Raw genomic sequence first — 111731 nt, 5'->3', positions numbered from 1 at the left:
ATGACGTCGCGGCCGGCGAGCGCGTTGACGGCGTCCGGCGTCAGGGCCGAGAGTTCATTGCGCGCTTCCGTCACCAAGGCCTGAAGTGCGGCATAGTCGAGGTCCGGTTTTCCCGAGGGCGGGACGAACACTCCGGTCTTCGCCGCCTCGATCGCGCCGCGCGAATGAAGTGCGACCGAGACGATCTGGAAACGGAGCGGAAGCATGTCGGGCGCCATCCGCGCCTCGACGATCTCGGCCGGATCGATGCCCTTCTCGCGGAAATGCGCGAGGCTCTTCTCGAGGAAACCGCCGACGGCGCCGAGAATCTGCAGGTAGTTGGCGACGGTTGCATCGTAGAGCGAAAAGGCCATTGCGCAGGTCTCCCATTACTGTGTGTGTGTGTTTCTTGCCTGCGCCACAGTTCCCGGAATTGACGCCGATTGCAATCGGCAGCGCTAATCGCCCTTGTGCACCTTGTCGCGAAAACCTCGCGGCGACAGGCCGGTTGCGCCGGAAAACAGCCGGCTGAAATAGGCCGGGTCGCTGAAGCCGAGTGCGTAGGCGATCGTCGAGACCGGCAGGTTGGTATAGACGAGGTTGCGCCGCGCCTCGCGGATCACCCGGTCGAGGATCAGATGCGAGGCCGCGTGGCCCGTCGCCGAACGGGTCAGGCGGCTCAGATGCGTCGGCGTGATCGACAGCGCGGCGGCATAGTCCGACACGGTCCAGTGCTGCAGGAAGTGTTGATCGAGCAGCGCCTCGAACCGCCGGAACAGGTCGGGTTTCGTCATGCCGCCCGGCATCCTGCCGTTGGCGGCCATTTCGCGCGCGACCAGGCCGATCAGGGCCGCGGACAAAGCCCGCAGCAGATGCGCCCTGGCGAAATGACGCCCGGCGAACTCCGCGAAGATCTGCTGCATCGCGCTGCGCATCTCGGGCGTGCCGCGCACCACGGTCGAATGCGCCAGCACCCGCCGCAATCCCTCCGATGGCGTCAGCACCTCGTCCAGCATTTCCGCCGATACGGTCAGCACCCAGCCCTGTGTGCCCGGCTTGAAGCTGAAGCCGTGGACGTCGCCGGTCGGCACGTTGACGATCCGCATCGGCCGCAGCGGATGGATCCGGCCTTCCAGCGTCGCCTGTCCGCCGCCGCGTTCGATCAGCAGGATCTGATGCAGCCGCGGATGGCGGTGGGGCGCGAATTCCCATTCGTGCAGCACCGAGCGCGCCGCGATGGTTTCGCAATGCACGACGTCGGGCAGATCGCCGGACTCGCCGAACAAATTGTAGGTCTGGACGGTGCGGCTTGCCGGCGTCGCGCTCATGTTCGAATCCTACAAGACAATGGAGGCTATATCCATTCCAGGCGCCCGGAAATCCGGTAGATTTGTCCAAAATCAAGGGAGGATTTCGAAAATGAAGGTCCAGGTTTGCATCATTGGCGGCGGGCCGTCGGGGCTGCTGCTGTCCCAGCTCCTGCATCTGCAGGGCATCGAAACCGTGGTTCTGGAAAAATACAGCCGCGAATATGTATTGGCCCGCATCCGGGCCGGCGTGCTGGAGCACGGCTTCGCCAAGCTGATGCGCGAAGCCCAGTGCGGCGAGCGCATGGACCGCGAGGGCGAGATCCACAAGGGCTTCCATATCGCCCATGACGGCGTGATGGATCACGTCGACCTGTTCAAATATTCCGGCGGCAGCTCGGTCGTGGTTTACGGCCAGACCGAATTGACCCGCGATCTCTACGAGGCGCGCGAGCGGATGAAGGGCAACGTCATCCACAATGCCGAGGACGTGACGCCCCACGACCTCAATTCGGATGCGCCTTATGTCACCTATCGCGACGGCGACAAGGTCGTCCGCATCGATTGCGAGTACGTGATCGGCGCAGACGGCTTCCACGGCGTCAGCCGCAAGTCGATCCCGAAGGATGTGCTGCGGGAATATGAACGGGTCTATCCGTTCGGCTGGTTAGGGGTGCTGTCGCGCACCAAGCCGGTTTCGCCCGAACTGATCTATGCCAAGCACGAGCGCGGCTTCGCGCTTTGCTCGCTGCGCTCGCAGGTGCTGAGCCGTTACTACATCCAGGTGCCGCTGACGGATCGGGTCGAAGACTGGTCCGACGACGCGTTCTGGGCCGAGCTCAAGCGCCGCCTGCCGGGCGAGGTCGCCGCCCGCATGATCACCGGTCCGTCGATCGAGAAGAGCATCGCGCCGTTGCGCAGCTTCGTGGCCGAGCCGATGCGCTATGGCCGGCTGTTTCTCGCCGGCGACGCCGCCCATATCGTGCCGCCGACCGGGGCGCGCGGGCTCAACAGCGCGGCTTCGGATATCTATTACCTCTATCACGCCATGGTCGATCACTACAAAAAGGGCGATGACGCCGGCCTCGACGGCTATTCGAACAAGGCACTGGCGCGGATCTGGAAGGCGCAGCGGTTTTCATGGTGGATGACCATGTTGCTGCACCGCTTCCCGGACAATATCCCCTACGACAACAAGCTGCAGGAAACCGATCTCGCCTATCTGTTCTCGTCCGAGGCCGCCCAGCGGTCGCTGGCCGAAAACTATGTGGGATTGCCATTCTAGAGAGCGTTTTCCAGCTTGCCCGAACCAGTATGGTTCTCGCGGGGCCTCATGGTTCGAGACGCGCGAAGACGCGCTCCTCACCATGAGGGACTGAGACCTCATCCTGAGGAGCATCGCGAAGCGATGCGTCTCGAAGGATGGAGTGGAAATGGTTCCAGCGGACCGGTCCGGCCGGGCGCGATTTGATCCAGAACAATTCGCGCCGGCCGGCGGCCACATAGCATTGCTGCAAAAGGGGAGAGGGCATGCCCAGTTCCAAGCCGCGACAACCCGTGCCCGGCACCACCATCTTCGACGGTGAGCAGGCCCGCAAGGGCTATGCGCTGAACAAGATGTGCTACTCGTTCAACGACGCCGCCAACCGGCGCGCCTTCGTCGAGGACGAGGACGCCTACTGCGCCAAATACGGCCTGAACCCGCAGCAGCGCGAAGCCATCCGCAACCGCAACGTATTGCAGCTGATCGAGGCCGGCGGCAACGCCTACTATCTGGCCAAGTTTGCCGGAATTTTCGGGCTCGACATGCAGGACATCGGCGCCCAGCAGACCGGCCTGACCAAGGATCAGTTCAAGGCCAAGCTTCTGGCCGCACGGGGATAGACCATGGCCAGCATTGTCGGCACCATCACCACCTCGCACGTCCCGGCCATCGGCGGCGCCATCGCCAAGGGCCTGCAGAACGATCCCTACTGGAAACCCTTCTTCGACGGCTTCCCGCCGGTGCGCGAATGGCTCGCCAAGGTGAAGCCGGACGTCGTCGTGCTGGTCTACAATGACCACGGGCTGAACTTCTTCCTCGACAAAATGCCGACCTTCGCGGTCGGCGCGGCGAGCGAGTACCGCAATGCCGACGAGGGCTGGGGGATTCCGACGGTGCCGCCCTTCCGCGGCGACCCGGAACTGTCATGGCACCTGATCGAACAGCTGGTGGCTGAGGAATTCGACCTCACGACCTGCCAGGAGATGGTGGTCGATCACGCCTTCACCTTGCCGATGGCGTTATGCTGGCCAGACATGAAGTGGCCGGTCCGCACCGTGCCGGTGTGCGTCAACACCGTGCAGGGACCGCTGCCCTCGGCGGCGCGCTGCTACAAGCTTGGCCAGGCGATCGGCCGGGCCATCGCCTCTTGGCCGGGGGACGAGCGGGTGGTCGTGATGGGCACCGGCGGCCTGTCGCACCAGCTCGACGGCGAGCGCGCCGGCTTCATCAACAAGGAGTTCGACCTCGCTTTCATGGCCAGCATGGTCGCGAACCCGGCTTGGGCGACGCAGTATTCGACCACTGAGCTGGTCGAGCTGTCGGGCACCCAGGGCGTCGAACTCTTGAACTGGGTGGTCGCGCGCGGCGCACTGCCGGAGAAGGTGAAGCAGCAGCACGCCAATTACCACATCCCGATTTCGAACACCGCGTCGGGGCTGATGGTGCTCGAGCCGCAGGGCTGAGAGGGTCGATGCACTTCGCGGCCGGCTATTGAAGCAAGGTGCGCAGGGCGGAGGTGGCTTGCTTGATTTCGAACACGCCATCGAAGTGACCGCCGGTCCCGTCGATTTCGAGATAGCTGACGTCACGACCATTCTTGCGCAAAGCTTCGACCGCGCGTTGGCCATATGCCGGGAAAAACAGGACGTCGCTGCGGGCCGGGACAATCAGGAATTTGGCCTTGGCGGGCCGAAAGCCCTCTTCGAGCGTTGCTACGCCGCCAACTGTGAAGAGCTGCATCGCACGATTGCCGTAGAGAATGGCGTTCGCATCGAAAACCTTGGTCCGGGCCGCTGACGCGGCTTGCATATTGGCAACGGCGGCAAAGCCGGCGTCCCAGGACGACGCGGGCGACCGATCGGGCTTCGATGGCGTTGCAGCGAGATTGGTCCCCCAGCCGTAGGACCGCTGGGTGATGTGCAAGGTATTCAAGGCCCTGGTCAGGCCGTCCGTCGGCGCCGGCCCCTCATAGTAATCGCCGTTATTCCATTTGGGATCGAGGGTGATGGCGCTGCCCCAATTGTCCAATTGCGCGACAGTATAGCCGTCCATCTGCGCGATCGGCAGCAGGGCCGCGACCCGCGACACAAAATCGGGGTATGCAACCGACCACTCGAAGGCCTGCATCGAGCCCATCGACCAGCCGACAACAGCGTGCAGTTTCTTGACGCCAAGCGCATCCAGAATGGCTTTGTCGGCGTTCACCAGATCGCGAATCTGGATGATGGGAAAACGCATGCCATAGGGCTTGCCCGTGGCGGGATTCGTCGACGAAGGCCCCACAGTGGTCACCGTCGGATCCTTTGCGGCAACGTTGATCAGATTGTCGGTGCTGACGATGAAGTAACGGTCGGTGTCGAGAGTTTTGCCCGGCCCGATGACGCCGTCGAAGATTCCGGGTGCGGCGTCCGTGGTGCTGTATTTGCCGGCGACATGGCTCGTGCTCGAATAGCTTCGAGGTATCAGAATGGCATTGTCGCCGGCGGCATTGAGCCGTCCGTAGACCTCATAGCCGATGCGGACGCCGGTCAGCCTGGATCCCGAAACGGTCTGGAAGGCGGGAATTTCCATCACCTTCTTTTCAACCAGCATATCCTGAGCGGAAGCGAACGCGCAATTTGCGATCGCCAAAGCAATCAGTAAGCTCGTACGGGCAAGTATCATTTTCTTCCCCCCTTGGTCTTGGTCAGTCGAGACTAACAAAAGAAAGTTCCAAATGGAACTAAAAAAGCGAAAGAGCGCGACGACGCCTCTTTGGCGGCACGTTCTGGAGGAAAATCCGGTTCCGGTCGCATATCGGTTGAGCTGGGTCGCCAACTTCCTGACCGGTCCGGTTTACGAGGAGATGGAGCAGCGCTTCGGGCTGACGCGCCCGGAATTCATCATTTTGTTCAACCTCGTGGCGGCGCCAGGTTGCACGGCTCAAGACGTTGCCGAGGCGTCGGGGCGCCCGAAAAACAGCATCAGCCGAGCGGTCAACGCCCTCTTGCGGAACGGGCTGATTTCGCGAAGGATTGACGACATCGATCAAAGACGGCGGCCTTTGATCGTCACGTCGGCAGGACGCCGGCTCTACAGGCAGGCCTTGCCGCTCTTTGTTACTCGCGAACGGCAGATGCTTGCGCCGTTGAACGAAGCGGAACGAGCGGAATTCGATCGGCTGTTAAGGAAGCTCGTATTCCGGACGGATTCGTGGGCGCAAACCTACTAGCGAAGCCGCGAGGCGCAGCGCGCGATCCACGCGTCAAGCGGCGTATCCGGGCGGGGCGACCTCGATCTGATCTGCGAACCGGGGCCGCCAGCGAGGCTGCCAGTGCAGCTGGAGAGACCTGTGCAAAGCTGATATGGCGAGAAGCCTCGCGCGCCCAGAGGCGTCTATGTCCTCCTCTGCGCATATCTCCCACGCCTTTAGTGCTCTTTCCCTGTCCGGTTGCGCCATGAATCTCGTTTCCACTCCCGACAATCCATGTCCCGACGATGCCATCACCGGCAAGATCGGGACGCCGGACGGGGTGGAGCTGCGCTTCGCGCGCTGGGGCTCGACGGCCGACAGCAAGGGAACGGTCTGCGTCTTCCCCGGACGCGGCGAGTTCATCGAGAAATATTTCGAGACGGTGTGCGATCTGCGCCGGCGCGGCTTTGCGGTCGCTGTCATGGACTGGCGCGGACAGGGGCACTCGTCGCGGCAACTGCCCGATCCGCGCAAGGGACATGTCGAGAGCTTTTCGGAATTTGAGCTCGACGTCGAGACCTTCATGCAGCGGGTGGTGCTTCCCGATTGTCCGCCGCCCTATTTCGCCCTGGCGCATTCGATGGGCGGCGCGGTCCTGCTGCGTGTCGCGCATTCCGGAAAGCGGTGGTTCGAGCGCATGGTTCTCGCCGCGCCGCTGATCGATTTGCCCTACGCGCGCTCCTCATTGCTGTTGCGCATCCCGATACGGGCGCTGCGCCTCGCCGGCTGCGGGGCGAGCTACGTTCCCGGCAGCAATGTCGATATGATGCGGGCATCGGGCTTTGCCGGCAATCCGCTGACCTCCGATCCCGTGCGCTACGCGCGCAACGCCGCGATTCCTGAGCAGGATCCGGCGGTGGGAATCGGTTCGCCGACGGTGGCATGGCTGGATGCGGCGTTTGAAACCATCGTCGGGTTTCGCGCCGCGGATTACCCCTCGCAAATCGTTTCGCCGATCCTGATGGTGGCGGCGGGTGACGATACCGTCGTATCGGGCGCGGCGATCGAGCGATTTGCCGCGCGCCTGCCTTTGGGCTCGCATCGCGTGATCGAGGGAGCCCGGCATGAAATCCTGCAGGAGCAGGATGGCTATCGCGAACAGTTGTGGGCGGCGTTCGACGCCTTCGTGCCGGGTGCGCCATCTCTGAAATGAGGCTTTGGAAAACGACGGATCGGCCAGGCGCCATCCCGGGAGCGTCGATTTAGGGGCGGACGCCCAAAAAGCCTCTTGCGGCCGAGCAACGCCCGGATGGTATCTTGAGCGATCAAGAGGGATCGCCGCGGCTCGGACCACGGTCCGTGGCACGCGGCGACATGGGAGGTCTGATGGGGTCGCAGATTGCCTTGCCGCTGTGGGCGGTCATCATCCTGGCCGTGCTGGCTGTCCTGGCCGTGGTGGACCGCATCCTGATGCCGAGCGTGCGCTGGGCGCTGCGCCGCCGCGCCAACCGCGCCATCGAAGAACTCAATACCCATCTCAGGCTTCACATTCAGCCGTTCAAGCTCACCAGGCGCCAGGTCCTGATCGACCGTCTGGTGTTCGATCCGGAAGTGCTGCATGCGGCCGAAGAGTACGCCAGGGAGGCCGGCGTGCCGCGCGAAATCGCGATGGAGAAGGTGAAACGCTATGCGGGCGAGATCGTTCCCTCGTTCAGCGCCTATGCCTACTTCCGCGTGGGAACGCGCATCGCCAGGAGCATCTCCAAGATGCTCTATCGCGTCCGGATCGGCTACCGCAACGACGATGCGCTCGCCGCGGTCGATCCCGCCTCCTCGGTCATCTTCGTCATCAATCACCGCTCCAACATGGATTACGTGCTGGTGACCTATGTCGCCGCCACGTCGTCGGCGTTGAGTTACGCGGTAGGCGAATGGGCGCAGGTCTGGGGGCTGCGCGGCCTGATCCGATCGATGGGGGCCTATTTCATCAGCCGGGATTCCCGCGAGCCGCTCTATCGCAAGGTGCTCGCGCGCTACGTCCACATGGCGACCGCGGCGGGCGTTACGCAAGCGATCTTTCCGGAGGGCGGCCTCAGCCGCGACGGCAGGCTGCGCCCGCCGAAATTCGGGCTGCTCAGCTACATGGTCGCAGGCTTCGATCCGCTCGGCCCGCGCGACGTGGTGTTCATCCCGGTCGCGGTCAACTACGACCGCGTGCTGGAGGATCGCATGCTGACCTCCGCGGCCAATACCGAGCCGGGCAAGAAGCCGGTGTTCGGATTCAACGCAGCTGTCTTCGCGCGCCACTTCTTTCACCATGTCTGGATGGCGTTGCGCGGCGAATGGTACCGCTTCGGCTATACCTGCGTCAGTTTCGGCGAGCCGGTATCGCTGCGAAAGCACACGGCCGAGGCGAATATCGATTTTCGTCTGCTGGCCCCCGAGCCGCGCCACGCCGAGATCGAGAAGCTGGGCAACAAGTTGATGGAAGCGGTCGGCCGCGTGATTCCGGCGCTGCCGGTGTCGCTGGTGTCCGCCGCGATGCTGGAGGCCGGCGACAAGCCGCTCTCTTTGCTCGACATCAAGGAAAGGGTGTCGGGCCTGATCGGCGAACTGGAAGGCCGCGGCACCTATGTCCACATTCCGCGCGCCGACCGCGACTACGCGATCACGGTGGGGTTGCGCATGCTGACGCTGCGCCATCTGGTTCTGGAGCAGGACGGCAGCTATCGCGCTAACCCGGAAGAGCTGATGCTGTTGAGGTACTACGCCAACGCCATCGTGCATTTGTTCGAGAACGCGGCGAGGCCGGCGGCATGACGGAAATTCCATCATCCTTCGCTACTCGATCACGGCAGGTTCCGGCGCCACCGACTGCCTGCGCAGCGTCGCCTTGGTGGAGCCGATCATTATCGCCAGCGGGATCGCGCACAGCGTGAAGATCATCACCATCTGGTAGTCCTGCGAGAACGCGATGATCTGCGCCTGCATGTTGACGATGGCGTCCATCATGGCGCGGCCCTTGTCGGTGCCCATGTCGATCATGGCCCGCACGTCCGGCATCTGCATCGCGTGGTTGAACGGATTGACGTGCTGCGACAGTACCGCGTGCACGCGCCGCGATCCCTCCGTCAGTTGCGCGATGACGATGGAAATGCCGATCGAGCTGGCGACGTTGCGCATCAGGGTCAGCATTGCGGTGCCGTCGGTGCGCAGGTGGTTGGGCAGCGTCAGGAACGCCACCGTGGAGAGCGGGACGAACACCAGGCCGAAGCCGAAGCCCTGTATGACGCTGAGCACCACGATCTCGTTGACGCCGGTCTGGTCGGTCCAGTTGGTCATGTAGAACAGCGACAGGCAGGTGATGCTGAGGCCGGCGATGATCAGCGTGCGCGCCTCGATATAGCGCATCAACCGGCCGACCATCATCATGGCGACGAAGGTGCCGCAGCCGCGGCTCGCCAGCAACAGGCCGGCGGTGATGATCGGGTAGCCGATCACGTTCTGCAGGAACGGCGACGCCAGCGCCATGGTCGAGAACAGCACCAGCCCCATGACCGCCATGAACACGCAGCCGCCGATGAAGTTCCTGTCCCTGAACAGCGCGAACTGGATGAAGGGTTTTGCGGTCGTCAGCGAATGGGCGAAGAAATAATAGAAGCCGACGGCCGACAGGATGAATTCGGCGATGATCTCGCTGGATTCGGTCCAGCCGAGCTGCTCGCCGCGGTCGAGCGCGAGCTGCAAGGATCCGATGCCGATCGCCAGCGCCGTGAATCCGAACCAGTCGAAGCGCAGATCGCGATCCTTTCGGGTCTCGTCCATGAACACCAGGAGGCCGAGCACGGTGAAGATGCCGAACGGCAGGTTGACGAAGAACACCCAGTGCCAGGAATAGGTCTCGGTCAGCCACGCTCCCAATGAGGGTCCCATGATCGGGCCCATCATCACGCCCATGCCCCAGATCGCCATCGCCTTGGCGCGCTCGTGCAATGCGTAGGAGTCCAGCATCACCGCTTGCGACAGCGGCACCAGAGCCGCGCCGAACACGCCCTGCAGCAGCCGGAACAGCACCATCTGGTTGATGTCCTGGGCTGCGCCGCACAAAACCGAGGCCACCGTGAAGCCGCCGGCGCAGACGATGAAGATGCGCTTGCGGCCGAAGCGATTGGCGATCCATCCCACCGGCGCGGTCATGATCGCGGCCGCCACGATGTAGGAGGTCAGCACCCAGTTGATCTGGTCCTGCGACGCCGACAGCGTGCCCTGCATGTAGGGCAGCGCGACGTTGGCGATAGTGGTGTCCAGCGCCTGCATGATGGTCGCCGTCATCGCGCAGATCGTCACCATGGTCCGGCGCAGGCCGGGCACGGCAATGGGGGCTGCGGCGGAGGTCGGCATGACCGGTCAGTCCTCCTTGGCCGCCACCGCCGGCGCGAAGCCGAACAATGCCGCGAGCGAACGGCGATGCTGGGTGTCGATGGTGGCGTAGACGCTCATGCCGGCCTTCAGCTTGCGGACAAATCTGTCGTTCTTGTCGAAATAGATCCGCACCGGCACGCGCTGCACCACCTTGACGAAGTTGCCGCTGGCGTTCTGCGGCGGCAGGATCGCGAACTGCGCGCCGGTACCGGGTGACAGCGAGCCGACCGTGCCCTTGAAGACGTGGTTGGGGAAGGCGTCGACCTCGAGGGTGACGGATTGGCCGACCGCGACATGGGTGAAGTCCGATTCCTTCGGATTGGCGTCGACCCACGGGTTCGACGTATCGATCACGGAGAACACCGGCGTGCCGGCGATGACGAAGCGGCCGAGCTGGATCTGTTCGACTTGCGTCGCGATGCCGTTCATCGGCGCCCGCACCGTGGTCAAATCGAGATTGCGCTGGGCGTCGTCGAGCACGGCCCTGGCCTGCATCCAGGCCGGAAACTGCTCGAGCGGCAGCTCGGGGTCGCCGAGCAGCTGGTTGAGGGCGTTCGACCGCTGCTGCGTGACGATCTGCCGCTGGGCCTGTGCGGTAACCAATGCGGTGGCGCTGTTGTCGAGATCGAGCTGCGATCCGGCATTGCTCCTGACCAGCGAATTCTTGCGCTCGACGTCCTTCTGCTTGAGCGCGATCCCGGCGTTCACCAGTTCGATGGTCTGCGAATAGAGCTTCACATTGGCGATCAGGTTGTCGTGGCTGGTCTTGGCGTCGTCGAGCTTGGCGCGCGCCTGCGCCAGCGCCAGCCGGAACGGCACCGGGTCGATCTGGAACATGACGTCGCCGGTCGAGACCTGCTGGCCCTCCTTCACCGCGACGCTGACGATCTTGCCGGCAACGTCGGGCGTGATCAGCACCTTCTGCGCGCCGACATAGGCGTCGTCGGTGGTGACGTAGCGGCCGCCGTTGAGATAGAAGGTGACCCCGGCGACCAGCGCCACCAGCGGCACGACCACCAGCAGCAGCACGCGGCGGTAACGCCGCATCCCGGCCATCAGGCGGCGGCGCGGCTCCGCGGCGATTTTGATCCGGGGTTTCGCGGGTGGCGCGCCCTTCTGTTCGGGCGGGAATTTGAGGACTGGATCAGCCATAGCGCTGCTCCTTCCCCGGCGGTTCGTTGGCCGGATTCTGGATCGCGTTGCGCACGTTTTCCTTGATGGTCTCGAGCTGCGCGAGCAGGCGGTGGGCGTCGGCCGGATTGATGCCTTCGAGCGCGGTCGCCGTCAGCTCGGAGCGCAGCCCGGCGAGCTTGCCGAGCAGCGGACGCGCCGCCTTGCGCAGATAGAGGCGGTTGACGCGGCGGTCGGTCTCGTCGCCGCGGCGTTCGATCCAGCCATTGTCGCAAAGCTTGTCGATCAGCCGCGTCAGCGTGATCGGCTGCATTTCCATCTGTTCCGCGAGTTCCGACTGCTTCAGCCCCTCGGTACGCTCGACCTTGGCCAGCACCGCCCATTGCGCGCGGGTAATGCCGTAGCGCGCCGCCTGCTTGTCGGCATAGGCGCGCACCATTCGCTGCACTTCGCCGAGCGTGAACAGGAAGTTCATATCCACGGAACGGTGGGGCATCGGGCGGTATCTCCATAAGCTTCCGATATAATAAGCTAGCTTATGAATTGGGCATTTCAAGTTAACAAGTTGAAATGACATGGCGGATGGGGGGAAGGCTGCCCCGCCGGCGGCACATGGCTGGGCAGGGATTTCGAAAACGAGGCCAGGGTGTTAGACATGTTGCGGCGCAATCCGCCCGCACGACGCTGAAACGATAGGCGAAATCGAGCAACCGCGTTAAACGGTCGTCCCTATGACAGCCCTCAAGCCGACCTTTCCCTCGCCCGATCACGATCACGACCGCTGCGCCGCGGAAGCGATCGATCACGCCGAACGGGTCTGCCAGCTGAGGGCGCAGAAATTCACGCCGATCCGCCGCCAGGTGCTGCAGGCGCTATTGTCCAGCCACCGCCCGCTCGGCGCCTATGAGGTGATCGACGAACTTGCCAAATCGATGCCGCGGCCGGCGCCGATCACGGTGTACCGCGCGCTCGATTTCCTGATGGAGAACGGCCTCGTCCACCGCATCGAAAGCCGCAACGCGTATCTCGCCTGCGCCCACGATCATGACACCGCGGCGATGGTGGCGTTCCTGATCTGCGACGCCTGCGGTTCGGTCGGCGAAATTCCGGCCGCACCGGTGGCGCAAAGCCTCAACGCCGCGGCGCGCGCGTCCGGCTTCGCGCCAAAGCTCTCCGTCGTCGAAATCACCGGCACCTGCGCGCACTGCCAGAAATAAAAAATCAACACGGCGCCAAGCCGGATACGAGGATACATGTCGTCCAAGCAAGTGAACCCATCGGCCGGGCGTCCGCTCAGTCCGGGCGCCGTGGCGCTGATGCTGATGCTGTGCCTGAGCTGGGGTTTCAACCAGATCGCGGTCAAGCTGGCGTTGCCTGACATTCCGCCGATGCTGCAGGCGCTGATCCGCTCTTTGGGCGCGTTGCCGGTGCTGTTTCTGATTGCGCGGGCGCGCGGCGTGAAGATGTTCGAGCGCGACGGCACACTGTGGCCGGGCTTGTCCGCGGGCGTCATCTTCGGCATCGAATTCGTGCTGATCTATCGCGGCCTGTTGCTGACGTCGGCGTCGCGCGCGGTGGTGTTTCTCTATACCGCGCCGTTCTTCGTGGCGCTCGGCTCCTATGTGTTTCTCGGCGAGCGGCTGCGCGCTTCGCAATGGGGCGGTCTGGCGTTGAGTTTCGCCGGCGTCGCGCTGGCGATCGGCGTTCCCCAGGCCAATGTCGATGCCAATGTCCTGCTGGGCGATCTCCTGATCGTCGCCGGTGGCGCGTTGTGGGCGGCCACCACGCTGATCGTGAAGACAACCGCGCTGCTCAGGGCCCCGGCGGAAAAGGGGCTTGGATACCAGGTGGCGCTTTCGATCCCGATTCTCGCACTTGCGGCATGGATATCGGGGGAAACCATCACCCGGGTTCCCGGCCCGCTGGCGCTGTCGCTGATGGTCTATCAATCAGTCTGGGTGGTCGGACTGACGTTCCTGCTGTGGTTCGCGCTGGTCAAAACCTATTCCGCCAGCAAGCTGTCGGCCTTCACCTTCATCACCCCGTTGTTCGGGGTGGTGGCCAGCTATTTCATCATGCACGACACCCTGACACTGGCGTTCGGCGCCGCCGCGCTGCTGGTGATCGCGGGGCTCTATCTGGTCAACAGGCCGGAAGCCGCGCGGGCGGAAATCGCGCCGGATCCCAATGTGTGACGGGGTGATGGCTGGGACACTGAAAGTTCGTCAGGGCCGGGCTTGACCCCAGGAACAAGCGCGAAGCGTTTGCCCGGAGATCATGCTCAAACAAGGATATCCGGGCTTTGCCCTTTAATCCCCGGATTCCGGCCCGATATACCGCTCGGGACGGCGCCGCCTTCGGGCCTTGCTTTCCGCCTCAATGGCCCAAATAAGCTATTGAACCAACAAGAGAAAAATCCAGACTGAGATGGAGTGCCGGCACCTGCGGCTGGCCCTTTTTCGGCCCCCTTGGTGAATGTCACCAAAACCTGATATTCGAGACGCCATGAACAAGCCCGAAAAGACGCTTCCGAGCGACGTCGCCGGCCCCAGGGCCCGGCACGAAACCACCCAGGTCATGGTCGGCAATGTCGCCGTCGGCGGAGGCGCGCCGATCGTGGTGCAGTCGATGACCAACACCGACACCGCCGATGTCGACGGCACCATCGCGCAGGTGGCGGCATTGTCGCGCGCCGGTTCGGAACTGGTGCGCATCACGGTCGACCGTGAAGAGGCCGCCGCCGCCGTGCCGCATATCCGCGACGGCTTGCGCAAGCGCGGCATCACCACGCCCCTGATCGGCGATTTCCACTACATCGGCCACAAGCTGCTCGCCGACTATCCGGCCTGCGCCGAGGCGCTCGACAAATACCGCATCAATCCCGGCAATGTCGGCTTCAAGAACAAGCGCGACACCCAGTTCGCCGACATCATCGAGATCGCCAACAAGAACGGCAAGCCGGTGCGGATCGGCGCCAATTGGGGCTCGCTCGATCAGGAGCTGCTCACCAAGCTGATGGACGAAAACGCGCTGCTCGCAGCACCTAGGGACGTCCGCGCGGTGACCCGCGAGGCCATGGTGCAGTCGGCGCTGCTGTCGGCGGCGCGGGCGCAAGAGCTCGGCATGCCCAAGAACAAGATGATCCTGTCGGCGAAGGTTTCCGCCGTGCAGGATTTGATCGCGGTCTACCAGACGCTCGCGTCGCGCTCGGATTACGCCATCCATCTCGGCCTCACCGAGGCCGGCATGGGATCGAAGGGCATCGTCGCATCCTCCGCGGCGCTCGGCATCCTCTTGCAGGACGGCATCGGCGACACCATCCGGATTTCGCTGACGCCCGAGCCCGGCGGCGACCGCACGCTGGAGGTGCAGGTCGCGCAGGAACTGCTGCAGACCATGGGTTTCCGCACCTTCGTGCCGCTGGTCGCGGCGTGTCCCGGTTGCGGCCGCACCACCTCGACCACGTTCCAGGAACTGGCGCGCTCGATCCAGGATTTCATCCGCGAGGAAATGCCGGGCTGGAAGACGCAGTATCCCGGCGTCGAGACGCTCAACGTCGCCGTCATGGGCTGCATAGTCAATGGCCCCGGCGAATCCAAGCACGCCAATATCGGCATCTCCTTGCCCGGCACCGGCGAAGCCCCGGCCGCACCCGTGTTCGTCGACGGCAAGAAATTCCGCACCTTGCGCGGGCCGACGATTGCCGCCGACTTCAAGGCGCTGGTGATCGAGTATATCGACCAGCGCTATGGCGCAGGCGCCAAGGCGCCGGTGACGGCGGCGGAGTAAAGCACCCGAAGCCCGGATGGAGCGCCAGCGAAATCCGGGGCAGGCCCGCATTTCCATGTGCTATCCGAAGCAATAACAGGTCCTCATCCTGCTTCTCCGGCGCCCGCGCGGCGGCGAAAAGCCGGCCGAGGCGAGCGCGCGTGCCTGAGCGGATCTAATCGCGCAGATCGTAGCGATAGGATTTCGAGACGATCTGCCAGCCGTCGTTGAGCTTCATCGCCACCAGATAGTCGGTGAAATAGCGCGGCGGCAACTGGCATCGCACTTTTATGAAGGCGGTCGAATCGTCGGAGCGGTCGATGGTCACGACGAAATCCTCGCGCGGCTTGCCTTCTGCCTTGGCCGACGGTCGTTTGCGCACGCGATCGAGCCAGTCGGGCACGGTAAGGACCTGCAACTCGCCCTTTTCCAGCCAGCGCAGGTCGGCGGAGGGATGAAAGATGGCGCCGAGCTTGTCGGCGCTGCCTTCGTAGAGGCCGTCGAAATACTGCTGGACCACGGCTTCGACGCTGGAACGGTCATGACTCACGGTGGGTGCTCCCTTTGCTGATTTTAGTCATTCCGGGATGCGCGCAGCGCAGCCCCGGAATCCAGAAATTATTGGCGCGAGATTCCGGGTTCGCGCGCTCTGCGCGCGCCCCGGAATGGCGACCAGCGGCGGTATTGATACAGGTACCACCGCATAGGCCGGACGCCTCCATCTCGATAACGACATCGTGAGCATGCGGCGCAGGATCGGGGAACTGCATCGGTTCCAGTTCGCGTTCGCCGGCGAAAACAACGCCGCGCATCGCCTGCTCCATTTGTGCTTGTTTGTGGGCCGATATTGGACGGAAAAACGTGATTGGCAAAGGGCGAACCGATAGCGATCCGGCGGCACTAATGACAAGCAGTTCCGTCACTTGTCCTCGCCTCGGCCGCCGGTGCCGGTCGGCATTCGCAGCGTGATCTGGCTCACAAGGGCCGGGGCAGGCTGCTGGTAGGAATGCTGAGCTGTGTTAGTATGTTAGTATAAGCATAGGTGTCGCGATGAATTCGCCTGGATATTCAAGATTGCGCCGGTTTTTCCTCGCCGCAGCATTGCTGCTGGTGTGCCAGCCGGCTTTCGCCGAAAAGCGCGTCGCGCTGGTGCTCGGCAATTCGGCCTATCAAAACGCGGCGCGGCTGACGAATCCGATCAATGACGGCGCCACCATCGCGGCCACGCTCAAGGCCGCCGGTTTCGATGTCGTCGATTCCCGCCATGACCTGCCGGCAGCCGAGACGCGCCGGGCGCTGCGCGATTTCGCCGACCGTGCGCGCGATTCCGACATTGCGGTAGTCTATTACGCCGGCCACGGCCTGGAAGTCGACGGCACCAATTACCTGATCCCGGTGGATGCGAAACTGGAGCGCGACACCGACGTGTTCGACGAGGCGCTTTCGCTGGACCGCGTGCTGGTGGCGATCGAGCCCGCCAAGCGGTTGCGGCTGGTGATCCTCGACGCCTGCCGGGACAATCCGTTTTCACGCAACATGAAGCGCACCGTGGCATCGCGCGCGATCGGGCAGGGGCTCGCCAAGATCGAGCCGACCAGCCCGAACATGCTGATCGCCTATTCGGCCAAGGCCGGCTCGACGGCGGCGGATGGCGACGGCAAGAACAGCCCGTTCACGATGGCGCTGGCCAAGCACCTGACGACGCCGGGGCTCGATGTGCGCCGCGCGTTCGGTTTCATTCGCGACGACGTGCTGAAGAATACCAGCAACCGGCAGGAGCCGTTTGTCTATGGCTCGCTCGGCGGCGAAGACGTGCCGCTGGTGCCGGCCAAGCCCGTCGCCGCCCCGGCCGCCGCGCCCAATCCGCAAGCCGAAGCGCGCCGCGACTATGAACTGGCGCTGCAGATCGGCAACAAGGACGCGCTGAACGCCTTCCTCGTGCAATATCCCGAAGGTTTCTACGCCAGCCTCGCCAGGATCCAGCTCGCCAAGTTTGCCGCGGAAGAAGCCCGCGTCGCCGCCACCGAAAAGGCGCGGCTGGCCGAACAGGAGCGGGCGCGGCTGGCCGCCGAGGGCGCGCAAAAGACCCAGCAGGTCAAGGCCGAGGCCGACGCGAAGGCGGCCGAGCAGGCCCGGATCGCCGCCGAAAAAGCCAAGCAGGTTGCGCAGGAGCAGGCCGCCGAGGCCGAGCGTAACCGTGCCGCCACCGAAAAGACTGCGGGGACCCCGCCGGCGGCCGAAAAGGCGCAAAGCGACAAGGGGACGAACCTCGCCTCGCTCAACACCGGGCCTTCGCCTGCGGACCTGACGAAATCCGTGCAGGCCGAACTGCGCCGCGTTGGTTGCCTTGCCGCCGCGGCCGACGGCGATTGGAACGCGGCGTCGCAACGTTCGATGGCGCTGTTCAACCGCTATGCCCGAACCAAATTCGACGTCAAGCTCGCAAGCCTCGATGCGCTCGATGCGATCAAGCTGAAGCCGTCGCGGGTCTGTCCGCTGGTCTGCGAACATGGCTTCAAGGCCGACGGCGACCGCTGCAGCAAGATCGCTTGCGCGGAGGGCTCGTTCCTCAACGACGACAATGAATGCGAGAAGCGGCGCGCGAACAAGCCGGCGGCGAGGCGCGACGACGCCGCGCGTCCGCCGCGCGAAGCGCCTCGCCCGGAAGCCAGCGCTGCCAAGCCGCGATCCTCCAGCGGGCAGATCGTATGCGACAGTGTCGGCTGCCGTCCGGTCAAGTCCGGTTGCCACATCGAGTTCCGGACCACCGCGCAGGGCGGCCCTTATGAAGGCGGCGGCGGTAACGTGCAGATTTGCCGCTGAACGTCGTTGCGGGTTCGAGGCGGAGCTGGTCATCGTGCCCGCGCTTCGCTGGAATGACAGCTCTCTAGATCGCGCTCGCGGCGATATTGACCATCAGCGCGACCAGCGCGGTGTTGAAGACGAACGAGACGATGCCGTGCGCGGTCGCAGTGCGGCGGATGATCCGGTCGGTGACGCCGACGTCGGAGACTTGCGCGGTCATGCCGATCACGAATGAAAAATAGACGAAATCCCAGTAGTCGGGATGATCCTCGTCGTCGTGGCCCTTGGGGAAATCGAGGCCGCCGGGTTTCCTGCCGCGATAGAATTCGTGCGCGTAATGCAGCGCGAAGGTGGTGTGCACCGCTGCCCAGGAAAGCGCGATCGTCACCGTCGCCAGCGCCAGTTCAGACGCGCCGCGGTGCGAAGAGCCGAGTTCGAGCACGATCGCGGCGATGCTGGCGAATGCTCCGAGCGCCGTCACCAGCAGGATCAGGAAGCGGCCGTCGTCTTGCAGGATCGCATTGCGGCGGATATGCCCGTGATCGCAGCGAAACATCATGATGTAGGCGAGCACCAGATAGAACGCGGCGAAGACGTCCCAGCCGATCAATAGCCGCGTCACCAGCCGCAGCGAATCCGGCAGCAGGAAGAACGCCGCAATTCCGAGCGCGATCGAAACGAAGGTGCGCGGCCGCGCATAGACGACGCGGACCGGCGCCGGCATCTTCCTGAACCAGGCAACAAGCTCGTCGAGTTCCTGCCTGGCCGCCGGCACGTCAGTTCTTGCGATCGGCGACGAACCGCGCCGCCGCGCGCAGCACGTCGCCCTTGGCGCCGAAGATCGAAAGCGCGGAGTCGGCCTTGGCCAGCAGATCGCGCACGCGCTGCTTGGCGCCGTCGATCCCGAGCTGGGTGACGAAGGTGGTCTTGCCCAGCGCCGCATCCTGTCCGGTCTGCTTGCCGAGCGCGGCCGCGTCGCCCTCGACGTCGAGCAGATCGTCGGCGATCTGGAACGCTTCGCCGAGCGCGCGGCCGTAATCGTCAAGCGCCTGGTATTGCGCCGGCGTGGACTGGCCGAGGATCGCGCCGGCGATGCAGCCGTAGCGCAACAGCGCGCCGGTCTTCATCTGCTGCAGCCGCGCGACGTCGACCGGCTCGCGGTCGCCGAACCGGCCTTCGCCGGCGAGGTCAAGCATCTGGCCGCCGACCATGCCGCCGATTCCCGACGCCCGCGCCAGCGCGCGGGTGAGCAGCAGGCGCACGGTCGGGTCGTTATGGAGTTCGTCGCGGGTGATGATGTCGAAGGCGAGCGTCAACAGCCCGTCGCCGGCCAGGATCGCGGTGGCGTCGTCGGTCTTCTTGTGCAGCGTCGGCCGGCCGCGGCGCAGATCGCTGTTGTCCATCGCGGGCAGGTCGTCGTGGATCAGCGAATAGCAGTGGATGCATTCGAGCGCGGCGCCGGCCAAAAGCGCCGCCTCGCGCGGCACGCCGAACACGGCCGAACTCTCGACCACCAGGAACGGCCGCAACCGTTTGCCGCCGCCGAGACTGGAATAGCGCATCGCCTCCATCAGCCGCTTCGGCCGCGCGATTTCGTCGGGCAGCAGCGTATCGGACAACAGCTTCGCCAGCAGGGCTTCGGTATCCTCCGCGGTCTGGTCCAGTCGTTTCGCAAAGTCGGTTGCAGTGGCGGTCGTCATCAAGGAAGCTCCGGGGGATAGTCTTACGTCGATTTGGCCGGACAATCGTTGATGGCACCGGCTTCGTCAATTCCGCCGGCGGGGTCGCGGCGCCTTAAAAGCGCTGGAAAAACCGGGATTTATCCTTGAGATATCCCCAATGCCGGCCCCTTCGCCGCCTTTTGCCCTAACCCCCCGCGCGTATTCTGCTCGCAAAACCCGTATCCACTCTTGCGGAATACGCGCTGAACCAGAAACCTCAGATTTGCGCATTGCCCGAAATCTGCTGCTGATCGCGCTGGCCGTATTGTTGCTGCCGTATCTGCTGGCGCCGTTCTATCGCGCCGGCCATCCGGTCTCGACGCTGATGGCCTGGCGCTGGCTCAAGGGTGCGCCGGTGTCGCGGCAATGGATCGATTTCAGGGCGATTTCACCGGCGCTGCCGCGCTCGGTGGTGGCGTCCGAGGACGCCAAATTCTGCAGTCATCGCGGCATCGACTGGGACGCGCTGCGCGACGTGATTGATGACGCGGAGGACGGCGAGGTGGCGCGCGGCGGCTCGACCATCACCCAGCAGGTGGCGAAAAACCTGTTCCTGTGGCCGGGCCGCAGCGTGGTCCGCAAGGCCCTGGAGATCCCGCTGGCGATGTGGATCGATTTGGTGCTGCCGAAACAGCGAATCCTGGAGATTTACCTCAACATCGCCGAATGGGGGCCGTCCGGCCGGTTCGGGGCCGAGGTGGGGGCTGGCTACGCCTTCGGCCACTCCGCATCCAGCCTGTCGCCACGGGAAGCCGCGCTTTTGGCGGCAATCCTGCCCAATCCCATCAGGCGCAGCGCCCGCAATCCCGGCCCGGGCGTCCGCCGTCTGGCCGGGACCTATGTGGCCCGGGCGCAGGCCCCCGCCCTGCAGCGGTGCTGGAGCGAAAATCGCGCTTTTTGAGCCATTTGGGCGTATTTTGAACCTAGCTTTGGCGCACCCCTTCCTCTATAAGCGCGGCCTTATCGGCATTTCAGCTCGTGGCCCAAAAAGCGCTTGAGCGGTCCGCCCACGGACGATGCCTCCGACAACACCCCTAGAGGACACCGACATGGCCGTTCCCCGTAGAAAAACATCGCCCTCGCGGCGTGGCATGCGCCGCTCGGCGGACGCGCTGAAGAAGCCGACCTATGCCGAGGACAAGGATTCAGGCGAATTGCGCCGTCCGCACCACCTCGACCTCAAGACCGGCATGTACAAGGGCCGGCAGGTGCTGAAGGCCAAGAAGGAATCCTGACCGGGGCGGCAGGCGGCAGGCCGGGACGGTCCTGCCTGCCTGAATTCGGCCAACGCGTGAGGTGAGACGATCTCCTGCGGCGGACCGGGCGGTCCGCCCGAAAGCGCCTTGATTTTCTTGGCTGGAAAGAAGGCCTCGCCGATGTCGATGATCGGTTTTCCGCTTCTTCTGATTCCGCTCGCGATCTACAACATCATCGTCTTCCTGATGCCCGGCGTTTCCTTCGCCGATCCGGTTCTGAAGCTGACGCTGATGTCCGACGTCGATTGGCCGGTGAACCTCAGCGATATGCTGCTGGCTCTCAGCGTCTTGATGCTCATGTTCGAGGTCATCAAGGGCGCGCGCCCGGGCGCGAAATATCTCACCGATCATTTGTTGTCGCTGGTCGTGTTCGGCGCCGCGGCCGCCGAGTTCCTGCTATGGCCGAAATTCGGCACCTCGACCTATTTCCTGCTGACCCTGCTCGCGCTGGTGGATTTCCTGTCGGGCGTTGCGCTGCGGACGCGGCGCGGGACGCAGCTGGCGTCAGCTCCCGCGGTCTCGCGGCGGGGTGCGCCAAAGGCCGAAACGGCTGCACCCGAACCTCCGTTCGAACCTCAGTCCGCGCCGGCCCCTTCGGCGGCGGCGCCGGCCGCCGAATCGGTGCCCCTCGATCGCGCCGAACCGAAAATCGTGCATCCGGAGGTTACGACGCACGCGCCCTCGCCGGAGGTTCCTTCCCCGGGATTGCAGCCGGGCGACGGTTCGCACCCGTCGCCGGACGCGCCGCGCTAGCTCTCGAGTTTAGTTAGATGGTTTGCCTGGTCCGGATGCCCGCTATCCGGGCCTGAGTCTGGACCTGGCGCTGGCTCGTGCTGTAGGCGATCCGCGCGTCGGCGGCCGTTGCCCGCCGCAAGCCGCGGGTCTGCGGGGCGTACTCGGCGGTGGCCAGCAGTTGGGTGACAAAGGTCGAGGCGGGCCGGGAGGGCGGCTGGCTGGCGGTCCTCGTCCATTCGGTGCGCTGGACCATCGGCACCAGCGCGACACAGGCGGGCCTGGCGTCGGCAACGCCGCCGTCATTTGCCGTCTGCTCTGGTCGACTGTTGCTTGACATCGCAAATCGAAATCCGGCTGAACTGTCGCGTTCTGGGACGCGACGCCCGTTCCGATCTCCTCATCGCAAGGGCCATGCCGGAGCTCGCCGATCGGTTCCCGGCGGCCTCGCAACGTGGTTTCCGAATTGTTTAGGAACTTTGCGCGGAGCATCTTCCGGCATGGCCGGATCCGGTTTGCCGCGGGAAAATGCTCCCCTTTAACGATTCGCGCGTATCATGAACGCAAAGCCGGTCCCCACTTTTGCGGAATACGCGCTGGCCGGGGGCAAAACAGGCACTATCCTCAAGGCCGCGAATCACCCGGCAGTGTCCCGAAATGAGGCGTCCGTGAAACCCGTTGCCCCGCAAGCTTCCACCATCCTTGCTTCGCTCGGCCAGGCGGCGTTCGTGTGGGACATCGCCACCGACGCCATTGTCTGGAGCGATCAATTGACCTCGGTCTTTCCGGATATTCCGGCGGAGACGCTGGCCAGCGGCGCCGAGTTTTCCAAGCTGATCGAGCCGGCGCGCACGATCCGGTCGGACGCGCTGGGCCACGCGCCGCCGGCGCGCGGCGGCGACGGCGTGCCCTACCGGATCGAGTACGGCGTGCGGACCTCTACCTCCGCCCCGGTGCTCTGGATCGAGGAAACCGGCTGCTGGTTCGCCGGCGCCGACGGCAGGCCGGCGCACGCCCATGGCATTGTCCGCGTCAACAACGAACGCCACGCCCGCGACGAGCAGCTCTTGAAACTGTCGCGCAACGACCCCTTGACCGGCGAACTCAATCGCACCCATCTGATCGCCTCATTGGCCGAGGCCATCGAAGAATCCTCGCGCTTCCGCACCTCCTGCGCCTTCATGCTGATCGGCATCGATCGTCTGGCGCGCATCAACGATGCCTTCGGCTTCGACGTTGCGGATGCGGTGATTTCCGAAGTGGCGCTGCGCATCCGGGCGCGGCTGCGCGCCGGTGACGTGCTCGGCCGCTTCTCCGGCAACAAATTCGGGCTGATCCTGAAGAACTGCACCGTCGACGACATGAATGTCGCCGCCGAGCGGTTCCTGGCTGCTATCCGCGACGAGGTGGTGCCGACCCGGTCCGGCCCGGTCTCGGTCACCGCGTCGATCGGCGCGGTCAGCATGCCGCGCTATGCGCACAACGCCGACGAGGCGATCAACCGCGCCCATGAAACGCTCGACATGGCCAAGCGCCGCCGCGCCGGATCGTTCCTGGTGTGGCGTCCCAATGTCGAGCGCGACGCCCAGCGCCGCGTCAATATCCGCGTCACCGACGAGATCGTCACCGCGCTCAACGAGCGCCGGATCGTGATGGCATACGAGCCGGTGGTCGAAGCGCGTTCGCGGGATGCGGCGTTCTACGAGTGCCTGGTCCGCATGGAGCAGGGCGACGGACAGGTTCTGCTGGCGCCGGACATCGTTCCGGTGGCGGAGAAGCTCGGCCTGATCCGGCTGGTCGATCACCGCGTGCTCGAGCTCGTCGTGGCCGAACTCGCAAACTCGCCGCAGGTGCAGCTCAGCCTCAACATCTCGCCCGACACCACGATGGACCCGGACTGGTGGGCCTCGATCGAATCGCTGATGCGCGCCCATCCGGGCGTGGCCGAACGGCTGATCGTGGAAATCACCGAAACCGTCGCGATCCAGGATATCGACGACGTCCGCGGCTTTGTCACGCGGCTGAAGAACTTCGGCAGCAAGATCGCGATCGACGATTTCGGCGCCGGTTACACCTCGTTCCGGAATCTGCGCAAGCTCGGCGTCGATATCGTCAAGATCGACGGCGCCTTCGTGCAGAACATCGCGCGCTCGGCCGACGATCGCGCCTTCGTGCAGACGCTGATCGATCTGGCGCGCCGGCTGCAGATCAGGACCGTCGCGGAATGGGTCCAGGATGAGGAGTCCGCGGTGATGCTGCGCGAATGGGGCTGCGACTACATCCAGGGACGGCTGATCGGGCTGGCGTCATCGGAACGGCCGTGGGACCGGCGCGCGACGGTGTTGCCGGCGGCGGGCTAGAACCTTCCGGCACCAAGAAGACTTCGTCGTCCCCGTGAACCCAAGGGACCCATACGCCGCGGCCCATCGGTCAGGCGATGTGGTAGACGCCTTCCTTCAACAACACCGATTTGTGGTTATGGGGCCCTGCGTTCGCGGGGACGACACGCGGGAAAATTCCCGTGCAGGCACGACAAAGGAAGAAACTACTCTTCCTTCTTCGGCTCTTCCTTCTTCGGCTCTTTCGACATCCGCTCGAGCCGTTCCTGCATGTCCTTCATCTGGCGGCGCAGGTCGTCGATATTGTCTGCGTCGGGCGCCGGCTCCGGCGCCTTCTCGGGCTCGGCTGCGGCCCCGGCGCGCGGCGGCACGAACGGCTTGAACATCGAGAAGGTCTGCTGAAACAATTCCATGTTGCGGCGGACGTGCTCTTCCAGCGGTGCGAAGGGCGTGCCCGAGAAGGTGTTGGTCAGCTGCTTGCGGAACTTTTCCTGCTCGCGGGTCAGCGTGTCGATCGACTGTTCGAGATATTTCGGCACCACCATCTGCATGCTGTCGCCGTAGAAGCGGATCAGCTGCCGCAGGAAGGTGGTCGGCAGCAGGTTCTGGCCGGCCTTGTTTTCCTGCTCGAAAATGATCTGCGCCAGCACCGAGCGGGTAATGTCGTCGCCGGTCTTGGCGTCGTAGACGAGGAAGTCCTCGCCCTCCTTCACCATCGCTGCGAGATCCTCGAGCGTCACGTAGGTGCTGGTGCCGGTATTATAGAGCCGCCGGTTCGCGTATTTCTTGATGGTGGTGGGTTGGTCTGATTTCGCCATGGCTCACACAATGCACACCGAGGACAAGGGAACCCGACGGCATCGCCGAAGGGCAGACGAGCAACGCATCGCAGCAAAGTAAGCATTTTCAATGCGGTTCGGCTACCGTTTTGTGCACCACGGTTAATTCCAAAGCACAGGCACTGCTCAGGAATATCCCACGCGGTCGGCAACGGCGGTTAGCGGTTTGCCGTCAGGCCGTATGCAACCTGAGGTAGGGCAGTTTCTGACGGCAAGCCGGCTGCCACTTTGCCCGAAAATACCCTGATGCCATTTTGAGTGCGCTGCGGTAAGATTTTGGACTTGGCCGATTGACATGCCTCAACTCCGTTAACAGGATGAGGCAGGAGACTGGCCCGCCACTCCGGCGTCCGCCACCCACGCCCTAAAGCCCCCAAGCTCAACCTCAGGAGATGTCCATGTCAGACGATGTCGTCATCGTCGCCGCTGCCCGCACCCCGGTCGGTAGTTTCAACGGCGCCTTCGCCACCACGCCCGCGCACGATCTCGGCGCCATCGCCATCAAGGCCGCGCTGGAGCGCGCCGGGATCGAGCCAGGCCGCGTCTCCGAGGTCATCATGGGGCAGATCCTGACCGCGGCGCAGGGCCAGAACCCGGCCCGCCAGGCCTCGATCGCCGCCGGCATCCCGGTGGAAAGCCCGGCCTGGGGCGTCAATCAGCTTTGCGGCTCGGGCCTGCGCACGGTGGCGCTGGGCTATCAGGCGCTGCTCAACGGCGATTCCAACATCGTCGTCGCCGGCGGCCAGGAATCCATGAGCATGGCTCCCCACGCGCAGTATCTGCGCGGCGGCACCAAAATGGGCCCGGTCGAGTTCATCGACACCATGATCAGGGACGGCTTGTGGGACGCCTTCAACGGCTACCATATGGGCAATACCGCCGAGAACGTCGCCCGGCAGTACCAGATCACCCGCAACCAGCAGGACGAATTCGCCGTCGCTTCGCAGAACAAGGCCGAGGCCGCGCAGAAGGCCGGCAAGTTCAAGGACGAGATCGTCCCCGTCACCATCAAGACCCGCAAGGGCGACATCATCGTCAGCGATGACGAGTATCCCCGCCATGGCGCGACCCTCGAAGCGATGGCCAAGCTCAAGCCGGCGTTCGAGAAGGACGGCACCGTCACCGCCGGCAGCGCGTCGGGCATCAATGATGGCGCCGCCGCCGTGGTGCTGATGACCGCGAAGCAGGCGGCCAAGGAAGGCAAGAAGGTGCTGGGCCGCATCGTGTCGTGGGGCCAGGCCGGCGTCGATCCCAAGATCATGGGAACCGGCCCGATCCCGGCGTCGCGCGCCGCGTTGAAGAAGGCCGGCTGGAATATCGGCGACCTCGATCTGATCGAGGCCAACGAAGCGTTCGCGGCGCAGGCCTGCGCCGTCAACAAGGACCTCGGCTGGGATACCTCCAAGGTCAACGTCAATGGCGGCGCGATCGCGATCGGCCACCCGGTCGGCGCCTCCGGCGCGCGGGTGCTGGTGACGCTGCTGCACGAGATGCAGAAGCGCGACGCCAAGAAGGGCCTCGCCACGCTGTGCATCGGCGGCGGCATGGGCATCGCGATGTGCATCGCACGCGACTAAACTTGCAGCGCAGCGTGATGAAAAGATCATCTCGCAACTGCGTGGCTTATCCTTAAGATGAAGCGCCCGGCCTCGATGCCGGGCGTTTTATTTCTTGATGTTCGTCAAACGGCCCGCTTAATTCGACGCTAAGCAAAAGCAGGTCAAAAAGCGCCAAGGGAAGGATTCGACATGGCACGTGTTGCGTTGGTGACGGGGGGCACGCGGGGCATTGGCGCTGCGATCAGCAAGGCGCTGAAGGCTGCCGGTTACAAGGTGGCCGCCAGCTACGCCGGCAATGACGCGGCGGCGGAAAAATTCAAGGCCGAGACCGGAATCCCCGTCTACAAATGGGACGTCAGTTCCTTCGACGCCTGCACCGCCGGCATCAAGAAGGTCGAGGCCGAGCTCGGTCCGGTCGACGTGCTGGTCAACAATGCCGGCATCACCAAGGACGGCGCGTTCCACAAGATGACGTTGGAACAGTGGAACGCAGTCATCAACACCAATCTCGGCTCGCTGTTCAACATGACCCGCCCGGTGATCGAGGGCATGCGCGCCCGCAAATTCGGCCGCGTCATCAACATCTCCTCGATCAACGGCCAGAAGGGCCAGTTCGGCCAGGTCAATTATTCGGCCGCCAAGGCCGGCGACATCGGCTTCACCAAGGCGCTGGCGCTGGAGAATGCCAAGGGCGGCATCACCGTGAATGCGATCTGCCCGGGCTACATCAACACCGAGATGGTGCAGGCGGTGCCGAAGGAGGTTTTGGAGAAAAACATCCTGCCGCTGATCCCGACCGGCCGCCTCGGCGAGCCCGAGGAGATAGCCCGCGCCGTGGTGTTCCTCGCCGCCGACGAGGCCGGCGGCATCACAGGCTCGACGCTGACGGTCAACGGCGGCCAGTATATGGTGTGATGCGTTTGCGCGCGCCGCCGTTGCGCTAAGCCATGAGCTCTAAAGAGTCGTCATGCCCGGGCTTGTCCCGGGCAACCACGTCTCTATTACGTTGCGAGAGGAAGACGTGGATGGCCGGGCCATCTAGCGCGAAGACGCGCGGAGCCTGTCATCGGGCCGCACTTCGCGCGGACCCGTTGGCGCTTTTGCCCGGCCATGACGGAAAACTGATTCGAGCCGCTCATAAACGATGACCCCACGCACCGCTACCCTGATCGGACTGACTGCAATCCTGATGTGGTCGCTGCTCGCCGTGCTGACGGTGGCGACCGGAAAGATTCCGGCGTTCCAGCTCGCCGCCATGACGTTTGCGGTCGGCGCGCTGGTGGGAGCGCTGACCTGGATCGGGCGGCCGGAAGCGATGCGCGCGCTGCGGCAACCGTCCACGGCCTGGCTCGTCGGGATCGGCGGCCTGTTCGGCTACCACGCGCTGTATTTCCTGGCGCTGCGCTTTGCGCCGCCGGCCGAAGCGGGTCTGCTGAATTATCTGTGGCCTCTCCTGATCGTGGTGTTTTCCGCCGTCCTCCCCGGCGAACGGCTGTTGCCGCATCACATCATCGGTGCCTTGCTAGGCCTTGCCGGCACGGTGCTGCTGTTTGTCGGAAACAGCAGCGTCGATTTCGCGCCCGGCCAACTGCCCGGCCTGATCGCGGCCCTCGTCGCGGCCTTCGTGTGGGCGGCCTATTCGGTGATGTCGCGCAAGCTCAAGGCGGTGCCGACCGATGCGGTGGCGGGTTTCTGCGCGGCGACCGCGCTGCTCGCGGCTGCGGTGCATGGGCTGGTCGAGGTCACGGTCTGGCCGGATACGTTGGCGCAGTGGATGGCGATCGCGGCGCTCGGCGTCGGCCCGGTCGGCGCTGCATTCTATGCCTGGGATATCGGGATGAAGCGCGGCGACATCCGCGTGCTGGGGGCGGCGTCCTATGCGACGCCGTTGCTCTCGACGGCGTTTCTGATCCTGGCGGGTTTTGCCCGGCCGAGTGCGAACATCGCCGTCGCCGCAATCCTGATCGCCGGCGGTGGTCTGATCGCGGCCAAGGACATGTTCGCGCGGCGACGTTAGAGCGTTTTCCACTTCAGATGCTCCATCCTTCGAGACGCATCGCTTCGCGATGCTCCTCAGGATGAGGTCCCAGTCCCTCATGGTGAGGGGCGCGTCTTCGCGCGTCTCGAACCATGAGGCCCCGCGAGAAGCATACTGGTTCGGGCAAGCTGGAAAACGCTCTCTAGCCCGGAGGCATCCAACCCTTCGGCGCCAGTTCGAAGGCTGCAAAATCGAATCCGGGCGCGACGGTGCATCCAACCAGCGTCCAGTCGCCGGCGCTTTCGGCCGATTGCCACGCCTGCGCCGGCACCACCACCTGCGGCAGCTCGCCGGCGGCGAGATCGGAGCCGAGCCGGACGGTGCGCCAATCCGCATCGTCGGCGATCTGCAGGGTTAGTGCGTGGCCGGCGTAATAATGCCAGGTCTCGACCGCGTCGATGCGGTGCCAGTGCGAGCGTTCGCCGCGCGCCAGCAGGAAATAGATCGCGGTGGATGCGGATCGCCCGTCGGCGTCGACGCGGCTATCGCGAAAGGTCTCGCGATAGTGCCCGCCCTCGGGGTGCGGCTTCAATTCGAGCCGCGCGACGATTTCGGCGGCGGTCGGCAGCTCAACCATCAGGATCTTGCCATCAGGATTTGTTCTTGCGTTCGCGCAATTCGCCGAACACTTCGGCGGCGCTCCTGCCCTTCATCCGCACGCCGGCGGCGACCGACGGTTCGTCGGCGCGCAGGAACACGTTGGCCTTCTTCTCGTCGCCGAGCAGCGTCGGGACGGTCGGCTTGTTGGCGGCGCGCAGCCGCGTCACTTCCTCGGCGCGCGCCTTCAGCGCCGCATTGTCGGGCTCGACAGTGAGTGCAAATTTGATGTTGGCGGCGGTATATTCGTGGCCGCAATAGAGTTTGAAGTCGTCGGGCAAGGCGCGCAGCTTCAACAGCGATTCCCACATCATCGGATAGTTGCCTTCGAACACCCGGCCGCAGCCGATCGAGAACAGGGTGTCGGCGGCGAACAGCGCCTTCTCGCCGTCGAATACATAGCTGACGTGGTCGAGCGTGTGGCCCGGCGTTTCCAGCACCCGCGCCAGCAGATTTCCTATCTTGACGACATCGCCCTGGCCGGCGCGCAGGTCGACATTGGCGATTTTGGTAGACTTGTCGTGCGGGCCGACCACGCGGCAACCGTATTTCTGCTTCAGCTCGGCGACGCCGCCGACATGGTCGCCGTGATGATGGGTGATCAGGATATCCGTCAGCGTCCAGCCTTCGCGCTCCAGCGCCTTGATGATGGGCGCGGCTTCCGGCGCGTCGATCGAGGCGGTGGCCTTGGTCGCGGGGTCGTGGATCAGATAGCCGAAATTATCGTTGAGGCAGGTGAACAGGCGAATTTCGGCGGCCATGATATCTCCGTGGTCCGGGTGAGGCGTCATCCAGCGGGGCGGGCACGCTGGTACCGCCGCATATGGGCATGAAATATGGCGTTAACGCTTCGCAGGCAATGCCATATTCGGCGCGCCGTTCCGCCCTGCGGCGTGTTAGATTGAATTCATGACCATCGATGTCATTGATCTCCGCAATTTCTATTCGCACCGCCTCGGCATCGTGGCGCGGCGGCTGATCAACCGCGGCATTCATGCGCGCTGGCCCAACGCGCAGGGTCAGCGTGTGCTCGGTCTCGGCTATCCGACGCCCTATCTCGGTCTGTTCCGCGAGGATTCGGAGCGCTGCATCGCCTTCATGCCGGCGGCCCAGGGCGTGCTGAAATGGCCGACCGCGCGGCCGACGCTGGCAACGCTGGTCGATGAACTTTCGCTGCCGCTGCCGGATGCCGCCGTCGACCGCATCCTGCTGGTCCATGCGCTGGAAATGTCCGACGATCCCGAAGGCCTGTTGCGCGAGGTGTGGCGGGTGCTGGCGCCCTCGGGGCGGATGATGGCCGTCATTCCGAACCGCCGCGGGGTGTGGACACGCACCGACAACACTCCGTTCGGTCACGGCCGGCCCTATTCGCGCTCGCAGATCACGCAGTTGCTGCGGCAGACCTGGTTCACGCCGGCGTCCTGGGGCGAGGCGCTGTTCATGCCGCCGGTCGCCGGCGGCTGGTTCCTGCGTTCGGCGATGGCATGGGAGCGGGTCGGCGCGGCGCTGTCGCTGCCGTTTGCCGGCGTGCACATCGTGGAAGCCACCAAGCAGGTCTACCGCGCGATCCCGGCGCACCGCGAACGCACGCGGCTGATTCCGGCGCTGGAGCCGGCGCTGGTGCCGTCGTCACTGCAGCGGGACGATTCTTTGTAGGGGTAGGGTGGGCAAAGGCGCTCTTGCGCCGTGCCCACCATTTCTTGCCGATTGCGATATCAACCGGGTTGGTGGGCACGCGGAGCCTGTCACCGGGCGCGCATTCGCGCGACCCGTTGGCTTTGCCCACCCTACGAAGCTGCTTACTCATTCCCCGGATTGAAGTCCTCGCTGGGCGCGGCAGGCGCGGCGACCCCTTCGGGGCGCGGGCCGTGCGGCCGGCGGCGCCGGCGCGGGAAGCGTTCGCGCTCGCCGCCTTCGAAGCCGCCCAGGCCGCCGCTGATCTGCGGCTGCGGTCCGGTGATGAACGACGGCAGGCGGTCGACGCCGCCGCTGTCGGCAATCACCGGCTGCGGTTGCGGTTGCGGCTGGAACTGCGGTTGCGGACGATGTTCGCGATGTTCGCGATGCTCGCGGTGTTCGCGAGGCTGATGCTGGTCGCGCGGCTGATAGGATTGCCCGTCGCGCTGGTGGTCGCCGCGCTGGGGATTCTCGCGCGGCACGAAGGGCTGCGGCTGCGCCGGGACGAAGCCGGGCTCCTGCCCGAAATGCGAAAAGCTCTCGCCCTCGTCGTCGTCGCCGTCGGTGGCGGCGGCGGGCATTTCATTCTCGGTGCGCGGCTGCGGCTGGTTCTGCCGGAACTGTTCCTGTGCGGCGGCGATCAGGCGGAAATAATGTTCGGCGTGCTGATAGTAATTTTCGGCGGCTACCGGGTCGCCGGAAGAGCGCGCGTCGCGCGCCAGCTGCACGTATTTTTCCGCGACATGGGATGCGGTGCCGCGGATCTTGATGTCGGGTCCGTTGGACTCGAAAACCCGGGTCATCGGGTTCTGGCCGCGCCGGCCGCCATCATTTCGGTTCTGATTGCTCCGATTGCGCATCCGCTTGTTTTGGTTCTGACCGTTTCTCATGTCTCGCCTTTATTCCAGCCCTGAAGTTACCAGCCTTGAAGCTATTGCCTTGAAGCTATTGCCTTGAAGTCGTCGGCCTTGAAGCCGTCAGCCTTGAAGTTGTGAGCCTTGAATTGCCTTGTCATCGTTACATCGCGTCAGGCATGCGTCACGCGCACCCGACCGCAGTGCAGCTCAGTTCCACACAGATTCTGCCATACGTCGCGGTCAGCAAAGACGCGTTCCCCAACACCCAGCCTACGCCGCTGGCTGCATCAAATCAGTCCGCCTGCCAAAACAAGCACAGGTTTCTTGCGTGAGTTTTCAAGCGCAATATCAGGCTTTCGTTCGCTTTGCGGTCGGAAGCAGCGCAGCTCTTTCAGCCATCGCGCTCAACTGGACCTGCGTTTTGGAACCTTTCACTCGGGGCGGGCTCTCGCTTTGAGAACTCTGGCGTCCACCCGCAATATCCCTTCGGGGGTATCTACGGGGCCAGCAACCCTGGACCGATGTTGTGAGCGGAACGTAGTCGCTCCCGGGCAATATTCCAAGTGGTTTTTTTGCCTTCCAATCGGGCTTTATGACGGCATTTTCCGGCCGGCGACGGCCCGTCGGATACCCGCCAGGTCGGCCCTGGCAGGCTTCTCCGCAGTTAACCCGGCCGCGGTCATCAGACCCCCGACGTCGCCGTCCTGGCCCTGTCCCACTTCCACGACGAGTGCGCCCTTTGGCGCCAGCAGCCGCGCCGCCTGCGGGATGAGCGCGCGATAGGCGTCAAGTCCGTCCGGGCCGCCGTCGAGCGCGCGAAGCGGATCGTAATCCCGGACCTCGGCCGCGAGACCGGCGATGTCGGCCGAGCGGATGTAGGGCGGATTCGAAACGATCAGATCGAACGGGCCTGACAATGCCGCCGCATAATCGCAGGCCACGAAGCCGGCACGGCCGGCAAGCCCGAGATTGGCGGCGTTGGCGCGCGCCGTCTGCAGCGCCGTCACGCTGATGTCGGTGCCTATCCCATCTGCGTCTGACAGTTCGGATAACAGCGCCAGCAGAATCGCGCCGGAACCGGTGCCGATGTCGGCGATCCGCGGCCGGCGATCCCGCCGCGGCGTTCCGCGCAGCATCTCCAGCGCCAGTTCGACCACGGTTTCGGTGTCGGGCCTCGGCACCAGCGTCGCGGCCGAGAGGGTGAGCGGCAGTCCCCAGAACTCCCTGGTTCCGAGAATGCGCGCGACCGGCTCGCCATCGAGGCGGCGGCGCGCAAAATCCTCGAGACGAATCGATTCGGCCGGCGTCAGAAGCCGGCCGGCGGCCGTGATCAGGCCGGTGAGATCGAGACCGAGCACTGCACCGGCCAGCGTCCGCGCGTCGAGTTCGGCGGAGTCGATGCCGCCGGCCTTGAGCCGGGCGGTCAACGCGCGCCGCGCGATCTCGACGGTTTGGCCGGCGAAGGGATCGGTCATGCCGCGTCCTTGCCCAGCACTATCCATGCGTCGTCCCCGCGAAAGCGGGGACCCATACGCCGCGGCCTCACGATATGGGTGGTGGAGGTTGATACCTCCCGCGACAGCGAGCGTCTGTGGTGATGGGTCCCGGCTCGCGCTTCGCTTGGCCGGGACGACAAGGTGCTCACGCGGCGGCGCCCTGGGCGGCGAGCTGCGCCGCCTGATGCTCCGTCGTCAGTGCGTCGACCAGCTCGCCGAGCGCTTCGCCCGCGATCACCTGCGGGAGTTTGTAGAGCGTGAGATTGATGCGGTGATCGGTGACGCGGCCTTGCGGGAAATTATAGGTGCGGATGCGCTCGGAGCGGTCGCCGGACCCGACCTTCTCGCGGCGGTCCGCCGCGCGGGTCGCGTTGATGCGCTGCTGCTCGGCGTCGTAGATGCGGGAGCGCAGGATGTTCATCGCCGACGCCCGGTTCTTGTGCTGCGAACGGCTGTCCTGCATCATCACCACGATCCCGGTCGGAATGTGGGTGATGCGGATCGCGGATTCCGTCTTGTTGACGTGCTGGCCGCCGGCGCCCTGCGCGCGCATGGTGTCGATCTTCAGATCGTCGCTCTTGATGTCGACGTCGACCTCCTCGACCTCCGGCAGCACCGCTACCGTCGCCGCCGAAGTGTGGATGCGGCCCTGCGTCTCGGTATCGGGCACCCGCTGCACCCGGTGCACGCCGGATTCGAATTTCAGTTTGGCGAATGCGCCGCGGCCCTTCACCTCGGCGATGATTTCCTTGTAGCCGCCCATGGTGCCTTCGCTGGCGGAGATCACCTCGACCTTCCAGCCCTGCAGGGCCGCGAACCGCTCATACATCCGGAACAGGTCGCCCGCGAACAATGCGGCCTCGTCGCCGCCGGTGCCGGCGCGGATTTCCAGCACCACGTTGCGGTCGTCCATGGCGTCCTTTGGCAACAGCGCCACGCGGATCTGCTGCGCCAGTTCGAGCACGCGGAGGCTAAGCGTTTCACGCTCGGCCTCCGCCATGCTGCGCATCTCCGGTTCGGTTGCGGGATCCGATATCAGCGCCTCGATATCGGCGATTTCCCTGTCGGCGGCGCGGTAGGCTTTCACCGCGTCGATCAGCGGATTGAGTTCGGCGAGTTCGCGCGTGATCTTGACGTAGGCTTCCGAGTTCAGCTGGCCGAGCAACTGCGCCTCGAGGGAGGCGTGGTGCGCCAGCAGAATATCAAGTTTGGCTTCGGGGAGCATCGACATGGTCAGGTCTCGAATACACGTGCATTCAGCAAGAGTGGATACCGGTTTTGCGTAAACAATGCGCGTCCGGCTAAGAAATTCGGGGAGCGTCGTGCGGGCAGGGCCTCGCTACAACGACAGCCCCTCGGCCTCGGCAAATTCCGTCAGCTTCTGGCGGATCGACACGCTGCCGGACGGCGCGTCGAGCAGCGGCGTCATCACGGCTTCGGCCTTCCTGGCGTCGAGGTCGAGGATCAGCGCCTTGACCGGGCCGTGCGCGGTGGCCGACAGCGACAGCGAGCGGTAGCCCAGGGCGATCAAGGCCAGCGCGCCGAGCGGCCTGGACGCCATCTCGCCGCACAGCGAGGCGGATTTCTTCGCCGCATTGGCCTTGCGTACGATCTCGCGCAGCGCCCGCAGGATCGGCGCGGACAAGGGGTCGAACCGCTCGGACACCTTGGCATTGCCGCGGTCGACGGCAAACAGGAACTGGAACAGGTCGTTGGATCCGACCGAGACGAAATCGACCTTTTTCAGGAGTTCGTCGAGCTGGTAGAGCAGCGCCGGCACTTCCACCATGGTGCCGACGTCGATGCGTTCCGGCAGCGCGTGGCCGTGCTGGCGCAGGTAGGTCAGTTCGCGCTCGACGATGCCCTTGGCTGAATCGAATTCGGCGACTTCGGAAATCATCGGGAACATGATGCGCAGCGCGCGGCCACCGCCGGCCCGCAGCAGCGCGCGGATCTGGCCGCGCAGCAGGCCGGGGCGATCGAGGCCGAGCCGGATCGCGCGCCAGCCGAGTGCGGGATTTTCCTCGACCACGGTCTCCATATAGGGCAGCGCCTTGTCGCCGCCAATGTCGAGGGTGCGGAATGTCACCGGCTTCGGACCTGCGGCGTCCAGCACCGCGCGGTACAGCGCCAGCTGGTCGCTGGAGCGTGGCAGGCTCTGGCCGACCATGAACTGCAATTCGGTGCGGAACAGCCCGATGCCGGCGCTGCCGGTGTCGTCGATATGCGGCAGGTCGATGATCAGGCCGGCATTGATCATGAGTTCGACCTTCTGGCCGTCCCTGGTCACGCAGGGCCTGTCGCGCAGCGCCGAATATTGCGCCTGCCTTCTGGCGCGAAACCGCACCCGTTCCGCATAGGCCGATTCGATTTCGGCCGACGGGCGGACATAGATCGAGCCCGAGGTGCCGTCGACGATGATGGCGTCGCCGGGATCGGCGATCCCCGGCGCGTTGGCGATCTCGCCGACCGCGGGGATGCCGAGCGCGCGCGCCACGATCGAGACGTGGGAATTGGCGGTGCCTTCCTCCAGCACCAGTCCGCGCAGGCGCTTGCGGTCGTAGTCGAGCAGGGCCGCCGGGCCCATCGCGCGCGCGATCAGGATGGCGTTGTCGGGCAATTGTTCCCGGGACGGCGCGTGATCCTGCCCCACCAGCTGCCGCATCAGGCGATGGCCGAGATCCTCGAGGTCGTGCAGGCGGTCGCGCAAGTAAGGATCGGTTGAGCGCAGCATGCGCGCACGGGTATCGGACTGCACGCGCTCGACGGCGGCCTCCGCGGTCAGGCCGGTAGCGACCGCCTCATGCAGCTTGTGCGACCAGCCGTGATCGTTGGCGAACATCCGGTAGGCTTCCAGCACGTCGCGGTGCTCGCCGCCTTCGGCGACGTCGCCGCGCTCCAGCATGCGGTCGAGGTCGGCGCGCAGCTTGGCCAGCGCGGTGTCGAGCCGCTTGATTTCCTTCGGCAGGTCCTCGGCGATGTAATTGGTGATGACGACGCGCGGCTCGTGCAGTACCACGTGGCCGAGCGCGATGCCGTCGGACAGGATCGCGCCGGTCTTGTGCAGGGAATGCCGCGCGGCGGGCTCGGCGCCGGGCTGTGCCAGCGCCGCCAATTCGCCGGACGCGATCATCTCCGCCAGCACCATGGCGGTGGTCTGCAGCGCCTCGACCTCTTCCTCGACATAGGTGCGCTTGGCGCGGTTCTGCACCACCAGCACGCCGAGCGTGTTGCCGGCGCGCAGGATCGGAACGCCGAGGAAGGAATGGTAGATTTCTTCGCCGGTCTCCGGGCGGAACGAGAACGCCGGGTGGTTCTGCGCATCGCTCAGGTTGAGCGGCGTCGCCTCGCTGGCGACGAGGCCGACGAGGCCCTCATGGGCGCTCAGCACGGTCCTGTGGACGGCGTCGCGGTTGAGGCCCTCGGTGGCATAGAGCTCCAGCGTGTTGTCGACGCGCAGCACATAGGTCGAGCAGACCTCGGCCACCATATTGGCGGCGATCAGCACCACGATCTTGTCCAGGCGTTCCTGGGCCGAGACCTGCTCCGCCATAGTTTCGCGGAGCCGTCTCAGCAAGACGCGGGGGCCTCCCGACGCGCTCCGCATGTGCCGATACCTCCCCCCGCAAAGCCAGCATCCGGGGTGGCCGGGAGCTGGCGCTAAATCCAAGAATAACAACAATTTTATTCATTCGGCGGCGCCGCAAGGTCCGAAACCGGCCGAATCAGCGTCGCTAAAACTGTGGCACAGTTTGCGGCAGCCCACCTGTCTGGCCGTATAGCGAATTGAGGCTTGTTTTGCCAAGCAAAACGCCTGCCAGAGCCGATAACGTCCCTGTCAGTCCCATGCTGCGCCCGCTAAGCGCGGGATCCGCCAAAGCGTCAGCGGTTTGGCGACCAGATCATGCGCCCTGCAAAAGGGAAGATTTTTCTAAACCTGGTCGAGCCCGTAGAGCGTGTGCAGCGTGCGTACCGCCAGCTCGGTGTAGGCGGCGTCGATCAGCACCGAAAACTTGATTTCGGAGGTGGTGATGGCGCGGATGTTGATGTTGCGCTCGGACAGCGCCTTGAACGCCATCGCCGCGACGCCGGCATGGCTGCGCATGCCGCTGCCGATCACCGAGACCTTGGCGACGTCGGTGGCGCTGTCGAGCCGCGCGTAGCCGATCTTGCCCTTGGCCGCGGTAATGGTGTCCTTGGCGCGGTTGTAGTCCGAGGCCGGCACCGTGAAGGTGAGGTCGGTGGTCTTGCCGTCCTCGGAGACGTTCTGCACGATCATGTCGACGTTGATATTGGCATCCGCCAGCGGCCCGAAGATCGCGGCGGCGACGCCCGGCTTGTCCTCGATCTGGCGGACGGAGATCTGGGCTTCGTCCTTGGAAAAGGCGATTCCGGTGACGACGTGGCTTTCCATGATTTCCTCCTCGCTGCAGATCAGCGTGCCCGGCGGCTGATTGGCGTGCGGGTCGATATCCTCGGGCTTGTCGAAGCTGGAACGGACGAACACGGGTATGTTGTGCACCATGCCGAGTTCCACCGAGCGGACCTGCAGCACCTTGGCGCCCTGCGAGGCCAGTTCCAGCATGTCCTCGAACGCGATCTTGTCCAGCCTGCGCGCCTTTGGAACCACGCGCGGGTCGGTGGTGTAGACGCCGTCGACGTCGGTATAGATATCGCAGCGGTCGGCGTGGATCGCGGCCGCGATCGCCACCGCCGAGGTATCGGAACCGCCGCGGCCGAGCGTGGTGATTCGGTTGGTCTGCGGGTTGATGCCCTGGAAGCCCGCCACCACGGCGACCTCCTTGCGGTCCTTGAAGCGGCCGATGATCTCGGAGCCGTCGATCTCCAGAATCCGGGCCGAGGCGTGGGCGTCGCTGGTCCGAATCGGGATCTGCCAGCCCTGCCAGGAGCGCGCCTGGATGCCGAGCGCCTGCAGCGCGATCGCCAATAGCCCGGCGGTGACCTGTTCGCCCGAGGCCACCACGGCGTCGTATTCGCGCGCGTCGTGCATGGGAGACGCCTCGCGGCACCAGTCCACCAGCTCGTTGGTCTTGCCGGCCATCGCGGAAACCACCACGGCGACGTCATGGCCGGCGTCGACCTCGCGCTTCACATGGCGGGCGACGTTGCGGATACGGTCGATATTGGCGACGGATGTGCCGCCGAATTTCATCACGAGGCGGCCCATGACGACTGGTGCATTCCCTGAGAGGTTGAGTATGGTGGCCGGCGCGCAAAACCGGAGCGCGCCCGCCAAAAGGCGCGTATACATAGCGGCGCGGTTGCGGGCAAGCAACCGGGTTCCGGGGATCCCCGGATTGGCACGGAATGCAGCGTTTCAGGGGTGATTGAGGCCAGCGTATGGGGCGTTATATCGACGAAATCCTGCAGCCCGGCGAGAAGGTGCTGTATTCGACCAACGCGCACTGGATGTTCTATTTGCCGGCGATGGCGGCCTGGGTCGCGGCCATCATCCTGTTCTTCCTGTCGCGGACCACCACCACCGAAGGCATCGTGCTGCTGTGCCTGTCGGCCTCGGCCGTGGTGGCGCTCATGGCGCTGTACTGGACCGCCAAGGCCTGGTTCCACCGCTGGACCACCGAGACCGACGTCACCAATCTGCGGATCGTCCACAAGACCGGGTTCATCACCCGAAAGACATTCGAAATGAGCCTGGACAAGGTCGAGAGCGTCGATGTCGACCAGAGCATCCTCGGCCGCATCCTCAATTATGGCGATGTCACCGTTCACGGCGTCGGCGAGGGCGAGGAGACCATCTCCGCCATTGCTTCGCCGCTCAAATTCCGTAACAGCATCACCGCGCGATAGGAGCGACGCGCAGTCCATGGCCATGCAACAGAATCCTGATCCTGCCAATCTTTCCGCAGCCGCGGCGCCCGGGTCCACCGTCGACCCCGCCGAGATCGCGAAATTCTCGAAACTGTCCAACGAATGGTGGGACCCCAACGGCAAGATGGCGCCGTTGCACAAGATCAATCCGCTGCGGCTGACCTATATCCGCGACGCCGCCTGCCGCAAGTTCGAGCGCAACGTCAAGAGCCTGAACTGCCTGTCCGGGCTGCGCATCCTCGATATCGGCTGCGGCGCCGGCCTGTTGTGCGAGCCGTTCACCCGGCTCGGCGCCCAGGTGATCGGCGTCGATCCGTCCGCCAGCAACATCGCGGCGGCGAAGCTGCATGCCGACAAGGGGCATCTGTCGATCGATTACCGCTGCACGTCAGTCGAGGAGATGGACGCGCGCGAGCGCTTCGACATCGTGCTGGCGATGGAAGTGGTCGAGCATGTCAGCGATGTCGGCATGTTCCTGAACCGCTGTGCGGCGATGCTCAAGCCCGGCGGCATGATGGTGCTCTCGACCCTGAACCGCAACTGGAAGAGCTTTGCGCTCGCCATCGTCGGCGCGGAATACGTGCTGCGCTGGCTGCCGCGCGGCACCCATCAATGGGACAAGTTCGTCACCCCCGACGAGCTCGCCCACCACCTTCACAACAACAAGCTCGCCATCACCGAACAGGCCGGCGTGGTCTACAGCCCGTTCGCCGACAAATGGAGCCTGTCGTCCGACATGGACGTCAACTACATGGTGGTGGCGGAGGGGCTGTAACTCTCGTCGTCCCTGCGTTCGCAGGGACGACGATGTGGTGTAGGTCGCATGCAATAACCTAGGTTGACCGCATCTCTCTCGCCCGGCACGGTGGCCGCCATTTCCAGCCGGTAGTCTCATCCCCCATGTTCTCCATCGCCACGCTCTGGATTCCCTTCACCATCACCGCGGCGCTGGGCCAGGTCGCGCGCAATGCGATGCAGCGGCAGCTGACCGGGCCGCTCGGCACCTGGGGCGCCACCAATATCCGCTTCCTGTTCGGCTTTCCGTTCTCGATCCTGTTCTTCGCGGTGGTGATCGCGGCGACCGGCGATGCCGTGCCGTGGCCGCCTGCGGTATTCTGGCCGTGGCTGCTGCTGGGCGCGCTGAGCCAGATCGCCGCCACGGCGTTGATGCTGCTGGCGATGAACGCCCGCTCCTTCGTGGTGACCACGGCGTACATCAAGACCGAGGCGATCCAGACCGCGATCTTCGGCTTCGTCTTTCTCGGCGATCACCTCACCGTGCTGAAAGTGATCGCGATACTGATCGCCACCGTCGGCGTCGTCATCACCGCGCTGCGGCCGGGCGGCGAAAAGGGTTTCGCCGAATTGAAGCCGACCATCACCGGCCTGGTCGCCGCGGCCTTCTTCGCGCTGTCGGCGATCGGTTTTCGCGGCGCCATCATCACCGTGCCCGGCGTCTCGTTCGTGACCGCCGCATCCTATACGCTGGTATGGGGGCTGTTCGTGCAGACCCTGGTGCTGACGATCTATCTGCTGGCGCGCGCGCCCGACGTGCTCCGGAAAATATTCGGTCTGTGGAAGCCCTCTGTCCTGGCGGGCTTCATGGGTGCGTTCGCCTCGCAGTTCTGGTTCCTGGCGTTCGCGCTGACGGCGGCGGCCAATGTGCGCACGCTGGCGCTGGTCGAGGTGCTGTTCGCGCAAGGCGTATCGTATTATTCATTCAAGCAGCCGCTGTCGGCGCGCGAGCTTTCCGGCATCGTGCTGATCGTGATCGGGGTCGCGCTATTGGTGGCGGTTTAGCGGTCCTCATCCTGAGGAGCTTGCGAAGCAAGCGTCTCGAAGGATGGATGCAGCGGGGCTTTCATGCTTCGAGACGCGCGAAGTCGCGCTCCTCACCATGAGGGCCTCGGAGGCTCGCTGGTTGAAGTCAATTCCGGTCGTCCGGCAGCACCGGCAGCGGCGACACCTCGACGCCTTCCTCGATCAGGGAGCGGGCTTCCTCCGGCGAGGCCTCGCCGTAGATCGGGCGGTGCTCGATATCGCCGTAGTGCATCTTGCGCGCCTCGTTGGGAAAACGCTCGCCGACATTGTCGGCGTTCTTGACGATATGGTCGCGCAATTCCTTGAGCTTGGCGCGCAGCTCGCGTTCCTGCGCCATCAAAAGGGGTGTCGATGCGGGGGCGGCGACCTCGGTGGGGGCAGGCGCGGGCGGCGCGCTTTCCCGGCCCTTCTTGCTGACGATTTGCGGGGCCATGATCGCGCGCTCGACCTTGGCCGAGCCGCAGGCCGGACAATTCACCAGCTTGCGCTTCTCCTGGCTCTCATAGGCCGATGAGCTCTGGAACCAGCTCTCGAAGGCATGGCCCTTGTCGCAGCGCAGGTTGTACCGGATCATGCCGATCCCCGTACCAAATGCAGATGCTCGGGACCGGCCTTGGGATCGGCGATGCCAAAGCGCCGGCCATGCTGCAGCGACGGCACGGCTTTCCGTGCAGTCTCGACCCTGGCGGGGTCGATCTTCGCCATGAACACGCCGGGCTCGACGCCGCCTTCGGCGAGGATCTCGCCCCAGGGGTCGATGATCAGCGAGTGGCCGTAGGTCTCGCGCTTGTTCTCGTGCATTCCGGCCTGGGCTGCTGCGAACACGAAGCAGCCGGTCTCGATGGCGCGGGCGCGCAACAGCGTATGCCAATGCGCCTCGCCGGTCTTCCTGGTGAAGGCGGACGGCACGGTGAGGAACGAGGCGCCGCTTTCGGCCAGCGCGCGATACAGCGCCGGGAAGCGCAGGTCGTAACAGATCGTCAGCCCGATCCGGCCCCAGGGCAGGTCCGAGATCACCGCGGTCTCGCCCGGCTGATAGTTGGCGGATTCGCGATAGCTCTCGCCGCCGGGCAGATCGATGTCGAACATGTGGATCTTGTCGTAGCTCGCCAGCACCATGCCGTCCGGGCCGATCAGGAACGAGCGGTTGACGGCCTTCTCGGGCGAGAAGCGCAGCGCCAGCGAGCCGACATGGAGATGAATTTTCAGCTCCGCCGCGAGCGCGCGATAGGCCTTCAGCGACAGGTCGTCTTCCTCGGCGGCGAGATGCTCGAACAGCGCCTTGCGGTTCAGTTGCATCATGTTGCTGACCTCGGGGGTCTGCACATAGTCCGCACCCTCTGCTGCGGCCTCGCGAATCAGTTGGGTGGCCTGTTCGAGGCTTGGCCCCGGCAACAGCCCGGTGCGCATCTGCACCATGGCGGCGGTGAAGGTTTGATCGGCGCTCATCAAATGGCCTTTTCGCCCGCGAGCAACGAATCGAGCCTGCCCGCGCGGTCGAGGGCGTAAAGCTCGTCGCAACCGCCGACATGGGTATCGCCGATGAAAATCTGCGGAAACGTCGCGCCCATGCCGGCGCGATCCCACATTTGCTGGCGAAGCGCCGGATCGACGGCGACATCGTGCTCGGTGAACGCGGCTTTTTTTCGCGTCAGCAGCGATTTGGCGGCGGTGCAATAGCCGCAGCCCGGGCGGGTGAAGATTTCGATCGCAGCGGCCATTTGGTGCCCTGTGTTTGCAGCTATCTGATTAGAAGTAGCTGATTATATGGGAGCTTTGTGGCTGTCGACAACCCGGGCGAATACCAGCACGTCGACCGCTGCCGCTTTGGCGCGCAACAACGCCCGCGCGCAGGCGTCGGCCGTCGCCCCTGATGTCAGGACATCGTCGATCAGGATCACGCGGCGGCCCTGAATGTCGGCGCTGCGCTCGGCGGCGACCTTGAAGGCGCCCTGGACGTTGCTGGCGCGCTGCGCCCGCGACAGGCCGATCTGCTGCTGGGTCGGCCGCACCCGCCGCAGCGCCTCGGCAGCTACCTTGACGCCGGTTTGCCGTTCGATCACCCGCGCCAGCGCGCCGGACTGGTTGTAGCGCCGGCTCCAGCCCCGCCGCCAATGCAGCGGCACCGGAACCATGACATCGGCTTCGCCGAGCAGTTCATGGCCGGCCCGCGCCATCCAGCGGCCCATGGCGGGGGCGAGATCGGTGCGGTCCTGGTATTTAAGCGCATGCACCAGCGTGCGCGCGACGTCGTCATAGCGCACCGCGGCGCGGGCGCGCGCATAGGCCGGCGGATTGGCGATCGCCTCCATCGACAACAGGTCCGGTCCGGGATCGTAGACGAAGGGAATGCCGAGCCGCGGGCAAAAAGGCGGCGCGATGAACGACAATTTGGCCCAGCATTGTGCGCAGACGCCTTCGCCATCGACCGGCTCGCGGCAGGCGACGCACAGCGTCGGCAGCGCGATATCGAGTGCGAGCCGCGAGGTCAGCGCCCAGGCGCCGCGGCACGCGTTCAGCGCCCCGCGCAGATGCGTGGAGATCGACCGCGATCGGGGTGCCTCAGCCTCCATGGCTGGCAAGGCTAGCGCCGCCGTGCGCGGCGCTCAAGCGTGCCGGCAAGTATGCCGGATTGCCAGAAGCGGGGGGACCGGCGTACCAACCCCTGCATGACCCCGAGCCCGGCCACAGCCCCCATCCTGTTCGATCGCGCCCTGCTGCACGCCCGGCGCAGGCGGGCGCTGCGTGACGCGCCCGCGACGTTTCTGCTCGACCGCGTCGCCGAGGATGCGGCGGAGCGGTTGCATGCGGTGCTGCGGGAATTCAGGACGGCGGCAGACATCGGCACCGAGGGCGATCAGCTCCGCAACGCTTTGGCCGGGCGCGTGGACCAGCTCACGCGCGTCGCGCTGCCGGACCTTGAAACCGAGCCGCTGCCGCTGTCGCCGGAATCGCTCGACCTTGCTGTATCCGCCCTCGCGCTTCAATTCGTCAACGACCTGCCGGGCGTGCTGGCGCAGATCCGCCGCGCATTGAAGCCCGACGGGCTGTTGCTGGCGGCGATGATCGGCGGCGATACGCTGACCGAGCTGCGGCAGTCTTTCGCTGCCGCGGAAGCCGAATGCGAAGGCGGCGTGTCGCCTCGCGTGGCGCCGTTCGCCGACCTGCGCGAGATCGGCGCGTTGCTGCAGCGGACAGGCTTCGCGCTGCCGGTCACCGATGTCGACCGAACAGTGGTGCGCTACGACAGCGCGTTCGCGCTGATGGCCGATCTCAGGCGGATGGGCGCGACCAATATCCTGGTCGAGCGGCGGCGGACGCCGACCCGCCGCGCCACGCTGTTGCGGATGGCGCAGATCTACGGCGAACGTTTTGCGGATTCCGACGGCCGTATTCGTGCGACGTTCGATGTGATCTGGCTGTCAGGCTGGGCGCCGCATGCAAGCCAGCAGCAACCGCTGAAGCCGGGATCGGCGAAGGCGAGCCTGGCGGAAGCGGTGAAGCGGCTTGCGCCCGAATGACCCGGCATTGGTCGGCGTATCCGAGTACCGCGAGCCGGGGTCTTCTCTACTTTGCATGGGGTTGTTTTCGCGATTTTAGTCCAGGCCCTGCCCGCTCGGTGTTTGAAATTTGAAGACGATGTTTCAGCGTGCATCGCTCGCGCGCACACACACACACCGCCGTCATCGCCCGGCTTGACCGGGCGACCCAGTATTCCAGAGACGTTTGAGATGAACGAGAAGCCGCGGCGTACTGGATCGCCCGGTCAAGCCGGGCGACGACAGTTTTGACTGTGGCGCCCCTCCAGGGAAGGATGAAGACCTTCTCACATCAGCAGATCGATCAAATGCGGGATTAGCGGAATGTCCGCCGGCGGCATCGGGTAGTCGCGCAGTTTGTTGGCGCGGACCCAGGCGAGTTTCTGGCCCTCGCGCGCGATCACGTCGCCTTCCCAGCGCCGGCAGATGTAGAGCGGCATCAGCAGGTGAAAGCTGTCATAGGCGTGGCTGGCGAAGGTGAGCGGTGCGAGGCAGGCTTCCTTCACGGTGATGCCGATTTCCTCGTGCAGTTCGCGGATCAGCGTCTGTTCCGGCCGCTCGCCGGGCTCGAGCTTGCCGCCGGGAAATTCCCACAGGCCGGCAAGCGCCTTGCCTTCCGGGCGCTGGGCGATCAGCACGCGCTTGTCGGTATCGACCAGCGCGCAGGCGACCACGAGGGTTAGCTTGATGTCAGCCATGCGCCGCGGACGCCTTCGGTATTTTTACGAACCATTCGGAGGCATTTCATTAACCACCAAACGGCGCACCGCCAACCTGTTTGTTCGGCGCCTCGTTTCGCGGTCGCAATAAGCCAATACTTAATCCGCCGCCGCTAGGATTTTAGGAGAGTTTTAGACAGTCAGGACATCTCCATGCGCGCGCTCCTTGGTGAAATCGGCCGCTTTCGCCGCGACAAGTCCGGCAATATCGCGGTGATCTTCACGCTCGCGCTGATGCCGATCCTGTCGGCCGTCGGTTGCGCGGTCGATTACTCCAGGGCCACGCAGCTTCGCGCCAAACTGCAGGCCGCGGTCGACGCCGCCAGCGTCGGATCGGTCGCAAAACAGTCGCCGGCCTTCATTGCCGCGGGCACCATGACGTCGGACGGTCCGATTTCGGCTGGCGTGACCGATGCGAACAATATCTTCAACGGCAACATGTCGGGAGTGACCGGTTACACGCTCAACAACATGACGCCGGTCGTGACCAAGACCGGCAGCGTGGTCACCTCGACGGTGCAGTTCTCCGCCAATGTGCCGACCATGTTTCTCGGCGTCATGGGCAAAAGCGCGATGACGGTCACCGGCAGTTCCACCGCTACCGCCAAGATGCCGCTCTATATCGATTTCTACCTGTTGCTCGATAATTCGCCGTCGATGGGCGTGGGGGCCACCCCGGCCGATGTGGCGACGATGGTCGCCAATACGTCGGACAAGTGTGCATTCGCGTGTCATGACCTCAACGACAACAAGAACTATTACAAGCTCGCAAAGAAGCTCGGCGTCACCACCCGGATCGACGTGCTGCGCACCGCGACCCAGCAACTGATGGATACCGCCTCGGCGACGCAGACCTATTCGAGCCAGTTCCGGATGGCGATCTATGATTTCGGCGCCTCGGCCGGCACGGCCGGATTGCGGGCCCTGTTTAATCTGTCGTCGAGTTTGTCGAGCGCCAAGGCGGCCGCCGGCAACATCGATCTGATGACCGTCAACGGCCAGAACGAGAACAACGACCAGGATACCAACTTCACGGCTATCTTCCCCCAGATCAACAGCGCGGTCAGCGCGCCGGGAGCCGGCACGTCCTCGGCGCCGCTGAAATACCTGTTCTTCGTCTCCGACGGCGTCGCCGACGAATACAATACGAGCTGCCTCAAGCCGACCACCGGCGGGCGCTGCCAATCGCCGCTCAATCCGGCGCTCTGCACCACCATCAAGAACCGCGGCATCAAGATCGCGGTGCTGTACACCACCTACCTCGCGCTGCCGACCAACTCCTGGTACAATAAATGGATTGCGCCGTTCAATGTCGGGCCCTACGGCCCCTCGCCGAACAGCGAGATCGCGAACAACATGGCGAGCTGCGCCTCGCCCGGCCTGTTCTTCGAGGTCAGCCCGACCCAGGGCATCTCGGAGGCGATGAACGCGCTGTTCCAGAAGGCCGTCGCCGAGGCGCGCATCAGCGGCTAGTACTGCAATCGCACATCGGTATTGCTGCCCATCCTTCGAGACGGCCACCATCGGGCGCGCGTTCGCGCGACCCGTTGGTGGTCATCCTCAGGATGAGGGTTCCACTTGTTGAAACACACCGACCTCATGCTGAGGAGCGAGCGACGCGAGCGTCTCGAAGCATGGGCAGCAAGCGACTGGCCGATTCCGCTACGACCGGTAATCGCCGTTGATCGCGACATATTCCTTGGTGAGGTCGCAGGTCAGCACGCGGTCGCGGCCCTTGCCGAGGCCGAGCGCGATCCTGATCTGGATCTTCGGATTCTTCATCGCCGCCGAGACCTCCGCCTCGTCATAGGACGGATCGCGGGCGCCGTGTCTGGCGACGCGGATGCCGTTGAACGAGATCGAGAGCTTGTCGCGGTTGGCCGGTTCGCCGGCCTTGCCGACCGCCATCACCACGCGGCCCCAGTTGGCGTCCTCGCCGGCGATCGCGGTCTTCACCAGCGGCGAATTCGCCACCGACATTGCGATTTTCCGCGCCGAGGCCTTCGTGGTCGCCCCTTCGACGACAATCTCGACCAGCTTGCGTGCGCCTTCGCCGTCGCGGGCCACCTGCTCGGCGAGATCGGCGAGCACGGCGTGGAACGCCTTGGTGAAGGCCTTCAGGCGGGGGTCGCTGGCGCGGCTGATTTTGGGTGCGCCGCCGGCCGCCGCGGCTCCGGTGGCGAACGCCAGCAGCGTGTCCGACGTCGAGGTGTCGCCGTCGATGGTGACGGCATTGAAAGTGTCTTCGACGCCGCTCTTCAACAGCGATTGCAGCGCGCTCGCTGAAAGCGGCGCGTCGGTGAACACGAACGCCAGCATGGTCGCCATGTCGGGCGCGATCATGCCGGCGCCCTTGGCCATGCCGTTGATGGTGACCTTTGCCTTCCCGAGCTTCACCGTCGCGGTCGCGACCTTCGGGAAGGTGTCGGTGGTCATGATCGCCCTGGCCGCGCCCATCCATTCGCCCGGAACGGCTTGCCCGGCCAGCGTGCCGAGCACGCCGTCGAATTTCGTGGCATCCAGCGGTTCGCCGATCACGCCGGTCGAGGCGAGAAACACTTCATTGGGGCTGCATGCCACAGCCTTGGCGGCAATCGAGGCCGTCAGCGTGGTGGCCTGCCGTCCGGTCTTGCCGGTGAAGGCGTTGGCATTGCCGGAATTCACCACCAGCGCGCGGGCCCCGCCTCGCCCAAGTTTCGCCCGGCACCATTCCACCGGCGCCGACGGGCACTTCGATTGGGTGAAGACGCCGGCCACCGTGGTGCCCTTGTCCATCACGGCGAGCAGCACGTCGGTGCGGCCCTTGTAGCGGATCCCCGCGGCGGCGGTCGCGAGCCTCACGCCCGCGATCACGGGCATGTCGGGGACGTTGGTCGGGGCTAGCGGCGAGACGGCAGAGGACATCGGAGGCTTCCGGCTTTCGGGGAGGGAAGCGCTCTGTATCACCTTCGTGGCGATGGTGGGAGAGGGGTGCTCTGCACACCGCACAAACGATGTCGCCCCGGCGAAGGCCGGGGCCCATAACCATCGCAGGCTATTGTTGACCGCCGTCATTCCGGGATGGTCCGAAGGACCAGACCTCAGGTGCGCAATTGCGCACCGGGGAATCTCGAGATCCCGGGTTCGATGCTATGCATCGCCCCGGGATGACTTCGTCACTTCTTCGCCGGGGGCGCCATCTTGGAATCTTCCGGCTTGGCCTCGGTCTTGGCGGCGTCGGCGGGCTTGTCCAAGCGCTCGATCTTGGCGGCTTCGCGCAGCTTCGCCACGTATTCCGCCTGCGCCTTGCGCGTCACATAGGTCTCGATCTGGGGCTTGACCTGCTCGAACGCCGGGGCTTGGCGGTTGCGCTTTTCCTCGACCTTGATGATGTGCCAGCCGAACTGCGACTTGACGGGATCGGAGGTCTTGCCGGGCTCCAGCGTGAAGGCGACCGCGGAGAATTCCGGCACCATCTGATCCTTGGTGAAGAAGCCGAGATCGCCGCCGTCCGACGCGCCGGGATCCTTGGATTTCTTCTTGGCGAGCTCGGCGAAGTCGGCACCCTTCTTCAGCTCCGCGGCGATCGCCTTGGCATCGTCCTCGCTCTCGACCAGGATGTGCCGGGCGTGGACTTCCTGCTCAGCGGTAATCTGCTTGGCGGCGTCCTCATAGACCTTCTTCATGGCATCGTCGGTGGTCGCGGCCTTGCCTTCGGTCGCCAGCAGGCTGTCCATCAGGAGCCGGTTGCGGGTAAACGCCAGCCGCTTCTTGAAGTCCTCGTTGTTTTCGACCTTCTTGTCCTCGGCGGCCTTGGCGACGATCTTCATGTCGATCAGGAAGGCCAGCACGTTGTCCTTCTTGGTCGCCGGGTCCATCTGCGCGAGGCTGGGTCCGAGTTCTTCCTCGGCGAGAGCAACGTCGCTCTGGCGGATCTCGACGCCGTTGACCTTGGCGAGCACCGGGTTGGCGTCCTGCGCCCGTACCGGGAAACCGGCGAGCAGCACCACGGCGAGACAGCCGGTCATGGCGGCCGAGGCAAAGCCGAGGCGCAGGCCGGTTTTCGTTTCCGGGAACGGGAAGGTCATGCAAAATCCTTATTGAGATGGGGCTTTGGGCGGCGGGACACTCGCCCAATCGTGGGGCCTTGGCAACGCGAAAAGTCTGTCAAAATGATGAATTCCTTGACATATGGGCCACGTTGACAAGGCCCTGGCCCAGCCATATCTCTCCCCAATCGTGTCAATGGCGATAGCGCTTATTTTGCTGCGTTTTTGGCCGTTGAACCTTGACTTGCTTAATTCCCACTCATTGGGCGGATGATCCCCGGATCGGGGACTTTGCCGCAGCGTGTCACGGTGAGTTGATAGGCAACCTGGTGGACCACGTTACGGCTGCAATGCAGAACGGCAAGAACAGGAATTTGGCATGATCGGCGCGCTCGCCCGCAAGTTTTTCGGCTCCGCCAACGACCGGCGGGTTAAGGGATATCAGTCCCGCGTCAATGCCATCAACGCGCTGGAGCCCGAAGTAGCGGCGCTGTCCGACGAGGCGCTGAAGGCCCGCACCACCGAATTCCGCGCCCAGCTCGCAGACGGCAAGACGCTCGACGACATCCTGGTCCCGGCGTTCGCCACAGTGCGCGAGGCGGCCAAGCGCACGCTCGGCCAGCGCCATTTCGACGTCCAGCTGATCGGCGGCATGGTGCTGCACGAGGGCGACATCGCCGAGATGAAGACCGGCGAAGGCAAGACGCTGGTGGCGACGCTGGCGGTCTATCTCAACGCGCTGGCCGGCAAGGGCGTCCACGTCGTCACCGTCAACGACTACCTCGCCAAGCGCGACTCCGAATGGATGGGGCAGATCTACAACTTCCTCGGGCTCACCGTCGGCGTGATCGTCCACGGGCTGGATGACGGCGAACGCAAGAATTCCTACGCCTGCGACATCACCTACGGCACCAACAACGAATACGGTTTCGATTACCTGCGCGACAACATGAAGTACCGGCTCGAGGACATGGTCCAGCGCGGTCACTCCTACGCCATCGTCGACGAAGTCGATTCGATCCTGATCGACGAGGCGCGCACGCCGCTGATCATTTCCGGCCCGCTCGACGACCGCTCGGAATTCTACAACACCATCGACACTTTCCTGCCGAAACTCGACAAGGCCACCGATTTCGAGGTCGACGAGAAGCAGCGCACCGTGACCTTGACCGAAGCCGGCATGGAGAAAATCGAGGTCCTGCTGCGCGACGCCGGCCAGCTCAAGGGCGAGTCGCTCTACGACGTCGAGAACGTCTCGGTCGTGCACCACATCAACCAGGCGCTGCGCGCGCATTCGCTGTTCACGCGCGACAAGGACTACATCGTCCGCGACGACGAGGTCATCATCATCGACGAGTTCACCGGCCGCATGATGCAGGGCCGGCGCTATTCCGAAGGCCTGCACCAGGCGCTGGAAGCCAAGGAACACGTTCAGGTCCAGCCGGAAAACCAGACGCTGGCCTCGATCACGTTCCAGAACTATTTCCGGATGTACGAAAAGCTCTCGGGCATGACCGGCACGGCGCTGACCGAAGCCGACGAACTGTTCGATATCTACAAGCTCGAAGTCGTGGAAATCCCGACCAACGTCCCGGTGGCGCGTCTCGACGAGGACGACGAGGTCTATCGCACCCAGACCGAGAAATACGCCGCGATCCTGGCCGAGGTGGAGCGCGCCAATGCAAGGCTGCAGCCGGTGCTGGTCGGCACCGCCTCGATCGAAAAATCCGAGGTGCTGGCCGACTATCTGAAGAGCCACGGCTACAAGCAGATCGATTTCGGCAACGAAAACGCGATGGAAAAGCTTTACGCTGCCGCGCGCGCGGGAAAACCCGCAAAGCTGTTTGCGGTGCTGAACGCGCGTTTCCACGAGCAGGAAGCCTATATCGTCGCCGAGGCCGGCGTCCCCGGCGCGATCACGATCGCGACCAACATGGCGGGCCGCGGCACCGACATCAAGCTCGGCGGTTCGCTCGAGATGCGGATCATGCACGAGACCGCAGGGATTACCGACGAGGCCGAGAAGGCAAAAAAGATCGAGCAGATCAAGGCCGACGTCGAACGCTTCCGCGACATCGTGCTGAAGGCCGAAGACGTGGTCGAGGTCGAGCCCGCCAAGGGCTCCAAGCCGGCCAAGACCGTCACCAAGCCGGGCGGGCTCTACATCATCGGCTCCGAGCGCCACGAATCCCGGCGCATCGACAATCAGCTGCGCGGCCGCTCCGGCCGCCAGGGCGACCCCGGGCGCTCGAAGTTCTTCCTGTCGCTGGAAGACGATCTGATGCGGATCTTCGGGTCCGACCGGCTCGACAGCATGCTGACGCGGCTCGGCCTGAAAGAGGGCGAGGCCATCATCCATCCCTGGATCAACAAGGCGCTGGAGAAGGCGCAGCAGAAGGTCGAGGCCCGCAACTTCGACATCCGCAAGAACCTGCTGAAGTTCGACAACGTCCAGAACGACCAGCGCAAGGTGATCTTCGACCAGCGTGTCGACCTGATGAAGGACGACAGCGTCGCCGAGACGGTGGCCGACATGCGCCGCGCCTTCGTCGAGGACGTCGTCACCAAGCACGTGCCCGAGCATGCCTATGCCGAGCAGTGGCACGTCGCCGAGCTGAAGGAAGAACTCAAGCGCGTGCTCGACATCGATCTTCCGGTCGACGAATGGGCCAAGGAAGAGGGCATCGCCGACGAGGAATTGCTGTCGCGCATCGAGCAGCGTGTCGACGAGCACATGGCGGCCAAGGTGGCGCAATGGGGTCCCGACGTGATGCGCTACGTCGAGAAGACCATCCTGTTGCAGACGCTGGATCATCTCTGGCGCGAGCATCTGGTGATGCTCGACCATCTGCGCCAGGTGATCGGCCTGCGCGGCTACGGCCAGCGCGATCCGTTGCAGGAGTACAAGTCGGAAGCGTTCAACCTGTTCGAGGCGATGATCGCGCACTTGCGCGAGGCGGTGACGGCGCAACTGATGCGCGTCGAGATCGTGCCGCCGGAAGAGCAGCAGCCGGCGCTGCCGCCGATGGAAGCGCACCATGTCAATCCGAATACCGGCGAGGACGAAATGGCGTTCGCCAATGCCTCGCTGGTGCCCGCGGCCACCGCCGACCGCGATCCCAAGAACCCGGCGACATGGGGCAAGATCGGCCGCAACGAGGATTGTCCCTGCGGAAGCGGCAAGAAGTACAAGCACTGCCACGGACGTTATGCGTGAGCGAAACTAGTTCGTCCGTCGTCCCGGCCTTGAGCCGGGACCCATAACCACCGATGTCAATGTCGCAGTAGGCTGGGGAAACGATCTGAACCACCGCCGATATCGGTGGTTATGGGTTCCGGCGTTCGCCGGAACGACGAGGCTTACTTCACCGCCGAGAAGCGGCTGTCGAACGAATTCGCCGGCACGATCGGCTGCGAGCCGGCGACCTGGGCGTCCTTCGCGGCCGGAGCAGGCACGGCAGCGGCCGCATCCGAGAGCGAGGGTTTCAGTGCCGGCTTGGCGGCGGCCTGCTTGGTATCGGCCGGTTTCGGCGCGGGGGCGGCCTTCGGCGCCGCGGCCTCGTGCCGCTTGGCCTCGATGACCTTTGGCTTGGCCGGAACCGGCTGCGCCGTCGCGGTGGTATCCGCCGCCCCGCCGAGGCCGACCTTGCGGGCCAGGCTGGAGAAGAACCCCTCGGATTTGTCGTTCGGCGCCGCGGACGCTACCCGGGTCGTGGCGGCCGGCGCAGCTGCCGGAGCCGGCGCCAGCGAGGCCGCCAGCGGCTCTTGTGGCGCGGTAACCGGTCCGCGCGGCGGATTGACGTGGGCGGGAATGGTGCCGGGCGCGCGGGAAAGCGCTGCCAGCGACAGGCCCTGGCCATCGCCGCCTTCCGACAGGCCGGTGGAGCCATCGGGCAGCTTGGCGGCGAATACCCGGTGCATGCCGCCGTCGATGCCGGGGTTGGCCCGGGCGACCGGTGTTCCCCGAGAAATCAGCTTGGCGATCTCGACCTGATCCTGCTGCTGCTTTTCGCGGACCGCGTCGGCGACTTCTTCCGGAATGGCATAGGCCGGGCATTTGGCCGACGCCTCGAATACCGGATCGCGCTTGGCATCCGGCGCCCTGGTGGCGTCGAACACGTATTTCTTCTCGCAGAACTCGACCTTCGGCTCCTGCCGCGTCACCTCGAAGTGATCGTAGCCTTGCTTGATCATCTTCCAGAACGGCATGTTCGGGTTGTTGCGATGCTTCGCCATGTTGATCGGCGTCATCTTGAACGGATAGGCCTGCAGCTGGAACGCGCGCTGGCCGCCGAAGAAGGATTCCCGTCCCAGCGAATAGATTTCCGCGATCTGCTCGTCGGTCATGGCGTAGCAGCCGCGCGACGAGCAGTCGCCATGCACCATCAGCTGCGAGCCGGTGCGTCCCAGCGCCTTGTCGAAGGCGTTGGGATAGCCGGTATTGAACGACAGATAGAAGGACGATTGCGGGTTCATCTGCGCCGGCGTGATCGAATAGAAGCCTTCCGGCGCCTGGCGGTCGCCTTCGCGGACCTTGGGTCCGAGGTCGCCCGACCAGCGGCAGATCGGATAGGTTTTCAGGAGCGCGAAGCGGCCGGAGCGATCCTGCTTCCAGACCTCGAGTTCGGCTTCCTGCTTGAAGATCCGGACCAGCATCGGCGACTGCAGGTCCATGTCCTTCGCCGTCATGTCGGCGACCAGCTTGGGCGGGACCGGCTGGTTGGCTTTGGCGTTGTTCGCCAGCGAGATTTCATCGCTGTTGCAGCCGGCCAGCAGCACGCCGGCCGCGAGCGCGGCTGAGGTGATAAGCGCGCGAACCAGCGAGCGGTAAATCAATGCAAAGCTCCACACCCAACAGGCAATTTTCGCACCCCAATCATAGCGTCCATGCCCTGAAGCCATTGAGTAAAATTCTACCCTTTGGCCCTCCTGGTCGCAAGCCGATGGCGGCCCAACCGAGGGTCCCCCGTCAGGCATGGTCAACAGAGGTTAAATATCGGTGTCTGGGCCTAATTGGGGCCAAAATGGCTGAATTTTGAAAAAGCCGGGGCGTCGACGATGGTGCCGCCGCATTGGCGGGCAACTTGCCTGCAAAATGAGGCTTTCAAGCCAATTTTCGGCCGATATCGAGGAATTTCTGGCGCCGCTGCTTGCGGATCATGTCGGGGCCGAGATTGCGCAGGTCGTTCAGGGCCTGCTCGATGGCGTCGCCGGTGGCCGCGATCATGGCCTGGGAGTCGCGATGCGCGCCGCCGGCAGGCTCCTTCAGGATCTGGTCGATCACGCCGAAGCGCAGCATGTCCTGCGCCGTGATCTTCATGCTGGTGGCGGCTTCCTGCGCCTTGGTGCCGTCGCGCCACAGGATCGAGGACGCTGCCTCCGGCGAGATCACGCTGTAGATCGCGTGTTCGAACATCAGCACCCGGCTCGCCGTCGTGATCGCGATGGCGCCGCCCGACATGCCTTCGCCGGTGATGATCGCGACATTGGGCACCCCCAACGACAGGCAGGCGTCGGTGGAGCGCGCGATCGCCTCGGCCTGGCCGCGCTCCTCGGCGCCGATGCCGGGATAGGCGCCGGCGGAATCGACGATCGACAGTACGGGAATGCCGAATCGATCCGCCATTTCCATCAGCCGGACGGCCTTGCGATAGCCCTCGGGCCGCGCCATGCCGAAATTATGCTTGATGCGGGATTCGGTGGTGGCGCCCTTTTCCTGGCCGATCACGCAGATGCTTTCGCCGCGGAAGCGGCCGAACCCGCCCATCAGCGCCTCGTCCTCGCCGAACTTGCGGTCGCCGGCGAGCGGGGTGAATTCGGTAATCAGCGCATTGACGAAATCGGTGAAATGCGGCCGCTGCGGATGCCGCGCCACCAGGGTCTTCTGCCACGGCGTCAGGTTGGCGTAGAGGTCGCTCAGCGCCTCGGCGGCCTTGTCTTCGATTCTCGCAATCTCATCGCCAATGTCGCTGCCGGTCGCCGCCAGCGCGCGCAGTTCATCGACCTTGGCTTCGAGTTCGGCGACGGGCTTTTCGAAATCGAGATAAGAGCGCATGTGATCCGGCATCAAATCAATATAGGGGCGAACGCGCCTGAGAGCGAAGCGGTTCCGGTTCGCGCGAATAACGCGTGCATATTCAATTGTTTAGCGTGCAATCCGAGACGGGATCAGGCCTGTTCTACCGATTGCGCGCCGAGGTGTCGCGGGCTTGAAGGCGCTGTTTCGGGGGAGAAGGCGCCGAAGTCAAGGCGGCAAAGTGCGACCTCACTTCTCCGCCAGCGGATGCAGGTCGCGCACCAGGCTCTTCAGCCGTTCCTCGACCACATGGGTGTAGATCTGCGTGGTCGAGATGTCGGTATGGCCGAGCAGCGTCTGCACGATGCGCAGGTCGGCGCCGTTGTGCAGCAGATGGCTCGCGAAGGCGTGACGCAGCACATGCGGGCTGACCAGCCGCGGCGCCAGTCCGGCCGATGCCGCAAGCTCCTTCAGGTCGCGGGCGAAATGCTGCCGCGTCAGATGTCCGCTCTCGCCGAACGAGGGAAACAGCCATTTCGAGGCTGCCGCGTTTTTCTTTTTCTCGCCCTTCAGCGCTTCCATCGCCTTGAGGTAGTCGGCCATCGCCTGCCGCGAAGCCTCGTTCAGCGGCACCAGCCGTTCCTTGTCGCCCTTGCCGCGCACCACGATCATGCGGGCGTCGCGGCGCGACGCCGACAGCGGCAGCGACACCAGCTCCGATACCCGCAAGCCGGTGGCGTAGAGCACCTCCAGCAGGCAATACAGTCGCATCGCGCGAAGCCGCTGCAGCGCAGAGGCTTCCGGGGCCTCCGTCAGCGATTTGGCGTGCACCAGCAGCCGGTCGACGTCGGATATCGACAGCACTTTCGGCAGGCCGCGGCCGCGCTTCGGGCCGGCCAGAATGGCGGCGGGATCGTCGCCGCGAACCCGCTCGTTGAGCAGGAAGCGGAACAGATGCCGCAGCGCCGACAGCCGCCGCGCCACGCTCGACGATTTGAAGCCGCGGGCGTCAAGGTCGGCGAGATAGTCCCGCAGCATTTGGGTTTCGACCGACGCAAACCCCTTGCCGCTGCCGACCAGGAATCCCGAGAAATCCGTCAGATCGCGGCGATACGCGTCGAGCGTGTTGTTGCCGGCGCCCTGTTCCGCGGCCAGCATATCGAGGAACAGGCTGATGAGTTTGGCATCGGATGTTTTGCTGGAACGCATCCACTCACCCTATAGCGTTTTCGAGCGACGTGGGCACCGGTTAGCGCAAAGAAAACGCGGCAGGATAAAGGACTGGTGCCCGGTTCCGATTCCATCCGAATCGAAAAGGCCCTGGCGCCTATTTCTTGAGGAACCTGTCTGCGGGGATGGTAACGGTCATTTCCCGCGGTTTCGGATTGACGAAATTCGCCAGCGCGAAGAGCGCGCCATAGACGATCCCGCCGATGATGGCGACGACCGTCAGGAAGCGGAACAGGCTGGGCATCAGCAAGCCTCAGGCGGCGAATTAACCATTGAAATCATCGGGGGCCAGACTACCAACATGTTCGCCCCTTCGTTGCAAGTCTCGCCAGTGCGGGGGATTTGGCATTCGCTCAGTGTTTCCGCGAGTTCTCGTAGCAAATGTCAAATCCCAAAACCGCACTGGAATCATATTCTTCTAGTGTCCATCGATCCTGACATTCGCAACAGGGGTCGCTGGAATGGGATGCGAATGTTAGGACCGGGACACTAGCAACGGTATCGGCGGGGGTAGTATAGGTGGCGCGGAACGCCGCCTTATCCTGCGGCGAAAGAGCCATTCGATGCCCGAGACAGCCACACCTTCCGGCGCCGGCACCTCCCAAGAGGCCGATATCATGTCGGCGCTGGGAACGCGGTCGATCGTGCTGGTCGGCATGATGGGAGCCGGCAAATCCACCATCGGGCGGCGGCTGTCGGCGCGGCTGCGTCTGCCGTTCCTCGACGCCGATACCGAGATCGAGGCCGCGGCCGGGATGTCGATACCGGACATTTTCGAAACCCACGGCGAGCCGCATTTCCGGGACGGCGAGGCGCGGGTGATCGCGCGGCTGCTCGACAGCGGTCCGGCCGTGATCGCCACCGGCGGCGGCGCGTTCATGCGCGAGGAGACCCGCAACCGGATCCGCGACAAGGCCGTTTCGATCTGGCTCAAGGCCGATGCCGACATCATCATGAAGCGGGTGAAGCGCCGCGCCGACCGCCCGCTGCTGCAAACCGCGGATCCGGCGGCGACCGTCGGACGGCTGATCGAGGAACGCGAACCGGTCTATCGGCATGCCGACCTGACGATCTGGTCGCGCGACGTCCCGCATGAAAAAATCGTCGACGAGTGCCTCGATGCCCTGCACGTCTGGTTGTGCGGCGACGGCCCCAGGCAAGCACCGAACGCATTGAGCGCCACATCATGACCGCGCCTTTGAAACGTTCCGATTCCGTCACCGTCGACGTCTCGCTCGGCGAGCGCACCTATGACATCGTCATCGGCCGCGACGTGCTGCAATCGCTGGGCGCCCGCGTCGCCGCGCTGCGGCCCGGCGCGCGTACCGCCATCGTCACCGACCGTAATGTCGCAAAACACTGGCTCGACAAGGCTGCGGCGTCACTGGCGCAGGCCGGCATTGCTACCTCGCACGTCATTGTCGAGGAAGGCGAGGGTTCGAAGACCTATGCCGGTCTCGAGAAGGTGAGCGAGGCGCTGATCGCGGCGAAGATCGAGCGCAACGATCTCGTGGTCGCGCTCGGCGGCGGTGTGGTCGGCGATCTCGCGGGCTTCGCAGCCGCGATCCTGCGCCGCGGCGTCGATTTCGTGCAGGTGCCGACCTCGCTTCTGGCGCAGGTCGATTCTTCCGTCGGCGGCAAGACCGGGATCAACTCGCCGCAGGGGAAGAATCTGCTCGGCGCGTTTCACCAGCCGGTGCTGGTGGTGGCCGACACCGCGGTGCTCGACACATTATCGCCGCGCCAGTTCCGCGCCGGCTATGCCGAAGTCGCCAAATACGGCGTGCTCGGCGACGAAGCGTTCTTCTCCTGGCTCGAGGCCAACCACGCCGATATTTTCTCGGGCGGTGCGGCGCGCGAGCACGCGATCGCCACATCCTGCCGCGCCAAGGCCGCGATCGTGGCGCGCGACGAACGCGAAACCGGCGAGCGGGCGCTGCTCAACCTCGGCCATACTTTCGGCCACGCGCTGGAAGCCGCCACCGGCTTTTCCGACCGGCTGTTCCATGGCGAGGGCGTCGCCGTCGGCATTGTGCTGGCGGCGGAATTTTCCGCGCAGCTCGGGATGATCCCGGACACTGCGGCGACGCGGGTCGAACGTCACCTTGCCGAGGTCGGCCTGCCGACCCGTCTGCAGGACATCGCCGGATTTGCCCAGGAGGGGCTCGCCGACGCCGACGCGCTGATGGCGCTGATGGCGCAGGACAAGAAGGTCAAGCGCGGCCGGCTCACCTTCATTCTGATCGAGGCGGTCGGCCGCGCCGTGATTGCCAACGACGTCGAACCTGCGCTGGTCCGCGAATTTCTGAAAGCGAAGCTGTCGCGCAGGACCTAAATCAGAACCCAGATCAAGATTTGGAGCATGATCCGCAAAGTGGAAATAGTCCTTTCCGAAAGATCATGCCCCACCATGGATGAACTGACCGTCACGTCACGAACCGGCTCGCCAGGGGCGTTCCAGGCAGCGCGAAGCACCGGCATGGCATTTGGCATCTGGCCCGGGATTCAGCGCGACCGAACCCAGGGTTGGGCTATCATGGGACCGCAATGACCGAGACGATCTTCAATCTGCTGATTGCCGTCTTCCTGCTCGCCGCCAACGCATTCTACGTTGCCGCGGAGTTCGCGCTGGTCAAGAGCAGGGGTTTTCGCATCAACGCGATGGCGGAACAGAACCGCTTCGGCGCCCGCCTGCTGCAGCAGATGCTCGGGAACATCGAAGCCTATCTCGCCTGCTGCCAGCTTGGCATCACCATGGCCTCGCTCGGCCTCGGCTGGGTGGGCGAACCGACGGTTTCGGCGCTGCTGGAGCCGGTTCTGACCCGGGCCGGGATGTCCGATTCGACCCTTCATTTCACAGCGTTCATGGTCGGCTTCCTCGTGTTCTCCTCGCTGCACATTGTTATTGGCGAACAAGTGCCGAAGACCCTGGCCATTCGGGAACCGGTGCCGGTCTCGCAATGGATCGCCTATCCTCTCTATGTCTCCTTCCTGCTGTTTTACCCGTTGAACTGGATGCTCAATTCAGCTTCCCGCGCGATCCTTAGGGTGCTGGGCGTCAAGGAGGGTTCGCAGCAGGAAATTCTGACCGATGTCGAGATCAGGGGACTGGTGGAGATGTCGGCCGAGCATGGCGAGATGGAAGAGGGCGAGGCGGAGTATATCCAGAACGTTTTCCGCTTTGGCGAGTTGCAGGTTTCCGACGTGATGGTTCATCGCACCGAGATGGTGATGCTCAACGCCGATCTTCCGGCCGATGAGCTGGTGCGCGAGGTGCTGGCCACGGAATACACGAGGATACCGCTGTGGCGCGACAAGCCGGAAAACATCATCGGCGTGCTGCACGCCAAGGATCTGCTGCGCGCGATTCGCTCCGCCGACGGCGATACCTCCAGGATCGATGTCGCGGCCATCGCGCTGCCGCCGTGGTTCGTGCCGGAGATGCGCCCGGTATCCGATCAGCTCAAGGCCTTCCGCCGCCGCAAGACCCACTTTGCGCTGGTGGTCGACGAATACGGCGAAGTCGAAGGCATGGTGACGCTGGAGGATATTCTGGAGGAGATCGTCGGCGACATTTCCGACGAGCACGACGTGGTGGTGGCCGGCGTCCGCGCCCAGCCCGACGGCTCGGTGGTGGTCGACGGCTCGGTGCCGATCCGCGATCTCAACCGCGCCATGAACTGGCACCTGCCCGACGAAGAGGCGACCACGATCGCGGGCCTCGTGATCCACGAGGCGCGCTCGATCCCGGAGCGCGGCCAGAGCTTCACGTTCCACGGTTTCCGGTTCCGCGTGCTGCGCCGTGAGCGCAACCGCATCACGGCACTGCGGATCGTGCCGGTGCCGCGCGAGGCCGAAGTCGAGGAGAAGAAGCCGAAACGGGCGGGGACGTCGTTTTAGCCGTTAGCCGGCTTCCCCCGGCGCCTCTGCCTTGATCGCCAGCGCGTGTACGGAGCCCGCGAGTTCCCCGGCCAGTGCCGCATTAATCATGCGGTGGCGCTCGATCCGGCTCTTCCCTTTGAAGGCCGGCGACACAATATAGACCCTGAAATGCGTCTCGCCGCCCGGCCTGTGGCCGGCATGGCCTTCATGCAGATGTGATTCGTCCGCGACGTCGAGGCTTTCCGGCGCGAAAGCTTCACGCAACTTCTTTGTGATAGCGTCTTTGGTGCTCATGGCGGCGGCAATACGCACCTAACCCGCCGGTCGTCAATGGCGGATCGAGAGCGAGGGTTTCGCAATGTCAAGACTTGAAGCTTTTTGCATTGCGTTGTCATAGTCGGCCATGGCGATTGATTCATCAAAATTCTTCGACTCCATTCGCATCAAGCCCAACAAGCTGAGCGCGAAGCAGCAGGCGGCTGCCCGCGAGGCTTCCGCCGTGTGCGAATGGCCGGAGTGCAAGAACAAGGGGCCGCATCGCGCGCCCAAGGGCCGGGCCAACGACAAGGAGTACTGGCACTTCTGTCTCAACCACGTCCGCGAATACAACCAGTCCTACAACTTCTTCCAGGGCATGAATCCCGATGCAGTCGCGCGCTACCAGAAGGATGCGCTGACCGGCCATCGTCCGACCTGGAAGATGGGCGCCAACACCAGCGCCAAGAAGGGCAAGGGCGGCGCCGAGGCCGACCTCGAAGGCGCGTCCGATCCGTTCAGCATGTTCAGCGAACTCAACGGCCGCGGCCGCTGGCGGCCGGGCCCGGGCGGCGCTGCCGGCGAAGCCAAGGTCGAGACCAGGAAGATTTTCAACGCCGAGCGCAAGGCGCTGCAGGTGATGGGGCTCGGCGCCGATGCGACGCTGGAAACCGTCAAGGCGAAATACAAGGCGCTGGTGAAGCAGCACCATCCCGACGCCAACGGCGGCGACCGCTCCACCGAGGATCGCCTGATCGAAATCATCAAGGCGTATAATTATCTCAAGACAGTGGTGCGCGGCGCGAGTTGATCTCTCGTCTCGTCGCCCCTGCGAAAGTTCGCAGGGACGACAGCGGAGACGATCGCTTGCCGCCAATCCCTGCAATGCTCAGGGCATCGGGCCGATATAGGCCGAACTAGGCCGTATCAATCGCCCCACTCTCTGCTGCTCTCGCGCATGCGCCGTCCATCCCGCGGCGCGCGCAACTGCAAAGACCGGCGTAAAGGCCTGCCGGGGAATCGACAGCGCGTCGAGCAGGATCGCGGTGAAGAACTCCACATTGGTGTCGAGCGGCCGGTCCGGATTTTTCCGGCGCAGCGCCGCGCGGATATAGGCCTCGACTTCACCGGCGAACGGCAGGTCGGCGCCGCTGCCGGCGAGCCGCTCGATCGCGCCCTTCAGCACGTCGGCGCGCGGATCGCGCACGCGATAGATGCGGTGGCCGAACCCCATCAGCCGTTCGCCGCGTGCAAGCGCGTCGTCGACCCACGGCTTGATGCGCTCGCTGCTGCCGATGGCATCCAGCATTTCCAGCACCGGCTCCGGCGCGCCGCCGTGAAGCGGGCCCGTCAGCGCGCAATATCCTGCCGTCACGGCAGCGAACAGGTCGGCCTGCGTCGAGGCCACGACGCGGGTCGTGAAGGTCGAGGCATTCATGCCATGATCGCACACGGTGACGAAATAGGCATCGAGCGCCGCCGCCTCGCGCGCGCCGGGCTTGCGGTTGAGCATCATCGACAGCGTGTCGGCGGCATGGCTGGCGTCCGGATCGGGCGCGACAGGATCGCAGCCCTTCGCGCGCTGCACCAGCGCGCCGGCGATCACCGGAAACGCACCGACGATCGTCGCCTCATGCGGCAATCCGTTTTCGGCGCGCAATCCGGCGATGGCGGCGCGGAAACCATCGACGATCGACAAGCCGCGCGTGATCCCGAGCAAGTCCGGAAGCCTGGCAAAGGCGCGTTGGCGGGCGGCGCCCAAAGCGGCGCGCACCGTCGCCTCGCTGACCGGCTGGCCGGTTCCACCGCTCCATAGCCGTGCGGTCACACCCTCGAACCCGGTCTTGCGCACGAGGTCGCCGACGTGTTCGCCGGCAATGATCAGTTCGCCGCGCTCGCCATCGACATGGCTGAGCACGGTTTCGGCGGCGGGAATGCCGTCCAGCCCGATCGGGGTCTTGGAAAGCTGGATGTTCATGGGCCGGTCTCCTTGGTCTGAGGCTTAAAAGGTCGGCCCTCTCGACAGATTGATCAATCTTGATTATGTGAATCAATATGAAAAAATCGACGGCGCTTTACCTCTCGGCCCGCGAGGCGGCGGCTGAACTCGCGATCTCGCCGGCCACGCTCTATGCCTATGTCAGCCGCGGCCTGATCCGCTCCGAGCCTTCTTCCGATTCGCGCAGCCATCGCTATCGGGCGGAGGATATTCGCGGCCTCAAGGAGCGCCGGACACCGTCGCCGGAACCGCGCGGCCTCAGGAATTTCGACGCCGATCTGCCGGTGATGGATTCGTCGATTGCGACCATTTCCGAGGACGGCCCGATCTACCGCGGGGTGAACTGCATCGACCTTGCGGAAAAGGACACGCTCGAGCATGCCGCGACGTTGTTGTGGGACGTGACCGGCGTCGATCCCTTTGCTTCGGACAATTGTCCGCATGTGTCGGCCGAAATGCGCGCCATCGCCGATGCCGCGCGGCACGCCGCGCCGATCGATCGGACGGTTGCGGTACTGGCGCTGGCGGCAAGCGCCGATCCCAGGGCTTTCACCCGCGCCGCCGACGGGCGCGCCATGGTTGGCGGCCGCATCCTGCGGCTGGTGATCGCGACCATGTTGAACGGGACGTCTTCGGCAAAGCCGCTTCATCTCCAGATCGCCAAAGCGTGGGCGCCAGATCAGAAGCACGCCCCCGATCTGATCCGCCGCGCGCTGGTGCTGCTCGCCGAACATGAGCTGAATGCCTCGGCCTTTACCGTGCGCTGCGCGGCATCCACCGGCTTGAACCTTTACGACGCTGTCATTGCCGGCCTGGTGGCGCTGAAGGGCCCGAAACATGGCGGTGCGGGAGTCCGGGCGGCGCAATTTCTGAAGACGCTGGTCGATCGCGATGTCGCGCCCATCATCCGCGAGCGCGTCGCGCTCGGCGAGCGCTTCGCCGGCTTCGGTCATGGGGTCTACAAGCTGGGCGATCCGCGCGCGCATGCGCTGCTGGAAGCCCTGCACCGCGCCGGCGCGGCGGAAAAGCTCACCCGGGAAATTCCGGATCGGATCGCCGAAGCCACCGGCGAATTCGTCAATATCGACTACGCGCTCGCGGTGCTGGTGCATACGCTGGGTCTGCCGCCCGGCAATGAACTGGTGCTGTTTGCGATGGCGCGCACCGTCGGCTGGATTGCGCATGCGAGCGAACAATTGCAGCATGGCGGGCTGATCCGCCCGCGCGCGCGTTACATCGGTCCGGCGCCGGGCCGCAGCCCGGCCTCCACCAGGTCGTGAAGAGCCGGCGGAAGCCTTAGCGAAAATCGCTTCGAATCTTTTCCGCGGTCGGCTCGATCATGGTTCGGGCCTTTCTGCGGCGGATGATCCACGCGGCCAACGCGGCGACGAGGGCGCCGCCGACGACCGTCAGCATCCAGTAATGCTTGCCGACCCCGGTATGGTGCGGAATTCCGGCATAGTGGTGCAGCACCGATATCGCCAGCACGCCCGGCAGCACATGGGCGGCGCCCCACAGCAGGATCGCCGGGACATTGACGGCGTAAAAGCGCAGCGGCGCCATGTCGAGCGCGCCGGCCGTGATCGGCACGAAGGCGCGTATCGGCGGCACGAAGCGGGCGAAGAACACCGCCAGCAACCCCCAGCGATGAAAGAACGCTTCGCTCTGCGCGATCAGGCGCGGATAGTTCGACAGCGGCCAGGAACCCAGGATTTCGCGCTGGGCGCGATGACCGATGAGGAACGCCGATCCGTCGCCGAGCAGGGCGCCGGCGATCGCGGCGGCCAGCACCGGCGCAAGTTGCAGTTCGCCGCCGGGCACCAGCGCGCCCAGCGCCAGGATGATGGTCGAGCCCGGAATCACCGCCCCTGCCACCGGTACCGCCTCCAGCAAAGCGGCGAGGAACAGCGTCAGATAGGCCAGCCACGCATGTGCCGCAACGAACGCGATCAATGGATCGAGGAAGGAGGCCACAAAAATCCTGTTCGGGCGGCGCGGTCCGGGTCGGCCGCAGCCCCAGCATACCTCACGGGAATGCTGGAAAGTGCCGTCAAATATCGCGGTTTTCGGCCGGCCGGCCAATCGGCGGCAGAAAGTACGGCGTGATTCGCAGGGCAGCCTTTCAAAAACCGGGGTCCGTACCTATCTTGATGATAACACAATGGAACTTTGATCGAGCCGCGGGCTTCTGCCGGCCGTTGCTCTCTGATAGGTTCCGCGGAGCCCCCATCCGCAGCCCTAAAGCAAATCTGGTTTCGGGAGCGTCCGAGACCTCGGAGGATTGATGACGACCGCCGCCATGACCAAAGTGCACGAGCCCGCCGGTATGCCTGACATGAAGGTGTCGGTCCGGCAGGTTTTCGGTATCGACAGCGACCTCGAGGTGCCGGCCTATTCCGAGGTCGATCCGCACGTGCCGGACGTCGATTCGGATTACCGCTTCGACCGCGCCACCACGCTCGCCATTCTCGCCGGCTTCGCCAAGAACCGCCGCGTCATGGTCACCGGCTATCACGGCACCGGCAAGTCGACCCATATCGAGCAGGTCGCGGCACGGCTGAACTGGCCATGCGTGCGCGTCAATCTCGACAGCCACATCAGCCGTATCGATCTGGTCGGCAAGGATTCGATCGTCGTGCGCGACGGCAAGCAGGTCACCGAATTCCGCGACGGAATTCTGCCCTGGGCGCTGCAGCATAATATCGCGCTGGTGTTCGACGAATACGACGCCGGCCGTCCCGACGTGATGTTCGTGATCCAGCGTGTGCTGGAAGTTTCCGGCCGCCTGACGCTGCTCGACCAGAACAAGGTGATCAAGCCGCATCCGGCGTTCCGGCTGTTCTCGACGGCCAACACGGTCGGCCTCGGCGATACCTCCGGCCTCTATCACGGCACTCAGCAAATCAACCAGGGCCAAATGGACCGCTGGTCGATCGTCACTACGCTGAACTATCTGGCGCATGACGAGGAAGTCGAGATCGTGCTCGCCAAGGCCCATCACTACCGCAACCCGGAAGGCCGCGACATCGTCAACAAGATGGTGCGGCTTGCCGATCTCACCCGCAACGCCTTCGCCAATGGCGATCTGTCGACGGTGATGAGCCCGCGCACGGTGATCACCTGGGCGGAGAACGCCGAGATTTTCGGCGACATCGGCTTTGCGTTCCGCGTCACCTTCCTCAACAAGTGCGACGAACTGGAGCGGCCGCTGGTTGCCGAATTCTATCAGCGCTGCTTCAACGCGGAGTTGGCGGAATCCGCGGTGAACGTGGCGCTTTCGTAGTTGTCGTCCCGGCGAACGCCGGGATCGATACTCCGTGAACTCGGTAGAGTGACGGTGCCGGATATCGGGCGAACAATTACCGCCGGTGGTTATGGGTCCCTGCTTTCGCAGGGACGACAGGCGACGGGACAAGAATGACAACGTCCAACCAGAAGTTCCGAACCGGATCGAAGGAAGCGCCGACCGAGCCGTTCAAACGCGCGGTGACGTCCTGCCTGCGCGCGATCGCGAAGGCGCCGGAGCTGGAAGTGACGTTCGCCGCCGAGCGCCCGGGCCTCGCGCCCGGCAAGGCCCGGCTGCCCGAGCCGGCGCGCAAGATGACCAAACGCGACGCCGCCATCGTTCGCGGTCACGCCGATTCGATCGCGCTGAAACTCGCCTGTCACGATCCCAAGGTGCATCGCAAGCTGATGCCGGGCAATCCGCAGGCCCGCGGCGTGTTCGAGGCGGTCGAGCAGGCGCGGGTCGAGGCGATCGGCGCGCGGCGGATGGCGGGGGTCGCCAGGAATCTCACCGCGATGCTCGACGATCATTTCCATCGCGGCAAGTTCGACGAGATCACCGACCGTGCCGACGCGCCGCTGTCGGACGCGCTGGCGATGCTGGTGCGCGAACGCCTGACCGGGTTGGCGCCGCCCGCGGCAGCAAAGAAGATGGTCGACCTGTGGCGGCCGGTGCTGGAAGACAAGATCGGCGCGCGGCTCGATCAGCTGAACCGCGTCACGGAAGACCAGGCCAGGTTCGGCGACGTCGTGCATGACCTGTTGTCCGCGCTCGACCTCGGCGACGACCGCAACGCCGATGCCGACGAGGACGAGAACCAGGACGAAAACCGCGACGGCGAGAACGACCAGTCCGGCGCGGAAGGCTCGCCCGACTCTGACGCGGCGCAGGAGATGAGCGCCGACCAGGCGCAGGCCTCCACCGACGAGATGTCGGAAAGCGCGATGGAAAGCGCGCAGGCCTCCACCAGCGACACCTTCGACGACGGCGAACTCGGCGACGACGAGACGCCGGGCGAGGCGACGCGGCCGAATTCGAAGGGCGCCAACGAACCGCGCGGGCCGGAATATCACGCTTTCGCGCCGAAATTCGACGAGGTGATCGCCGCCGAAGACCTCTGCGACCATGACGAGCTGGAGCGGTTGCGCAGCTATCTCGACAAGCAGCTCGCGCATCTGCAAGGCATCGTGGCGCGGCTTGCCAACCGGCTGCAGCGCCGGCTGATGGCGCAGCAGAACCGCGCCTGGGAGTTCGATCTCGAAGAGGGCATTCTCGATCCCGCACGGCTGTCGCGCGTGGTGACCGATCCCTATCACCCGCTGTCGTTCATGCATGAGAAGGAAGCGACCTTCCGCGACACCGTGGTGACGCTGCTGCTGGACAATTCCGGCTCGATGCGCGGACGCCCGATTACGGTGGCGGCGACCTGCGCCGATATTCTGGCGCGGACGCTGGAGCGCTGCGGCGTGAAGGTGGAAATTCTCGGCTTCACGACGCGGGCCTGGAAGGGCGGGCAGTCGCGCGAGGCGTGGCTTGCCGCCGGCAAGCCGGCCAATCCCGGACGGCTGAACGACCTGCGCCACATCATCTACAAATCCGCCGACGCCCCGTGGCGCCGCGCGCGCAAGAATCTCGGGCTGATGATGCGCGAAGGACTTTTGAAGGAAAACATCGACGGCGAGGCGCTGGACTGGGCGCACAAGCGGCTGTTGGGCCGCTCCGAGCAGCGCAAGATCCTGATGATGATTTCCGACGGTGCCCCGGTCGACGACTCCACGCTGTCGGTCAATGCAGGTAATTACCTGGAGCGCCATCTGCGCCACATCATCGAAGAAATCGAGACCCGTTCGCCGGTCGAACTGATCGCGATCGGCATCGGTCACGACGTTACCCGCTATTATCGCCGCGCGGTCACCATCGTCGATGCCGAGGAACTCGGCGGCGCCATCACCGAAAAGCTCGCCGAGCTGTTCAGCGAGACCCATGGCGCTGCGCCGTCCAAATCTGGCTCACGGCGCCGATTGCATTCGTAACGGCATGTTCGGGCATCCCAGCCGCCGCCGCTTCCTGAAGTTGACGGCGGCGGGGCTTTCTGCCTCCGCGATTCCCGCCCGCGCCTACGCGCGGGAGCCGGTGGCGCCGGACGAATTCACGGTCGCCGCCCCGGTCTCGATCGAGGTCAACGCCCGGCCGATCCCTTCCTTCGACACCCGCGACCGCGCGCGGGTGCGCTTCGGGTCGCTGGAATATCGCAGCGGACTTATTCTTACCTCGCGGTTTCGCGGTTTTGGCGGGCTGTCGGGGTTTCGTCTCGATGCGAAGGGCGAGCGCTTCATTGCTGTCAGCGACAAGGGCAGCTGGTTCACCGGCCGCATCGTCTATCGGGGCCGCGAGATGACCGGGCTCGACGACGTCGAGGCGGCCCCCTTGCTGGGGGCCGACGGCAGGCCGATCACCGCGCGCGGCTGGTTCGATACCGAAGCGCTGGCGCTCGACGGCTCCCAGGTTTATGTCGGCCTCGAGCGCGTCAACCGGATCCTGCGTTACGATTTCAGCAAGGGCTTTACGCGTTCGCGCGGCGAGGAGGTGCCGCTGCCGGCGGCGGCGCGCAAGCTGCCCTACAACAGGGGGCTGGAAGCACTTGTCATGGTGCCGAAGGGCCTGGCCCTGGCAGGCACGCTGATCGCGATCTCCGAGCGTGGGCTCGATTCGGAAGGCAATATCGTCGCCTTCCTGATCGGCGGCAAGACACCGGGGCAGTTCGGCATCCGCCGCAGCCAGAATTTCGATGTCAGCGACGCGGTGCTGCTGGCTTCGGGCGACCTGCTGGTGCTGGAGCGGAAATTTTCCTGGCTCGCCGGCGTTGCCATCCGGATTCGGCGGGTGCCGCTGAAATCGGTCGCTCCGGGCGCGGTGGTCGACGGTCCCCTGATCTTCGATGCGGATCTCGGCCACGAGGTCGACAACATGGAAGCCATCGACGCCCATGTCACGCCGGAGGGCGACACCGTGCTGACGCTGGTCTCCGACGATAATTTTTCGATGATCCAGCGTAACCTGATGCTGCAGTTCACCCTGATGAATTGAGGCTCGCCTGCCGCGGTCGGTCCGGCGACGCCGGCAGTTGGTAATCGGAGCGGCGCGACATAAGGTGTCCGCCGGCGATCCCTCCCATCCTCCGGATAATCAGCATGAGCGCCCTGTTTTCCCCGATCCAATTGCGCGGCCTTGCGCTTCCCAACCGCATCATGGTGGCGCCGATGTGCCAGTATTCGGCCGAGAACGGCGAGGCCAATGACTGGCACTTCACCCACATCAACAGCCTGGCGCTGTCGGGGGCGGCGATGTTCTGCATCGAGGCGACCGCGGTGGAGCCGATCGGCCGCATCACCCCGGGCTGCCTCGGTCTGTGGAACGACGCCACCGAGGCGGCGCTGAGGCCTATCCTGGCCTCGGTGCGCAAGCATTCGAAGACCGCGGTCGCGATGCAGCTCGCCCATGCCGGCCGCAAGGCCTCGAGCCACACGCCGTGGGATGGCGGCCAGCTGATCCCTGTTTCCGAAGGCGGCTGGCAGGCCGAGGGTCCCTCCGCGGTGCCGCACAAGGAAACCGAGACACCGCCGCGCGCGTTCGATGCGGCGGGGCTGAAGCGCGTGCGCGAGGCTTTCATGGCGGCGGCCAGGCGCGCCGAGCGGCTCGGCATCGACGCGCTGGAAGTGCATTGCGCGCACGGCTATCTCCTGCACCAGTTCCTGTCGCCGATATCGAACAAGCGCGGCGACGAATATGGCGGCTCGCTGCAGAACCGGATGCGCTTCCCGCTCGAAGTGTTCGAGGCGGTGCGCGCGGCGTTTCCGGCGAGCAAGCCGGTCGGCCTGCGGGTCTCGGCGACCGACTGGGTCGAGGGCGGCTGGGATCTGCCGCAGACCATCGAATTTGCCCTCGAGCTCAAGAAGCGCGGCCTCGACTGGATCGACGTCTCCTCCGGCGGCGTGTCGCCATTGCAGAAGATTCCGCTCGGTCCCGGCTACCAGGTGCCGCTGGCGCAGGCGGTGAAACAAGCAACCTCCCTCACCACCATCGCGGTCGGTCTGATCACCGAAGCGAGGCAGGCCGAGGACATCATAGCCTCCGGCAAGGCCGACATGGTCGCGCTCGCCCGCGGCATGCTCTACGACCCGCGCTGGGGCTGGCACGCCGCCGCCGAGCTCGGCGGTGAGGTCGCCGCACCTCCGCAATACTGGCGCTCGCAGCCCGCGACGCAAAAAGCGCTGTTCGGCGCCACCACCTTCGGCACGCGGTAGGCCGCGGTCAGGCCTGCTTCTTCGCCATCTCCGCAACCGCGTGGATCGCGGCGATGTAGCCGTAGGGGCCGAGGCCGCAGATCACGGCGGTCGCGGCCGACGAAATCTTGGAATGGCGGTGCAGCTCGTCGCGGGCGTGGATGTTGGAGATGTGCACCTCCAGCACCGGCCCCTCGAACGCCTTGATGGCGTCGATGATGGCGATCGAGGTGAAGGAATAGGCGGCCGGATTGATGATGATGGCGTCGGCGTCCTGCCGCGCCGACTGGATCAGGTCGACCAGCGCGCCTTCATGGTTGGACTGGTGAAACGACAGCGTCAGGCCCAGCCGCGCCGCGTGCTGCTCGCAGTTCTCCCTGATCTGCGCCAGCGTGGTGGTGCCGTAGATATGCGGTTCGCGCACGCCGAGCAAATTGAGGTTGGGACCGTTCAGGATCATCACGCGTTTCATGTTGTGTCCTATGTGCGATTGGGGGCTTCATGGTTCGAGACGCGCGGCGTTGCCGCGCTCCTCACCATGAGGGATAGGGTTTTCCTCATCCTGAGGAGCGGCGGCTTCGCCGCGTCTCGAAGGATGAGGCCACCGTACCGGATCATGCCGCGTCGCCCCGCCTCACGCCGCCCGGACGCTGTCGAGGAATTTCTCGACTTCGGATTTGAGGTGGGTGGAGACCTCGGCGAGTTCCTGCGCCGATTTCAGCATCTGGCCCGAGGTGGTTTCGGTTTCGATCGCGCCCTTGGCGACCTTCTCGATGTTGTCGGCGACATCGAGGGTGCCGCCGGCGGCGGCCTCGACGCCCTGTGCGATGCTCTGCGTCGCGGTGCCCTGCTGCTCGACCGCCGACGAGATCGAGGTCGAGATCCCGCTGATGCGCTCGATGGTCTGCCCGATCGCCTTGATCGCATTGACCGACTCTTCGGTGGCGCGCTGCATGTTGACGATGTGCGACGAGATCTCGTCGGTCGCCTTCGCGGTCTGGCCGGCCAGCGTCTTGACCTCCTGCGCCACCACGGCGAATCCGCGCCCGGCGTCGCCGGCGCGCGCGGCCTCGATGGTGGCGTTGAGCGCCAAAAGGTTGGTCTGTTCGGCGATCGAGGTGATCAGCTTGACCACGTCGCCGATGCGGTCGCCCGCCGCCGACAATTCCGCCATCCGCTCGTCGGTGGCATTGGCCTGCTTGACCGCGTCGGTGGCGACCCCGTTCGATTCCTGCACCCTGCGGCTGATCTCGACGATCGACTGCGACAGCTCGCTGGAAGCGGCCGCGGCGGAGCGGACGTGCTCGGAGGCCGCCCGCGAGGCTTCGGCGGACCGGCCCGACATCTCCGCGGTCGAATGCGCCGTCACCGAAAGCAGCTTGGCGTCCTTTTCGAACTGCCCCGAGGAATTCAGCACCCGCTCGATGATGCCGCCGATGTTGCTGCGGAAGTCGTCGACGAACCGGTTCATGTCGGCCTTGCGCTGCGCCATCGCCTGTTTTTCGGCCTCGACGCGCTCGCGCTCGAGCTGGTGGCGTTCCATCCGGTTGATCTTGAACACGCCGATGGTGCGGGCGATCGCGCCGATCTCGTCGTGGCGGTCGGCGTGATGCACTTCGACGTCGGTGCGTCCCTCGGCAATCCCGGTCAGCGATTCCGTCACCGCCCGCAGCGGCCGGGTGACGCGGCGGACCATCAACATCGTCATCGCCAGCACCAGCAGGGCTGCGAACGCGCCGGCGATGCCCATCGCCCACAGCGCCTGCGACAGCGTGCCGTCGAGCTCGGCGGTGGGAATGCCGACGAAGACCAGGCCGATCACCTTGCCGGCGTCACCGAACACCGGCTGGTAGGCGGTGAAGAAGCGGCGGCCGAACAGGATCGCCGGGCCCTTGTAGGCCTCGCCGCGGCGAACCACCGGCTGCGCCGGATGATCGGCCGCAAGCTGGGTGCCGACGGCGCGGTCGCCGTTTTCCTTTTTCAGATTGGTGGTGCGGCGGATGAACTGCTTCGAGGCATCGTCATAGACGAACAGCGTGGCGACGCCGCCGACATAGGAGGTCGAGCGGTCGACGATCTTGTGGTCGGTAAATTCCGGCATCTTCGGAATGTCGACGCGGTCGACGATGCCTTGCTTCAGCGCGATCTTCGCATTGGCGAAGCTTTCGCCGAAGGCGAGGCTGAGGGTGCGCAGGTTGACGTCGATGTCGTTCAGGGCGCGGTGATCGAAGTCGCGGCTCAGCGACCAGTAGCCGGCGCCCACCACCAGCGCGGTATTCACCGCGATCAGCAGCGCCGCGCTGAGCACGGCCTTCGGCCCGAGGTTCATGCGTAGAAAAGCGAAACTGCCTGCCTTGAGTCCAAACGCCATCGGGCTCTCCAAAGTACGACTTTGATCGCAAAGGCGCATTTTTAAGCATTTCCTTTACGATTGGCTTAATGAAAGCCCGTCGCGCGGAATTTGGCGGGGTGGCGGGGGGCCCGCAGGGCCATCCGGGCCTCTGGTTCGAGACGCGCGGCGTTGCCGCGCTCCTCACCATGAGGGGTTAGAAACATGAGGGTCTGGAACCTCGTCCTGAGGAGCGGCGTCTTCGCCGCGTCTCGAAGGATGAGGCCACCGCACTCTCACAAACACGCCTTCGCGATCTCGCGGCGCGTGGCGCCCGAGCTTTGCTCTCAACTTCCCGCCCTCCATTCAGAGGGCGCAGGGAAGACCGGGTGCGCGCTGCACCCGCGGTCTCGTGTGCAAACATGTGCGAAGAACACGCACACGAGCATACAGGTTCAGCGGAGACACTCCGGCCTTCCCTGCGCAATGGTTTTACGGATTATAGCGCGCTCTCCCCGGTGACCGGGCTTTCTTGCCACCGTCGCCCGCGCTCCCTAGCGCGAACTTGACACCAGCGTCGGGGTGCCAGGACCACACGACTTCACCGTCCGCCAGCTGCACGCCCGTCTCGCGCGCCGCCCGCGTCCACCGCACCCCGTGCCCTACGTCCGTGACGTTCGCGAAACGCCCCTCTTGATGGGACGGGATGGCGATGGAGATAGACCGATTCGCGATTTCGGAAAATCAGAATATTTTTGCGAGGAGGGCTGGACAGAAAATCGCGACACGCAACTGATTTGCCCGTCGGGTAGTCACACAGCCCGCGGCGCTGCGCGCCGGCGGTACGTCCAGTCGTAGGGTGCGCAAAGCGAAAGCGTGCCCACCATTTGCGTCGTCACATCAGTCGGTGGGCACGGCGCAGACGCGCCTTTGCCCACCCTACGGCTTCAATCCGTCACTCATCCGCATCCTCCGCGTCATCCGCCGGCCCGGCGGGCGGCTCGGGCGGCATCGGAATGGTCTGGTACTTCGCGGGGATATTTACCGGTCGGTAGCGCGGATCGTGCGCGATCTTCTCGACGGCGGATTGGTGCAGCAAGGCGTCTTCCGGGATCAGGCGCGGCTCGCAATCCGGGATGTAGTAGCCGAACTCCGATTTGCGCTCCGGCCATTCCTTGTACTTGTCCTTTTTCGGGAAGTACTCGATGCTGCGCCAGGCCGCCGTCATCGAATTGTGCGGGTCGGCCATGAAGTCGGGTTTGACGTAGCTGAACGGGCTGCCTTTGCGCTGCCGGCCCCAGCCGAGCTGGTTGACGGTGCGGCGGTCGACCCGGAGGCCGCATTTCACCGCCTCCTCGATCATCCACAGCAGCGGGTATTTCGACAACCCGCTCTGGATTTCCGGATAGCCGCCGCCGATATCGGCGTGCACGCCGGCGAACCAGACCTGCAAGCTATCCTGCGGACTTTCGTTGTTGGTCTTCGAGAAGCGGTTTGGCATGAAGATGGTGTTTTGCCACGGCTGCAGCCGGAACAGCCGGCGCCGCTCGTCGATCGACATCGCCTGGCGGAAGATCTCCACGCTCGGATTGCGATGCACGAAGGCCAGCACCTGCAGGCTCGGCCAATAGAGCCGGTCCGGCCGCGGCACGATCACGCTCGCCACGGTGTCCCAGACCCCGACGAATTTGACGGTCGGCCATCGCACGCTGAGGATGCGCGCATATTGCGCCGCCTGGTCGTACCGGGAGGCGGGGCCGGGGTCGGCGGCGGCGCCGTCGGTGAACTGCCTGGGATCGAGCCCGCCGTCCGGATTGTCGCTGGAGAACTGCTTGTAGGCGGTGAGCCCGCTTCCGGCGAGATTGGTCTGCGGCTTCGCGATCAGCCCGACCTTGTGGATCAGCCCGGCCAGCACCCGCACGGTGTAGGCGCCGCGGGAAAAGCCGAACAGGTAGATCGCGTCGCCTTCCTCGTAATTGTCGACGATGAACTCGTAGGAATTGAGCACGTTGTCGTCGAGCCCGTAGCCGGTGGCGAGCCCGAACACCGCCGATACGTCCTGCCGCCACTTCTTCCACGGATTGGGCCGCGCCAGCGTGCCGACGCCGGGATCGTAAAACACCATCTGCCGCGGCGTGGTCTTTTCGGTCTTGCGCAAGGTCCGGTACAGCTTGAGCACATTGGAAATGTTCTCGGAGATCTCGTTGCCGGTGCCGTCGCAGCAGATGACGATGTTCTTCATGGATGTGGGCCTGAATGGATGCAGCCGGAAGTTTAGCGGGGGGAGGGCGGGGTGGCTATGGGGATTCGCTATTCACGCGTTACAATCACCGCGTGCTATCGCTGAGTCGGCAGGACCAGCACAGCAGCAGCTTACGGATAACCTTCCACGTTTCCGTCGAGTAGGCGCAATGGGGACCGCAGGGCGATGTATCTGAAAACCCTAGCACTCAACAATTTTCGCTCGTTTGAGCAGACGAATATTCAGTTTAGCAGCGATCTCACGATTCTGGTTGGCGAGAACAACGGCGGAAAAAGCAATGCGATCGATGCCATTAGGCTGTTGACCACACCGCTTGGGGGCCGCCGCGAGCTTTATTGCGAGACGACGGACATCCGCTTTGGAAGCGCCAAACCAGAGTTCGAACTTATCGGACGTTACGTGGAGCTTAGCCCGGCACAGCAAGGTCGATTGATATCGGCGGCTACTGATCACGCGATCACAGGCTGTGTCTTCGGCTTGCGGTACGACGAGAGCAGCGGACGATTCCCGATACGCCCCATGCTTTGGTGCGGGCATCACCAAGGCATTCCGGAGCCGGGCTGCCACGAGATGGTTCGGCACGTCTATTTACCGCCGCTCCGCGATGCCAAACGCGCTCTCGCATCTGGCAATCCTACGCGAATCTACGCGCTCTTGAACCATTTCCTTGACGGCGGTGATCCGGCGGCCCTGGCGAAGGAGCTAAGGCGCGGTGCCGAGGCGGAGATCTTGTTGAAGGTAGACGGTGCCGTGGAGGTCGGCTTGAGTGCGCTTACGTCTGGCGTTCGTCGGCAAGCTGCATCGCTCGGCTTTGCCAATAATGAGAAGCTTATCGATATTGCGCGTGATCTGCGCTTTAAGCTCGCCGACCATGGCATCGAACCAGAGGACCTACGTTATTCAGGCCATGGCTATGCCAATTTGCTTTATATGGCGACGATCGCGGTCGAGCTGGAGAGGGTGAATGACGCTGATCTAACGTTGTTTCTCGTCGAGGAGCCAGAGGCGCACCTCCACCCCCAACTTCAGGCCGCAGTACTCAGCTTTCTTGAGGAACAGGCAGAAAAGTCGCGGCAGCTCCGACCCGATCACGGTGGTCCAGCCGGTCAGCTGCAAGTCATCGTCGCGACCCATTCGCCAAATCTTTCAGCATGGGTTGAGAGCAAGAAGCTGGTATTTTTCCGATCCTTCCTGCCCAAAGGTGCCGCACCGGTGATTGACGAAACCGGCGCCCCGTCACCCGAAACGCAATCTCGACGAGTGACGCGTTGTATTCCGTTGGCTTCGCTCGCACTCGATCCCATCGAACGTCGCAAAATTGATCGTTATCTCGACGTCACCAAGTCTGCCTTTCTGTTCGGCGGGCGTGTGCTCTTGGCCGAAGGAATTGCCGAGGCGCTTCTACTGCCAGTGATCGCAAAGAAGCTTGTTCTCAAGGATGATCCCGAGAAGTTGCGATTATTCCGCTCTGCGGTTTTCGTACCGATCGATGGTGTTGATTTCGAGCCATACACCAAGCTTCTGCTTACGCCGTTCGACGAGGTTCGCATCGCAGATCGTCTGGTCGTGCTTACCGACGGCGATGGCGGCAGCTTGGAAGAAGGTGAAGTGCTCCCTGGCGAGGTTCGCAAGGCGAAGTTGAATGCCCTAGCTGCCGGGCTTGGCGCCAATGAGCTGATCGATGTGGTCATCAACGACTATTCGCTTGAAACCGAATTGGTCCGAGCAGGCAACGGTCCCTTGTTGAAGGATATCTTTCTCAAATTGCACCCTCGGTCGGGCGGCAAATGGGACACGGCGGTTGCGCTTGTTGGCGATGCCCAAGCACTCGCAATCCAGAGTCTTTTCGAAACGACCCGCAAGGGCGACTTCGCTCAGCTTCTCGCTGAGGAGATCAACGAGGGCAAGGCTTTCGTCGTGCCCGCCTATCTCAAGCGCGCTATCGAAACGTTGGTCGAATGAAGGCCAAGCCCTTCACGCCAACAGGAGAACAGGCTCGCGTTATCGGCCACAATGGTTCCGCGTTTGTCGCCTCTTGTCCCGGCTCCGGCAAGACCCGTGTGATCGTCGAACGAGCGCGACTAATGCTCGCTGACCATTCGTCAAGACGCGGTATCGCCTTCCTGTCGTTCACAATTGCCGCCGTGTCTGAGCTTGAAGAGCGGTTGCACCGACAAGGGTTGCTTGATGTTCCCGCCTTTCCTCACTTTATTGGAACGTTCGATAGGTTTCTTTGGCAATTCTTCATCGCGCCGTTCGGTGTGCCCGGCTGCACGGCTCGACCGCGCCTGATCCCTGACAAGGACAAGCTTCAAATCCAACCCTTTCCGGGGGCGCAAGCACTGCCGCTGGACTGCTTCGATCGAACAACTGGCAATTCGATTCCAGAAGCGCTCGCGCGACACGGCTTCAAAGGAAGGGTCAAGGCGCACGAGACGGCGGCCCGCAATACGCGCGCCCGCTTCCTTGAGCGAGGTGAACTAGATTTTGCGGACGCACGCGAGGTCGCGCTCGCCCGGCTGCGCGATCCAGTCTCCTCGCCTGTGCTGGCTCGCGCGCTTGCTGCCCGGTTCCGAGAACTAATCGTCGATGAAGCCCAAGACTGCAATCCGGCTGATCTGGAAATTATCAATTGGTTTCGTTCAGCTCATATCCCAGTAAAGGTCATCTGCGATCCGCACCAATCTATCTACGGCTTTCGCGGGGGCGTGACGGACGAGCTCTTGGCCTTCGGGGAAACCTTTGAAGAAAATGACCGATTGCCGATTACCGGCAATTTCCGGTCAAGTCGCCATATTGCGAATGCGATCGTGGCGCTGCGGGCTCCAAGCGCGCGCTCGGTGACAGATGAGGCGCTTGGCGAGTATCGTGACGAGACGACGCCAATTCACATTCTGGCCTATCCAGGCAACAGTGTGCCTGCAATCGTGGGGGCCAAGTTCGGCGAGCTAACGGAAGAGCTTCGTCTCAACGCTCGTGACTGTCCGGTTGTGGCTGCGACGCGCCTGAGCGGCGCGAATGCCCTTGGCCACCCGGCTGACAACGGTGTCAAGGATTTGAGCTTCAGATTGGCCGTCGCGATAAGTGATTACCATCTCTCGTTCGAACTTGGCGGCAGGAAGGAGGCGCTCGAAGTAGTTCACGCACTCATGCTGGAACTTGAGGGCCATCTCGTCAACAAGACCTATCATCAGCACATATCCAACGCAGAGATTGAGCCGGACCACTGGCGTCCGCGAGTACTCGAACTTGTTGATGCGCTGCGCTTCGATCCCACGCGATTTGCGACGTCCGACGCGTGGCACGATCTTGCGCGCACCTTGCTTGCGCCATTGCTGCCGGTTGGAGGGCGGTCGATCAATCAGCGGCTTCCCCGCAATGCGGACTTAGCGAAGGCGTTATTTGGCGCGCCACCAAGCGGGCACTGTGCCCGTACTATTCACAGTGTAAAAGGGATGGAGTTTCCGGCGGTGTGCGTGGTGATGTCGTCACGGACCGCCAAGGGTATACTCGATTTTTTGACTGCAGGAAGTTCTGCTGCCGCCAGTGAGGACGCACGCAAAATTTATGTTGGTGCCTCGCGGGCGCAGCGACTGTTGGCAATTGCCGTACCCAAGTCTCAGGCACCACGATTGATGCGCCTCTTACAAACGACGGGAGCGACGGTCTCCTTGGTCGTCTTGTAACGGCGTGTCTATCGTGCCTCAAGTGTGGGGCGGGTTATGACTGCCCAAAACAAGAAAGCCGGGTCTTTCGACCCGGCCGTTCATAACCCTCAACGCTAATCCGGCTTAAAGCGAAGCTCAGCTCGCCTTCGCCACCGGCGCGGCTGCTATCTTCTTTTCGATCGCGCGCTTCAGGAGCAGCGCCTTCGGCGAAAGCTCGTCGGCCTTGGCCTTGATCAGGAAGGCGTCGAGGCCGCCGCGGTGATCGACTGATTTCAGCGCGTTGGTCGAGACCCTTAAGCGCACGTTGCGGCCGAGCGCGTCCGAGATGAAGGTGACGTTGCACAGGTTCGGCAGGAACCGGCGCTTGGTCTTGATGTTGGAGTGGCTCACCTTGTGGCCCACCAGCGGGCCCTTGGCCGTCAGTTCACAGCGCCGCGACATAGCGAAAATCCTCTTGCATCCCCGACCCATCCGTCAGCCCTTCGAGGGCGCGGCGCGGGGGTTCAAATTCACGTCCATTTCAGGAACCGCGGACGTATAGGGGGTGAGCAGCGGGGCGTCAAGGTTTTGCAGCCCAAAGATCGGCCCAAATGGGCCGGCAAATGGGCCGGAAAGCCCTGTTCCGAAAGGCGGTTCGGCCCCTTTTCACCCATCATATAAACGGCGTATTCGCCGCCGACATCATAGCTTGCAGGCGCCGGCGCATTGTCCGCCGGATATTTTGCCCTAAATGATACATTACCCGCGCCGACGTGAGGACCGCCTCTCAGTGACCCATTCCCGCATGATTTCGCCCCGGCTGGCCGCATCGGCCCGGCGGGCGCTGGGTGGTCTGGGTATGGGCCTGGGTATCGGCTTCGGTATGGGTTTGGCCGTGCTGCTCGGCTCCCAGCCGGCCGCTTTCGCGCAAGGCCGGCTCGATGCCCGCTATGAGGCGACGCTGGCGGGGATTCCGATCGGCAAGGGCGCCTGGAACATTGAAATCGGCGACGACGTGTTTTCCGCCTCCGCCTCCGGCGGCACCTCGGGGCTTTTGAAGGCGTTCTCCGGCGGCTCCGGCACCGGTGCGGCGCAGGGCCGGGTGGTCGGCGGCGCGCTGGTGGCGAGCCATTATTCCGCCTCCACCACCACGGCGAAAAAGACCGAAGCCATCCGCATGGTGCTGGCGAACGGCAACATCAGGGAATTCGCGATCGAGCCGGAACCGCCTGTCGATGCCGACCGGCTGCCGGTCACCGAGGCGCATCGCCGCGGGGTCTACGATCCCATGACCGGATCGATGCTGCGGGTGCCGGGCAATGGCGATCCGCTGACGCCGGAAGCCTGCCGCGTCGGCGCCGGCATCTTCGACGGCCGCATGCGCTACGACCTCAAGCTCGACTTCAAGCGCATGGAAACCGTCAAGGCCGAAAAGGGCTATCGCGGCCCTGTCGTGGTGTGCGCGGTGTATTTCACGCCGGTCTCGGGCTACATCCCGGACCGTCCGGTCATCAAATACCTCGCCGCCCAGCGCAATATCGAGATCGCGTTCGCGCCTGTCGCGGGAACCCGCATCCTGGTGCCGTTCTGGATGAAGATCCCGACCCCGCTCGGCCCCGCCATGCTGGAAGCCACCCAGTTCATCACCCAGGCCACCCCGCCGCGGGTGGCGAAGACGCAGTGAGAGGTTTTCTCTTCCCTTCTCCCCTTGTGGGAGAAGGTGGCGCGCTCTTGAGCGCGCCGGATGAGGGGTCTCCATCCGCGGAGACAGACCCCTCACCCGTCCGCGATGCTTCCGCATCGCGGCCACCCTCTCCCACAAGGGGAGAGGGGAAGTGGAGTGACTCATCGCTTGACTCTTCACCGCTTCTGATTCGACTCCGCGCCCCTGAACTCTTAAGGAATTTGGTCCGGTTTCCGCCGCTTGTGGCTCGCTCCCAAACTTGATCTAGTGCCGCGATGCGCTGCCGGGCCGAGATGTTGCGGTGAACGTAACGGGAGTTGGACGGAGTCACCGATTCGGGCGCGATTCGTTCCGGACTCGTTCCGAAGCTTAAACAGCGACGACAGATGCGTCGCATTTCGAGACATCTCCAGGAAACCAGAAGAAACCAGCGGCGCAGAAACCCAATAAAAATGGCCTTTTCTCCATCCTCGTTACCGTTCTCCCATGAACGCGCTCCCGGCGCCGGCGTTACCGCGGTGCTGGGGCCGACCAATACCGGCAAGACGCATCTGGCGATCGAGCGGATGGTCGCGCATTCCTCCGGGGTGATCGGCCTGCCGCTGCGGCTGCTGGCGCGCGAGGTCTACAACAAGATCGTCGGCCGGGTCGGCCCGGATGCGGTCGCGCTGGTCACCGGCGAGGAGAAGATCAAGCCGCCGAAGGCGCGCTACTGGGTCTCGACCGTGGAGGCGATGCCGCGGGATCTCGACGTCTCGTTTCTCGCCGTCGACGAAATCCAGATCGCCGCCGATCTCGAGCGCGGCCATGTCTTCACCGATCGCATCCTCAACCGGCGCGGCCGCGACGAAACGCTGCTATTGGGTGCCGCCACCATGCGCCCGATCATCGAGCGGCTGTTGCCCGGTGCGTCCATCGTCACCCGGCCGCGGCTGTCGCAGCTCGAATTCTCCGGCGACCGCAAGCTCACCAGGCAGCCGCGGCGCACCGCGATCGTCGCGTTCTCGGCCGACGAAGTCTACGCCATCGCCGAACTGATCAAGCGCCAGCATGGCGGCGCCGCGGTGGTGCTGGGCTCGCTCTCGCCCCGCACGCGCAACGCGCAAGTTGAGATGTTCCAGAACGGCGACGTCGATTATCTCGTTGCCACCGACGCCGTCGGCATGGGGCTCAATCTCGACGTCGACCACGTCGCGTTTGCCTCCGACCGCAAATATGACGGCTATCAGTTCCGCCGCTTGAATCCGTCGGAATTCGCGCAGATCGCCGGTCGTGCCGGCCGCGCCACCCGCGACGGCACCTTCGGCACCACCGGCCGCTGCGCGCCGTTCGAGCCGGAACTGGTGAACGCGCTGCAGAACCACTCCTTCGAGAGCGTGAAGGTGCTGCAATGGCGCAATTCGAGGCTGGATTTTTCCTCGCTCGGGAGCCTGCAGGTGTCGCTGGCGCTGTCGCCCACGCATGACGCGCTGACGCGGGCGCCGATCGCGGAAGACCTGCGCGTGCTCGATCACGCCGCGCGCGACGCCGATGTGCGCGACATGGCCCATGGCTCAGCCGCCATCGAGCGGCTGTGGGACGCCTGCCAGATTCCGGATTACCGCAAGATCGCGCCGGCCGCCCATGCCGAGCTGGTGACGACCCTGTTCGGGTTCCTGATGAAGCGGGGCCGGATCCCGGACGCCTGGTTCGCCGCCCAGGTCGACCAGACCGACCGCACCGACGGCGATATCGACACGCTATCGGGCCGGATTGCGCAGATCCGGACCTGGACTTTCGTGGCCAATCGCCCGGATTGGCTGTCCGACCCCGAACATTGGCAGGGGATGACGCGCGAAATCGAAAATAAATTGTCCGATGCCCTGCATGAACGGCTCACGGAGCGTTTCGTTGACCGCCGTACCAGTGTATTGATGCGCCGCCTGCGGGAGAACACTGTTTTGAATACCGAAATCGGCAAGACCGGCGAAGTGATCGTGGAAGGCCATGTGATCGGCCGCCTCGACGGATTTACATTCGCGCCAGATGCGGCGGAGGCCGGCTCCGATGCGAAAGCATTGCAGGCCACCGCGCTGAAGGCGCTGGCCGGCGAGATCGACGCGCGCGCCGAGAAACTGGCCGCAGCGCCCGACGAGCAATTCGTGCTGACCTCGGACGGCACCATTCGCTGGACCGGCGACGCCGTGGCGCGGCTGGTCGCGGCCGAGGACGCGCTGCATCCGCGCCTGCGCATCATCGCCGACGAGCGGCTGACCGGCGCGGCGCGCGAAGCGGTGCAGGCGCGGCTCGATCTGTGGCTGAAGACCCACATCGAAAAGCTGCTGGGGCCGTTGTTCGACCTCAACAAGGCCGAGGACATCACCGGCATCGCGCGCGGCATCGCGTTTCAATTGATCGAGGCGCTGGGTGTGCTGGAGCGGCAAAAGATATCAGCCGAGATGAAGGATCTCGACCAGCCGTCGCGCGCTACCTTGCGCAAATACGGCGTGCGCTTCGGCGCCTATCACATCTATTTTCCGGCGCTGCTGAAGCCCGCGGCGCGCGCGCTGGCCTCGCTGCTGTGGGCCGAGAAGCAAAGCAACGCCGACATGTCGGCGCTGTCGGGCGCGCAGCATCTCGCTGGCTCGGGCCGCACCTCGTTCCCGGTCGACAAGGCGCTCGATCGCGACGCCTACCGCGTGCTCGGCTACAAGCAATGCGGCGAGCGCGCGGTGCGGGTCGATATCCTGGAACGGCTCGCCGATATCATCCGTCCCGCGCTGGCATGGCGCGAGACCTCGCCGGGCGAAAAGCCCGCCGGCGCGTTCGACGGCCGCGGCTTCGTGGTGACGCAGGCGATGACGTCGCTCACCGGATCTGCCGGCGAAGACTTCGCCTCGATCCTGCGCGCGCTCGGCTATCGCATGGAGCGCAAGCCGCCATTGCCGCCGAAGCCGGCGGTGGTCGAAGTCCCGGCCGCGGAGGCCGTTGCGGCGGAGGCGGTATCGGAGACGGCGGCGGACAGTACGGCTGTCGCTGCCGATGCGGTTGCCGCCGAGAGCGCGGTCGTTGCTGAACCCGGCACCGATGTTGCGCCGGCTTCCGAAGAAGCGACGCCGTCGGCGACGCTGCTGCCAGATGTCGCTTTCGCGCCGGCGCCCGAGCCGGCCGAGCCCGTTACCGTCGAGGCTGCGCAGCCGGAACCATCGGCCGTGGTGGAAACGGCTGTGTTGGAACCGTCACAGGAACAGCCTGCCGCTGAAGCTGCGACCGAAACCGTTGCGGCGGGTGACGCTGCTCCGGCCGAGGCCGCCGCTGCCGCGCCCGAAGTTCCCGCAGCGCCGGAACTGGTGGAAGTCTGGCGGCCCGGCGGCCGTTCGGACGAACGCCGGCCGCGCCACGAGCACCACCGTCCCCGCCATCAGGATCGCCCGCAGCAGGGCGCGGAACCTGTGGCCGCACCCGGCGAAGCCGGCGAGGCGGCAAAGGGCGAGCAGCATCGCCGCGGACGGCGCGACCGCCACCAAGATTTCCGCAAACCCCGCACCGCCGCGCCGGCCGAAGGCGCGCCCGCGCCCGCGCCGCGTGACGACCGCGGCGGCCGTCCGCCGCGCGAGCGCTTTGAAGGCAAGGACAGGGACAAGGGCCGGGATCGCGACCAGGGCCGTGACAAGGGCAAGTTCGGCGGTGGCCGGGATAAAGGCCCGCGCGACAAGGGCGGGCGCGACCGCGATAAGGGCGGCCGCGACTCCGGGCCGTCGCACCGGCAGTGGGCCACCAGCGCCGCGCCGCGCGATCGCGACCGCCCTGCCGATCCCAATTCGCCCTTCGCCAAGCTCGCGGCGCTGAAGGAACAACTCGCCGCCGGCCGCAAGGACTAGCCAGGCAAGGACTAGCCAAGGCATTTCCGGCCTCATGGTTCGAGACGCGCGGCGTTGCCGCGCTCCTCACCACGAGGGATGAAGAGTTCCTCATCCTGAGGAGGCGCGAAGCGCCGTCTCGAAGGAGGCGGCCTCCGCAAGAGAAAAAGTGCTGATCCTTCTCGAAGTGGTGTCGCTTGGAGCGCCAGCGTCTCGATAAATGGCTGTGGCATGCGCGGGTGGTGAAGGCCCGCTCCAGCGCCGCTGCGCTGGTGGAAGCCGGCCACGTCCGCGTCAACGGCGTGCGCGAGAAGGCGCCCGGCCATGCCGTCAAGATCGGCGACGTCGTCACCGTCGGGCTCGACAACTCGGTGCGCGTCCTGAAAGTCGTCGCGTTCGCGGAGCGCCGGGGCGACGCCACCGCCGCCCGCGTGCTTTACGAGGATTTGCGCGACCGCCAATAGTAACTATTTGCTTTCAAGCGCGTTCAGGCTGGCGCAGGAATGCTGAAAGCGCGCCTTTTTGGCGCGTTGCTTCACTTGCGGCTGCGCAGTTCATGCGCTACGCAAACCACGCAAAACTGACCCGTTTCGGAGCCCTGGATGACTTACGTCGTCACTGAAGCCTGCATTAAATGCAAATACACCGATTGCGTTGAGGTCTGCCCGGTAGACTGTTTCTACGAGGGCGAGAACATGCTGGTCATCCATCCCGACGAATGTATCGACTGCGGCGTGTGCGAACCGGAATGCCCCGCCGACGCGATCAAGCCCGACACCGAGCCCGGCCTGGAGAAGTGGCTGGAGGTGAATACCGAATATGCCAAGAGCTGGCCGAACATCACCCAGAAGAAGGACTCCCCCGACGACGCCAAGGATTTCGAGGGGATGGAAGGCAAGTTCGAGAAATATTTTTCTCCGAAGGCCGGAACCGGCGACTGATTCGAAGCCGCCTTTGGCTCGATTGAATTGGGGCCGGTTCGGCCCCAAATTGCCGCCGACTTAACCCTAATTCCGCTGAAACGCCCGAAACCGCCTGCCAAAGCCCCTGACAGGGCGTAAATCATTGATTTTTGCGGAAAATGTGCTATATTGGGCACATTATAAGCCGAACCCGTCAGCCCCGCTTATGGCCCCTATGGGTTCCCGTGAAAAACATCGAACAGGGGCGTGGCAGTTCCGCGCGCAGGCTGTGTCACAGAAAACGCGTAAAAAGAGTGCTTCCAAGACGACGACGACGAAAAAAGCCGCCGCGGTGAGCCGTAGCGCAACCAAGAGCCGTGCCCGGACGTCCCTCAGGGATACCCGGACCGCCGCCAAGGCCTCGGCTGCAAAATCCTCGAAAAACAAAAGAAGCGCAATGCCAAACAAGACTGCAAAAACTGCCGCGAAAGCGACCGGTGCGAAGGCCACTGCTTCGAAGGTTGCTGCCCCCAAGACGGCCCCGAAGGCCGCCGTGAAGGCTCCCGTGGCCAAGGCTCCTGTCGTAAAGGCCGCGGTGAAGCCGGTTGCCGCCGCCAAGCCCGTGGCTGCCGCTCCCCGGGTCGAAGAGCCGAAGAAGGTTCTGACCCAGCGCCAGGGCTTCAAGACCAACGAATTCGTGGTGTATCCGGCGCACGGCGTTGGCCAGATCCTGGCCATCGAGGAGCAGGAGATCGCCGGCGCCAGGCTCGAGCTGTTCGTGATCAATTTCATGAAGGACAAGATGACGCTCCGGGTGCCGACCGCGAAGGTCGCCAATGTCGGCATGCGCAAGCTGTCGGAGCCGGCGCTGGTCAAGAAGGCTCTGGAAACCCTCAAAGGCCGGGCGCGCGTCAAGCGCACGATGTGGTCGCGCCGGGCCCAGGAATACGAAGCCAAGATCAATTCCGGAGACATCGTCGCGATCGCCGAAGTGGTGCGCGATCTCTATCGCTCGGAATCGCAGCCCGAACAGTCCTACAGCGAACGCCAGCTCTACGAAGCGGCGCTCGACCGGCTGTCGCGCGAAATCGCCGTGGTGCAGCACTCGACCGAGACCGAAGCGGTCAAGGAAATCGAAGGCCAGCTCGCCAAGAGCCCGCGCCGCGGCGCCAAGGCGGAAGCCGAAGCTGCCGACGGTGATGCGGATGCCGACGCCGATGGCGACGATGCCGCCGTCGCGGACGAGGCGGCGTAAGCCAGCCTCACTGGTTCAGCAATAAGAAGCCCGGTCGCGAGACCGGGCTTTTTTGTGGTCTATCAACTCGTCGTCCCCGCGCACGCGGGGACCCATAACCACGAATGCGCATTGCTGGAATCCGCTGTGGCTCCAGCAATGCGCAACACAGACATCGGTGGTTATGGGTCCCTGCGTGCGCGGGGACGACGGGAGATTTGAGATAGTTGATCGAGATCCCGGGTTCGCTTCGTGCCCTCAAATGCGCCATTGCGCATCGGAGATGACGCGCTTCGCGCGTCAATCCACCACGATCTTGACGCGGTCGCGCGCTTTCACCTGCGCGTGGGCTTCGAGCCCGTTCAGGATGCGGAAGCGCTCGGCCGGGCGGTCGACGCCGGCCATGCGGTGCGACAGCGATTCCACGGTGTCGCCGGGCTGCACGGTGATCACCTTGATGCGCAGCGGCCGCGCGGCCTGGGTTTCCGCCAGCGTCAGGCGCCGGAACGAGTTGACGGTTTCCCGCGCGTTGCGCTCGCTCTCGGTGGTCTTCTGCCGGGAGGCGAAGATGAAGCGGTAGACGTCGCTGCCGAAGCGCAGCGCGTAGACCTTGAATTGCCACTGGTCGCCATGCGCGGTCGCCGACGCCCCCGGGAAGCCGTTGATGGTCAGCTCTTCAGCCGAGCCCTTGTCGACATTCTCCATCCAGCCGGAATTGAGATAGTCGACCAGCGTCTGCTCCGCCGGCACCCGCACCACGTCGAAGCGCATCGCCTGCGTACCGCCTTCGCGCACGCCGATCACCGCCTGCGCGGTATTGTCCAGCGTGAAAGTGTCGGGGGCGGCGAAGGTGAAGCCGAGTTTCGGGTGTAGGAAACGCCGGCCGCGCACGAAACCTTCGCTGGGATCTTCGCCATAGACGATGTTGTCGATGGCGGCGAGATAGGTTTCGCGGTCGCGCTCGCCGCCCTGCGGCGAGGTGAACTGGCGGGCCGAGTTCTGTGCGTTCTGCACGCGTTCGGGCGTCGCCGGGTGCGACGACAGGAAGTCCTGCGCGCGCGGATCGAGCGAGGTCTTGCCCGCCTTCAGCGCGGCGTTGCGCTCCATCGAGGCAAGGAAGCGCGCGGCGCCGTAGGGATCGAAATGCGCGCGCGCCGAAATGCCGACGCCGATGCCGTCGGCCTCGAATTCCTGGGCGCGCGAGAAGCTCGCCATCGTCAGCTTCGTCTTCGCGAGCGCCAGCGCAGTCAGATCGGGATCGTTGCCCATGTCGGTGACGACGCGGGTGACGACGGCGGCCTGGCGCGCCTGGTCCTCGCGGATCGAGGCGTGCTTGGCCAGCACATGCGCCATCTCGTGGCTCAGCACCGACGACAGTTCCGAGGTGTCGCTGGCGAGCGCAATCAGGCCGCGGGTCACGTAGAGCTGGCCGGTCGGCAGCGCGAACGCATTGACCGCGCCGGAATTGAGGATGGTCACCCTGTAGGCCTGGTCGGGACGATCGGAAGCCGCGACCAGCCGGTCGACCGTCTTGCTGATCAGGGCTGCCAGCTTGGGGTCGTCATAGGCGCCGCCATAGGAGGAGAGGATGCGCTCATGCTCGCGCTCGGCGGCGGGCGTCTGCGCGACCGTCCGGTTCGGTTTGACCGCACTGCCGGCCGAGGGCGCGGCGATCTGGAACCGGCTGAAATCGCCGCAGCCGGCCAGCGCGAGCGCGCACAGCAGGGAACCCGCAGCCCAAAGGCCGCGGCTGGTCATTCCCTGGCGCCGTCCCGCACAAACCGCCACTTCAGCTACTCATTGTTGGCCGGCGGGCTAGTTCCCGCCCAGCATCTCTATCTGCCCCACCCGCAGCACTTCAATCCGTGGACCTTGCCGCGCCTCGACCCAGCCGCGAACGCGAATCCGTCGATTTTCCAGTGACTTAAGGCCAAGCCCTCCGGCTTCGATCACCGGCAACACCCGCCTTGAAATAGTCACGGCAAAGTCCCGTGTCCAGTTCCGCCCGAAATTCAGGTAAGTCGTTGCCCCGGCCTGCCTGACCGACAAAACCTTGCCCTCGACCACGGTAAAGCGCCCGATCCCGGCCAAAATATCGCCCGGACTTTCCGCGTTTTTTATGGCCGCCGGATCGGCCCATGTTCCCCGTTTGGCGTCCCGCGCCTCGGCCTCCGCGGCGAACAGGCTTGCCGCGCATTCCTTCCCGGTGACATCGGCCGATACCAGCGCCTCGCCCTGCGCCAGCAGCACGTTTTGCACCGGGGTGTCGGCGCCGGCGAGATAGACGAAAGCGGGCTGGCGGCCGTAGCGGTCCGGGGTGTCGTCCTCGCCGTGCAGGGTGACGTCGCGGCCGGCAATGATCGCCGCCAGCGCCGCCGTCCGGCCGGCTTTCCCCGATGCGGCCGGCTCGATCCCGGCGAGCCGGACCTCGCGGCCGTCCTGCAGGCGAAACGTTCGCGCATCGATCACCGCGGCGACGCGGCCTTCGCCCTGCGGTGCCAACGAACATCCCGCCGCGTGCGCCGGCACAGCGGCGGCATGCGCCACGCATGTCAGCGCCGCCGCGGCAAATACGGCGCAACGCGCCCGCGTGGCGGGCACCGGCTGCATGACGCTGCGCTGGATCGGATTCATTCCTGTAGGCTTGCGGCGATCGGCGGATAACCTTATCGGAAACTATCCGAAATCGCATTGTCGACGAAGGGGAAGACGATGGAAGTCAACGGTATCGCGCATATTTTCCTGACCGCGTCGAATTTCGAGCGCTCCCGCGAATTCTATCGCAAGCTATTGCCGTTTCTCGGGCTGAAGCCCGTCATCGATACCGAGACGACGTATTACTGCGTCGGCGGCCGCACCGCGGTCGGCATCTCAGCACCGTCGCCCGAGCATGCGGGTGCGGCCTTCGAGCAGAAGCGCGTCGGCCTGCACCACCTCTGTTTCCGCGCCCGCGAGCGTGCCGACATCGACGAGCTGCACACGTTTCTGGTTTCGCTCGGCACCACGATCATCCGCGCGCCGCGCGAGGATCAATGGGCGCCGGGCTATTACTCGCTGCTGTTCGAGGATCCGGATGGCATCAGGCTGGAGCTCAACCATGTGCCGGGGAAGGGGTTGTTGGGGTGAGTGGCGTGTCTTGTGTGGCGTTCTGCGCCTGACCAACCAACCAACGTCGTCCCGGCGAACGCCGGGACCCATCATCCCGGTCGTCTATTGCAGGAGCAAGACGCTTCAACAAGGCCACTTGCACTTGCCGTAACCATCGACGGCACGGCGTAGGGGTCCCGGCGTTCGCCGGGACGACATATTGAGAGAGCCTTTGTCGTCCCATTCCGCTTTGCGGAAAAATTGCGTGACGCGTGAAGCAACGGCATGTCTGCCGCGCTGGCGCGCTGCTTGCCGCTGCTGGCACCTTCCGGCATGATTGCGACAACAGAAATGGAGGCCGCAGGCAACGCGGCTCACAGGGAGGTTTCCATGCAGCGCGTATTTTCATCCGTTCTCGCATCGGTGCTGGCGCTGGCCGCCACCGCAGCATTCGCGCAGAGCAAGCCTCCCTTGAAACTCGGCGCCATTCTCGACATGTCCGGGCTCTATGCCGACATCACCGGACCGGGCAGCGAGATCGCCGCGAAGATGGCGGTGGAGGATTTCGGCGGCGAGGTGCTGGGGCGCAAGATCGAGATCGTCGCGGCCGATCATCTCAACAAGGCCGACCTCTCCGCCAGCATCGCGCGCGACATGCTCGACAACCAGGGCGTCGAAGCCCTGATCGATGTCGCCGCATCCGCCACCGCGCTGGCTGCTGGCGAGATCGCCAAGGCGCGCAACAAGATCGTGATCTTCAACGGTCCCGCCTCGATCCGGCTCTCGAACGAGGCCTGCGGTCCCTATACCGTGCATTATGCCTATGACACCTTCGCGCAGGCCAACGTCACCGGGCTCGCGACCGTCAAATCAGGGTTCGAGACCTGGTTCTTCCTGACCGCCGACTATGCCTTCGGCCAGGACCTGGAAAAGGACACCACCAACGTGGTGGTGAAGTCGGGCGGCAAGGTGCTGGGAGGCGTCAAGCATCCGCTCAACACCTCCGACTTCTCCTCGTTCCTGCTGCAGGCGCAGGCCTCGAAGGCCAAGGTCGTGGGTCTCGCCAATGCCGGCGGCGACACCATCAACGCGATCAAGCAGGCGGCCGAATTCGGGTTGATGAAGAGCGGCGGCCAGAAGCTGTCGCCGCTGCTCGCCTTCATCACCGATATCGACTCTATCGGGCTCGAGACCGCGCAGGGTCTGCTGCTCGCCGAAGCCTTCTACTGGGACCTCAACGACGACACCCGGGCGTTTTCGAAACGCTTCATGGAACGCGTCAAGCGGATGCCGACGTCGGCGCAGGCCGGTATCTACTCGTCGGTCGGGCATTATCTCAAGGCGGTGAAGGCCGCAGGCACCACCGAATCGGCCGCCGTCATCAAGATCATGAAGGACACCCCGATCAACGACATGTTCGCCAAAAACGGCAAGATCCGCGCGGACGGCCGCATGGTGCACGACATGTATCTGTTCGAGGTCAAGAAGCCTTCGGAATCCAAGGCCCGCTGGGACGACTACAAGCTGCTCGCAACCATCCCCGGCAACGAGGCGTTCCAGTCGCTGGAATTGTCGCGGTGTCCGTTGGTGAAGAAGTGACGGACCCTCGTCGTCCCCGCGTTCGCAGGGACGACGAAAATCAGTAACAACAAAGGCGCCGCCTCATGAACAACGAAATCGTCCTGCAGAAACTCGACCAGGGCCTGCTTACCATCACCATGAACCGGCCGGATCGCCGCAACGCGCTCAACCCGGACATGACGCTGGGGCTGGTGTCGGCGGCGCGGCGGGCAGCGGAGGATCATGAGGTGCGCGCCGTGCTGCTCAAGGGCGCGGGCGGCACCTTCTGCGTCGGCGGCGACGTCAAGTCGATGGCGGAGGGGCGGGCGCCGCTGCCGTTCGAGGCCAGGAAGACCAATCTTCGGCGCGGCATGGAGGTCTCGCGCATCCTGCACGAGATGCAGAAGCCCGTGGTGGCGCAGGTCGACGGCGCCGCCGCCGGCGCCGGTCTCTCGATTGCGCTGGCCTGCGATCTCCGCGTCGCCTCGGCTTCGGCCAAGATCACCACGGCCTTCGCCAAGGTCGGCCTGTCGGGCGATTACGGCGGCACCTACTTCCTCACGCAGATGCTGGGCAGCGCCAAGGCGCGCGAACTCTATCTGATGTCGCCGGTGCTGTCGGCGCAGGAAGCGCTCGCGCTCGGCATCGTGACCAAGGTGGTTCCCGACGCCGAGGTCGAGGCGGCGGCGCATGAGCTGGCGATGTCGCTGGCGCAGGGCCCGTCGGTGACGCTGGGCTACATCAAGCGCAACATCAACAACGCCGAGCATTTGTCGCTGGAAGCCTGCTTCGACGCCGAGGCGATGCATCACTCGCGCTCCGGCGAGACCGACGACCACAAGGAAGCCGCCAAGGCGTTCGTCGAAAAGCGCAAGCCCGTCTTCGTGGGACATTGAGATGGCCGGGGGGCATTGAGATGGGGAGCTATATCAGGCTGCGGCAGATCTGCCTGGTGGCGCCGGCCATCGAACCCGTGGTCGGCGATATCGCCGGGATCATGGGGCTGAACGTCTGTTACCGCGACGGTAACGTCGCCAAATACGGCCTTGAGAACGCGCTGCTGCCGGTCGACACCATTCTGCTGGAAGTGGTGGCGCCGTTCCAGCCCGGCACCGCGGCCGGGCGCTTCATCGAGAAAACCGGCGGCCGCGGCGGCTACATGGCGATCTTCTGCTGCGACGATCCCGACGCGCGCGGGGCGCAGGCCAATAAAATGGGCGTGCGTACCGCCAACGTCATCGATCATGCGCCGTATCACGGCGTGCAACTGCATCCGCGCGACTGCCGAGCGGCATTCATCGAGTTCAATCACACCGCCGGCAGCGACGATATTCTGGGGCCGTATCCGCCGGCCGGGCCGGACTGGCAGAAATCGATCGCCAGGGATGTGACACAGGCGCTGGTCGAGGTGGAGATGGAAAGCCCGGAACCCGAGGTGCTGGCCGCCCACTGGGGCAGGATCATCGGGATCCCGGTGAGCACGGGCAGGTCGGGCGATCCCGAGCTGAAGCTGCCCAACGCCGGCTTCCGCTTCGTCACGGGCGTTAGCGATTTGATGAGCGGGCTGACGTTCAAGGTCAGTGACATCGCCAGGGTGCGCGATGCCGCCAAGGCCAGGGGCCATGCGGTGTCGGGCGATTCGTTCGTGCTCGGCGGCGTGACGTTCCGGCTGGTGGCGTAAGGCCGATCCGGGCTACTGACTGGTCACTTCGCCCCGCTTGCGGGGAGAGGTCGGCGCGTAGCGCCGGGTGAGGGGGGCTCTCCGCGAGTCCAAATCTGTGGTGAGTCCCCCTCACCCCGACCCTCTCCCCGCAAGCGGGGCGAGGGAGAAGAAAAAGGACCTGTCTCGCAATGCCGCATCCGCTCGATTCATTCTTCGCGCCCGACAGCATCGCGCTGATCGGTGCGTCGCGCGACCTGGAGAAGATTCCGGGGCGGCTGTTGTCGATGCTGCGCAAGAACGCCTATCCGGGAAGGATCTATCCGATCAATCCGAACTACGGCGATATCGACGGGCTCGAATGCTACAAGTCGATTGCCGATGTCGGGCAGCCGATCGATCTCGCCATCGTCATCATTCCGGCCAGGGCGGTGCTGGCTGCGCTCGAGCAATGCGCCGCCGTGGGCGTGAAGAACGCGGTCGTCATTTCCTCCGGCTTTGCGGAGGAGGGCGGCGACAGCGCCGGCATGCAGGATGCCATCGTGGCGCTGGCGACGCGGACGGGGATGCGGATTTCCGGGCCGAACGCCGAAGGGTTCTACAGCCAGGTGCAGCGCGTCGCCGCCACCTTCAGCCCGGTCGTCGACGGCAAACCCAACGAGCAGCTCCCGGTCGCGAGCCAAAGGCGGATCGGCATCGTCGCGCAAAGCGGCGGCATCGGCTTTGCGATCTATCACCGCGCCAGGGCGCTGGGCATCGCGCTCAGCTATGTCGTCAGCACCGGCAATGAAAGCGATCTCGGCGCCGGCGAATTTTTCGAATTCATGGTGCAGGATGCCTCCACCGACGTGATCCTGTTGTTCATCGAGGGTGTCCGCGACGCCGACAGGTTCCTCGCCGCCGCGCGGCGCGCCGCGGAAGTCGGAAAACCGGTCATCGTCACCAAGGTCGGACGCTCCGGCGCCGGCGAGCGCGCCGCCGCCTCGCATACCGCCAGCATGGCCGGCTGGTCCGCCGCCTATGACGCGGTGTTCGCCAAATACGGATTCATCGTTTCCAATGATCTCGACGAGGCCGTGACGATAGCCGCGCTGCTGACCACCAACCCCTTGCCGAAAGGCGACCGCGTCGCCGTGCTCACGGTGTCGGGCGGCGCCGGCATCTGGGGCGCCGACACGGTCGCGATGCAGGGGCTGCTTGTGCCGGAACTGTCGCAGGCGATCCAGGCGGAGATCAGGAAGCTGCTGCCGTCCTACGGCGCGGCCGGCAATCCGATCGACGTCACCGCGCAGGGCGTGCATTCCGGCGGATTGCAGAGGAGCATCGACCTGCTCGCCGTCTCCGACGAGGTCGACGCCATCCTGGTGGTGCTGTCGCTGTCGAGCGATACGCGGATGCCGTTCAAAGAGGCCGAGCTCAGGCCTGTGCTCGACGCGCAGCACAAGCCGATCGTGTTCTATTCCTACACGCTGCCGTCGGGCTTCGCGCGCAGCGAACTTGCGGCCTGCGGCGCCGTGGTGCTGTCGGGGCTGACCCATGCCGGCGTCGCGCTGCGGCGGATGGCCGAGCGCGCGCGGTTCAGCCTCGCGCCCGCGGTCGACGCCGCGGCGGCTCCCTTGCGCGATCTCTCGGCGCATCTGAAGTCCGCAACATTGTCCGAATTCGACAGCAAGGCGCTGCTGCGCGAGGCCGGCATTGCGGTGCCCGACGAAGTGCTGGTGACGGACAAGAGCGCGCTGGACGATGCGATCGCACGCGCGGGTTTTCCGCTGGTGATGAAGATCCAGTCGCGCGATATCGCGCACAAGAGCGAAGTCGGCGGCGTGCGCGTCAATATCGCCACCAAGGGCGAAGTGTTTCTGGCCTATCAGGCCTTGCTGGTGGCCGCGGGCCGGCACCGGCCCGATGCCGCGATCCAGGGCGTGCTGGTCGGGCCGATGGCGAAAACGGGCGTCGAGATCATCGTCGGCACCATGCTGGATGCGACCTTCGGGCCGATGATCATGGTCGGGCTCGGCGGCGTCACCACGGAACTGTTCCGCGACGTGGTATATCGCCCCGCGCCGGTGAGCGCTGTGGAAGCGTCCGCGATGCTGGCCGAATTGAAGGCGGCACCCTTGCTCAATGGCTTTCGCGGAGCGGCGAAGGCGGACAGCGCGGCGTTGGCGCAACTGATCGCGCAGATATCACTGCTGGCCGCACAGCATGCCGGCGAGATTTCCGGGATCGAGCTCAATCCGGTGCTGGTGCACGCCGAGGGGCAGGGCGTCACCATCGTCGATGCGCTGGTGGTGCGGAAGAAGTAGCAGCCTCTCGCCACATGTCGTCCCCGCGAAAGCGGGACCCATACTCCGCGGCAGCAGTTGCTTTAAGAGGTCTCTAACGCCAGCGGTCTCACCGATAGGCCGCGGCGTATGGGTCCCGGCTCGCGCTTCGCTTGGCCGGGACGACGCTTTTGAAAGTTCACCGCCCCTTGAAGTTCGCCACGCGGCGCTCGGCGGTGGCCTTGACGCCTTCCTTGAAGTCTTCGGTCTTGCGCAGCCGGCTCTGCTCGGCGAGTTCGTGGTTGGTGGCGGCCAGCACGCGGTCGGCGAGGCCGGCGCGCATGGTGGCGCGGGTCGAGAGCAGGCCGAGCGGCGAGCACTCGGCGATCTCCTGGGCGAGCTTCATCGCTTCCGCGCGCACCTGGTCCTGCGGCACGCAGACATTGGCGAGGCCCATTCGCGTGGCTTCCTCGCCGGTGACGCGGCGGCTGGTGTAGAAGATCAATTCCGCATTGTTCTTGCCGACCAGTTCGGGAAGCGTGGTGGTCAGGCCGAAGCCGGGATGGAAGCCGAGTTTGGTGAAATTGGCGGAGAAGCGCGCCTCGGGGCAGGTGACGCGGAAATCCGCCGACACCGCGAGACCCAGACCGCCGCCGATGGCGGCGCCATGCACGGCGGCGACGATCGGCTTCTTGGCGCGGAAGATGCGAACCGCGTGCATGTAGAGGCTGTTGATCGAGCCGAGGCTGTCGGCGGGATCGCCCTTGGCCTCGGTTGCCTCCTGCGCCTGCCGTGCCGGATCGCTGAAATTGGCGCCGGCGCAGAACGCCTTGCCCTGCGCCATCAGCACCGATGAGCGGATTTCGATATTCTTGTCGAACTCGTCCAGCGCATCCGCGATCTGGTTGATCAGCGAGATGTCGAAGAAGTTCAGCGGCGGCCGCTGGATTTCGATGGTGCCGACGTGTCCGACCGTGGCGACGCCGATGTCCGTAAACTTGCTCATGGGGTTTCCTCGTTGAATGGGATTGGCGCGGGAGCCGGACCGCGCGTCAGCGCAGGCCGAGCCCGCGCGCGATGATGCCGCGCAGCACTTCGGTGGTGCCGCCCTGGATGGTCAGTTTCGGCGCGGTCTTGATTGCGAACGACAGCTGGTTCTCCAGCGTCTCGCGGTTGGTGGCGTTTTCCTCGACGAAGGCGGCGAGGTCGCGCACCCGGTGCGGCAATTGCTGCTCCCAGACCGTGCCGATGTCCTTGACGATCGAGGCTTCCACCACCGGCTCCTTGCCGGCCTGCAGCATGCCCGCGACCGAGACCGACATCCGCCGCATGGTGTGCAGCTGCGCCACCAGCCGGCCGATGCCCTCGGCGCTGCGGGTGTCCGGATTCTTGCCGACCGCGCGCACCAGCTCAGTCAGCACGTAATAGGTTTCGAGAAAACGTTCCGGACCGGAGCGCTCATAGGCGAGCTCGCTGGTCGCCTGCTTCCAGGCGCCATCGATTTCGCCGAGCACGTGATCGTCGGGAACGAAATAGTCGGTGAACACCACCTCGTTGAATTCGTACTGGCCGGTGATCTGGCCGATCGGGTTCACCTGGATGCCCGGCTGCTTCATCTTGACCAGGAATTGGGTGAGGCCGTGGCGGCGGTTCTCCTTGGTGGGCGGCGAGGTGCGGAAGATCGCGATCATGTAGTCGGCGATATGCGCCGACGAGGTCCAGATCTTGGTGCCGTTGATCAGATAGCCGCCGTCGGTCCTGGTCGCCTTGGTTTTTGCGGCGAACAGGTCGGAGCCGGAGTTCGGCTCGCTCATGCCGATCGCGAAACAGACCTCGCCGCGGCAGATCCGCGGCAGGATGTCCATCTTGATGTGCTCGGGCGCGTATTTCAAAAGTACCGGGCCGCTCTGACGGTCGGCGACGAAGAAGCGCCGCGTCGGCGCGTTGGCGACGCGCATTTCCTCGGTCACCACATAGCGCTCGAGGAAAGAGCGCTCGTGGCCGCCATATTTCTTCGGCCAGGTCATGCCGAGCCAGCCGCGCTCGCCGACCCGGCGGGAGAATTCCGGCGCGTCGGTGTCTTCGCGATTGGGCTTGTGCGGATCGAAGGTGCCGGCCGCGATTTCGTCGGCGAGGAAGGCGCGCACTTCCTTGCGCAGTTTCTCGCATTCAGGCGGCAGGCGGATCGGATCGAAACGGAGGGCTGCGGTCATTTTAGAGTCTCGACTTTCGAATTCAGTTGATCAGCGCGAGGCCACCAGCGGCCACAGCTCGTCGGCGCCGCGGTCGGCGACCAGTTTGCCGAGCTCGACCGCCCAGTAGCTCTCGGAGCCGAAATCGTCGCGCCATGCCAGCGCGCGCAGGGAGTAGCGATGCAGGATGTGCTCGATGGTGAAGCCGATCGCGCCGTGCACCTGATGGGCGATCGCGCCGCCCTTCTCGGCGGCTTCCGAACAGCGGATCTTCGCGGCTGCCGCTTCGAGAAAGAACGCATCGTCGAACGCGATGCTGTTGGCCACCGCATCCGCCGCCGAGGTCGCCGCCGCCAGCGCCGCCGCCGACTCGCCGGCGAGCTTTGCAAGGTTGTGCTGCACCGCCTGGAATTTCGAGATCTTCTTCTCGAATGCGACGCGTTCGTTGGAATAGCGCACGCTGATTTCGAGCATCGATTCCAGCGCGCCCGCGATCTGCAGGGAGCGCGCCACGCCGCCCATCAGCATCAGCGAGGTCTGGTCGAAACCTTTCGGCGCCGGCTTGATCGCCACCGGCCTGACGTTGGCGAGCGTCACCGTGTCGCTGTTGTCGCCACCGAGGCCGAGGCCCGCTTCGATCCGGCAGGCGCCGGCTTCGACCAGCGCGATCGAAAACCCGTTCGAACCGCCGGCGAGCACGGCGATATGCTTCGCAGCCTTGGCGAAGGGCACGCCGCGGGCGCGGCCCGACAGGGTACCGTTGGCGTTGAGCGTGATGCGGTCCTTCGGGCTTGCCGGCGCCACCGTCATCTCGCCGTCGGGGGAAGCGATCCTGGCCTGCGCCAATAGCCATCCGGCCAGCATGGTCTCGGCCAGCGGCACCGCGACCGCAAAACGGCCGGCCGCACTCAGCACGGAAAAACCTTCGGCGAGGCTGGCGCCGGAGCCGTTGCAATCCTCCGGCACCCAGGCCAGCGGCAGGCCGGCGTCGCTCAGCGCTTGCCACAGCGGCGCCTTCCAGCTGCCCTTCTTGTCGCTGTTGATGGTTTGGGCGTCGGCGAGATCCGCAAAGATCTTCTCCGCGGTCTCGGCAACAATGTTCTCACTCTCCGCCACAGCGTTCCTCGTTTTGATTGGCCCGGATCGCACCCGGCGGCTCCGCCGGGGGATCGAATGCGGTCTTTTCTTGCACCGGATGATGAGGAAAAGCTACCGCCAACACAAGCGTCCGGCTCCGCAGGGCGGCCTGCACGGCCGGCATGCAGCGACGGCGGCCGAACCGATGAATTCCGCCCAATGGAGTTTCGCGGATTTGCAGGTATTTCCCTGCGCGATATGGTAGATCGCGGCGCTACGGCCCGGCTTGCAAAATCAAAAAAGAGGAAATCAGGGATGTCGATGGATGGTTTGTGCGCAATTGTTACCGGTTCGGCCTCCGGCCTGGGGGCGGCGACTGCGGCCATTCTGGCCAAGGGCGGTGCGCGCATCGTGGTCAACTACTCCTCCAGCCAGAAGGAAGCCGAGGCGACCGCCGATCAGTGCCGCAGCGCCGGCGGCGAAGTCGTGGTGGTGCAGGGCGACGTCTCGCGCGACGAGGACTGCAGGAAGATCGTCGCCGCCGCTGCGCCATGGGGCCGTCTCGACGCGCTGATCAACAATGCCGGCACCACCAAGCACATGCCGCACGGCAATCTCGACGGATTGTCGGCGGAGGATTTTCAGCGGCTGTTCGGCGTCAACACCATCGGCCCGTTCCAGATGGTGCGGGCAGCGCGCAGCCTGCTGGAGGACGGCGCCAGGGCCTCGGGCCGGGCGTCCGCGGTCGTCAACGTGTCGTCGGTCGCCGGCATCAGCGGCGTCGGCTCGTCGATCGCCTACGCCGCGAGCAAGGGCGCGCTCAACACCATCACCTTTTCGCTGGCGCGCGCGCTGGCGCCGCTGATCCGCGTCAACACGGTATGTCCCGGCTATATCGACACGCCCTGGTTCACCAAGGGCCGCGGTGAGGAGGGCGCCAAGCAGGTGCGCGATTCCGTGGTCGCCAGGGTGCCGCTCAAGGTCGCTTCAACCGCCGAGGATATCGCGGCGCTGGTCTGTTTCCTCGCCACGCCGGCGTCGAGCAACATGACCGGCGAACTGGTGCGGATGGATGCGGGGCTGCATCTGATAACGTGAGGTAGAATATTGTCATTCCGGGGCGATGCGCAGCATCGAACCCGGAATCTCGAGATTCCCCGATGTGCAATTGCACATCTGAGGTCTGGTGCTTCCGCACCATCCCGGAATGACGAAGTCTACCGTTTCCCCGGATCGGACATCACGCCGCTCGCCACCAGCCGGTTCCAGATGAACAGCACCACCACCGCGCCGATGGTCGCGGTGATGAATCCGGCGCCCTGGTCGAGACTGTAATGGCCGATGGCCTGGCCGACGAAGGTCGCCAGAAACGCGCCGGCGATGCCGAGCACGGTGGTCAGGATGAAGCCGCTCGGAGTGTTCGGGCCCGGCGACAGCCAGCGCGCGATAAGCCCTGCGACAAAGCCGACGATGATGATCCAGAGAATGCCGCTCATGGCTGTCGTCCTTTTCTAGAAAAAGCAGAAGGGCAAAACGCCGGCGTCAGATCCGTTCCGACAATTCGTTCTCCGTCGGCAGCCGTCCGTCCGGCGTCAATTGGTCGATCACGCCGGGCAGATACTGGCTGAGGCCGCTCAGCAGTTCGTCGCGCGACAAGCCGGTCTGCGACGCCAGCGTATTGATCTGATCGACGCCCAGGGCCTTGCCGAGATCGCCCGGCGCGATCGGCTTGTTCTCACCCCTGCCGACCCATGAATCGGCGGCTTCGCCCTGGCCGTTCTGCTGGAATTGCTTGAGCAGGTCGCCGAGCCCGCCCGAGATCACGCTGCCGGCGGCGGCGCCGCCGAGCAGGCCGCCCAGTCCGCCCTTCAGCAGATCGCCAAGACCTCCACCGCCGGGCAGGCCGGCATTGGTCGTATTGGGCGAGGGGGCCGGCGCCGGCGCAGCATTGGGCTTGCTGCCGCCGAGATGCTTGACGGCCTTGTAGGCGAGCAGGGCCAGGATCGCCATGGTGATCGGCGACATCCCGCCCTTGTCTTGTGCATTGGGATTGCTGGGGCCGCGCGGGCCGTTCTGCATGCCGTTGAGTACGTCGAGTAAACCCATGGTTCTCTCTCCTGCCGCGTGCCTGCCCGGTGTCGAACATAACGGCGCGCCATGACGGTTACAAGGCGAGGAGGCGCCGAGCTTGCCGTGCGGGGCGGTGCGGTGAAGATCGATCGCGATCCGGCCGCGAGATGGCGCTGCCTTGAAATGGCGATGATCCGGCGCGAGACTCGCCCGATCCGGGAGAAACGACATGAAACGATTTTACGTAAAATCCGCCATCGCCGCGCTGGTGGTGCTCGGCGGCCTCGCGTCTGCAGCGCCGGCCATCGCCGTGCCGCCGACCGCAACACCCTCGCCGGGATATGACGCGCGGCTGCAGGCGAGCCGCGCCGCGCGGACGGTGTCTGCGCCGGTCGTGCTCTATCCCAAACCGGCGCCGCCGCGCCGGGCGAAGCGGATCCACGCGCATTGACGGCATGCCGGTGCGTTTGCGAATGAGGCTGCTGCTCGCGCTCGGCTTCGGCCTGGGCTTCGCCGCCACGGCGGCCGCTGGCGACTATGCCAGCGAGATCAGCGCCTACCGTCGGGCCAACGGATTATCCGTGGTCAGGGCGGACGGCCGGCTCGCCGCGGTCGCGCTGAAGCAGGCGCAGGCGATGGCCGCGAGCGGCACCATCACCCACAGCGTCGGCGGCCAGTTTTCCTCGCGCGTGGCGCCGTTACGCAAATCGCGGGCCGCGGAAAATATCGGCGCCGGATTTCTGGCGTTTTCCGAAATGCTGAAGGAGTGGAAGGCTTCGCGCGGCCATCGCGAGAATCTGCTGATGCCCGGCGCGCGCCGCGTCGGCGTCGCCTCGGTCGCCAACCCCAGGTCGCCGTACCGGAAATTCTGGGCGATGGTGATTACGGATTGAGGCGATGTCGTCAGCTGCGCTTGGCCCGGTTCGGCGACGGGCTGAACAGCTTCTTGATATCGTTGAGGCCCCCGGAGAGCCGCGGCCACTCGCAGGAGAACGAGCCTTTCGCGCAATTGGGGGCTCTGGTCCGTGACCTCAGGTCGCCAGACCTCAGGTCTCCCGTTGCGGCCTGTTGCTTGGCGGGACTCTGGCGCGGCACCGGCACCTTTCCGGTTTCGGTCCTCAGCGAGGCCTGCTGCAACTGTTGCTGCTGCTTGGCGGTGAAGGCGGCGGCGGCGATGGTGCTGCGCCGCTCCTGGTCGAGATAGACGATATATTGCTCGTCGATCTTCTTCTGCTCTTCCGGCGTCGGGTTGGGTCCTGCGATGTCGAAGTGCCGGTTTTGCATGAAATCGAAATAAGTGTAGCCGCCGCCCACTTTGCGCCGGCCGGCGAATTTCGAATGGCACTCGGAGAGCTTGGCGGCCTTCTCTTCCTTGCTCGGCGATTTCTCCGCCCTGTCGGCGCAGTCCTCGAAATCGGCCGGCGCACGGCTCCACCACTGCGCCTGCGCGCGCGACGGCGCCAGCGCGACGCAGGCGGCGGCTGCGGTGATCAGCAGCACGGATGTACGTGACGGCATCACGGACGATTTTCCCAACGCACGATTTTCAAGAGAAGATTCGCTCGACACAACTTACACCAATTGTCGCCATTATCGGCCGCCTTGTCACCCCGGAACCGGGCATTTTTCCGGCGGCCCGCGCAAGCTTCGCCAGATCCTGTGACCAAAGGGACACGCGCGCCCCGCGTCTCGCTGGAATTATCGAGGATATTCAACGGCCGGGCGCTGTGCCTCAGCCGGTGCGGCCCGCCATGATTGCGGCATCGGGCTGATGGCCGATCATTCCGGCATAGTGCTTGATGGGATAGGGGCGGCCCAGCAGGTAGCCCTGGACTTCGTCGACCGTTTCGCGCGTCAGGAATTCCAGCTGAGCGGAGCTTTCGACGCCTTCCGCGATGACCGGGAGACCGAGGCCGTGCGCAAGGCTCACCACGGCGCGCACGATGGCCGCGGACTGATGATTATGCTCCAGATTGGAAATGAAGGACTGGTCGATCTTGATCTTGTCGAAGGGGAAGGCCTGCAGATAGGACAACGAGGAATAGCCGGTTCCGAAGTCGTCCATCGCGATCCTCACGCCAAGCGCCTTGAGCCGGCGAAGCACGGAAACCGCGCGCCCGAAATCCGCGATCAACACCCCTTCGGTGATCTCGAGTTCGAGCCGGCCGGCCGCGAGCCCGCTCTCCAGCAGCACGGTGTGCACGAGGGTCTGCAGGTCGCCATGCCGGAACTGCACCGGCGAGAGATTGACCGCGACCTGAAGCGGAATCGGCCATGTCGCCGCCTCGCGGCATGCCTCGCGCAGCACCCATTCGCCGATCCGGACGATCAGCCCGCTCTCCTCGGCAATCGGAATGAAAGTCATTGGCGGAATCAGGCCGCGGCTGGGATGATGCCAGCGCAGCAACGCTTCGAATCCGATGATGCCGCCGCCGATCGTGGCCTGCGGCTGATAGTACAATTCGAGTTCGCCGCGTGCGACCGCCGATTGCAGGTCCTGCTGAATGGCGTGGCGTTCCCGCAGCCGCTTGTCCATTTCGGGCTCGAAGAAGCGGATGGTGCCCCGGCCGTCTTCCTTCGATCGATAGAGTGCTGCGTCGGCATTGCAGAGCAGCGTCACGGCGGTGGTCCCGTCGCTCGGATAGACGGCAATTCCGATGCTCAGGCCGGCGCGCAGCCGCTGCCCTTCGATTTCGAATTCGGGCGACATGGCTTCGCGCAGGCGATCGGCCAAGATGGCGGCGGCTTCTGGCTGGTCGCTGCCCTGGAGAATGATCGTGAATTCATCGCCGCCGAGGCGGGCGATGAACGCGCTGCCGGCGACTTCCCTCATCCGGGTGGCGACCTGGCACAGTAGCGCATCGCCGACGGAATGGCCGAAGACGTCGTTGATTTCCTTGAATCGGTCGAGATCGATGCACAGGGCGGCAAAGCTTGCGCCGGAGGCGTCGGCGCGATCGATGGCCTCGGCAAGGTGCGCGTTGAAACTCGCCCGGTTGGGAAGGTTGGTCAGGGGATCGTGGTGAGCCAGATGCTTGATCCGGGCTTCCGCCTTGAGTTTTTCAGTGACGTCTTCGGTCATGACCAGCAGGTACTGGGCCTGCCCATCGACGCCCCGGATCGTCAGCCGCTTGCTGTTGGCGGCCCGAATGCCGTTGCGCGGTGTTTCGATCTCATGTTCTTCCAGGCTGCCGCAACCTTCGGTCTCGAGCTGATCGCGGTCGCGCGCGACCACGCCATCCGCAGTCGAGCCCGGAAAGAGGTCGTGAGCGGTCTTGCCGACGATCTCCCCGCGCGAAAGGCCGAGATATTCCTCCGCGGCGCGGTTGACGAGCACATAACGAAGATCGGCCGCGTTCTTCACGGCGATGGACACCGGGACATTTTCAATCACGACGCTCAGGAACTCACGCGTGCTGCGCACTTCGTCCTCGGCGCCCTTGCGTGCGGTAACATCGACAACGGCCACCAGCGATGCCGGCTTGCCTCTGTAGTCGAGCGATCGGCCATAGATAGCCACATCGATCAGGCCGCCATCCGCCTTGATATGCCGGGTAACCCGGCCTATCCGATAGCTATTGCCGCTCTGTGCGATTTCCCGGATCTCGCCGTGATCCTCCGGCGGCTTCAGTTCGAACAACCGCATGCTCAGGAACTGCTCGCGGCTGTAGCCGTAATGCGCGACGGCGGTGTCGTTGACGGCGAGAAAACGATAGGTTTCGTGATCCCAGATCCACATCGGAACCGGGTTGGCATCGAACAACAGCTGAAATGAATCGTCCGTGGCCGCGCCTGCGCCGGCCGCCTGGTTTGCCTTGGGCTGCTCTGCCCGCATGGGTATCTGCCTCGTTGGAAGCGCCGCAGCAAAATCCGCCGGGCAAGCTGCATCCGATCAGCGCCCGAGCGAACGATGGTTCACCGTAAAAATACAGCCTGACAATGTATTTGCGGTTAAGATCGCGTGTCGGACGGCGGGCGGAACACGCGAAAATCGAGCGTTTTATTGCTGATTTCGGTGAATTCGCGCCCGGGGCTTCGGTCCAGCACCCGGCCGGATCGAGCGACGGTTTCCTGAATATCAGGTATTGAAAAACAGGCTCGGAGCGTAGCTTGACCTCCCCACGGTACAGGCTGCAGATGTTGCGCCGGGGGCGGCATGCAAAAGCAGGCAATGCTGCAGCCGTCCCGACAAATGAGCGCGCGCATGAACGCGGGCCGAAATCATAAAGGGGAGCCGTCTGCATGAGCGTCACCACGGCCATGATGAGCGTGCCGAAGCCTGCGCCTGATCTGATCGAGGCGTTCAGGACCGCGCCGACATCTGTGATCAGCGACAACCTTGCCCGGCTGCCCGGCGCCGTTGGGCTGCGGCCGTTCCATCGCAGCGGCAGGCTGGTGGGCGTTGCGTTCACCGTGCGCACGCGGCCGGGTGACAATCTTGCCATCCACCGGGCGCTCGAACTGGTCGGGCCGGGCGACGTGATCGTGGTCGATGGCGGCGGCGACGAGACCAGGGCGCTGGTCGGCGAGATCATGAAGAACATCGCCGAGTATCGCGGCGCCGCGGGCTATGTGATCGACGGCGCCATCCGCGACGTCGCCGCCTTCGCCGCGTCCGACTTTCCATGCTTTGCCCGCGCGGTCATTCACCGCGGTCCCTACAAGAGCGGTCCGGGCGAAATCAACGTGCCGGTCTCGATCGGCGGCTCGGTGATATCGCCCGGCGACATCGTGGTCGGCGACGAGGACGGCGTGGTGTCCTTTCCCGTCTCGATCGCATCGACCTTGCTCGAGGCGGTCCGCGCCCAGATCAAGCGCGAAGAGGAAACCATCGTCTCGATCCGCGAGGGCCGGTACCAGGGCTCTTACGCAAAATCCTGATCGAAAAGCAGCCGGCATTGAGGGAAGCACGATGAGTCAGAAGGACGAGTTTCACAATCTGGACAATCCGCATGACGGCCTGTTTCGCGATCTCGCGCCGGGCCTCACCACGCGCATTTTCGCCGGCGAACAGGCCATGCTGTCGGTGGTGACGCTGGCGCCGCATTCGCAAGGGACGCTGCATCATCACCCCGAAGAGCAGTGGGGCGTGTTGCTGGACGGCTCGGCGATCCGGGTGCAAGGGGATGAGGAAATTGCGGTGAAGAAGGGCGATTTCTGGCGCACGCCGGGCAACGTGCCGCATACCATGCGCGCCGGGCCGGAGGGGGCGCGCGTGCTCGATATCTTCAGTCCGCCGCGGCCGGAATACAAAAAGGCCGGATCGGGCTTCGGCAATCAATAAAGCTGCCAAAAAACCAGAGCGCAGCAACCAACAGGGGAGAGCCATGCAGAAGATCACGCGACGTACCATGCTGGCGGCGTCGGCCGCTTTCACCGTCGCGCCGGCGCTGGCGCTGGCGCAATCATCGAAGAACATGACGCTGGTGGTGCCATTCCCGCCGGGAGGCTCCACCGACGCGCTCGCCCGGGTGCTGCAGTCCCACCTGCAAACCAGGCTCGGCCGGATCGTGCTGGTGGAGAACAAGTCCGGCGCGGCCGGCTCGCTAGGCGCCGCCCAGGTCGCCAAGAGTCCGCCGGACGGCTCGTCGTTTCTCGTGACCTTCGACTCGCACGCGGTGATTCCCGCGATTCTCGAGAAGCCGCAGGTCGACGTCGAGAAGGATCTGGTGCCGGTGTTTCTGGTCGGCACCGCCCCTTATGTGATTGCGGCGAACGCCAGCCGGCCTTTCAAGACCTTTGCCGACGTCATCGCGGCGTCGAAGGAAAAACCGGGCTCGGTCAAATATGCTTCCGTCGGCATCGGCACCCTCGGCCATCTGGCGATGACGCTGCTCGCCAAGAAGGCCGGCGTGGAGATCACCCATGTGCCTTACCGCGGCGGTGGTCCGGCCATGAATGACGTGCTCGGCGGACATGTCGATCTGATCGCGGGATCGGCGGCGCTGGTGACGGCACAGCTCGGGCCCAACCTTCGTCCCATCCTGCAGTTGGGGCGCGAGCGGCTGCCGGTGCTCAAGGACACCCAGACGGCGATCGAGGCAGGCTTCCCCGATTTCGAGACGCTGGCCTGGTGGGGCATTTTCGCTCCCAAGGGCACGCCGCCGGATGTCATCGCCAGCATGGCGAAATCGGTGAAGGAGATTCTGAGCGAGCCGGCCGTGGCGGCGCAGCTGCGCGAGACCCAGCAGATGACCCTGGTGCTGGCCGACGCCAAGGACTTCGGCACTTTCTTCGCCAAACAGGTCAGCATCTGGGGCCAGGTGGTGCGCGAGAACAATATCAAGGCGTAGCAACAAGGTTCCGTAGCAAGTCGGCCAGTTGCGCAGGAAATCTGTCCCGCAAAATCAGTTCGAGGTAGGTGACGCCGGAAGATCGCCCAGCTTAACGGTCAACCCGGCATAAAACTCGTTCTGACGAGCTAACGTTCGCGGCGTGTTGCCGTATGTGTAACGTGCTTCAAGCGAAAGCATGTCTTTGACGAGATCGTAAAGTGCGCTGATCTGAACATAATTGATGTCCCGATGCTGCGGGGCTTTCAGGGTTTCCGCCAAATAGAAGTACTTCGCGGCGAACGTAAGCGACTTCAGATATTCGTAGTCGAAACTCAGGCTCGCTGCGATCTTGGTGCCCAGCCACAGATAATCCTCTCCCGGGGTGAGAGCCTTGAAGGTTCCGTTGTCAGACACGTGATAATAGTCGGCCGCAAGGGTCGGACGAAATCCAAACCAGATCTTGTCTGCGATTTGAGTGGTTTTTCCGATCGGGCCATTGCGGAACATCGGCTGCCAATAAGATTGAAATCCGTAGACGCTCGCCTTGCCGTCAAAATCGGTCGTATAGACCATGTCGGCCTTGAAGTACTGACGCAAGAGTCCGCTATCGGCGCCGCCAAATCGCTCGATCTCAAAGCCGGCCTTCGCCGAGGTGGACCCACTATCGGACGCGGTCTTATTCTGAAACGTACGGTCGAATTCGATCCCCGTCAGAAAGGCGATTCTCGAGACGTACCCGTTCTTGATTTCATCGAGCTTTGCCTCCCTGTCCCAGACAAATCCGGTCACCACCGATCCCTTGGCCGCCCAGGTGCTTGTGCTGGTGGCATTGTCGCTCGTGTAAGAAAACAAAGCACCGGCATCGGATACCTTGCTTCCTCCGTCCAAAAAGGCGTTGGCGGGGTGGGCATCCCGGACCAGGAGAACCGGCGCCGGCCGATAGGGCTCACGCTTGGCGACCTTTGGGGGCGGAGGTTCGGCCGGCAGAATACCGGCGTCCCGCTTTATCAAATCCTGTTCGCTCTGATCGATGCAGCCGTCCTTGTTGAGGTCGTAAATCTTCAGCAAATCCTTCAGCCGCGGGCTTTCCAGGCATTTCTTGTCGGAAGCCGCGATCGATTTTCCTGCCGCGCCGAACGTGAGAGCGCTGATGCAGCTGATGCAAATGACTCGAATGAAACGGTTCATGATCTGTCCCGCGATCTATCAGAGATGTGGATTATGTTCGACGACCAAGGCAATGAAGTGGGCAACGTGCGTTGCCGGCTGCGTCTCCCAAGGCTGGATTTGCTTCTCCATCGTCCATCCCTTGCTCAGATAGAAATCGTCTAGCAGGATGGCCATGGCCCGCTTTTCGTCGTCCTGAAAGCGGTATTTCGTGAGCGGATCGGCTGCAGCTATCGTTCTTGGGTCAACACGTTTGAATTTCCCGATCACCCAGGCGACGTCTTGAGCGGCTTGCACCGGCGCGATGCCGGCCGACCTGAGGCCATGGAGGACCTCCATCTGGCTGTCGAGATTTTTGTTGGCAAGACTCTTCAGGAGATCGGAGCCGATCGACTTTCGAAGCTGCTGCGCTTGCTCGGCCGGCGTAGGATTGTCTGAAAGACGAATGCCGCGCTGGCTTAGATTCGATTGCGCAATTTCTGCAAATGCTGCGGAGTAAATCTGGCTTCGCGCACCTTCGTCGGGAGACTTGTCGGCCTGCTTGGTCGCATAGTCTGCGTAGTTCGTTCCCCATTCGATATCTGCCAAATAATCCTCCTCGACTATGCATACGAAACAAATGAATTCAGGCGAGAAAAACCGAACCCGTCCACGGCAGCGAAAAATCAGACCGCCGGGAGTTCATGCTGAGGACGATAGACGTCCGGACAGCGATGCAAATCCAACTTCAAAAAGCCAACCAGCCGAGAGCACAAGATTGCAAATCTCAACTTAAAAGTTTGATTGTGTCAACGAAAACTTAGAAGGGAACGAAGCAAACGAGCATCCTCGTGTCGGGGCACAACTCGATGCGTTGTGCGCAGGCGGTGCAAACGCTGGCGATAGCGCTTTCGTTCTGGTAAATAGCTCCCAAGTCCCCGCGCCCATTTGCGGGGCTTCGGTCCCGTAGCTCAGCCGGATAGAGCGACGGTTTCCTAAACCGTAGGTCGCATGTTCGAGTCATGCCGGGATCGCCAAATCTTTGCCGGATGCCGATCGGGTTTCACACCGGATGAACGCCGCCAGCCCGCAGCAGATCGCGGTCGGGAACGCGGGTTCGGTCTCCGCGCTGCTGATCCGTCCCGCCAACGCGCGCGCGTGTTTTGTCTTCGCCCATGGGGCGGGGGCGGGGATGACGCATTCCTTCATGGAGGCGGCAGCCCGGGGTCTCGCCGAACGTGGCGTCGCGAGCCTGCGCTATCAGTTCCCCTATATGGAAAAGGGCAGCAGGCGGCCCGACCCGCCAGCGCTCGCGCACGCTGCCGTGCGTGCCGCGGTGGCGCAAGCCGCACGATGCTGCCCCGGACTGCGCCTGATCGCGGGCGGCAAATCCTTCGGCGGCCGCATGACCTCGCAGGCGCAGGCTGCCGCGCCGCTTCAGGGCGTCGACGGACTGGCCTTTTTCGGCTTTCCGCTGCATCCGGCGGGCAAGCCGTCCGACGATCGCGCCAAACACCTCGCCGACATCGATATCCCGATGCTGTTCCTGCAGGGCACGAGCGACAAGCTCGCAGAGACCAAGCTGATCGAGCCGGTCGTCGGGAAACTCGGGCGAAGGGCCACGCTGCATCTCGTCGAAGCGGCCGATCACTCCTTCCACGTGCCGGTGCGTTCGGGCCGCAACGACCGCGAGGTCCTGAACGAAATTCTCGATGCGTTCGCGCGCTGGATCAGCCATTGATCCGCCTTCGTTACCGACATATATTAGAGAATACGAATATATTACGTGATCGCACCGCTGCGGCAGTTCGAAGCCGCCGGGAGCGGTCAGGTCTCGTGGCCAGGGAAAGGCTCGTTCGATGCTGTCTCAATTCTTGCGCAAGTTCATGGCTACCTCCAGCACTCCCGCCATTACGCATGAGGAACTCCTGCAAGCGCATCGAAGCGGGGCGTGCACGGTCGTGGATGTGCGTGAGGCGCACGAATATGCCGGCGGGCACATTCCCGGCGCGGTCAATCATCCACTTTCCCAATTCGATCCTGCTCGCGTGCCGCGCGGCGAGCGCGTCGTGCTGATCTGTCGGTCCGGGGCGCGATCCGCAGCTGCCATGAAGCGAATGATCGCTGCCGGGAGGCAGGACGCGCAGCATTATCCGGCCGGCATGGCGGGATGGCGGGCGCGCAAGGGGCCGGTAGAGAGATAAGCGGCGTGCCGCGAATTCGCGGGAGCAGTCGCATCGCCGGAACCAACGCGAAGTGATCTGGCGCTGCCGGCGATCCCGGCGTATTGCCCTCATGACGGTCGCCAACATCCAACCAAGGGAATTGCCATGCCTGCCAATCCGGTCCTGTGGGACCTCGATCAACGCGGCGTCGCCACGGTCACGCTGAACCGGCCGGAGGTCAACAACGCCTATGACGCCGGCCTGATCAACGGCGTGCTGGCGGCGATGGCCGATCTTGGCAAGCAGCCTTCGCTGCGCGTCGTGGTGCTGAAGGGCAACGGCAGGCACTTCCAGGCCGGCGCCGACCTGAAATGGATCAATGGCGTGCGGCCGAAAGCGCCTGCCGAAAACGAAGCGGTGTCGCAAGCCACGTTCGAGGCGGTGCAGCGGCTGAACCTTCTGCCGATCCCGACCGTGGCGCTGGTGCAGGGCGGCTGCTTCGGCGGCGGCACCGGGGTGATCTCCGCCTGCGACGTGGTGATCGCCGCCGACAATGCTGTCTTCTCGATCACCGAGGTGCGCTGGGGGCTGACGGCCGCCATCATCATCCCGCAACTGTGCGATGCCATCGGCGTCCGCCAGGTCCGCCGCTATGCGCTGACCGGCGAGCGCTTCGGCGCCGACGACGCGCGCCGCATCGGTCTCGTGCATGAGGTGGTGCCGCTCGACGATCTGGAAGCCGCGGGCGCGAAAGTCGTCGACCAGTTGCTGGCCAACGGCCCCGAAGCGATGGCCGAGACCAAGGCGCTCGCCATGGAAAGCTCGTTCGGCGGCATGGCCGTGGACGACGAGGCCTATACGCGGCTGGTCCGGATGCATTCGGCGCGGCGCCGGACCGCGGAGGCTTCCGAAGGCCTTGCCTCGTTCGCCGAAAAGCGCGCGGGCAATTGGGCCGGCCTCAAGAAATAAGCCGTGCGAGCCGGCGCGCTCAGCATCCCCGGCAGATGCCGCGCAGGCTCTTGTAAACCGCATCGTCTTCCCGCCGCATCTGCTCCAGCGTTTCCATGGTCCTGGTGCTGGCGGCAGGCGCGGGCTTGCGCTTCGCCGCGAGCTCTTTTTCCTGGCGTTGATAACACGCCTCGCGTTCGGGCTTGGCCTGGATGAACCGGCATTGCTCCACCGCCGCCAGGGCGGGAGCCGCGCCGAAGATCAGGCCGAGCATGACGGATAGAATCAGGTTCAAGGCCGTCGGTCCTTCCAGCCGGTTTCTCGATCCAGCAGCAGATATCAGTTATCAGCCCGCCGGGGCGCCATAGATTCTGTCGCGCAGCCGGCGCATTCCGGTCAGCCAGCGCTCGGCGCTGGCGGCCTTGCGCTGCATGTATTCATGCACCTGCGGGTGGGTCAGGATCAGGAAGCGCTCAGCCTCCATCGCCTCGATCACCATGCGCGCCACCTCGCTCGGCTGCAGCACGCCGTCGACCCGCGCCGCGCTCGGCCCCGGCGTCGTCATGCCGGTCTGCACCGATTGCGGGCACAGCACGGAAACCCGGATGCCGCGGTCGCCATATTGAATGGCGAGATGCTCGGCCAGCGCCACCGCGGCATGTTTGGTCACGCCGTAGGGCATGGAGTTCAGCGACGCCAGCAGCCCCGCTGCGGAAGCGGTATTGAGCAGATAGCCGGAGCCGCGCGCCAGCATGCCCGGCACCAGCGCGCGCGCCGCGAACACGTGGCTCATGACATGCACCCGCCAGCTGACCTCCCAGTCGGCGTCGTCGGCGCTCTCCTGTCCCTTGCGCGACAGGCCGGCATTGGAAAAGAACACGTCGACCGGGCCATACTTGTCCTCGGCCGCGGCGATCAGCGCCCTGATGTCTTGCTCCTCGCCGACATCGCAGGTCACGGCGAGGCCGTCGATCTCGCCCGCGACCTTGGCGAGCCGGTCGCGCGAACTCTTGAGATCGGCGACCGCGACGCCGCGCGCGCCGGCCGCCGCCCAGGCGCGGGCCACCGCCTCGCCGATGCCGCTGGCGGCTCCGGTGACGACACAGACTCTTCCCTTGACGTGCATGCGGGCGCTTTCCGGTTTGCCTTGATGATGTGGCGATATCTTCGCTTCGTTCGAGCGGGCAGGCAACCTCGCCCGTCATGCCCGGGCAGAAGGGCGTCTTAAGCCCTTTGTCCCGGCCTGCCGATTGCCCGAATTTCGCAGCCGCCCCGGGGGAACCATATCGTCAAGCCTGCGTTTTCGAATAGCCCGCAAATTCGCGGCGCGCCGGGGACCGTGCCATGTCGAGATTCAACATCAGGCTTGCCGCCATCGTTCTCGTGACCGTGCTGTCGGCTGCCGGATATGCCGCGGCGAAAGGCGGTGGCGGTCATGGCGGCGGTCACGGTCATGGCCATGGTGGCGGTCATGGCCACGGCGGCGCGCATTTCCGTAGTGGCGGCCATGGCGGCGGGCATT

General features: G+C 64.5%; 105 protein-coding genes and 1 tRNA gene (2 of these 106 only partly in view). 56 read left to right on the top strand and 50 right to left on the bottom strand.

From position 1 onward, the window contains the following. On the bottom strand, window positions 1-353 hold the 5' portion of the coding sequence (locus KMZ68_RS25410; RefSeq protein WP_215613828.1) for a DUF1993 domain-containing protein. The gene continues 169 nt to the left of window position 1, outside the view; 353 of the gene's 522 nt are visible here — the first part of the coding sequence; its start codon is at window positions 351-353; its stop codon lies off the left edge, out of view. A gap of 84 nt (window positions 354-437) precedes the next feature. Next, complete coding sequence (locus KMZ68_RS25405; protein ID WP_215613827.1) at window positions 438-1307, bottom strand: helix-turn-helix domain-containing protein; 870 nt, start codon at window positions 1305-1307, stop codon at window positions 438-440. Between the two features lie 91 nt (window positions 1308-1398). On the opposite strand from KMZ68_RS25405, the gene pobA reads away from it, so the two are divergent. The 3 genes from pobA (at window position 1399) to KMZ68_RS25390 (ending at window position 4013) form a co-directional block, all read left to right on the top strand. Continuing rightward, window positions 1399-2571: a 4-hydroxybenzoate 3-monooxygenase gene (pobA, locus tag KMZ68_RS25400; RefSeq protein ID WP_215613826.1), complete on the top strand. Its 1173-nt coding sequence runs from the start codon at window positions 1399-1401 to the stop codon at window positions 2569-2571. Between the two features lie 245 nt (window positions 2572-2816). Continuing rightward, the gene (locus KMZ68_RS25395) at window positions 2817-3170 is read left to right on the top strand and encodes a protocatechuate 4,5-dioxygenase subunit alpha (RefSeq protein ID WP_215613825.1); all 354 of its coding nucleotides are present in this window, start codon (window positions 2817-2819) and stop codon (window positions 3168-3170) included. 3 nt (window positions 3171-3173) lie between these two features. Then, entirely contained in the window at window positions 3174-4013 is an 840-nt protein-coding gene (locus KMZ68_RS25390; protein WP_215613824.1) for a class III extradiol dioxygenase family protein, read from the top strand. Window positions 4014-4038: 25 nt separating this feature from the next. Here the strand turns inward: KMZ68_RS25390 and KMZ68_RS25385 are convergent, their stop codons facing one another. Further along, window positions 4039-5253: an alpha/beta fold hydrolase gene (locus KMZ68_RS25385; RefSeq protein WP_215613823.1), complete on the bottom strand. Its 1215-nt coding sequence runs from the start codon at window positions 5251-5253 to the stop codon at window positions 4039-4041. A 13-nt stretch (window positions 5254-5266) separates the two neighbouring features. Between KMZ68_RS25385 and KMZ68_RS25380 the strand changes: the two genes are divergently transcribed. From KMZ68_RS25380 to KMZ68_RS25370, 3 genes are all read left to right on the top strand, one after another. Next, on the top strand, window positions 5267-5761 hold the full coding sequence (locus KMZ68_RS25380; protein ID WP_215613822.1) for a MarR family winged helix-turn-helix transcriptional regulator: 495 nt from the start codon (window positions 5267-5269) through the stop codon (window positions 5759-5761). Between the two features lie 226 nt (window positions 5762-5987). Beyond that, window positions 5988-6935 carry an alpha/beta fold hydrolase gene (locus KMZ68_RS25375; protein WP_215613821.1) on the top strand — a complete coding sequence of 316 codons (948 nt, stop codon included), beginning with the start codon at window positions 5988-5990 and terminating at the stop codon, window positions 6933-6935. A gap of 173 nt (window positions 6936-7108) precedes the next feature. Then, complete coding sequence (locus KMZ68_RS25370) at window positions 7109-8542, top strand: 1-acyl-sn-glycerol-3-phosphate acyltransferase (RefSeq protein WP_215613820.1); 1434 nt, start codon at window positions 7109-7111, stop codon at window positions 8540-8542. Window positions 8543-8563: 21 nt separating this feature from the next. On the opposite strand, the gene KMZ68_RS25365 is transcribed toward KMZ68_RS25370, so the two are convergent. From KMZ68_RS25365 to KMZ68_RS25355, 3 genes are read right to left on the bottom strand one after another with little or no spacing between them, the layout of a single operon-like run. Beyond that, window positions 8564-10123 carry an MDR family MFS transporter gene (locus KMZ68_RS25365; protein WP_215613819.1) on the bottom strand — a complete coding sequence of 520 codons (1560 nt, stop codon included), beginning with the start codon at window positions 10121-10123 and terminating at the stop codon, window positions 8564-8566. Between the two features lie 6 nt (window positions 10124-10129). Further along, window positions 10130-11296: an HlyD family secretion protein gene (locus KMZ68_RS25360; protein ID WP_215613818.1), complete on the bottom strand. Its 1167-nt coding sequence runs from the start codon at window positions 11294-11296 to the stop codon at window positions 10130-10132. Then, window positions 11289-11771 carry a MarR family winged helix-turn-helix transcriptional regulator gene (locus KMZ68_RS25355; protein WP_215613817.1) on the bottom strand — a complete coding sequence of 161 codons (483 nt, stop codon included), beginning with the start codon at window positions 11769-11771 and terminating at the stop codon, window positions 11289-11291. Before KMZ68_RS25355 ends, KMZ68_RS25360 begins: the two co-directional genes overlap by 8 nt. A gap of 235 nt (window positions 11772-12006) precedes the next feature. On the opposite strand from KMZ68_RS25355, the gene KMZ68_RS25350 reads away from it, so the two are divergent. From KMZ68_RS25350 to ispG, 3 genes are all read left to right on the top strand, one after another. Next, window positions 12007-12492 (top strand): Fur family transcriptional regulator, encoded by a 486-nt coding sequence (locus tag KMZ68_RS25350; protein WP_215613816.1) that lies wholly within the window; start codon window positions 12007-12009, stop codon window positions 12490-12492. Between the two features lie 36 nt (window positions 12493-12528). Continuing rightward, window positions 12529-13470: a DMT family transporter gene (locus tag KMZ68_RS25345; protein ID WP_215613815.1), complete on the top strand. Its 942-nt coding sequence runs from the start codon at window positions 12529-12531 to the stop codon at window positions 13468-13470. A 310-nt stretch (window positions 13471-13780) separates the two neighbouring features. Continuing rightward, a complete protein-coding gene (gene ispG, locus KMZ68_RS25340) occupies window positions 13781-15064 on the top strand; it encodes a flavodoxin-dependent (E)-4-hydroxy-3-methylbut-2-enyl-diphosphate synthase (protein ID WP_215613814.1) in 1284 nt (427 codons plus the stop codon). 154 nt (window positions 15065-15218) lie between these two features. On the opposite strand, the gene KMZ68_RS25335 is transcribed toward ispG, so the two are convergent. Beyond that, window positions 15219-15593, bottom strand: coding sequence for a nuclear transport factor 2 family protein (locus KMZ68_RS25335; RefSeq protein WP_215613813.1), 375 nt, complete (start codon window positions 15591-15593; stop codon window positions 15219-15221). Beyond that, window positions 15583-15966: a hypothetical protein gene (locus KMZ68_RS25330; protein ID WP_215613812.1), complete on the bottom strand. Its 384-nt coding sequence runs from the start codon at window positions 15964-15966 to the stop codon at window positions 15583-15585. The genes KMZ68_RS25335 and KMZ68_RS25330 overlap by 11 nt, the downstream gene beginning before the upstream one ends. Window positions 15967-16093: 127 nt before the next feature. On the opposite strand from KMZ68_RS25330, the gene KMZ68_RS25325 reads away from it, so the two are divergent. Beyond that, on the top strand, window positions 16094-17866 hold the full coding sequence (locus KMZ68_RS25325; protein ID WP_215613811.1) for a caspase family protein: 1773 nt from the start codon (window positions 16094-16096) through the stop codon (window positions 17864-17866). A gap of 64 nt (window positions 17867-17930) precedes the next feature. Here KMZ68_RS25325 and KMZ68_RS25320 read toward each other — a convergent pair whose 3' ends face one another. Beyond that, entirely contained in the window at window positions 17931-18572 is a 642-nt protein-coding gene (locus KMZ68_RS25320) for a DUF1345 domain-containing protein (RefSeq protein ID WP_215616473.1), read from the bottom strand. Between the two features lie 52 nt (window positions 18573-18624). After that, window positions 18625-19548 (bottom strand): polyprenyl synthetase family protein, encoded by a 924-nt coding sequence (locus KMZ68_RS25315; protein ID WP_215613810.1) that lies wholly within the window; start codon window positions 19546-19548, stop codon window positions 18625-18627. 244 nt (window positions 19549-19792) lie between these two features. On the opposite strand from KMZ68_RS25315, the gene mtgA reads away from it, so the two are divergent. The 3 genes from mtgA to KMZ68_RS25300 all read left to right on the top strand — a co-directional run bounded on the left by mtgA (window position 19793) and on the right by KMZ68_RS25300 (window position 21578). Then, window positions 19793-20470 (top strand): monofunctional biosynthetic peptidoglycan transglycosylase, encoded by a 678-nt coding sequence (mtgA, locus tag KMZ68_RS25310; protein ID WP_249779472.1) that lies wholly within the window; start codon window positions 19793-19795, stop codon window positions 20468-20470. 148 nt (window positions 20471-20618) lie between these two features. Next, the gene (gene rpmF, locus KMZ68_RS25305; RefSeq protein ID WP_027540899.1) at window positions 20619-20804 is read left to right on the top strand and encodes a 50S ribosomal protein L32; all 186 of its coding nucleotides are present in this window, start codon (window positions 20619-20621) and stop codon (window positions 20802-20804) included. A 147-nt stretch (window positions 20805-20951) separates the two neighbouring features. Beyond that, window positions 20952-21578 carry a hypothetical protein gene (locus KMZ68_RS25300; protein WP_215616472.1) on the top strand — a complete coding sequence of 209 codons (627 nt, stop codon included), beginning with the start codon at window positions 20952-20954 and terminating at the stop codon, window positions 21576-21578. Window positions 21579-21591: 13 nt separating this feature from the next. Here the strand turns inward: KMZ68_RS25300 and KMZ68_RS25295 are convergent, their stop codons facing one another. Then, complete coding sequence (locus KMZ68_RS25295; protein ID WP_249779471.1) at window positions 21592-21897, bottom strand: hypothetical protein; 306 nt, start codon at window positions 21895-21897, stop codon at window positions 21592-21594. Window positions 21898-22225: 328 nt separating this feature from the next. Here KMZ68_RS25295 and KMZ68_RS25290 point away from each other — a divergent pair, with 328 nt between their 5' ends. Further along, complete coding sequence (locus KMZ68_RS25290; protein ID WP_249779470.1) at window positions 22226-23917, top strand: putative bifunctional diguanylate cyclase/phosphodiesterase; 1692 nt, start codon at window positions 22226-22228, stop codon at window positions 23915-23917. 185 nt (window positions 23918-24102) lie between these two features. Here KMZ68_RS25290 and phaR read toward each other — a convergent pair whose 3' ends face one another. Continuing rightward, a complete protein-coding gene (gene phaR, locus KMZ68_RS25285) occupies window positions 24103-24714 on the bottom strand; it encodes a polyhydroxyalkanoate synthesis repressor PhaR (RefSeq protein WP_215613807.1) in 612 nt (203 codons plus the stop codon). 419 nt (window positions 24715-25133) lie between these two features. Between phaR and KMZ68_RS25280 the strand changes: the two genes are divergently transcribed. The 3 genes from KMZ68_RS25280 (at window position 25134) to yddG (ending at window position 28311) form a co-directional block, all read left to right on the top strand. After that, complete coding sequence (locus KMZ68_RS25280) at window positions 25134-26312, top strand: acetyl-CoA C-acetyltransferase (RefSeq protein WP_215613806.1); 1179 nt, start codon at window positions 25134-25136, stop codon at window positions 26310-26312. Between the two features lie 171 nt (window positions 26313-26483). Next, window positions 26484-27209: an acetoacetyl-CoA reductase gene (gene phbB / locus KMZ68_RS25275; protein ID WP_215613805.1), complete on the top strand. Its 726-nt coding sequence runs from the start codon at window positions 26484-26486 to the stop codon at window positions 27207-27209. Between the two features lie 229 nt (window positions 27210-27438). Beyond that, window positions 27439-28311: an aromatic amino acid exporter YddG gene (gene yddG, locus KMZ68_RS25270; RefSeq protein WP_215613804.1), complete on the top strand. Its 873-nt coding sequence runs from the start codon at window positions 27439-27441 to the stop codon at window positions 28309-28311. A 163-nt stretch (window positions 28312-28474) separates the two neighbouring features. Here yddG and KMZ68_RS25265 read toward each other — a convergent pair whose 3' ends face one another. Then, complete coding sequence (locus KMZ68_RS25265) at window positions 28475-28900, bottom strand: cupin domain-containing protein (RefSeq protein ID WP_215616470.1); 426 nt, start codon at window positions 28898-28900, stop codon at window positions 28475-28477. Between the two features lie 22 nt (window positions 28901-28922). Further along, on the bottom strand, window positions 28923-29690 hold the full coding sequence (gene gloB, locus KMZ68_RS25260; RefSeq protein ID WP_215613803.1) for a hydroxyacylglutathione hydrolase: 768 nt from the start codon (window positions 29688-29690) through the stop codon (window positions 28923-28925). A 154-nt stretch (window positions 29691-29844) separates the two neighbouring features. Here gloB and KMZ68_RS25255 point away from each other — a divergent pair, with 154 nt between their 5' ends. Beyond that, window positions 29845-30585 (top strand): class I SAM-dependent methyltransferase, encoded by a 741-nt coding sequence (locus KMZ68_RS25255; protein WP_215606861.1) that lies wholly within the window; start codon window positions 29845-29847, stop codon window positions 30583-30585. A 143-nt stretch (window positions 30586-30728) separates the two neighbouring features. On the opposite strand, the gene KMZ68_RS25250 is transcribed toward KMZ68_RS25255, so the two are convergent. The 5 genes from KMZ68_RS25250 to KMZ68_RS25230 all read right to left on the bottom strand — a co-directional run bounded on the left by KMZ68_RS25250 (window position 30729) and on the right by KMZ68_RS25230 (window position 38147). Continuing rightward, window positions 30729-31496 (bottom strand): DUF4167 domain-containing protein, encoded by a 768-nt coding sequence (locus KMZ68_RS25250; RefSeq protein WP_215613802.1) that lies wholly within the window; start codon window positions 31494-31496, stop codon window positions 30729-30731. Window positions 31497-32053: 557 nt separating this feature from the next. After that, window positions 32054-32938, bottom strand: coding sequence for a peptide chain release factor N(5)-glutamine methyltransferase (gene prmC / locus KMZ68_RS25245; protein ID WP_215613801.1), 885 nt, complete (start codon window positions 32936-32938; stop codon window positions 32054-32056). 166 nt (window positions 32939-33104) lie between these two features. After that, the gene (gene prfA / locus KMZ68_RS25240; protein ID WP_215613800.1) at window positions 33105-34190 is read right to left on the bottom strand and encodes a peptide chain release factor 1; all 1086 of its coding nucleotides are present in this window, start codon (window positions 34188-34190) and stop codon (window positions 33105-33107) included. 108 nt (window positions 34191-34298) lie between these two features. After that, window positions 34299-36566, bottom strand: a complete 2268-nt coding sequence (gene ptsP, locus KMZ68_RS25235; RefSeq protein ID WP_215613799.1) for a phosphoenolpyruvate--protein phosphotransferase — start codon at window positions 36564-36566, stop codon at window positions 34299-34301. Between the two features lie 324 nt (window positions 36567-36890). Continuing rightward, window positions 36891-38147 (bottom strand): aspartate kinase, encoded by a 1257-nt coding sequence (locus KMZ68_RS25230; RefSeq protein ID WP_215613798.1) that lies wholly within the window; start codon window positions 38145-38147, stop codon window positions 36891-36893. Between the two features lie 173 nt (window positions 38148-38320). Between KMZ68_RS25230 and KMZ68_RS25225 the strand changes: the two genes are divergently transcribed. The 3 genes from KMZ68_RS25225 to KMZ68_RS25215 all read left to right on the top strand — a co-directional run bounded on the left by KMZ68_RS25225 (window position 38321) and on the right by KMZ68_RS25215 (window position 40609). Then, window positions 38321-38788 carry a PH domain-containing protein gene (locus tag KMZ68_RS25225; protein WP_215613797.1) on the top strand — a complete coding sequence of 156 codons (468 nt, stop codon included), beginning with the start codon at window positions 38321-38323 and terminating at the stop codon, window positions 38786-38788. Window positions 38789-38804: 16 nt separating this feature from the next. Further along, a complete protein-coding gene (gene ubiG, locus KMZ68_RS25220) occupies window positions 38805-39584 on the top strand; it encodes a bifunctional 2-polyprenyl-6-hydroxyphenol methylase/3-demethylubiquinol 3-O-methyltransferase UbiG (RefSeq protein WP_215613796.1) in 780 nt (259 codons plus the stop codon). A gap of 125 nt (window positions 39585-39709) precedes the next feature. Beyond that, window positions 39710-40609: a DMT family transporter gene (locus tag KMZ68_RS25215; protein WP_215613795.1), complete on the top strand. Its 900-nt coding sequence runs from the start codon at window positions 39710-39712 to the stop codon at window positions 40607-40609. Between the two features lie 127 nt (window positions 40610-40736). Here KMZ68_RS25215 and KMZ68_RS25210 read toward each other — a convergent pair whose 3' ends face one another. Genes KMZ68_RS25210 through KMZ68_RS25195 form a run of 4 tightly spaced genes read right to left on the bottom strand, consistent with a single transcriptional unit; the run spans window position 40737 to window position 43203 of the window. After that, window positions 40737-41204, bottom strand: coding sequence for a DUF1178 family protein (locus tag KMZ68_RS25210; protein ID WP_215613794.1), 468 nt, complete (start codon window positions 41202-41204; stop codon window positions 40737-40739). After that, window positions 41201-42079: a carbon-nitrogen hydrolase family protein gene (locus KMZ68_RS25205; protein ID WP_215613793.1), complete on the bottom strand. Its 879-nt coding sequence runs from the start codon at window positions 42077-42079 to the stop codon at window positions 41201-41203. The genes KMZ68_RS25210 and KMZ68_RS25205 overlap by 4 nt, the downstream gene beginning before the upstream one ends. Beyond that, window positions 42079-42351: a glutaredoxin 3 gene (grxC, locus tag KMZ68_RS25200; protein WP_215613792.1), complete on the bottom strand. Its 273-nt coding sequence runs from the start codon at window positions 42349-42351 to the stop codon at window positions 42079-42081. The genes KMZ68_RS25205 and grxC overlap by 1 nt, the downstream gene beginning before the upstream one ends. A gap of 42 nt (window positions 42352-42393) precedes the next feature. Beyond that, window positions 42394-43203, bottom strand: coding sequence for a ComF family protein (locus KMZ68_RS25195; protein WP_215613791.1), 810 nt, complete (start codon window positions 43201-43203; stop codon window positions 42394-42396). A gap of 96 nt (window positions 43204-43299) precedes the next feature. On the opposite strand from KMZ68_RS25195, the gene KMZ68_RS25190 reads away from it, so the two are divergent. Then, window positions 43300-44151: a methyltransferase domain-containing protein gene (locus KMZ68_RS25190; RefSeq protein WP_215613790.1), complete on the top strand. Its 852-nt coding sequence runs from the start codon at window positions 43300-43302 to the stop codon at window positions 44149-44151. 305 nt (window positions 44152-44456) lie between these two features. On the opposite strand, the gene mutT is transcribed toward KMZ68_RS25190, so the two are convergent. Continuing rightward, window positions 44457-44867 (bottom strand): 8-oxo-dGTP diphosphatase MutT, encoded by a 411-nt coding sequence (gene mutT / locus KMZ68_RS25185; RefSeq protein ID WP_215613789.1) that lies wholly within the window; start codon window positions 44865-44867, stop codon window positions 44457-44459. Between the two features lie 174 nt (window positions 44868-45041). Between mutT and KMZ68_RS25180 the strand changes: the two genes are divergently transcribed. Beyond that, the gene (locus KMZ68_RS25180; RefSeq protein WP_215613788.1) at window positions 45042-46361 is read left to right on the top strand and encodes a TadE/TadG family type IV pilus assembly protein; all 1320 of its coding nucleotides are present in this window, start codon (window positions 45042-45044) and stop codon (window positions 46359-46361) included. Window positions 46362-46550: 189 nt separating this feature from the next. On the opposite strand, the gene argJ is transcribed toward KMZ68_RS25180, so the two are convergent. Together argJ and KMZ68_RS25170 are read right to left on the bottom strand one after the other, a co-directional pair. Continuing rightward, a complete protein-coding gene (gene argJ / locus KMZ68_RS25175; RefSeq protein WP_215613787.1) occupies window positions 46551-47792 on the bottom strand; it encodes a bifunctional glutamate N-acetyltransferase/amino-acid acetyltransferase ArgJ in 1242 nt (413 codons plus the stop codon). A gap of 251 nt (window positions 47793-48043) precedes the next feature. Continuing rightward, window positions 48044-48955 carry a peptidylprolyl isomerase gene (locus KMZ68_RS25170; RefSeq protein ID WP_215613786.1) on the bottom strand — a complete coding sequence of 304 codons (912 nt, stop codon included), beginning with the start codon at window positions 48953-48955 and terminating at the stop codon, window positions 48044-48046. Window positions 48956-49295: 340 nt separating this feature from the next. Between KMZ68_RS25170 and secA the strand changes: the two genes are divergently transcribed. Then, window positions 49296-52133 carry a preprotein translocase subunit SecA gene (gene secA, locus KMZ68_RS25165; protein ID WP_215613785.1) on the top strand — a complete coding sequence of 946 codons (2838 nt, stop codon included), beginning with the start codon at window positions 49296-49298 and terminating at the stop codon, window positions 52131-52133. Window positions 52134-52276: 143 nt separating this feature from the next. Here the strand turns inward: secA and KMZ68_RS25160 are convergent, their stop codons facing one another. The 4 genes from KMZ68_RS25160 to KMZ68_RS25145 all read right to left on the bottom strand — a co-directional run bounded on the left by KMZ68_RS25160 (window position 52277) and on the right by KMZ68_RS25145 (window position 56406). Beyond that, on the bottom strand, window positions 52277-53752 hold the full coding sequence (locus KMZ68_RS25160; protein ID WP_215613784.1) for a L,D-transpeptidase family protein: 1476 nt from the start codon (window positions 53750-53752) through the stop codon (window positions 52277-52279). Window positions 53753-54020: 268 nt separating this feature from the next. Continuing rightward, a complete protein-coding gene (locus KMZ68_RS25155) occupies window positions 54021-54983 on the bottom strand; it encodes an acetyl-CoA carboxylase carboxyltransferase subunit alpha (protein WP_215613783.1) in 963 nt (320 codons plus the stop codon). A gap of 198 nt (window positions 54984-55181) precedes the next feature. Then, window positions 55182-56141, bottom strand: a complete 960-nt coding sequence (xerD, locus tag KMZ68_RS25150) for a site-specific tyrosine recombinase XerD (protein ID WP_215613782.1) — start codon at window positions 56139-56141, stop codon at window positions 55182-55184. A gap of 118 nt (window positions 56142-56259) precedes the next feature. Continuing rightward, a complete protein-coding gene (locus KMZ68_RS25145) occupies window positions 56260-56406 on the bottom strand; it encodes a histidine kinase (RefSeq protein WP_215603997.1) in 147 nt (48 codons plus the stop codon). Between the two features lie 319 nt (window positions 56407-56725). Between KMZ68_RS25145 and KMZ68_RS25140 the strand changes: the two genes are divergently transcribed. The 3 genes from KMZ68_RS25140 to KMZ68_RS25130 all read left to right on the top strand — a co-directional run bounded on the left by KMZ68_RS25140 (window position 56726) and on the right by KMZ68_RS25130 (window position 60062). After that, complete coding sequence (locus KMZ68_RS25140) at window positions 56726-57352, top strand: shikimate kinase (RefSeq protein WP_215613781.1); 627 nt, start codon at window positions 56726-56728, stop codon at window positions 57350-57352. Continuing rightward, complete coding sequence (gene aroB, locus KMZ68_RS25135; protein ID WP_215613780.1) at window positions 57349-58497, top strand: 3-dehydroquinate synthase; 1149 nt, start codon at window positions 57349-57351, stop codon at window positions 58495-58497. Before KMZ68_RS25140 ends, aroB begins: the two co-directional genes overlap by 4 nt. Before the next feature lie 212 nt (window positions 58498-58709). Further along, entirely contained in the window at window positions 58710-60062 is a 1353-nt protein-coding gene (locus KMZ68_RS25130) for a hemolysin family protein (RefSeq protein ID WP_215613779.1), read from the top strand. A 3-nt stretch (window positions 60063-60065) separates the two neighbouring features. On the opposite strand, the gene KMZ68_RS25125 is transcribed toward KMZ68_RS25130, so the two are convergent. Then, window positions 60066-60338, bottom strand: coding sequence for a BolA family protein (locus KMZ68_RS25125; protein ID WP_215616469.1), 273 nt, complete (start codon window positions 60336-60338; stop codon window positions 60066-60068). Window positions 60339-60447: 109 nt separating this feature from the next. Here KMZ68_RS25125 and KMZ68_RS25120 point away from each other — a divergent pair, with 109 nt between their 5' ends. Beyond that, window positions 60448-61110 (top strand): J domain-containing protein, encoded by a 663-nt coding sequence (locus KMZ68_RS25120; protein ID WP_215613778.1) that lies wholly within the window; start codon window positions 60448-60450, stop codon window positions 61108-61110. A gap of 78 nt (window positions 61111-61188) precedes the next feature. On the opposite strand, the gene KMZ68_RS25115 is transcribed toward KMZ68_RS25120, so the two are convergent. Continuing rightward, window positions 61189-62277 (bottom strand): citrate synthase/methylcitrate synthase, encoded by a 1089-nt coding sequence (locus KMZ68_RS25115; RefSeq protein ID WP_215613777.1) that lies wholly within the window; start codon window positions 62275-62277, stop codon window positions 61189-61191. A 77-nt stretch (window positions 62278-62354) separates the two neighbouring features. Between KMZ68_RS25115 and KMZ68_RS25110 the strand changes: the two genes are divergently transcribed. Then, window positions 62355-63578, top strand: coding sequence for a citrate synthase family protein (locus KMZ68_RS25110; RefSeq protein ID WP_215613776.1), 1224 nt, complete (start codon window positions 62355-62357; stop codon window positions 63576-63578). A gap of 16 nt (window positions 63579-63594) precedes the next feature. On the opposite strand, the gene KMZ68_RS25105 is transcribed toward KMZ68_RS25110, so the two are convergent. After that, window positions 63595-64272, bottom strand: coding sequence for a DedA family protein (locus KMZ68_RS25105; RefSeq protein WP_215613775.1), 678 nt, complete (start codon window positions 64270-64272; stop codon window positions 63595-63597). A 310-nt stretch (window positions 64273-64582) separates the two neighbouring features. Here KMZ68_RS25105 and cobS point away from each other — a divergent pair, with 310 nt between their 5' ends. From cobS to KMZ68_RS25085, 4 genes are all read left to right on the top strand, one after another. Beyond that, a complete protein-coding gene (cobS, locus tag KMZ68_RS25100; RefSeq protein WP_369810052.1) occupies window positions 64583-65581 on the top strand; it encodes a cobaltochelatase subunit CobS in 999 nt (332 codons plus the stop codon). Window positions 65582-65715: 134 nt separating this feature from the next. Beyond that, window positions 65716-67617: a cobaltochelatase subunit CobT gene (gene cobT, locus KMZ68_RS25095; protein ID WP_215613774.1), complete on the top strand. Its 1902-nt coding sequence runs from the start codon at window positions 65716-65718 to the stop codon at window positions 67615-67617. Window positions 67618-67621: 4 nt separating this feature from the next. After that, window positions 67622-68671 (top strand): esterase-like activity of phytase family protein, encoded by a 1050-nt coding sequence (locus tag KMZ68_RS25090; RefSeq protein WP_215616468.1) that lies wholly within the window; start codon window positions 67622-67624, stop codon window positions 68669-68671. A 104-nt stretch (window positions 68672-68775) separates the two neighbouring features. Next, a complete protein-coding gene (locus tag KMZ68_RS25085) occupies window positions 68776-69888 on the top strand; it encodes an NADH:flavin oxidoreductase/NADH oxidase (RefSeq protein WP_215613773.1) in 1113 nt (370 codons plus the stop codon). 7 nt (window positions 69889-69895) lie between these two features. On the opposite strand, the gene aroQ is transcribed toward KMZ68_RS25085, so the two are convergent. The 3 genes from aroQ to KMZ68_RS25070 all read right to left on the bottom strand — a co-directional run bounded on the left by aroQ (window position 69896) and on the right by KMZ68_RS25070 (window position 74438). Next, window positions 69896-70339: a type II 3-dehydroquinate dehydratase gene (gene aroQ, locus KMZ68_RS25080; protein WP_215613772.1), complete on the bottom strand. Its 444-nt coding sequence runs from the start codon at window positions 70337-70339 to the stop codon at window positions 69896-69898. Between the two features lie 162 nt (window positions 70340-70501). Then, window positions 70502-72238 carry a methyl-accepting chemotaxis protein gene (locus tag KMZ68_RS25075; protein ID WP_215613771.1) on the bottom strand — a complete coding sequence of 579 codons (1737 nt, stop codon included), beginning with the start codon at window positions 72236-72238 and terminating at the stop codon, window positions 70502-70504. 913 nt (window positions 72239-73151) lie between these two features. Next, window positions 73152-74438 (bottom strand): DUF2235 domain-containing protein, encoded by a 1287-nt coding sequence (locus tag KMZ68_RS25070; protein ID WP_215613770.1) that lies wholly within the window; start codon window positions 74436-74438, stop codon window positions 73152-73154. A gap of 186 nt (window positions 74439-74624) precedes the next feature. On the opposite strand from KMZ68_RS25070, the gene KMZ68_RS25065 reads away from it, so the two are divergent. Continuing rightward, on the top strand, window positions 74625-76421 hold the full coding sequence (locus tag KMZ68_RS25065; protein WP_215613769.1) for an ATP-dependent nuclease: 1797 nt from the start codon (window positions 74625-74627) through the stop codon (window positions 76419-76421). Next, complete coding sequence (locus tag KMZ68_RS25060) at window positions 76418-78145, top strand: ATP-dependent helicase (RefSeq protein ID WP_215613768.1); 1728 nt, start codon at window positions 76418-76420, stop codon at window positions 78143-78145. Before KMZ68_RS25065 ends, KMZ68_RS25060 begins: the two co-directional genes overlap by 4 nt. Window positions 78146-78262: 117 nt before the next feature. Here the strand turns inward: KMZ68_RS25060 and rpmB are convergent, their stop codons facing one another. Then, the gene (rpmB, locus tag KMZ68_RS25055; protein ID WP_215603980.1) at window positions 78263-78568 is read right to left on the bottom strand and encodes a 50S ribosomal protein L28; all 306 of its coding nucleotides are present in this window, start codon (window positions 78566-78568) and stop codon (window positions 78263-78265) included. 397 nt (window positions 78569-78965) lie between these two features. Between rpmB and KMZ68_RS25050 the strand changes: the two genes are divergently transcribed. The 5 genes from KMZ68_RS25050 (at window position 78966) to KMZ68_RS25030 (ending at window position 85786) form a co-directional block, all read left to right on the top strand. Then, a complete protein-coding gene (locus tag KMZ68_RS25050) occupies window positions 78966-79790 on the top strand; it encodes a DUF3108 domain-containing protein (RefSeq protein ID WP_215616467.1) in 825 nt (274 codons plus the stop codon). Window positions 79791-80242: 452 nt separating this feature from the next. Then, window positions 80243-83650 (top strand): helicase-related protein, encoded by a 3408-nt coding sequence (locus KMZ68_RS25045; protein ID WP_215613767.1) that lies wholly within the window; start codon window positions 80243-80245, stop codon window positions 83648-83650. A 176-nt stretch (window positions 83651-83826) separates the two neighbouring features. Beyond that, entirely contained in the window at window positions 83827-84093 is a 267-nt protein-coding gene (locus KMZ68_RS25040; RefSeq protein ID WP_215613766.1) for an RNA-binding S4 domain-containing protein, read from the top strand. A gap of 138 nt (window positions 84094-84231) precedes the next feature. Next, complete coding sequence (gene fdxA / locus KMZ68_RS25035) at window positions 84232-84570, top strand: ferredoxin FdxA (protein ID WP_215613765.1); 339 nt, start codon at window positions 84232-84234, stop codon at window positions 84568-84570. Window positions 84571-84757: 187 nt separating this feature from the next. Continuing rightward, entirely contained in the window at window positions 84758-85786 is a 1029-nt protein-coding gene (locus KMZ68_RS25030; RefSeq protein WP_371741487.1) for a CarD family transcriptional regulator, read from the top strand. Between the two features lie 279 nt (window positions 85787-86065). Here KMZ68_RS25030 and KMZ68_RS25025 read toward each other — a convergent pair whose 3' ends face one another. Together KMZ68_RS25025 and KMZ68_RS25020 are read right to left on the bottom strand one after the other, a co-directional pair. After that, window positions 86066-87523 carry a M48 family metalloprotease gene (locus tag KMZ68_RS25025; protein WP_215613764.1) on the bottom strand — a complete coding sequence of 486 codons (1458 nt, stop codon included), beginning with the start codon at window positions 87521-87523 and terminating at the stop codon, window positions 86066-86068. Window positions 87524-87580: 57 nt separating this feature from the next. Next, the gene (locus KMZ68_RS25020; protein WP_215616465.1) at window positions 87581-88375 is read right to left on the bottom strand and encodes a thermonuclease family protein; all 795 of its coding nucleotides are present in this window, start codon (window positions 88373-88375) and stop codon (window positions 87581-87583) included. A gap of 102 nt (window positions 88376-88477) precedes the next feature. Between KMZ68_RS25020 and KMZ68_RS25015 the strand changes: the two genes are divergently transcribed. The 5 genes from KMZ68_RS25015 (at window position 88478) to KMZ68_RS24995 (ending at window position 94378) form a co-directional block, all read left to right on the top strand. Then, complete coding sequence (locus KMZ68_RS25015) at window positions 88478-88891, top strand: VOC family protein (protein ID WP_215613763.1); 414 nt, start codon at window positions 88478-88480, stop codon at window positions 88889-88891. A gap of 351 nt (window positions 88892-89242) precedes the next feature. After that, window positions 89243-90451 (top strand): ABC transporter substrate-binding protein, encoded by a 1209-nt coding sequence (locus tag KMZ68_RS25010; protein ID WP_215613762.1) that lies wholly within the window; start codon window positions 89243-89245, stop codon window positions 90449-90451. Window positions 90452-90516: 65 nt separating this feature from the next. Continuing rightward, on the top strand, window positions 90517-91308 hold the full coding sequence (locus KMZ68_RS25005; protein WP_215613761.1) for an enoyl-CoA hydratase: 792 nt from the start codon (window positions 90517-90519) through the stop codon (window positions 91306-91308). A gap of 20 nt (window positions 91309-91328) precedes the next feature. After that, window positions 91329-92093: a hypothetical protein gene (locus KMZ68_RS25000; RefSeq protein WP_215613760.1), complete on the top strand. Its 765-nt coding sequence runs from the start codon at window positions 91329-91331 to the stop codon at window positions 92091-92093. A 170-nt stretch (window positions 92094-92263) separates the two neighbouring features. After that, complete coding sequence (locus tag KMZ68_RS24995; protein ID WP_215613759.1) at window positions 92264-94378, top strand: acetate--CoA ligase family protein; 2115 nt, start codon at window positions 92264-92266, stop codon at window positions 94376-94378. A gap of 157 nt (window positions 94379-94535) precedes the next feature. On the opposite strand, the gene KMZ68_RS24990 is transcribed toward KMZ68_RS24995, so the two are convergent. The 3 genes from KMZ68_RS24990 to KMZ68_RS24980 are packed head-to-tail and all read right to left on the bottom strand — an operon-like array spanning window position 94536 to window position 97644. Continuing rightward, a complete protein-coding gene (locus KMZ68_RS24990; RefSeq protein ID WP_215613758.1) occupies window positions 94536-95342 on the bottom strand; it encodes an enoyl-CoA hydratase/isomerase family protein in 807 nt (268 codons plus the stop codon). A 46-nt stretch (window positions 95343-95388) separates the two neighbouring features. Then, complete coding sequence (locus tag KMZ68_RS24985) at window positions 95389-96549, bottom strand: acyl-CoA dehydrogenase family protein (protein ID WP_215613757.1); 1161 nt, start codon at window positions 96547-96549, stop codon at window positions 95389-95391. A gap of 30 nt (window positions 96550-96579) precedes the next feature. After that, entirely contained in the window at window positions 96580-97644 is a 1065-nt protein-coding gene (locus tag KMZ68_RS24980) for an acyl-CoA dehydrogenase family protein (protein WP_215613756.1), read from the bottom strand. 276 nt (window positions 97645-97920) lie between these two features. Between KMZ68_RS24980 and KMZ68_RS24975 the strand changes: the two genes are divergently transcribed. Continuing rightward, window positions 97921-98703 (top strand): SDR family NAD(P)-dependent oxidoreductase, encoded by a 783-nt coding sequence (locus KMZ68_RS24975; protein WP_215613755.1) that lies wholly within the window; start codon window positions 97921-97923, stop codon window positions 98701-98703. A 119-nt stretch (window positions 98704-98822) separates the two neighbouring features. On the opposite strand, the gene KMZ68_RS24970 is transcribed toward KMZ68_RS24975, so the two are convergent. Beyond that, on the bottom strand, window positions 98823-99101 hold the full coding sequence (locus KMZ68_RS24970) for a GlsB/YeaQ/YmgE family stress response membrane protein (protein ID WP_215613754.1): 279 nt from the start codon (window positions 99099-99101) through the stop codon (window positions 98823-98825). Window positions 99102-99147: 46 nt separating this feature from the next. After that, a complete protein-coding gene (locus KMZ68_RS24965) occupies window positions 99148-99711 on the bottom strand; it encodes a YidB family protein (protein WP_215613753.1) in 564 nt (187 codons plus the stop codon). A 193-nt stretch (window positions 99712-99904) separates the two neighbouring features. Here KMZ68_RS24965 and KMZ68_RS24960 point away from each other — a divergent pair, with 193 nt between their 5' ends. Then, window positions 99905-100126 carry a hypothetical protein gene (locus tag KMZ68_RS24960; protein WP_215613752.1) on the top strand — a complete coding sequence of 74 codons (222 nt, stop codon included), beginning with the start codon at window positions 99905-99907 and terminating at the stop codon, window positions 100124-100126. 22 nt (window positions 100127-100148) lie between these two features. Then, window positions 100149-100568 (top strand): CAP domain-containing protein, encoded by a 420-nt coding sequence (locus KMZ68_RS24955; RefSeq protein ID WP_215613751.1) that lies wholly within the window; start codon window positions 100149-100151, stop codon window positions 100566-100568. Between the two features lie 10 nt (window positions 100569-100578). Here the strand turns inward: KMZ68_RS24955 and KMZ68_RS24950 are convergent, their stop codons facing one another. Both KMZ68_RS24950 and KMZ68_RS24945 read right to left on the bottom strand, forming a co-directional pair. Beyond that, complete coding sequence (locus tag KMZ68_RS24950) at window positions 100579-101193, bottom strand: hypothetical protein (protein ID WP_215613750.1); 615 nt, start codon at window positions 101191-101193, stop codon at window positions 100579-100581. Between the two features lie 214 nt (window positions 101194-101407). Then, window positions 101408-103510, bottom strand: coding sequence for a putative bifunctional diguanylate cyclase/phosphodiesterase (locus KMZ68_RS24945; protein WP_215613749.1), 2103 nt, complete (start codon window positions 103508-103510; stop codon window positions 101408-101410). A 407-nt stretch (window positions 103511-103917) separates the two neighbouring features. On the opposite strand from KMZ68_RS24945, the gene KMZ68_RS24940 reads away from it, so the two are divergent. From KMZ68_RS24940 to KMZ68_RS24930, 3 genes are read left to right on the top strand one after another with little or no spacing between them, the layout of a single operon-like run. After that, the gene (locus tag KMZ68_RS24940; protein ID WP_215613748.1) at window positions 103918-104556 is read left to right on the top strand and encodes an RraA family protein; all 639 of its coding nucleotides are present in this window, start codon (window positions 103918-103920) and stop codon (window positions 104554-104556) included. Window positions 104557-104587: 31 nt separating this feature from the next. Beyond that, the gene (locus KMZ68_RS24935; protein ID WP_215606853.1) at window positions 104588-104959 is read left to right on the top strand and encodes a cupin domain-containing protein; all 372 of its coding nucleotides are present in this window, start codon (window positions 104588-104590) and stop codon (window positions 104957-104959) included. 43 nt (window positions 104960-105002) lie between these two features. Continuing rightward, window positions 105003-105968, top strand: a complete 966-nt coding sequence (locus tag KMZ68_RS24930) for a Bug family tripartite tricarboxylate transporter substrate binding protein (RefSeq protein ID WP_215613747.1) — start codon at window positions 105003-105005, stop codon at window positions 105966-105968. Window positions 105969-106022: 54 nt separating this feature from the next. On the opposite strand, the gene KMZ68_RS24925 is transcribed toward KMZ68_RS24930, so the two are convergent. After that, entirely contained in the window at window positions 106023-107138 is a 1116-nt protein-coding gene (locus KMZ68_RS24925) for a hypothetical protein (RefSeq protein ID WP_215613746.1), read from the bottom strand. 18 nt (window positions 107139-107156) lie between these two features. Next, a complete protein-coding gene (locus tag KMZ68_RS24920; RefSeq protein WP_215613745.1) occupies window positions 107157-107705 on the bottom strand; it encodes a hypothetical protein in 549 nt (182 codons plus the stop codon). Window positions 107706-108056: 351 nt separating this feature from the next. Between KMZ68_RS24920 and KMZ68_RS24915 the strand changes: the two genes are divergently transcribed. The 4 genes from KMZ68_RS24915 (at window position 108057) to KMZ68_RS24900 (ending at window position 110230) form a co-directional block, all read left to right on the top strand. Next, window positions 108057-108133 (top strand) — tRNA-Arg (locus tag KMZ68_RS24915). A gap of 35 nt (window positions 108134-108168) precedes the next feature. Further along, window positions 108169-108837 (top strand): alpha/beta hydrolase family protein, encoded by a 669-nt coding sequence (locus KMZ68_RS24910; protein WP_215613744.1) that lies wholly within the window; start codon window positions 108169-108171, stop codon window positions 108835-108837. Between the two features lie 118 nt (window positions 108838-108955). After that, window positions 108956-109300 (top strand): rhodanese-like domain-containing protein, encoded by a 345-nt coding sequence (locus KMZ68_RS24905; RefSeq protein WP_215613743.1) that lies wholly within the window; start codon window positions 108956-108958, stop codon window positions 109298-109300. 126 nt (window positions 109301-109426) lie between these two features. Continuing rightward, window positions 109427-110230: an enoyl-CoA hydratase-related protein gene (locus tag KMZ68_RS24900; RefSeq protein WP_215613742.1), complete on the top strand. Its 804-nt coding sequence runs from the start codon at window positions 109427-109429 to the stop codon at window positions 110228-110230. Window positions 110231-110249: 19 nt separating this feature from the next. Here the strand turns inward: KMZ68_RS24900 and KMZ68_RS24895 are convergent, their stop codons facing one another. Then, window positions 110250-110483 carry a hypothetical protein gene (locus tag KMZ68_RS24895; protein ID WP_215613741.1) on the bottom strand — a complete coding sequence of 78 codons (234 nt, stop codon included), beginning with the start codon at window positions 110481-110483 and terminating at the stop codon, window positions 110250-110252. Window positions 110484-110555: 72 nt separating this feature from the next. Continuing rightward, entirely contained in the window at window positions 110556-111335 is a 780-nt protein-coding gene (locus KMZ68_RS24890) for an SDR family oxidoreductase (RefSeq protein WP_215613740.1), read from the bottom strand. Between the two features lie 218 nt (window positions 111336-111553). Between KMZ68_RS24890 and KMZ68_RS24885 the strand changes: the two genes are divergently transcribed. Then, on the top strand, window positions 111554-111731 hold the beginning of the coding sequence (locus KMZ68_RS24885; protein WP_215613739.1) for a Spy/CpxP family protein refolding chaperone. Its footprint extends 1172 nt past the window's final position; 178 of the gene's 1350 nt are visible here — the first part of the coding sequence; it begins with the start codon at window positions 111554-111556; its stop codon lies beyond the right edge, outside the window.

Source organism: Bradyrhizobium sediminis, from assembly GCF_018736105.1.
Classification (GTDB): Bacteria; Pseudomonadota; Alphaproteobacteria; order Rhizobiales; family Xanthobacteraceae; genus Bradyrhizobium.
This window is presented reverse-complemented; position numbering and strand designations above follow the sequence as displayed.

Excerpts from the sequence above, each read along its gene's own strand:
- KMZ68_RS25380 (WP_215613822.1), top strand. The coding sequence starts at position 5,267 with ATGGAACTAAAAAAGCGAAAGAGCGCGACGACGCCTCTTTGGCGGCAC.
- KMZ68_RS25325 (WP_215613811.1), top strand. The coding sequence starts at position 16,094 with ATGAATTCGCCTGGATATTCAAGATTGCGCCGGTTTTTCCTCGCCGCA.
- KMZ68_RS25110 (WP_215613776.1), top strand. The coding sequence starts at position 62,355 with ATGAAAAAATCGACGGCGCTTTACCTCTCGGCCCGCGAGGCGGCGGCT.
- KMZ68_RS25010 (WP_215613762.1), top strand. The coding sequence starts at position 89,243 with ATGCAGCGCGTATTTTCATCCGTTCTCGCATCGGTGCTGGCGCTGGCC.
- KMZ68_RS25230 (WP_215613798.1), bottom strand. The coding sequence starts at position 38,147 with ATGGGCCGCCTCGTGATGAAATTCGGCGGCACATCCGTCGCCAATATC.
- xerD (WP_215613782.1), bottom strand. The coding sequence starts at position 56,141 with ATGCGTTCCAGCAAAACATCCGATGCCAAACTCATCAGCCTGTTCCTC.
- pobA (WP_215613826.1), top strand. The coding sequence starts at position 1,399 with ATGAAGGTCCAGGTTTGCATCATTGGCGGCGGGCCGTCGGGGCTGCTG.
- KMZ68_RS25345 (WP_215613815.1), top strand. The coding sequence starts at position 12,529 with ATGTCGTCCAAGCAAGTGAACCCATCGGCCGGGCGTCCGCTCAGTCCG.
- KMZ68_RS25170 (WP_215613786.1), bottom strand. The coding sequence starts at position 48,955 with ATGACCTTCCCGTTCCCGGAAACGAAAACCGGCCTGCGCCTCGGCTTT.
- KMZ68_RS25375 (WP_215613821.1), top strand. The coding sequence starts at position 5,988 with ATGAATCTCGTTTCCACTCCCGACAATCCATGTCCCGACGATGCCATC.
- prfA (WP_215613800.1), bottom strand. The coding sequence starts at position 34,190 with ATGTCGATGCTCCCCGAAGCCAAACTTGATATTCTGCTGGCGCACCAC.
- KMZ68_RS25120 (WP_215613778.1), top strand. The coding sequence starts at position 60,448 with ATGGCGATTGATTCATCAAAATTCTTCGACTCCATTCGCATCAAGCCC.
- KMZ68_RS25020 (WP_215616465.1), bottom strand. The coding sequence starts at position 88,375 with ATGCAGCCGGTGCCCGCCACGCGGGCGCGTTGCGCCGTATTTGCCGCG.
- KMZ68_RS24930 (WP_215613747.1), top strand. The coding sequence starts at position 105,003 with ATGCAGAAGATCACGCGACGTACCATGCTGGCGGCGTCGGCCGCTTTC.
- KMZ68_RS25225 (WP_215613797.1), top strand. The coding sequence starts at position 38,321 with ATGGGGCGTTATATCGACGAAATCCTGCAGCCCGGCGAGAAGGTGCTG.
- KMZ68_RS25045 (WP_215613767.1), top strand. The coding sequence starts at position 80,243 with ATGGCCTTTTCTCCATCCTCGTTACCGTTCTCCCATGAACGCGCTCCC.
- KMZ68_RS24985 (WP_215613757.1), bottom strand. The coding sequence starts at position 96,549 with ATGACCGCAGCCCTCCGTTTCGATCCGATCCGCCTGCCGCCTGAATGC.
- KMZ68_RS25370 (WP_215613820.1), top strand. The coding sequence starts at position 7,109 with ATGGGGTCGCAGATTGCCTTGCCGCTGTGGGCGGTCATCATCCTGGCC.
- grxC (WP_215613792.1), bottom strand. The coding sequence starts at position 42,351 with ATGGCCGCTGCGATCGAAATCTTCACCCGCCCGGGCTGCGGCTATTGC.
- KMZ68_RS25390 (WP_215613824.1), top strand. The coding sequence starts at position 3,174 with ATGGCCAGCATTGTCGGCACCATCACCACCTCGCACGTCCCGGCCATC.
- KMZ68_RS25405 (WP_215613827.1), bottom strand. The coding sequence starts at position 1,307 with ATGAGCGCGACGCCGGCAAGCCGCACCGTCCAGACCTACAATTTGTTC.
- KMZ68_RS24945 (WP_215613749.1), bottom strand. The coding sequence starts at position 103,510 with ATGCGGGCAGAGCAGCCCAAGGCAAACCAGGCGGCCGGCGCAGGCGCG.
- KMZ68_RS25130 (WP_215613779.1), top strand. The coding sequence starts at position 58,710 with ATGACCGAGACGATCTTCAATCTGCTGATTGCCGTCTTCCTGCTCGCC.
- KMZ68_RS25215 (WP_215613795.1), top strand. The coding sequence starts at position 39,710 with ATGTTCTCCATCGCCACGCTCTGGATTCCCTTCACCATCACCGCGGCG.
- KMZ68_RS24925 (WP_215613746.1), bottom strand. The coding sequence starts at position 107,138 with ATGAACCGTTTCATTCGAGTCATTTGCATCAGCTGCATCAGCGCTCTC.
- KMZ68_RS24940 (WP_215613748.1), top strand. The coding sequence starts at position 103,918 with ATGAGCGTCACCACGGCCATGATGAGCGTGCCGAAGCCTGCGCCTGAT.
- secA (WP_215613785.1), top strand. The coding sequence starts at position 49,296 with ATGATCGGCGCGCTCGCCCGCAAGTTTTTCGGCTCCGCCAACGACCGG.
- KMZ68_RS25355 (WP_215613817.1), bottom strand. The coding sequence starts at position 11,771 with ATGCCCCACCGTTCCGTGGATATGAACTTCCTGTTCACGCTCGGCGAA.
- KMZ68_RS25115 (WP_215613777.1), bottom strand. The coding sequence starts at position 62,277 with ATGAACATCCAGCTTTCCAAGACCCCGATCGGGCTGGACGGCATTCCC.
- aroQ (WP_215613772.1), bottom strand. The coding sequence starts at position 70,339 with ATGAAACGCGTGATGATCCTGAACGGTCCCAACCTCAATTTGCTCGGC.
- KMZ68_RS24935 (WP_215606853.1), top strand. The coding sequence starts at position 104,588 with ATGAGTCAGAAGGACGAGTTTCACAATCTGGACAATCCGCATGACGGC.
- mutT (WP_215613789.1), bottom strand. The coding sequence starts at position 44,867 with ATGGCTGACATCAAGCTAACCCTCGTGGTCGCCTGCGCGCTGGTCGAT.
- KMZ68_RS25015 (WP_215613763.1), top strand. The coding sequence starts at position 88,478 with ATGGAAGTCAACGGTATCGCGCATATTTTCCTGACCGCGTCGAATTTC.
- ubiG (WP_215613796.1), top strand. The coding sequence starts at position 38,805 with ATGGCCATGCAACAGAATCCTGATCCTGCCAATCTTTCCGCAGCCGCG.
- KMZ68_RS25300 (WP_215616472.1), top strand. The coding sequence starts at position 20,952 with ATGATCGGTTTTCCGCTTCTTCTGATTCCGCTCGCGATCTACAACATC.
- KMZ68_RS25070 (WP_215613770.1), bottom strand. The coding sequence starts at position 74,438 with ATGAAGAACATCGTCATCTGCTGCGACGGCACCGGCAACGAGATCTCC.
- KMZ68_RS24970 (WP_215613754.1), bottom strand. The coding sequence starts at position 99,101 with ATGAGCGGCATTCTCTGGATCATCATCGTCGGCTTTGTCGCAGGGCTT.
- KMZ68_RS25065 (WP_215613769.1), top strand. The coding sequence starts at position 74,625 with ATGTATCTGAAAACCCTAGCACTCAACAATTTTCGCTCGTTTGAGCAG.
- KMZ68_RS24990 (WP_215613758.1), bottom strand. The coding sequence starts at position 95,342 with ATGAGCAAGTTTACGGACATCGGCGTCGCCACGGTCGGACACGTCGGC.
- KMZ68_RS25030 (WP_371741487.1), top strand. The coding sequence starts at position 84,758 with ATGGCCCCTATGGGTTCCCGTGAAAAACATCGAACAGGGGCGTGGCAG.
- KMZ68_RS25085 (WP_215613773.1), top strand. The coding sequence starts at position 68,776 with ATGAGCGCCCTGTTTTCCCCGATCCAATTGCGCGGCCTTGCGCTTCCC.
- KMZ68_RS25060 (WP_215613768.1), top strand. The coding sequence starts at position 76,418 with ATGAAGGCCAAGCCCTTCACGCCAACAGGAGAACAGGCTCGCGTTATC.
- KMZ68_RS25250 (WP_215613802.1), bottom strand. The coding sequence starts at position 31,496 with ATGAGAAACGGTCAGAACCAAAACAAGCGGATGCGCAATCGGAGCAAT.
- rpmB (WP_215603980.1), bottom strand. The coding sequence starts at position 78,568 with ATGTCGCGGCGCTGTGAACTGACGGCCAAGGGCCCGCTGGTGGGCCAC.
- KMZ68_RS25140 (WP_215613781.1), top strand. The coding sequence starts at position 56,726 with ATGCCCGAGACAGCCACACCTTCCGGCGCCGGCACCTCCCAAGAGGCC.
- KMZ68_RS25050 (WP_215616467.1), top strand. The coding sequence starts at position 78,966 with ATGGGCCTGGGTATCGGCTTCGGTATGGGTTTGGCCGTGCTGCTCGGC.
- gloB (WP_215613803.1), bottom strand. The coding sequence starts at position 29,690 with ATGGCCGCCGAAATTCGCCTGTTCACCTGCCTCAACGATAATTTCGGC.
- KMZ68_RS25075 (WP_215613771.1), bottom strand. The coding sequence starts at position 72,238 with ATGGCGTTTGGACTCAAGGCAGGCAGTTTCGCTTTTCTACGCATGAAC.
- yddG (WP_215613804.1), top strand. The coding sequence starts at position 27,439 with ATGACCCCACGCACCGCTACCCTGATCGGACTGACTGCAATCCTGATG.
- KMZ68_RS25360 (WP_215613818.1), bottom strand. The coding sequence starts at position 11,296 with ATGGCTGATCCAGTCCTCAAATTCCCGCCCGAACAGAAGGGCGCGCCA.
- KMZ68_RS25090 (WP_215616468.1), top strand. The coding sequence starts at position 67,622 with ATGTTCGGGCATCCCAGCCGCCGCCGCTTCCTGAAGTTGACGGCGGCG.
- KMZ68_RS25315 (WP_215613810.1), bottom strand. The coding sequence starts at position 19,548 with ATGACGACCGCCACTGCAACCGACTTTGCGAAACGACTGGACCAGACC.
- ptsP (WP_215613799.1), bottom strand. The coding sequence starts at position 36,566 with ATGCGGAGCGCGTCGGGAGGCCCCCGCGTCTTGCTGAGACGGCTCCGC.
- KMZ68_RS25005 (WP_215613761.1), top strand. The coding sequence starts at position 90,517 with ATGAACAACGAAATCGTCCTGCAGAAACTCGACCAGGGCCTGCTTACC.
- KMZ68_RS24895 (WP_215613741.1), bottom strand. The coding sequence starts at position 110,483 with ATGCTCGGCCTGATCTTCGGCGCGGCTCCCGCCCTGGCGGCGGTGGAG.
- KMZ68_RS25205 (WP_215613793.1), bottom strand. The coding sequence starts at position 42,079 with ATGAGCGCCGATCAAACCTTCACCGCCGCCATGGTGCAGATGCGCACC.
- KMZ68_RS24910 (WP_215613744.1), top strand. The coding sequence starts at position 108,169 with ATGAACGCCGCCAGCCCGCAGCAGATCGCGGTCGGGAACGCGGGTTCG.
- KMZ68_RS25350 (WP_215613816.1), top strand. The coding sequence starts at position 12,007 with ATGACAGCCCTCAAGCCGACCTTTCCCTCGCCCGATCACGATCACGAC.
- KMZ68_RS24960 (WP_215613752.1), top strand. The coding sequence starts at position 99,905 with ATGAAACGATTTTACGTAAAATCCGCCATCGCCGCGCTGGTGGTGCTC.
- KMZ68_RS25145 (WP_215603997.1), bottom strand. The coding sequence starts at position 56,406 with ATGCCCAGCCTGTTCCGCTTCCTGACGGTCGTCGCCATCATCGGCGGG.
- phbB (WP_215613805.1), top strand. The coding sequence starts at position 26,484 with ATGGCACGTGTTGCGTTGGTGACGGGGGGCACGCGGGGCATTGGCGCT.
- KMZ68_RS24975 (WP_215613755.1), top strand. The coding sequence starts at position 97,921 with ATGTCGATGGATGGTTTGTGCGCAATTGTTACCGGTTCGGCCTCCGGC.
- ispG (WP_215613814.1), top strand. The coding sequence starts at position 13,781 with ATGAACAAGCCCGAAAAGACGCTTCCGAGCGACGTCGCCGGCCCCAGG.
- KMZ68_RS25210 (WP_215613794.1), bottom strand. The coding sequence starts at position 41,204 with ATGATCCGGTACAACCTGCGCTGCGACAAGGGCCATGCCTTCGAGAGC.
- KMZ68_RS24905 (WP_215613743.1), top strand. The coding sequence starts at position 108,956 with ATGCTGTCTCAATTCTTGCGCAAGTTCATGGCTACCTCCAGCACTCCC.
- KMZ68_RS25295 (WP_249779471.1), bottom strand. The coding sequence starts at position 21,897 with ATGTCAAGCAACAGTCGACCAGAGCAGACGGCAAATGACGGCGGCGTT.
- argJ (WP_215613787.1), bottom strand. The coding sequence starts at position 47,792 with ATGTCCTCTGCCGTCTCGCCGCTAGCCCCGACCAACGTCCCCGACATG.
- KMZ68_RS25000 (WP_215613760.1), top strand. The coding sequence starts at position 91,329 with ATGGGGAGCTATATCAGGCTGCGGCAGATCTGCCTGGTGGCGCCGGCC.
- KMZ68_RS25320 (WP_215616473.1), bottom strand. The coding sequence starts at position 18,572 with ATGCCGGCGCCGGTCCGCGTCGTCTATGCGCGGCCGCGCACCTTCGTT.
- phaR (WP_215613807.1), bottom strand. The coding sequence starts at position 24,714 with ATGGCGAAATCAGACCAACCCACCACCATCAAGAAATACGCGAACCGG.
- prmC (WP_215613801.1), bottom strand. The coding sequence starts at position 32,938 with ATGACCGATCCCTTCGCCGGCCAAACCGTCGAGATCGCGCGGCGCGCG.
- KMZ68_RS24955 (WP_215613751.1), top strand. The coding sequence starts at position 100,149 with ATGAGGCTGCTGCTCGCGCTCGGCTTCGGCCTGGGCTTCGCCGCCACG.
- KMZ68_RS25125 (WP_215616469.1), bottom strand. The coding sequence starts at position 60,338 with ATGAGCACCAAAGACGCTATCACAAAGAAGTTGCGTGAAGCTTTCGCG.
- KMZ68_RS25155 (WP_215613783.1), bottom strand. The coding sequence starts at position 54,983 with ATGCCGGATCACATGCGCTCTTATCTCGATTTCGAAAAGCCCGTCGCC.
- aroB (WP_215613780.1), top strand. The coding sequence starts at position 57,349 with ATGACCGCGCCTTTGAAACGTTCCGATTCCGTCACCGTCGACGTCTCG.
- KMZ68_RS24900 (WP_215613742.1), top strand. The coding sequence starts at position 109,427 with ATGCCTGCCAATCCGGTCCTGTGGGACCTCGATCAACGCGGCGTCGCC.
- rpmF (WP_027540899.1), top strand. The coding sequence starts at position 20,619 with ATGGCCGTTCCCCGTAGAAAAACATCGCCCTCGCGGCGTGGCATGCGC.
- KMZ68_RS24965 (WP_215613753.1), bottom strand. The coding sequence starts at position 99,711 with ATGGGTTTACTCGACGTACTCAACGGCATGCAGAACGGCCCGCGCGGC.
- KMZ68_RS25195 (WP_215613791.1), bottom strand. The coding sequence starts at position 43,203 with ATGGAGGCTGAGGCACCCCGATCGCGGTCGATCTCCACGCATCTGCGC.
- KMZ68_RS25365 (WP_215613819.1), bottom strand. The coding sequence starts at position 10,123 with ATGCCGACCTCCGCCGCAGCCCCCATTGCCGTGCCCGGCCTGCGCCGG.
- KMZ68_RS24950 (WP_215613750.1), bottom strand. The coding sequence starts at position 101,193 with ATGCCGTCACGTACATCCGTGCTGCTGATCACCGCAGCCGCCGCCTGC.
- cobT (WP_215613774.1), top strand. The coding sequence starts at position 65,716 with ATGACAACGTCCAACCAGAAGTTCCGAACCGGATCGAAGGAAGCGCCG.
- KMZ68_RS24890 (WP_215613740.1), bottom strand. The coding sequence starts at position 111,335 with ATGCACGTCAAGGGAAGAGTCTGTGTCGTCACCGGAGCCGCCAGCGGC.
- KMZ68_RS24995 (WP_215613759.1), top strand. The coding sequence starts at position 92,264 with ATGCCGCATCCGCTCGATTCATTCTTCGCGCCCGACAGCATCGCGCTG.
- KMZ68_RS25395 (WP_215613825.1), top strand. The coding sequence starts at position 2,817 with ATGCCCAGTTCCAAGCCGCGACAACCCGTGCCCGGCACCACCATCTTC.
- KMZ68_RS25280 (WP_215613806.1), top strand. The coding sequence starts at position 25,134 with ATGTCAGACGATGTCGTCATCGTCGCCGCTGCCCGCACCCCGGTCGGT.
- KMZ68_RS25180 (WP_215613788.1), top strand. The coding sequence starts at position 45,042 with ATGCGCGCGCTCCTTGGTGAAATCGGCCGCTTTCGCCGCGACAAGTCC.
- KMZ68_RS25190 (WP_215613790.1), top strand. The coding sequence starts at position 43,300 with ATGACCCCGAGCCCGGCCACAGCCCCCATCCTGTTCGATCGCGCCCTG.
- KMZ68_RS25025 (WP_215613764.1), bottom strand. The coding sequence starts at position 87,523 with ATGACCAGCCGCGGCCTTTGGGCTGCGGGTTCCCTGCTGTGCGCGCTC.
- cobS (WP_369810052.1), top strand. The coding sequence starts at position 64,583 with ATGACGACCGCCGCCATGACCAAAGTGCACGAGCCCGCCGGTATGCCT.
- fdxA (WP_215613765.1), top strand. The coding sequence starts at position 84,232 with ATGACTTACGTCGTCACTGAAGCCTGCATTAAATGCAAATACACCGAT.